The sequence below is a fragment of the Streptomyces sp. NPDC002994 genome, from assembly GCF_040611155.1.
GTDB lineage: Bacteria > Actinomycetota > Actinomycetes > Streptomycetales > Streptomycetaceae > Streptomyces.
On sequence record NZ_JBEXNQ010000010.1, the window covers coordinates 109591 to 224933 of the forward strand.

General features: G+C 70.6%; 95 protein-coding genes and 5 pseudogenes (2 of these 100 only partly in view). 44 read left to right on the plus strand and 56 right to left on the minus strand.

Annotated elements, in window-relative coordinates:
- The 3 genes from ABZX79_RS15840 to panB form a co-directional block, all read right to left on the minus strand.
- On the minus strand, nt 1–787 hold the 5' portion of the coding sequence (locus tag ABZX79_RS15840; RefSeq protein ID WP_355256767.1) for an ABC transporter permease. Its footprint begins 86 nt before the window's first position; 787 of the gene's 873 nt are visible here — the first part of the coding sequence; its start codon is at nt 785–787; the stop codon falls past the left edge of the window.
- Nucleotides 784–1839, minus strand: a complete 1056-nt coding sequence (locus ABZX79_RS15845) for an ATP-binding cassette domain-containing protein (RefSeq protein ID WP_355256770.1) — start codon at nt 1837–1839, stop codon at nt 784–786. The genes ABZX79_RS15840 and ABZX79_RS15845 overlap by 4 nt, the downstream gene beginning before the upstream one ends.
- A 119-nt stretch (nt 1840–1958) precedes the next feature.
- Complete coding sequence (gene panB / locus ABZX79_RS15850) at nt 1959–2822, minus strand: 3-methyl-2-oxobutanoate hydroxymethyltransferase (RefSeq protein ID WP_355256773.1); 864 nt, start codon at nt 2820–2822, stop codon at nt 1959–1961.
- A gap of 303 nt (nt 2823–3125) precedes the next feature.
- Here panB and ABZX79_RS15855 point away from each other — a divergent pair, with 303 nt between their 5' ends.
- Nucleotides 3126–4148, plus strand: a complete 1023-nt coding sequence (locus ABZX79_RS15855; RefSeq protein ID WP_355257106.1) for an endonuclease/exonuclease/phosphatase family protein — start codon at nt 3126–3128, stop codon at nt 4146–4148.
- Between the two features lie 148 nt (nt 4149–4296).
- Complete coding sequence (locus ABZX79_RS15860) at nt 4297–5523, plus strand: MFS transporter (RefSeq protein WP_355256776.1); 1227 nt, start codon at nt 4297–4299, stop codon at nt 5521–5523.
- A 778-nt stretch (nt 5524–6301) separates the two neighbouring features.
- Here the strand turns inward: ABZX79_RS15860 and ABZX79_RS15865 are convergent.
- On the minus strand, nt 6302–8062 hold the full coding sequence (locus tag ABZX79_RS15865; RefSeq protein WP_355256778.1) for an NAD+ synthase: 1761 nt from the start codon (nt 8060–8062) through the stop codon (nt 6302–6304).
- 185 nt (nt 8063–8247) lie between these two features.
- On the opposite strand from ABZX79_RS15865, the gene ABZX79_RS15870 reads away from it, so the two are divergent.
- Complete coding sequence (locus ABZX79_RS15870) at nt 8248–8943, plus strand: DUF998 domain-containing protein (protein ID WP_355256780.1); 696 nt, start codon at nt 8248–8250, stop codon at nt 8941–8943.
- Nucleotides 8940–9902 (plus strand): alpha/beta hydrolase, encoded by a 963-nt coding sequence (locus ABZX79_RS15875; protein WP_355256782.1) that lies wholly within the window; start codon nt 8940–8942, stop codon nt 9900–9902. The genes ABZX79_RS15870 and ABZX79_RS15875 overlap by 4 nt, the downstream gene beginning before the upstream one ends.
- Here the strand turns inward: ABZX79_RS15875 and ABZX79_RS15880 are convergent.
- The 3 genes from ABZX79_RS15880 to ABZX79_RS15890 all read right to left on the minus strand — a co-directional run bounded on the left by ABZX79_RS15880 (nt 9871) and on the right by ABZX79_RS15890 (nt 11634).
- The gene (locus ABZX79_RS15880; protein ID WP_355256785.1) at nt 9871–10542 is read right to left on the minus strand and encodes a DUF305 domain-containing protein; all 672 of its coding nucleotides are present in this window, start codon (nt 10540–10542) and stop codon (nt 9871–9873) included. The two genes, ABZX79_RS15875 and ABZX79_RS15880, sit on opposite strands and share 32 nt — an antisense overlap.
- Nucleotides 10542–11189 carry a DUF3105 domain-containing protein gene (locus ABZX79_RS15885; protein WP_355256788.1) on the minus strand — a complete coding sequence of 216 codons (648 nt, stop codon included), beginning with the start codon at nt 11187–11189 and terminating at the stop codon, nt 10542–10544. Before ABZX79_RS15885 ends, ABZX79_RS15880 begins: the two co-directional genes overlap by 1 nt.
- Nucleotides 11190–11259: 70 nt before the next feature.
- Entirely contained in the window at nt 11260–11634 is a 375-nt protein-coding gene (locus tag ABZX79_RS15890; protein WP_355256791.1) for a hypothetical protein, read from the minus strand.
- Nucleotides 11635–11786: 152 nt separating this feature from the next.
- On the opposite strand from ABZX79_RS15890, the pseudogene ABZX79_RS15895 reads away from it, so the two are divergent.
- A pseudogene (locus ABZX79_RS15895) lies at nt 11787–12759 on the plus strand (LLM class F420-dependent oxidoreductase).
- 37 nt (nt 12760–12796) lie between these two features.
- Here the strand turns inward: ABZX79_RS15895 and ABZX79_RS15900 are convergent.
- The gene (locus ABZX79_RS15900; protein WP_355257109.1) at nt 12797–13186 is read right to left on the minus strand and encodes a VOC family protein; all 390 of its coding nucleotides are present in this window, start codon (nt 13184–13186) and stop codon (nt 12797–12799) included.
- 147 nt (nt 13187–13333) lie between these two features.
- Here ABZX79_RS15900 and ABZX79_RS15905 point away from each other — a divergent pair, with 147 nt between their 5' ends.
- Together ABZX79_RS15905 and ABZX79_RS15910 are read left to right on the plus strand one after the other, a co-directional pair.
- Nucleotides 13334–13717, plus strand: a complete 384-nt coding sequence (locus tag ABZX79_RS15905; protein ID WP_355256794.1) for a hypothetical protein — start codon at nt 13334–13336, stop codon at nt 13715–13717.
- Nucleotides 13714–14241: a DUF6328 family protein gene (locus tag ABZX79_RS15910; protein WP_355256797.1), complete on the plus strand. Its 528-nt coding sequence runs from the start codon at nt 13714–13716 to the stop codon at nt 14239–14241. Before ABZX79_RS15905 ends, ABZX79_RS15910 begins: the two co-directional genes overlap by 4 nt.
- Nucleotides 14242–14289: 48 nt before the next feature.
- Here the strand turns inward: ABZX79_RS15910 and ABZX79_RS15915 are convergent, their stop codons facing one another.
- The 3 genes from ABZX79_RS15915 to ABZX79_RS15925 all read right to left on the minus strand — a co-directional run bounded on the left by ABZX79_RS15915 (nt 14290) and on the right by ABZX79_RS15925 (nt 16986).
- Nucleotides 14290–15819, minus strand: a complete 1530-nt coding sequence (locus ABZX79_RS15915; RefSeq protein WP_355256800.1) for a DEAD/DEAH box helicase — start codon at nt 15817–15819, stop codon at nt 14290–14292.
- A 331-nt stretch (nt 15820–16150) separates the two neighbouring features.
- Entirely contained in the window at nt 16151–16354 is a 204-nt protein-coding gene (locus ABZX79_RS15920) for a cold-shock protein (protein WP_028811307.1), read from the minus strand.
- A gap of 272 nt (nt 16355–16626) precedes the next feature.
- Complete coding sequence (locus tag ABZX79_RS15925) at nt 16627–16986, minus strand: MerR family transcriptional regulator (RefSeq protein WP_355256804.1); 360 nt, start codon at nt 16984–16986, stop codon at nt 16627–16629.
- Nucleotides 16987–17285: 299 nt separating this feature from the next.
- Here ABZX79_RS15925 and ABZX79_RS15930 point away from each other — a divergent pair, with 299 nt between their 5' ends.
- The 3 genes and pseudogenes from ABZX79_RS15930 to ABZX79_RS15940 all read left to right on the plus strand — a co-directional run bounded on the left by ABZX79_RS15930 (nt 17286) and on the right by ABZX79_RS15940 (nt 19860).
- Nucleotides 17286–18647, plus strand: coding sequence for a glutamine synthetase family protein (locus tag ABZX79_RS15930; RefSeq protein WP_069929022.1), 1362 nt, complete (start codon nt 17286–17288; stop codon nt 18645–18647).
- Between the two features lie 92 nt (nt 18648–18739).
- Nucleotides 18740–19314, plus strand: a pseudogene (locus tag ABZX79_RS15935) (class I SAM-dependent methyltransferase); the annotation flags it as partial.
- Between the two features lie 93 nt (nt 19315–19407).
- The gene (locus ABZX79_RS15940) at nt 19408–19860 is read left to right on the plus strand and encodes an SRPBCC family protein (protein ID WP_355256807.1); all 453 of its coding nucleotides are present in this window, start codon (nt 19408–19410) and stop codon (nt 19858–19860) included.
- A gap of 1 nt (nt 19861) precedes the next feature.
- Here the strand turns inward: ABZX79_RS15940 and ABZX79_RS15945 are convergent, their stop codons facing one another.
- Together ABZX79_RS15945 and ABZX79_RS15950 are read right to left on the minus strand one after the other, a co-directional pair.
- A complete protein-coding gene (locus tag ABZX79_RS15945; RefSeq protein ID WP_355256810.1) occupies nt 19862–20377 on the minus strand; it encodes a pyridoxamine 5'-phosphate oxidase family protein in 516 nt (171 codons plus the stop codon).
- Nucleotides 20378–20451: 74 nt separating this feature from the next.
- The gene (locus tag ABZX79_RS15950) at nt 20452–22779 is read right to left on the minus strand and encodes a PIG-L family deacetylase (protein WP_355256813.1); all 2328 of its coding nucleotides are present in this window, start codon (nt 22777–22779) and stop codon (nt 20452–20454) included.
- A gap of 311 nt (nt 22780–23090) precedes the next feature.
- Here ABZX79_RS15950 and ABZX79_RS15955 point away from each other — a divergent pair, with 311 nt between their 5' ends.
- Nucleotides 23091–26105 carry a bifunctional [glutamine synthetase] adenylyltransferase/[glutamine synthetase]-adenylyl-L-tyrosine phosphorylase gene (locus ABZX79_RS15955; protein WP_355256816.1) on the plus strand — a complete coding sequence of 1005 codons (3015 nt, stop codon included), beginning with the start codon at nt 23091–23093 and terminating at the stop codon, nt 26103–26105.
- Between the two features lie 87 nt (nt 26106–26192).
- On the opposite strand, the gene ABZX79_RS15960 is transcribed toward ABZX79_RS15955, so the two are convergent.
- The 5 genes from ABZX79_RS15960 to ABZX79_RS15980 all read right to left on the minus strand — a co-directional run bounded on the left by ABZX79_RS15960 (nt 26193) and on the right by ABZX79_RS15980 (nt 30197).
- Nucleotides 26193–26705, minus strand: coding sequence for a hypothetical protein (locus ABZX79_RS15960; protein WP_355256819.1), 513 nt, complete (start codon nt 26703–26705; stop codon nt 26193–26195).
- A gap of 58 nt (nt 26706–26763) precedes the next feature.
- Nucleotides 26764–27261: a hypothetical protein gene (locus ABZX79_RS15965; RefSeq protein WP_355256822.1), complete on the minus strand. Its 498-nt coding sequence runs from the start codon at nt 27259–27261 to the stop codon at nt 26764–26766.
- Nucleotides 27262–27319: 58 nt separating this feature from the next.
- Nucleotides 27320–28648, minus strand: a complete 1329-nt coding sequence (locus tag ABZX79_RS15970) for a hypothetical protein (protein ID WP_355256825.1) — start codon at nt 28646–28648, stop codon at nt 27320–27322.
- A gap of 89 nt (nt 28649–28737) precedes the next feature.
- On the minus strand, nt 28738–29058 hold the full coding sequence (locus tag ABZX79_RS15975; protein WP_355256828.1) for a hypothetical protein: 321 nt from the start codon (nt 29056–29058) through the stop codon (nt 28738–28740).
- A 527-nt stretch (nt 29059–29585) separates the two neighbouring features.
- Nucleotides 29586–30197 (minus strand): TetR/AcrR family transcriptional regulator C-terminal domain-containing protein, encoded by a 612-nt coding sequence (locus ABZX79_RS15980; RefSeq protein ID WP_355256831.1) that lies wholly within the window; start codon nt 30195–30197, stop codon nt 29586–29588.
- 156 nt (nt 30198–30353) lie between these two features.
- On the opposite strand from ABZX79_RS15980, the gene ABZX79_RS15985 reads away from it, so the two are divergent.
- Together ABZX79_RS15985 and ABZX79_RS15990 are read left to right on the plus strand one after the other, a co-directional pair.
- The gene (locus ABZX79_RS15985) at nt 30354–31817 is read left to right on the plus strand and encodes an APC family permease (RefSeq protein WP_355256834.1); all 1464 of its coding nucleotides are present in this window, start codon (nt 30354–30356) and stop codon (nt 31815–31817) included.
- A 21-nt stretch (nt 31818–31838) separates the two neighbouring features.
- Nucleotides 31839–33413, plus strand: a complete 1575-nt coding sequence (locus ABZX79_RS15990; RefSeq protein ID WP_355256837.1) for an amidohydrolase — start codon at nt 31839–31841, stop codon at nt 33411–33413.
- 96 nt (nt 33414–33509) lie between these two features.
- Here ABZX79_RS15990 and ABZX79_RS15995 read toward each other — a convergent pair whose 3' ends face one another.
- The 3 genes from ABZX79_RS15995 to ABZX79_RS16005 form a co-directional block, all read right to left on the minus strand.
- Nucleotides 33510–34403 (minus strand): phosphatase PAP2 family protein, encoded by an 894-nt coding sequence (locus tag ABZX79_RS15995; protein ID WP_355256840.1) that lies wholly within the window; start codon nt 34401–34403, stop codon nt 33510–33512.
- An 84-nt stretch (nt 34404–34487) separates the two neighbouring features.
- Nucleotides 34488–35507 (minus strand): LacI family DNA-binding transcriptional regulator, encoded by a 1020-nt coding sequence (locus ABZX79_RS16000; protein WP_355256843.1) that lies wholly within the window; start codon nt 35505–35507, stop codon nt 34488–34490.
- 25 nt (nt 35508–35532) lie between these two features.
- A complete protein-coding gene (locus tag ABZX79_RS16005; RefSeq protein WP_355256846.1) occupies nt 35533–37158 on the minus strand; it encodes a glycoside hydrolase family 13 protein in 1626 nt (541 codons plus the stop codon).
- A 309-nt stretch (nt 37159–37467) separates the two neighbouring features.
- On the opposite strand from ABZX79_RS16005, the gene ABZX79_RS16010 reads away from it, so the two are divergent.
- From ABZX79_RS16010 to pulA, 7 genes and pseudogenes are all read left to right on the plus strand, one after another.
- Nucleotides 37468–38742 carry an extracellular solute-binding protein gene (locus ABZX79_RS16010; RefSeq protein WP_355256849.1) on the plus strand — a complete coding sequence of 425 codons (1275 nt, stop codon included), beginning with the start codon at nt 37468–37470 and terminating at the stop codon, nt 38740–38742.
- A gap of 19 nt (nt 38743–38761) precedes the next feature.
- A complete protein-coding gene (locus tag ABZX79_RS16015) occupies nt 38762–39772 on the plus strand; it encodes a sugar ABC transporter permease (protein ID WP_355256852.1) in 1011 nt (336 codons plus the stop codon).
- On the plus strand, nt 39769–40638 hold the full coding sequence (locus tag ABZX79_RS16020; RefSeq protein ID WP_355256855.1) for a carbohydrate ABC transporter permease: 870 nt from the start codon (nt 39769–39771) through the stop codon (nt 40636–40638). The genes ABZX79_RS16015 and ABZX79_RS16020 overlap by 4 nt, the downstream gene beginning before the upstream one ends.
- A gap of 90 nt (nt 40639–40728) precedes the next feature.
- Nucleotides 40729–42429: a glycoside hydrolase family 13 protein gene (locus tag ABZX79_RS16025; protein ID WP_355257112.1), complete on the plus strand. Its 1701-nt coding sequence runs from the start codon at nt 40729–40731 to the stop codon at nt 42427–42429.
- Entirely contained in the window at nt 42414–43457 is a 1044-nt protein-coding gene (locus tag ABZX79_RS16030) for a LacI family DNA-binding transcriptional regulator (RefSeq protein WP_355256858.1), read from the plus strand. The genes ABZX79_RS16025 and ABZX79_RS16030 overlap by 16 nt, the downstream gene beginning before the upstream one ends.
- A gap of 403 nt (nt 43458–43860) precedes the next feature.
- A pseudogene (locus ABZX79_RS16035) lies at nt 43861–45243 on the plus strand (alpha-amylase family protein); the annotation flags it as partial.
- A gap of 364 nt (nt 45244–45607) precedes the next feature.
- Nucleotides 45608–50908 carry a pullulanase-type alpha-1,6-glucosidase gene (pulA, locus tag ABZX79_RS16040; RefSeq protein ID WP_355256861.1) on the plus strand — a complete coding sequence of 1767 codons (5301 nt, stop codon included), beginning with the start codon at nt 45608–45610 and terminating at the stop codon, nt 50906–50908.
- A gap of 729 nt (nt 50909–51637) precedes the next feature.
- Here pulA and ABZX79_RS16045 read toward each other — a convergent pair.
- The gene (locus tag ABZX79_RS16045) at nt 51638–52159 is read right to left on the minus strand and encodes a GNAT family N-acetyltransferase (protein WP_355256864.1); all 522 of its coding nucleotides are present in this window, start codon (nt 52157–52159) and stop codon (nt 51638–51640) included.
- An 89-nt stretch (nt 52160–52248) separates the two neighbouring features.
- Between ABZX79_RS16045 and ABZX79_RS16050 the strand changes: the two genes are divergently transcribed.
- Nucleotides 52249–52602, plus strand: coding sequence for an isomerase (locus ABZX79_RS16050; RefSeq protein ID WP_355256867.1), 354 nt, complete (start codon nt 52249–52251; stop codon nt 52600–52602).
- A 32-nt stretch (nt 52603–52634) separates the two neighbouring features.
- Nucleotides 52635–53309 carry a DUF4230 domain-containing protein gene (locus ABZX79_RS16055; protein WP_355256870.1) on the plus strand — a complete coding sequence of 225 codons (675 nt, stop codon included), beginning with the start codon at nt 52635–52637 and terminating at the stop codon, nt 53307–53309.
- A gap of 8 nt (nt 53310–53317) precedes the next feature.
- Here the strand turns inward: ABZX79_RS16055 and ABZX79_RS16060 are convergent, their stop codons facing one another.
- The 6 genes and pseudogenes from ABZX79_RS16060 to ABZX79_RS16085 form a co-directional block, all read right to left on the minus strand.
- Nucleotides 53318–54058: a TetR/AcrR family transcriptional regulator gene (locus tag ABZX79_RS16060; protein ID WP_355256873.1), complete on the minus strand. Its 741-nt coding sequence runs from the start codon at nt 54056–54058 to the stop codon at nt 53318–53320.
- 26 nt (nt 54059–54084) lie between these two features.
- Nucleotides 54085–55179, minus strand: a complete 1095-nt coding sequence (locus tag ABZX79_RS16065; protein WP_355256876.1) for a PDR/VanB family oxidoreductase — start codon at nt 55177–55179, stop codon at nt 54085–54087.
- A 1-nt stretch (nt 55180) separates the two neighbouring features.
- Complete coding sequence (locus ABZX79_RS16070; protein ID WP_355256879.1) at nt 55181–56095, minus strand: metal-dependent hydrolase; 915 nt, start codon at nt 56093–56095, stop codon at nt 55181–55183.
- A 186-nt stretch (nt 56096–56281) separates the two neighbouring features.
- The gene (locus tag ABZX79_RS16075) at nt 56282–58276 is read right to left on the minus strand and encodes a hypothetical protein (RefSeq protein WP_355256881.1); all 1995 of its coding nucleotides are present in this window, start codon (nt 58274–58276) and stop codon (nt 56282–56284) included.
- A 30-nt stretch (nt 58277–58306) separates the two neighbouring features.
- Nucleotides 58307–58536 (minus strand): annotated as a pseudogene (locus ABZX79_RS16080) (N-acetyltransferase); the annotation flags it as partial.
- A gap of 146 nt (nt 58537–58682) precedes the next feature.
- Entirely contained in the window at nt 58683–61781 is a 3099-nt protein-coding gene (locus tag ABZX79_RS16085) for an alpha-N-acetylglucosaminidase (RefSeq protein ID WP_355256884.1), read from the minus strand.
- A gap of 141 nt (nt 61782–61922) precedes the next feature.
- On the opposite strand from ABZX79_RS16085, the gene ABZX79_RS16090 reads away from it, so the two are divergent.
- Entirely contained in the window at nt 61923–62378 is a 456-nt protein-coding gene (locus ABZX79_RS16090; protein WP_355256887.1) for a hypothetical protein, read from the plus strand.
- Between the two features lie 51 nt (nt 62379–62429).
- Here the strand turns inward: ABZX79_RS16090 and ABZX79_RS16095 are convergent, their stop codons facing one another.
- The 3 genes from ABZX79_RS16095 to ABZX79_RS16105 form a co-directional block, all read right to left on the minus strand.
- Complete coding sequence (locus ABZX79_RS16095) at nt 62430–63992, minus strand: DUF1996 domain-containing protein (RefSeq protein ID WP_355256890.1); 1563 nt, start codon at nt 63990–63992, stop codon at nt 62430–62432.
- A gap of 198 nt (nt 63993–64190) precedes the next feature.
- Complete coding sequence (locus ABZX79_RS16100) at nt 64191–64529, minus strand: glyoxalase superfamily protein (RefSeq protein ID WP_355257115.1); 339 nt, start codon at nt 64527–64529, stop codon at nt 64191–64193.
- Between the two features lie 43 nt (nt 64530–64572).
- Nucleotides 64573–65136, minus strand: coding sequence for a carboxymuconolactone decarboxylase family protein (locus ABZX79_RS16105; RefSeq protein ID WP_355256893.1), 564 nt, complete (start codon nt 65134–65136; stop codon nt 64573–64575).
- Nucleotides 65137–65204: 68 nt separating this feature from the next.
- Here ABZX79_RS16105 and ABZX79_RS16110 point away from each other — a divergent pair, with 68 nt between their 5' ends.
- Complete coding sequence (locus tag ABZX79_RS16110) at nt 65205–65663, plus strand: MarR family winged helix-turn-helix transcriptional regulator (protein ID WP_355256896.1); 459 nt, start codon at nt 65205–65207, stop codon at nt 65661–65663.
- A 149-nt stretch (nt 65664–65812) separates the two neighbouring features.
- Here the strand turns inward: ABZX79_RS16110 and ABZX79_RS16115 are convergent, their stop codons facing one another.
- On the minus strand, nt 65813–66472 hold the full coding sequence (locus ABZX79_RS16115) for a response regulator transcription factor (RefSeq protein WP_355256899.1): 660 nt from the start codon (nt 66470–66472) through the stop codon (nt 65813–65815).
- Entirely contained in the window at nt 66457–67764 is a 1308-nt protein-coding gene (locus ABZX79_RS16120) for a sensor domain-containing protein (RefSeq protein ID WP_355256902.1), read from the minus strand. The genes ABZX79_RS16115 and ABZX79_RS16120 overlap by 16 nt, the downstream gene beginning before the upstream one ends.
- A gap of 143 nt (nt 67765–67907) precedes the next feature.
- Here ABZX79_RS16120 and ABZX79_RS16125 point away from each other — a divergent pair, with 143 nt between their 5' ends.
- From ABZX79_RS16125 to ABZX79_RS16135, 3 genes are all read left to right on the plus strand, one after another.
- Nucleotides 67908–68534 (plus strand): hypothetical protein, encoded by a 627-nt coding sequence (locus ABZX79_RS16125; RefSeq protein ID WP_355256904.1) that lies wholly within the window; start codon nt 67908–67910, stop codon nt 68532–68534.
- Nucleotides 68535–68635: 101 nt separating this feature from the next.
- Nucleotides 68636–70093: a PepSY domain-containing protein gene (locus ABZX79_RS16130; protein ID WP_355256907.1), complete on the plus strand. Its 1458-nt coding sequence runs from the start codon at nt 68636–68638 to the stop codon at nt 70091–70093.
- Between the two features lie 246 nt (nt 70094–70339).
- A complete protein-coding gene (locus ABZX79_RS16135; protein ID WP_355256910.1) occupies nt 70340–71434 on the plus strand; it encodes a mechanosensitive ion channel family protein in 1095 nt (364 codons plus the stop codon).
- A 15-nt stretch (nt 71435–71449) separates the two neighbouring features.
- Here ABZX79_RS16135 and ABZX79_RS16140 read toward each other — a convergent pair whose 3' ends face one another.
- The 3 genes from ABZX79_RS16140 to ABZX79_RS16150 all read right to left on the minus strand — a co-directional run bounded on the left by ABZX79_RS16140 (nt 71450) and on the right by ABZX79_RS16150 (nt 74553).
- Nucleotides 71450–72040: a winged helix-turn-helix domain-containing protein gene (locus tag ABZX79_RS16140; RefSeq protein WP_355256913.1), complete on the minus strand. Its 591-nt coding sequence runs from the start codon at nt 72038–72040 to the stop codon at nt 71450–71452.
- Between the two features lie 324 nt (nt 72041–72364).
- Nucleotides 72365–73396: a glutamine synthetase gene (glnII, locus tag ABZX79_RS16145; RefSeq protein ID WP_355256915.1), complete on the minus strand. Its 1032-nt coding sequence runs from the start codon at nt 73394–73396 to the stop codon at nt 72365–72367.
- A gap of 140 nt (nt 73397–73536) precedes the next feature.
- Nucleotides 73537–74553 (minus strand): PHB depolymerase family esterase, encoded by a 1017-nt coding sequence (locus tag ABZX79_RS16150; protein ID WP_355256918.1) that lies wholly within the window; start codon nt 74551–74553, stop codon nt 73537–73539.
- Between the two features lie 87 nt (nt 74554–74640).
- Here ABZX79_RS16150 and ABZX79_RS16155 point away from each other — a divergent pair, with 87 nt between their 5' ends.
- Genes ABZX79_RS16155 through ABZX79_RS16165 form a run of 3 tightly spaced genes read left to right on the plus strand, consistent with a single transcriptional unit; the run spans nt 74641 to nt 77481 of the window.
- A complete protein-coding gene (locus tag ABZX79_RS16155; protein ID WP_355256921.1) occupies nt 74641–75612 on the plus strand; it encodes a LysR family transcriptional regulator in 972 nt (323 codons plus the stop codon).
- A complete protein-coding gene (locus ABZX79_RS16160; protein WP_355256924.1) occupies nt 75609–76538 on the plus strand; it encodes a serine hydrolase in 930 nt (309 codons plus the stop codon). The genes ABZX79_RS16155 and ABZX79_RS16160 overlap by 4 nt, the downstream gene beginning before the upstream one ends.
- A 22-nt stretch (nt 76539–76560) precedes the next feature.
- Nucleotides 76561–77481: a Gfo/Idh/MocA family oxidoreductase gene (locus ABZX79_RS16165; RefSeq protein ID WP_355256927.1), complete on the plus strand. Its 921-nt coding sequence runs from the start codon at nt 76561–76563 to the stop codon at nt 77479–77481.
- 339 nt (nt 77482–77820) lie between these two features.
- Here ABZX79_RS16165 and ABZX79_RS16170 read toward each other — a convergent pair whose 3' ends face one another.
- Both ABZX79_RS16170 and ABZX79_RS16175 read right to left on the minus strand, forming a co-directional pair.
- The gene (locus ABZX79_RS16170; RefSeq protein WP_355256930.1) at nt 77821–78444 is read right to left on the minus strand and encodes a hypothetical protein; all 624 of its coding nucleotides are present in this window, start codon (nt 78442–78444) and stop codon (nt 77821–77823) included.
- 118 nt (nt 78445–78562) lie between these two features.
- Nucleotides 78563–79987, minus strand: a complete 1425-nt coding sequence (locus ABZX79_RS16175; protein WP_355256933.1) for a PLP-dependent aminotransferase family protein — start codon at nt 79985–79987, stop codon at nt 78563–78565.
- 47 nt (nt 79988–80034) lie between these two features.
- Between ABZX79_RS16175 and ABZX79_RS16180 the strand changes: the two genes are divergently transcribed.
- Nucleotides 80035–80502: a carboxymuconolactone decarboxylase family protein gene (locus tag ABZX79_RS16180; protein WP_355256936.1), complete on the plus strand. Its 468-nt coding sequence runs from the start codon at nt 80035–80037 to the stop codon at nt 80500–80502.
- 4 nt (nt 80503–80506) lie between these two features.
- Here ABZX79_RS16180 and ABZX79_RS16185 read toward each other — a convergent pair whose 3' ends face one another.
- Both ABZX79_RS16185 and ABZX79_RS16190 read right to left on the minus strand, forming a co-directional pair.
- Nucleotides 80507–81361 (minus strand): hypothetical protein, encoded by an 855-nt coding sequence (locus ABZX79_RS16185; RefSeq protein WP_355256939.1) that lies wholly within the window; start codon nt 81359–81361, stop codon nt 80507–80509.
- A 77-nt stretch (nt 81362–81438) separates the two neighbouring features.
- A complete protein-coding gene (locus ABZX79_RS16190) occupies nt 81439–81798 on the minus strand; it encodes an arsenate reductase family protein (protein ID WP_355256942.1) in 360 nt (119 codons plus the stop codon).
- Nucleotides 81799–81917: 119 nt separating this feature from the next.
- Between ABZX79_RS16190 and ABZX79_RS16195 the strand changes: the two genes are divergently transcribed.
- The 6 genes and pseudogenes from ABZX79_RS16195 to ABZX79_RS16220 form a co-directional block, all read left to right on the plus strand.
- Nucleotides 81918–82184: a hypothetical protein gene (locus tag ABZX79_RS16195; protein ID WP_355256944.1), complete on the plus strand. Its 267-nt coding sequence runs from the start codon at nt 81918–81920 to the stop codon at nt 82182–82184.
- 187 nt (nt 82185–82371) lie between these two features.
- Nucleotides 82372–83241, plus strand: a complete 870-nt coding sequence (locus ABZX79_RS16200) for an arpA protein (protein WP_355256947.1) — start codon at nt 82372–82374, stop codon at nt 83239–83241.
- 80 nt (nt 83242–83321) lie between these two features.
- Nucleotides 83322–84155: a class I SAM-dependent methyltransferase gene (locus tag ABZX79_RS16205; RefSeq protein WP_355256950.1), complete on the plus strand. Its 834-nt coding sequence runs from the start codon at nt 83322–83324 to the stop codon at nt 84153–84155.
- Nucleotides 84152–85990 carry a choline/carnitine O-acyltransferase gene (locus tag ABZX79_RS16210; protein ID WP_355256953.1) on the plus strand — a complete coding sequence of 613 codons (1839 nt, stop codon included), beginning with the start codon at nt 84152–84154 and terminating at the stop codon, nt 85988–85990. Before ABZX79_RS16205 ends, ABZX79_RS16210 begins: the two co-directional genes overlap by 4 nt.
- Before the next feature lie 63 nt (nt 85991–86053).
- On the plus strand, nt 86054–86371 hold the full coding sequence (locus tag ABZX79_RS16215; RefSeq protein ID WP_355256956.1) for a hypothetical protein: 318 nt from the start codon (nt 86054–86056) through the stop codon (nt 86369–86371).
- A 325-nt stretch (nt 86372–86696) separates the two neighbouring features.
- Nucleotides 86697–86825, plus strand: a pseudogene (locus tag ABZX79_RS16220) (RNA-binding protein); the annotation flags it as partial.
- A gap of 110 nt (nt 86826–86935) precedes the next feature.
- Here ABZX79_RS16220 and ABZX79_RS16225 read toward each other — a convergent pair.
- A complete protein-coding gene (locus ABZX79_RS16225) occupies nt 86936–88042 on the minus strand; it encodes a helix-turn-helix transcriptional regulator (RefSeq protein ID WP_355256959.1) in 1107 nt (368 codons plus the stop codon).
- A gap of 191 nt (nt 88043–88233) precedes the next feature.
- On the opposite strand from ABZX79_RS16225, the gene ABZX79_RS16230 reads away from it, so the two are divergent.
- Nucleotides 88234–89658 (plus strand): FAD/NAD(P)-binding protein, encoded by a 1425-nt coding sequence (locus ABZX79_RS16230; RefSeq protein WP_355256962.1) that lies wholly within the window; start codon nt 88234–88236, stop codon nt 89656–89658.
- Nucleotides 89659–90003: 345 nt separating this feature from the next.
- Here the strand turns inward: ABZX79_RS16230 and glnA are convergent, their stop codons facing one another.
- Nucleotides 90004–91413, minus strand: a complete 1410-nt coding sequence (gene glnA, locus ABZX79_RS16235) for a type I glutamate--ammonia ligase (RefSeq protein ID WP_355256965.1) — start codon at nt 91411–91413, stop codon at nt 90004–90006.
- Between the two features lie 231 nt (nt 91414–91644).
- Here glnA and ABZX79_RS16240 point away from each other — a divergent pair, with 231 nt between their 5' ends.
- A complete protein-coding gene (locus tag ABZX79_RS16240) occupies nt 91645–92112 on the plus strand; it encodes an RDD family protein (protein WP_355256968.1) in 468 nt (155 codons plus the stop codon).
- A 102-nt stretch (nt 92113–92214) separates the two neighbouring features.
- Here ABZX79_RS16240 and ABZX79_RS16245 read toward each other — a convergent pair whose 3' ends face one another.
- The 4 genes from ABZX79_RS16245 to lipB all read right to left on the minus strand — a co-directional run bounded on the left by ABZX79_RS16245 (nt 92215) and on the right by lipB (nt 95306).
- Nucleotides 92215–92916 (minus strand): DUF4191 domain-containing protein, encoded by a 702-nt coding sequence (locus ABZX79_RS16245; protein ID WP_355256971.1) that lies wholly within the window; start codon nt 92914–92916, stop codon nt 92215–92217.
- Between the two features lie 10 nt (nt 92917–92926).
- Complete coding sequence (locus ABZX79_RS16250; protein WP_214977557.1) at nt 92927–93139, minus strand: hypothetical protein; 213 nt, start codon at nt 93137–93139, stop codon at nt 92927–92929.
- A 252-nt stretch (nt 93140–93391) separates the two neighbouring features.
- Nucleotides 93392–94357 (minus strand): lipoyl synthase, encoded by a 966-nt coding sequence (gene lipA, locus ABZX79_RS16255; RefSeq protein WP_355256974.1) that lies wholly within the window; start codon nt 94355–94357, stop codon nt 93392–93394.
- A 145-nt stretch (nt 94358–94502) separates the two neighbouring features.
- On the minus strand, nt 94503–95306 hold the full coding sequence (gene lipB / locus ABZX79_RS16260; RefSeq protein WP_355256977.1) for a lipoyl(octanoyl) transferase LipB: 804 nt from the start codon (nt 95304–95306) through the stop codon (nt 94503–94505).
- Nucleotides 95307–95559: 253 nt separating this feature from the next.
- Between lipB and ABZX79_RS16265 the strand changes: the two genes are divergently transcribed.
- A complete protein-coding gene (locus ABZX79_RS16265) occupies nt 95560–97026 on the plus strand; it encodes a regulator (RefSeq protein WP_355256979.1) in 1467 nt (488 codons plus the stop codon).
- 101 nt (nt 97027–97127) lie between these two features.
- Here ABZX79_RS16265 and ABZX79_RS16270 read toward each other — a convergent pair whose 3' ends face one another.
- Together ABZX79_RS16270 and ABZX79_RS16275 are read right to left on the minus strand one after the other, a co-directional pair.
- Complete coding sequence (locus tag ABZX79_RS16270) at nt 97128–98432, minus strand: NAD(P)/FAD-dependent oxidoreductase (RefSeq protein ID WP_355256982.1); 1305 nt, start codon at nt 98430–98432, stop codon at nt 97128–97130.
- A 215-nt stretch (nt 98433–98647) separates the two neighbouring features.
- Nucleotides 98648–99547, minus strand: coding sequence for a TIGR01777 family oxidoreductase (locus tag ABZX79_RS16275; protein ID WP_355256985.1), 900 nt, complete (start codon nt 99545–99547; stop codon nt 98648–98650).
- Nucleotides 99548–99700: 153 nt separating this feature from the next.
- On the opposite strand from ABZX79_RS16275, the gene ABZX79_RS16280 reads away from it, so the two are divergent.
- A complete protein-coding gene (locus tag ABZX79_RS16280) occupies nt 99701–100849 on the plus strand; it encodes a PP2C family protein-serine/threonine phosphatase (protein ID WP_355256988.1) in 1149 nt (382 codons plus the stop codon).
- Here ABZX79_RS16280 and ABZX79_RS16285 read toward each other — a convergent pair.
- Entirely contained in the window at nt 100812–101426 is a 615-nt protein-coding gene (locus tag ABZX79_RS16285; RefSeq protein ID WP_355257118.1) for a TetR family transcriptional regulator, read from the minus strand. The two genes, ABZX79_RS16280 and ABZX79_RS16285, sit on opposite strands and share 38 nt — an antisense overlap.
- Nucleotides 101427–101628: 202 nt before the next feature.
- Between ABZX79_RS16285 and ABZX79_RS16290 the strand changes: the two genes are divergently transcribed.
- On the plus strand, nt 101629–102402 hold the full coding sequence (locus tag ABZX79_RS16290) for an SDR family oxidoreductase (RefSeq protein ID WP_355256991.1): 774 nt from the start codon (nt 101629–101631) through the stop codon (nt 102400–102402).
- A 4-nt stretch (nt 102403–102406) separates the two neighbouring features.
- Here the strand turns inward: ABZX79_RS16290 and ABZX79_RS16295 are convergent, their stop codons facing one another.
- Nucleotides 102407–102925, minus strand: coding sequence for a DUF4240 domain-containing protein (locus tag ABZX79_RS16295; protein WP_355257121.1), 519 nt, complete (start codon nt 102923–102925; stop codon nt 102407–102409).
- Between the two features lie 183 nt (nt 102926–103108).
- Here ABZX79_RS16295 and ABZX79_RS16300 point away from each other — a divergent pair, with 183 nt between their 5' ends.
- Entirely contained in the window at nt 103109–104035 is a 927-nt protein-coding gene (locus ABZX79_RS16300; protein ID WP_355256993.1) for an SDR family oxidoreductase, read from the plus strand.
- Nucleotides 104036–104049: 14 nt separating this feature from the next.
- Here the strand turns inward: ABZX79_RS16300 and ABZX79_RS16305 are convergent, their stop codons facing one another.
- The 6 genes from ABZX79_RS16305 to ABZX79_RS16330 all read right to left on the minus strand — a co-directional run bounded on the left by ABZX79_RS16305 (nt 104050) and on the right by ABZX79_RS16330 (nt 114278).
- Nucleotides 104050–105027, minus strand: coding sequence for a YafY family protein (locus tag ABZX79_RS16305; RefSeq protein WP_355256996.1), 978 nt, complete (start codon nt 105025–105027; stop codon nt 104050–104052).
- A gap of 154 nt (nt 105028–105181) precedes the next feature.
- On the minus strand, nt 105182–107851 hold the full coding sequence (gene aceE, locus ABZX79_RS16310) for a pyruvate dehydrogenase (acetyl-transferring), homodimeric type (RefSeq protein WP_355256999.1): 2670 nt from the start codon (nt 107849–107851) through the stop codon (nt 105182–105184).
- Between the two features lie 542 nt (nt 107852–108393).
- On the minus strand, nt 108394–109017 hold the full coding sequence (locus ABZX79_RS16315; RefSeq protein ID WP_355257002.1) for a GntR family transcriptional regulator: 624 nt from the start codon (nt 109015–109017) through the stop codon (nt 108394–108396).
- Nucleotides 109018–109115: 98 nt separating this feature from the next.
- The gene (gene sucB / locus ABZX79_RS16320; RefSeq protein ID WP_355257004.1) at nt 109116–110942 is read right to left on the minus strand and encodes a 2-oxoglutarate dehydrogenase, E2 component, dihydrolipoamide succinyltransferase; all 1827 of its coding nucleotides are present in this window, start codon (nt 110940–110942) and stop codon (nt 109116–109118) included.
- A gap of 53 nt (nt 110943–110995) precedes the next feature.
- Nucleotides 110996–112384 carry a dihydrolipoyl dehydrogenase gene (lpdA, locus tag ABZX79_RS16325; RefSeq protein WP_355257007.1) on the minus strand — a complete coding sequence of 463 codons (1389 nt, stop codon included), beginning with the start codon at nt 112382–112384 and terminating at the stop codon, nt 110996–110998.
- Nucleotides 112385–112724: 340 nt separating this feature from the next.
- Nucleotides 112725–114278 carry a leucyl aminopeptidase gene (locus ABZX79_RS16330; RefSeq protein WP_355257010.1) on the minus strand — a complete coding sequence of 518 codons (1554 nt, stop codon included), beginning with the start codon at nt 114276–114278 and terminating at the stop codon, nt 112725–112727.
- A 370-nt stretch (nt 114279–114648) separates the two neighbouring features.
- Here ABZX79_RS16330 and ABZX79_RS16335 point away from each other — a divergent pair, with 370 nt between their 5' ends.
- On the plus strand, nt 114649–115343 hold the start of the coding sequence (locus ABZX79_RS16335; protein WP_355257013.1) for a hypothetical protein. 1324 nt of this gene lie beyond the right edge of the window; only the first 695 of its 2019 coding nucleotides appear in the window; its start codon is at nt 114649–114651; its stop codon lies off the right edge, out of view.

Sequence of the window (115343 nt, forward strand, 5' to 3'; positions counted from 1 at the left end):
CGCGGGCGACGGGCCCACCGATGAACAGCCCACGCGCCGCGTCGGCGAGGCTCGACAGCGGGTTGTAGTCGGTGAAGGTCTGGAGCCAGCCCGGCATCGTCGACGGCGGGGTGAAGATCGAGGACCCGAACTGCAGCGGCATCAGCACGAGCATCGCCATCCCCTGCACGGCCTGCGCCGTTTTCACGGACAGCCCTATCAGGATGAAGATCCACATCAGCGAGGCGCCGAAGAGGAGCGAGAGCCCGATCGCACCCAGCACGTGCAGCGGTGACGTCGCGACCGACAGACCCAGCACGAAGCCCACGGCCAGCAGGATGGCGAACGCGACCATCATCCGGCCGACCTCGACGACGATCTTCGCTATGAGGACGGAGGACCGGGCGATCGGCATCGTGCGGAACCGGTCCATGACCCCCTTCTGGAAGTCCTCGTTGATGCCGGTGCCGACCGCCATGGAGACGTTCAGACCCATCATCGCCATCAGACCGGGGACCAGATAGCTGACGTACTCGTCCTGCTTGCCATTGCCCGCGACGGCGCCGCCGAAGACGAAGGTGAACAGCAGCGTGAAGACGATCGGCATCAGCAGGACGTCGAACATCGACTGCGGGTCCTGCTTGATCTGCAGGGTGTTGCGGCGGGCGAGCGCGCCGATGTGCCGCAGATTGGCCCGCAGACCGATCCGCCCTTCACCGTCGTGCGCCTTCCCGGGCGGGTGCACGGGCGCCGGCGTCGGCGTCGGCGTCGGCGTCGGCGTAGGGGTCACTGTCGTAGCCGCGCTCATGCCGCGACCTCCTCATGCTTGTTGTCCGCGTGCTTGTTGTCCGCGGGGGATTCGCCGGCCTCGGCCGCCGCCTCGCTCGTCTTCTCGCCTGTGATGGCCAGGAACACCTCGTCCAGGCTGGGCAGATGGGTCCCTATGTGGGCGATCCCGAAGCCGCGCGCGCCCAGCAGCCCCACGACCGCGGTCAGTTGCTCGTCGCTCAGGATCGGTACGTACAGCAGACCTTCACCGGCATCGACCTTCGCCCCCGCGATGCCGTCGAGCCCCGCGTCACCCAGCGCCTGCGCCATGGCAGGCAGCAGAGCCGGGTCGGCCGGACGGACCTCGAGCGTGCGGCCGCCGACCTTGGCCTTGAGCTCGTCGACCTTGCCGCCCGCGATGACGCGGCCGCGGTCGATGACCGTCAGCTCGCTCGCCAGTTGCTCGGCCTCCTCCATGTACTGGGTGGTGAGCAGGACGGTGACACCCTCGCCCACCATCCGCTTCACCTCGTCCCACACTTCGTTGCGGGTACGCGGGTCGAGTCCGGTCGTCGGCTCGTCCAGGTAGAGCACGGCGGGCTGCCCGATCATCGAAGCCGCCAGGTCCAGGCGCCGCCGCATGCCGCCGGAGTACTGCATCACCGGCTTTTTCGCGGCCTCGGTGAGTGAGAACCGCTCCAGCAGTTCGTCCGAGCGCCGGCGCGCGTCCTTGCGGGACAGATCGAGCAGCCGCCCGATCATGTAGAGGTTCTCCCAGCCGGCGAGCTTCTCGTCGACCGAGGCGTACTGCCCGGTCAGGCCTATGGTGCGGCGAAGCTGCCGGGGCTGCTTCACCACGTCGTACCCGGCCACGACGGCCGTGCCGGCATCCGGGTGGACCAGGGTGGACAGGCAGCGCACGAGAGTGGTCTTGCCGGCGCCGTTGGGCCCGAGGACACCGAGCACGGTGCCTTCCCGTACGTCCAGGTCCACGCCGTCCAGTGCCTTGGTCTCGCCGTAGTGCTTGACCAGTCCCCTTACCTCGACGGCGTTGGCCGCGCCGCCTGTGGGGTTCTTGTCGAATCGCGTCATGCCGACCATGAGAGCAGCCGCCACTGACAACGCACCGACAGAATGCCGACAGCCCGCCGATGGGGGATGTCGGCGGGCTGTCTTGTGGTGCGGCAGTGGCTCTGTTACTTACTGACTGACTAGTGGAAGGTGTGCTCCTCCTGCGGGAACGTTCCTCCGACCACATCGCCGGCGAACGCCTTCGCCGCGTCCCCGAGGGTCTGCCGCAGGTTCGCGTACTGCTTCGTGAAGCGCGGCACCTTGCCGCCCGTCAGCCCCGCCATGTCGGTCCACACAAGCACCTGCGCGTCCGTGTCCGGCCCCGCGCCGATGCCGACGGTCGGAATGTGCAGCGAGCGTGTCACCTCGGCGGCCAGCTCGGCCGGTACGAGCTCCAGCACGACCGCGAAGGCACCCGCGTCCTGCGCCGCCTTCGCGTCCCTCAGCAGCTGGTGCGCGGACTCGTCGCTGCGCCCCTGAACCCGGTAGCCCATGGTGTTGACGGACTGCGGCGTCAGGCCGAGGTGCGACATGACCGGGATGCCGGCCTTCACCAGCAGCTCGGTCTGGGCGTGCGAACGCTCGCCGCCCTCCAGCTTCACCGCTCCCACGCCCGCGTCCTTGATCAGCCGGGTCGCGTTGCGCAGGGCCTGCACCGGGCCTTCCTGGTACGAGCCGAAGGGCAGGTCGCCGACGATGAGGGCGCGCTTGGTGCCCCGTACGACAGCGGCGGACAACAACGTCATCTCGTCCATCGTGACGGGCACGGTGGTCTCGTAACCGAGGTGGCAGTTCCCCATGGAGTCACCGACGAGCATGACCGGAATCCCGGCCTCGTCGAAAACGGACGCGGTCATCGCGTCGTACGCGGTGAGCATGGGCCACTTCTCGCCGCGCTCCTTGGCGGCGGCGATGTCGTGGACGGTGATGCGGCGAGTGCCCTTGCCGCCGTACAGCGCCTTGCTGCTGTCGGCGGATGTCGGGTGGGCAGCCTGAAGCGTCATGGCCAACGGCTCCTTCGAAATCTCGAGGCGCCCTGACGGCGTCCCCGGACCACGTCCATGGTGGCATCCCGGCGGTGCTCACGGGAAGTGGGGGCTCGCAGCGGTCCGCACACACTGGCTGGTTTGTGCGCGTTTCGTCACAGGGCCCGTCCGACGCGCCCGAACCGGAACCCCGCTCGCCGCGCCTTCGTCCTCGTGGCAGTACGGCCGTCGTGTTTCGGCGGCGGGGAAAGACACCGGCCATCCCCTAGGGTCAGACGGCGGGGCGGTGTGCACGGCAAGGCAGTCAGTGAGGGCAGCGGAATGGCGCAGGCGTACATGACGGACACAGGGAACGGCAGCTCAGGGCCTGAGCGTTCCGGATCCCGCCTCCGGCGCCGCCTCGAAGGCCTGCGTCACGACCGCGGCATCTGGCGGCGCGGCATCCTCCTGGCACTCTGCGCGGTCCTGCTCACATTCCTGATGGTCTTCCACGCGGAGATCCCCAACACGATCGGCAACCTCGGCAGCCTCACCGAGACCTTCCTGCCCTGGCTCGGCGCGGGCATTCCGCTTCTCCTGGTCGCCGCCCTGCTGCGCCGCTCGGCGACCGCGCTGGTCGCGCTGCTGCTGCCTGCGATCGTCTGGCTGAATCTTTTCGGCGGCCTGCTCACCGACAAGGCGGGCCCCGGCGGCAACCTCACGGTCGCCACCCACAACGTCAAGGCCGACAACGCCGACCCCGAAGGAACAGCCCGCAAGCTGGCCGAATCGGGCGCGGACGTGGTGGCGCTGCAGGAGCTCAAGGCGAGCGAGGTGCCGACGTACGAAAGCGCCCTGTCCGGTACGTACAAGTACCACTCGGTGCAGGGCACGGTCGGCCTGTGGAGCAAGTACCCCATGACCGACACAGGCCCGGTGGACATCAGGATGGGCTGGACGCGAGCGATGCGCTCGACCGTGGCGACCCCGGCGGGCGACCTCGCGGTGTACGTCGCCCACCTCCCCTCGGTACGGGTGAAGGTCAACGCCGGTTTCACGGCCGGGCAGCGCGACGACAGCGCGGACGCGCTGGGCGAGGCCATCGCCCGTGAGCCGCTCGGCAAGGTGGCCCTGCTGGGCGACCTGAACGGCACCATGAACGACCGCGCCCTGAACGCCGTCACCTCGCAGATGCGGTCCACGCAGGGCGCGGCGGGCGACGGCTTCGGCTTCAGCTGGCCGGCGTCGTTCCCGATGGCGCGGATCGACCAGATCATGGTGAAGGGGATCAAGCCGGTGTCGTCGTGGGCGCTGCCGGAGACGGGCAGCGATCACCTGCCGATCGCGGCGCGAGTGGAAATCTGACGCGCGCGCTTACGCGCGCACGCCGTCTGGCAACCCCGCGTTTACGGCGCGGAACATTTCACCTGAGAGACTTTGTTCAGTACGGGAACGTACTCGCGCGCACTCGCACGTACCCAGGTACTCCCCCCGCCCACGGAAAAGGTCTCCCATGCCCCGGCCGCCCCGGCCCGTAGCCCTGTTCGCCCTCGCCGTCAGCGCCTTCGGCATCGGCACCACCGAGTTCGTGATGATGGGCCTGCTGCCCAATGTCGCGGACGATCTGAGCACCTCGGTACCAACCGCCGGCTACCTGGTCTCGGCGTACGCCATCGGCGTGGTGATCGGCGCCCCGCTGCTCACCGCGCTCGGCTCGCGCATCCCGCGCAAGCGCATGCTCCTGCTCCTGATGGCCCTGTTCATGGTCGGCAACCTTGCCTCGGCGCTGGCCCCCGGTTTCGGCTGGCTGGTGGCGGGCCGGGTGCTCGCCGGGCTGCCGCACGGGGCGTTCTTCGGGGTCGGCGCGGTGGTCGCGGCGCGGCTGGTCGCGGAAGGGCGGCAGGCTCGGGCGGTAGCGACCATGTTCCTGGGCCTGACGGTCGCGAACATCGTTGGCGTACCGGCAGCGACTCTCCTCGGCCAGCACCTGGGGTGGCGCGCGACGTTCCTGGTGGTGGCGGCGATCGGGCTGGTCGCGATGGCGGCGCTGGCCCGCCTGGTTCCGTACGTTCCGCTCGACTCGCGGCAGAGCGTCGGCCGCGAACTGCGCACCCTCGGCAACCGCCAGGTCCTGCTGGGCCTGCTCACCGCGGTCTTCGGCTTCGCCGGAGTCTTCGCGGTCTACTCCTACCTCGCCTCGATGACGACCGAGGTCATGGGCTTCGGCGAGTCCTCGGTGACGGTCGTCCTGGCCCTCTTCGGCATCGGAATGACGCTGGGCGCACTGGCGGCGGGCCCGCTGACCGACCGCGCGCTTCGTCCCACCCTCTACGGCTCACTGGCCGCGCTGGCGGTGGTCCTGCTGTCCTTCAACTACACGGTGCACGTGCAGTGGGCGGCGCTGGTGAGTGTGGTGGTGCTGGGCGCGGTGGGCTTCATGACGACTACGCCGCTCCAGATGCTGGTCATGAACAAGGCCAAGGACGCGCCGACGCTGGCGTCGGCCTCGAACCACTCGGCGTTCAACCTCGCCAACGCGGGTGGCGCGTGGCTCGGCGGCATGGCGATCACCGCGGGCTGGGGCTGGATGTCCCCGACGCTGGTGGGGGCGGTACTGGCGGCGGCAGGCCTCGCCATCGCGGTGACGGCGGGGCTGCTGGACCGGGCCCCGGCGCGGTCCCGCTCCCGCGTGGTCGCCTCCGGCACGGCGCGGGAGCCGGCTCGGGACACGGTGGCATGACGGGGGCGCGTCCCCCTGGGGCTCCGCCCCAGCCCCCGGCCCTCAAACGCCGGACGGGCTGAAAACTGCCGCACGGATCGTGCGGCCACGCCAACGGAGGCGCAGCCCTGCGGGCAAGCCCCGGCGGTGCGGTGCGGGCGAGCGTCGGCGGTGCGGTGCGGCTGGCTCAGCCCTGCGGGCGAGCCCCGGCGATGTCGGCTAAGCGTCCCCTGCCGGCGACTCATGCTGGCGCTGCAAGGGCTGCGGCCCCGTGATCGGATCCAGGCCCCGCCGGAAAATCAAGCCCCCGTCCGGCGGGGCGGCCACGCCAACGGAGGCGCAGCCCTGCGGGCGAGCGTCGGCGGTGCGGTGCGGCTGGCTCAGCCCTGCGGGCGAGCCCCGGCGATGCCGGCTAAGCGTCCCCTGCCGGCGACTCATGCTGGCGCTACAAGGGCTGCGGCCTTGTGACCGGATCCAGGCCCCGCCGGAAATCAAGCCCGTCCGGCGCTTGAGGACACGCCCGGAGGGCGTCCTTGGGGGCTGGGGTCTGGGGCCTGCCCCAGTTTCGGGAAGGGGCGGGTAGGGGAAAGCTCGCCGCAGGCGCCCCGCCCCGCGCCCCCGGCCCACCTCTTGCCGCGCGACCCGCATCGCGCGGGCCGGCGTTGCACGGATCCGCTTGGTACGGACCGGCGGCGTACGGGCCGGCGTTTGTACGGGCCGGCGTCGTACGGGCCCCAGCGCACCCCGGGCCCGCGCCAAACGGGCCCGCGCCAAACGGACCCGCGTCACACCCCCCGCGTCAGCCCGACTCGCGCCACCGGTTCGTGATCGGGAGGCGGCGGTCCTTGCCGAAGCCCTTCGCGGAGATCTTCGTGCCCGGCGGGTACTGCCGGCGCTTGTACTCCGCCGTGTCCACCATCCGCAGCGTCCTGGCGACCAGCGCCCGGTCGAACCCGGCGGCCACGATCGACTCGAACCCCTGGTCCTTGTCGACGTACATCTCCAGGATCCGGTCCAGCACGTCGTAGTCCGGCAGCGAATCCGTGTCCACCTGCCCCGGCCGCAGCTCCGCGCTCGGCGGCTTCGAGATGGAGTTCTCCGGGATCGGCGGAGTCTGGCCCCGCTCCTGCGCCGCCTTGTTGCGCCACCGCGCCAGCGCGAAGATCCACGTCTTGTAGACGTCCTTGATCGGCCCGTACGCCCCGACCGAGTCGCCGTACAGCGTCGAATAGCCCACCGCCAGCTCGCTCTTGTTGCCCGGCGCGAGCACGATGTGCCCCTCCTGATTGGAGATCGCCATCAGCGTCGTGCCGCGCAGCCGCGACTGGAGGTTCTCCTCGGCGAGCCCCGTCAGACCGAGCGAGTCCATGTACGCGTCGAACATCGGCTCGATCGCGACGGTCCGGTAGTTCAGCCCGGTACGCCGCGCCAGCTCGGCCGCGTCGCCCTTGGAGTGGTCCGAGGAGTACTTCGACGGCATGGACACGCCGTACACGTTCCGCGCCCCCAGCGCGTCACAGGCGATCGCGGCCACGAGCGCCGAATCGATGCCGCCGGACAGCCCGACCAGGACGCTGCTGAAGCCATTCTTGGCGGCGTACGCGCGAAGTCCCACGACCAGCGCCGAGTACACCTCCTCCTCGTCCTCCAGCCGCTCGGCGTAGCCACCGGTCAGCTCCGGCTCGTACGCCGCGACAGGCTCCTCGGAGAGGACCACGCGGTCGATGTGGAGCCCGTCGTCGACGACACCGGTCGGCGCGTCCTCGCTCGACGCCGCCGCCGGCAGGTCCAGGTCGAGCAGCATGCTGCCCTCCGAGAACTGGGGTGCGCGGGCGATGACTTCGCCGTCCTTGTCGCAGACGATCGAGTCGCCGTCGTAGACCAGCTCGTCCTGGCCGCCGATCATCGCGACGTACGCCGTCGTGCAGCCCGCCTCCTGGGCGCGCTTGCGGACCAGCTCCAGCCGGCTGTCGTCCTTGTGGACCTCGTACGGCGAGGCGTTGATGGAGAGCAGCAGACCCGCACCGGCGGACCGGGTGGCCGGCACACGGCCGCCGTCCTGCCACAGGTCCTCGCAGATGGCGAGGGCGACATCGACGCCGTGCACGCGGATGACGGGCATCGAGTCGCCCGGCACGAAGTACCGGAACTCGTCGAAGACGCCGTAATTGGGGAGGTGGTGCTTGGCGAAGGACAGCGCGACCTTGCCGCGGTGCAGCACGGCGGCGGCGTCCTGCGGGGACCCCGCGGGCTGCCCGTAGCGCGGCTGGGCCTTCTCGCAACGGTCGAGGTAGCCGACGACGACCGGGATCTCGCCGAAGCCCTCCTCGGCGAGGCGCACCGCCAGCGCGCGCACGGCGTCGCGCGAGGCCTCGACGAAGGATGACCGCAGCGCGAGGTCCTCGACGGGGTAACCGGTCAGCGCCATCTCGGGGAACGCCACGAGATGGGCGCCCTGCTCGGCGGCGTGCCGGGTCCAGTGGACGATCGCTTCGGCGTTGCCGGTCAGGTCGCCGACGGTCGAGTCGATCTGATTCAGAGCGAGGCGTAGTTGAGGCACGTAGTCAGCGTAACCGTCACATTGACGCGATGTCCCGGCGAAGCCCCACGGCTTCGCCCCCGGACGTGAAGAGGCCGATCACTCGGAACCGTGCGCGGTGCACGGCGGGGTGTTCACCGATGGCGCAGCCCCGTAACGGCATGGGCGTCGCCGTGCCGTAAATCCGAAGTAGCGTTCATCCCACTATGCCGATCGCGTTTCTCCGCAGTACCCGGCCCATCGCCGTCCTCCTCGCGCTCGGCGCCGCCGTGTACTCCGCCTGGGTGCTCGAAGCCGTCCTCGGGACCGGCCTCGACCCCCTGCGCACGTACGTCAGTGAACTGGCCGCCGCGGACCAGCCGTTCGGCGGCCTCTTCCGGTCCACCGACCTGGCCGCGGGCCTGCTGATCCTCGCGGGCGCGGTCTGGGCCGTCGTCCGGTACCGCCCGCGCGGCCTGTGGGAGGTGACTGGCTGGGCCGCACTCGCCGTCTTCGGCGCCGCGACCGCCGCCGACTCCCGGCTGCCACTGAGCTGCGCGCCGACCGTGGACGCGGCCTGCGTGGTGCGCGAGACGGCGGGGCTCGTCCCGGCCACCCACCTGGCGCACACGTGGAGCAGCAGCCTCGCGTCGACCGCCGCGGTCATCGGCATCGTGGCGCTCACGGTCGCGGCCCGCCGCGGACACCACAGCCGCCGCCGGTCGCTCCTCGCCCGTACCGGACCGGCCATCGCGGCGGCCGAACTGGTGGCCACCGTCTGGACCCTGTCCTCCATCGCCGCCTTCGAGGCCGGAAACGGCACCTGGTTCCTGGGAGCCGGGCAGCGGCTCCAAGTGCTGCTGGCGGCGATCTGGCTCGGCGTACTCGCGTTGTCAGTGGCACGCGAGAAGCTGTACGAGTGACCTCGACAGGCAGCAGCTTCATCAGGATCGGCGGCGTGGCGCACCACGTGGTCGTCGAAGGCAGTGGCCCGGTGTGCGTGCTGAGCGCCGGCCTCGGCATGAGCTGGTTCGACTGGGATCCCGTGGCCGAGCTGCTGGCGCCCTTTCGCACGGTCGTACGGTTCGACCGCCCCGGGCACGGCCTGAGTTCGCCCGCCCCCGCCGCCACGCCGCCCACCGCCGAGGGTGAGGCGCACCGCACAGCCGCGATCCTCGACGCGCTCGTCCTCGCCGATGACCCGGTCACCGTCGTCGGGCACTCCGTCGCGGGCTTCCACGCGGAGGCCTTCGCCCGCCTCTATCCAGGGCGTACGGCCTCGGTCGTGCTCGTCGACTCCAGCGTCGAGGAGCACGCGCGCATGCCCGCCGCCCCCGCCCTGCGCGCCGCGGCCACACGGGCGCTCGGCACGGCCCTCTCCGTGGCCGGGGCCCCGGCGGCGCTCGGACCGCTGGCGCGCCGCGCGGCGGTGCGCGCGGGCCGCGCCGAAAGTGCGGCCCCGGCGGTCAGGGGCAGCAGCAGCGGCGACCCGGCCCCGCCCGCGCTCGTACGCCGCTGCTACCGCACCTCCCGCGTCCTGCGCGGGGCGCTCCGGGAGAACACCCACTACCGCGCGGTCGCCGCCGGACTCCTCGCCCTGCGCGACCGCTGCCCGCTGCCCGAAGACGTCCCGGTCACGGTTCTGGCGGCGTACGACGGCAGGGGCGGGCGCGGTTCGCTGCGCTGGCTGGAACGTCAGCGCGGCCTCGCGACCCTGCTCGGAGCCCGCTTCGAAGTCGCCGAGCCCTCCGGCCACTTGGTGATGCTGGACCGCCCGGACACGGTGGTCCGGGCGGTCAGGGGGGCGGCGTACGGGCCAGACAGCCACGCGGCAGACAGCAACGCCACCGTCAGGGACGCGGGGCCGCGCCCCGTTCCTTGAGCATGTCGGCCATCAGCGTCATCTCCGACTCCTGTGCGTCGACCATGCCCTGCGCCAGGGACCGCTGAGCGGCGACCTCGCACTGGTCGGCGCAGCCCTGGGCCATCGTGACGCCGCCCTTGTGGTGGGCGGTCATCAGCTGGAGAAAGAGGATCTCCGCCTGCTTGCCGTCCGCCTCGCGGAGCTTCGCCAGCTCGGTCCTGGTGGCCATGCCCGGCATGAAGGACCCGTCACGCACCTCGTGCGCCCCGTGCGCCCCGTGTCCACCGTGACCGGAGGGCGCGGCCATCCAGGCCATCGGCTCGTCCGAAGAGACCTTCGGCAGACCCCACAGGTCGAGCCATCCGAGCATCATGCCCCGCTGGTTCGCCTGGGTGTTGGCGATGTCGTACGCCAGCCTGCGTACCTCTTCGTCCTTCGTGCGGTCGCGCACGATGAAGGACATCTCCACCGCCTGCTGGTGATGCACCGACATGTCCCGCGCGAAGCCCGCGTCCGCGGAGCCCTCAGCGGGCGTACCGGACGCCGTGGAACTGCCACTGCCACTGCCACTGTCACTGCCGGCGACCGTAACGGCTCCCGCCGCGAAGAGCAGCGCCAGCACGACGGCCGTGACGGCGGCCCAGTACGTACGCGTCATCACTGCGTCAGTCCGCCCATGCACGCCGCACCGGGCTCGGGCGTCTGCGGCCCCTGCACGTACTTGGTGAAGAACTGGTCGACCCGCGGGTCCGTGGCACTGTCCACGGTCACCTGCTTGCCCCACGCGCTGAGCATGAGCGCACCGGACTGGTCCTTGACCGGGCTCATCAGCGAGTACGGGGTCTTACCGACCTTCTCGGCGAGCTTCTTGACATCGGCGTCCGACGCCTTGTCGTTGTACGTCACCCACACCGCGCCGTGCTCCAGCGAGTGCACCGCGTTCATCTTGGGGAGTTCCTTCTTGTAGACGTCCCCCTCGCAGTTCATCCAGACCTTCGAGTGGTCACCGCCCACCGGCGGGGTCATCGGGTAGGAGACGTCCTTGGTGACGTGCTTGTTCCCCAGCTTCTTCGCGTCCCAGGTCTTCTCCTCCTTCACCGGCGCCTTGGCCTGGGCCTCCTTCTTTTCCTTCTTGTCCGCTTCCTGGAGGAAGACGTACGAGCCGAATCCGACCAGGCCGACCACGACGACCGCGCTGGTGAGGATCGCGATGAGCCGGTTTCTGCGCTCGCGCGCCTGCTCGGCGCGGCGCATCTCTTCTATTCGGGCCTTGCGGGACGCGCTGGCGGTCTTGTTGGAAGCCATGGTGTAAGTCCTTCGCCTGCTGAGAGGGGGTTTGGGGGATGCGGCACATACCGGGGTGCGGGCGGCCCGGCTACGTCCGCATCACCTGAAGGACATGGCGCCCCGGCGCCCGGAGCGGTGCCCCCGCGCCGCGTGCCGGACCGGCGACGGCCGGCGGTGCGAAGTGCTGCGGCTCGTCCGCCACCGGCGTGGCCGGCGGCGGCACGGTGAGCACGGCGGGGGAGAGGTGCGGGAAGACGCCGCAGTGCTGGGAGTCGTACGGGCAGATGTACACGGGCCCGTGCGGCGTCCGAGTGTCGGCGACGGTGCCGGCGAGGGCCACGGTGCCGGCGACGGCCACGGTGGCGACGGCGGCGCTCTCGTGGTGTTCGCGGGGCTCGGGAGCCATCCCCAGACAGACGAAGAGCGCGGCGAGGAGCGTCGCCACGGCGCTCATCAGCGCCATGGGACGTGTGGTGCGCCCGTTGCGCCCGGTGCGGGATTGCCGCAGTCCCCCCATGGGCGGAAATCGTAATGCGCGGCGGCGCTCCCTATGTCATACGGGTTGCAACCGTTGGGGCGGAGTTTTAGGCGGGGTGGATCGGCAACCCGTCGTTCATGGTGCAAATCGGATACACGATGATGACGGAGCAGGCCGGGCCCCGTGAGCTGGTCGACCATGTGGTCGCGGCGGAGCGCGCCGGCTTCGACTTCTCCGTGACCTCTGACCACTACTTCCCCTGGCTGGCCGAACAGGGGCACGCCCCGTACGCGTGGAGTGTGCTCGGCGCGGCCGCCCAGGCCACCTCCCGTATTCCCCTGATGACGTACGTGACCTGCCCGACGGTCCGCTACCACCCCGCCGTCGTCGCCCAGAAGGCCGCGACCACGCAGCTGCTCGCGGAGGGCCGGTTCCGGCTCGGCCTCGGCTCCGGCGAGAACCTCAACGAGCATGTCGTCGGGGCGGGCTGGCCCGCCGCACACGTACGCCTGGAGATGCTGGAGGAAGCCGTGGACATCATCCGCGCGCTGTTCGCCGGCGGCGACGTGAGTCACCACGGCACGCACTACGACGTCGAGAACGCCCGCCTCTGGGACCTGCCCGAACCCGGTCAGCTTCCCCCGATCGGCATCGCGGTCTCCGGCGAGCGGTCCTGCGAGATCGCCGGCCGCCTCGGTGACCTGGTCATCGCCACCGAGCCCAAGCGCGAACTGCTGGACGCCTTCGACCGCCATGGCGGCGCGGGGAAAGCCCCGGGTCGGCCAGTTGCCCGTCTGCTTCGACACCGACCGCGACGCGGCGGTCAAGCGGGCGCACGAACAGTTCCGCTGGTTCGGCGGCGGCTGGAAGGTCAACGCCGAGCTGCCGGGGCCCGCGGGATTCGCGGGCGCCACCCAGTTCGTACGGCCCGAGGACGTCGCCGAGTCCATTCCGTGCGGCTCGGACGTCGAGCCGTTCGTCGAGGCGGTACGGCCGTATGCCGACGCGGGCTTCACGGAGATCGCCCTGGTCCAGGTCGGCGGCGACCACCAGCAGCCGTTCATCGAGTGGGCGGAGAAGTCACTGCTGCCCGCTCTGCGCGATCTCTGAGCGGGGCCACCCGCCCGGCCCGGCGGCGCTCCGCCCGTCAGCGTGGAGCGGACACGTGGGCCAGCGTGAAGGAGTGCCCGGCCGGGTCGGCGTACACGCGTTCGTCGCGCGGTCCGCTGTTGTTCTTCGTGTCCACGGGCCGCGCGCCGAGGCTCACGGCCTCCCGCTCGGCCTCGTCCATCTCGCCGCGCCTCACCAGAACCCGCAGATGCGCCTGCTGGGAGTCCTCGGGCCTGGGCCAGCTGGGCGGCGCGTAACCGTGATCCCTGCGGATCGCCAGTTGCACGCCGTGGTGGCCGACGACCTCCACGAAGTCCGGGTTGGTACCGATCCGGACCTCCGCGTCCAGCAGCCCGGCATAGAACTCCGCCAGCACTTCCGGTTCCGCGCAGTCCAGGACAAGAACGCTCTGCTTCACGACCGTCATGTGCTCCGCGTACCCCGAGGACGTGACAGCAGACATGACCGGGGCGCGTACGGGTACTCGCGCCGCCTCCGGTCGCGCACCCGATCCCGCCGGGTGAGCCTGGAAATCGGCGAGGGACCGGCGACGACGAGAGAAAGAAGCCCCACTGTGAACAGCACGGAACACCACGGCACAGAGGTCCTGGTGGAACTCACCGGCAGCTCCAAAGAGGACGCCAACGCCGTCTTCGGCGCGCTGTGCACCGCCTTCGAGGCCGACCGCAAGGCCGACGAGGAGCTGCACAACGGCATGGACGGACGCCCGATGGTGTGGAGCGCGACCTACGACGTGTTCGAGGTACGGGAACAGGCCGCCGCCACGCGGCTGACGGCGCCCGTCACCGTCACGCTCCAAGGCGGCTACCGCGCGGTGGAGCAGCTTCGTGAGCAGCTGGAATCGGCATTCGCCGTGCAGGAGGAGGGTTCGGTGTCCGGGGACCAGGAGAAGGAAGTCCAGCTGCGCCTGGAGAGCGGACAAGGGACCTCGCCATGACCGACGAGAAACCGAAGGACGAGAAACCGAAGGACGAGAAACCGAAGGAACTGCGCAGGGGCCGCCACGAGACCGAGGACGAGCGGGCGGACCGGCTGTGGGTGGAGCTGCTCCAGGAGCTGAGGGTCGCCCAGACCGGCGTACAGATCCTCTTCGGCTTCCTGCTGACGGTCGTCTTCCAGCCGCGTTTCACCGAGCTGTCCTCGACGGACAAGGACATCTACGTCGTCACGGTGGTGCTCGGCGCGGCGACGGTGGGCGCGCTCGTCGGCCCCGTGTCCTTCCACCGGCTGGTCACCGGCCGCCGGATCAAGCCGCAGACGGTCATATGGGCGTCGAGGCTCACCCTCGTCGGGCTGGTGCTGATGCTCGGCACGATGGCCTCGGCGCTGCTGCTGATCCTGCGCGTGGCGCTGCACGACACCACCGCGCTGTGGCTGGTCGGCGTCCTGGTGCTGTGGTTCGTCCTGTGCTGGTTCGTACTGCCCGTCTGGGCCCGGTACACCAATGCGGGCAGGGACTGACCGAAGCCATTCCCTGCCCGCACCTGGTGAAGAGCCTTACTGCGCTGCTTACGCGGCGTCGCCCCGGCTTCCGCCGGCGCTGCTGCCGCTGCCGCCGTAGGACCGGCGGCGTGCCTGCGCCGGAGCGCTGCGGCGCCCGCGCTGCGAGGACGCGCTGCGTGCCGGGCGCTCCCTGACCGGCGACGAGATGACGACGGGGACACCGGAAGGCGCCTGCGCACCGGTGATCCGCGTCAGCTCGGCGTCGCCGGAGCGGACCTGCGCGGTCTGCGGGGTGATGCCCGCGGCCTGCATCAGGCGGGACATCTCGCGGCGCTGGTTGGGCTGCACCAGCGTGACGACGCTGCCGGACTCACCGGCGCGGGCGGTACGGCCGCCACGGTGCAGGTAGTCCTTGTGGTCGGTCGGCGGGTCGACGTTGACCACGAGGTCGAGGTTGTCGACGTGGATGCCACGGGCCGCGACGTTGGTCGCCACCAGCACGGTCACGTGCCCGCTCTTGAACTGGTCGAGCGTGCGCGTGCGCTGCGGCTGCGACTTGCCGCCGTGCAGCGCGGCTGCCCGTACACCGCTCGCCAGCAGGTCCCGGGTCAGCCGGTCGACCGCGTGCTTGGTGTCCAGGAACATGATCACCTTGCCGTCGCGGGCGGCGATCTCGGTGGCCGTGGCCTGCTTGTCGGCGGGGTGGACGTGCAGCAGGTGGTGCTCCATCGTCGTCACCGCGCCCTGCGCGGCGTCGACCGAGTGGACCACCGGGTCGGTCAGGTAGTTGCGTACCAGCTTGTCGACATTGCGGTCGAGCGTGGCCGAGAACAGCATCGTCTGGCCCTCGGGGGCGACCTGCTGGAGCAGCTCGGTGACCTGCGGCATGAAGCCCATGTCGGTCATCTGGTCGGCCTCGTCGAGCACCGTGATCTTCACCTGGTCCAGGCGGCAGTCACGGCGGTCGATGAGGTCCTTGAGCCGGCCCGGCGTCGCCACGACGACCTCGGCCCCGGTGCGCAGGGCGCCGGCCTGGCGGCCGATGGACATGCCGCCGACGACCGTGGTCATGCGCAGCCGCACGGCGCGGGCGTAAGGGGTGAGCGCGTCGGTGACCTGCTGGGCGAGCTCACGGGTGGGTACGAGGATCAGGGCCAGCGGCTGACGCGGCTCGGCGCGCTTTCCGGCCGTCCTGGCCAGCAGCGCGAGACCGAAGGCGAGCGTCTTGCCGGAGCCGGTGCGTCCGCGGCCCAGGACATCGCGTCCGGTCAGCGTGTTCGGCAGGGTGGCGCCCTGGATCGGGAACGGCGTGGTCACGCCCTGGGCGGTGAGCGCCGCCAGCAGGGCCGCGGGCATGTCCAGCTCGTCGAAGGCCTCGACCGCGGGAAGCGCCGGCGACGTACCGACCGGAAGGGCGAACTCGCCCTGCGGGCCGGAGGAACGGCGCTGGGTGGGCCGGCCGGAGGAGCCGGAAGAGCGGTTGGGCGCCGCGGGGCGGAAGCGCTCGCCGCGGTCGCTGGTGCGGCCGGCGAAGTTGCCGCCGGCGCGGGTACGGGAAAATCGGTCACGGTCGTTCGAGCGTGCTGTGCGGTTCATGTGAACCTTCCTCGATGGGCACGTATCGAGGAATTCCGGGCAGCAGTGACTGAGAGCGTGACTGCCACAAGGAATCGCAAGAACGAGCCGGTAATTAAAAAAGCCGAAATGAAGCCGGCCGAAAGGTTTGAATACCTGTGGGCCGGGCGCTTCGAAGTGGCTGCAGTCCGCGCCAAGAAGGCGTGGACGGGGCGGGGCGACGAGAATCGTGGCCGACCGCTCATGAGTCGGCCGCGCGATAGGGGCGACCGAGTCGGGGCAACGATTCAAAGCAACGAGACGGGGCCCGCACCCTCAGGTGCGGGCCCCGACCGTGTAGAACGCGTCAGCGTCAGGCGGGAACGATGTTCTCGGCCTGCGGGCCCTTCTGGCCCTGCGTGACGTCGAAGGTCACCTTCTGACCTTCCTGAAGCTCACGGAAGCCCTGGGTGGCGATGTTGGAGTAGTGGGCGAAGACGTCAGCGCCGCCACCCTCCTGCTCGATGAAGCCGAAGCCCTTTTCAGCGTTGAACCACTTCACGGTGCCAGAAGCCATGTCATTCTCCTTTGGAGCAGTGCCGGGGCCCGCCCTGTGCGGACTCCGAGTCGCGTTGCCGCGATGATTGCCCCGTCCGGAATAAAGCACCGGAAATACGAAAGTGCGCCCGCGGCAACTGAGCCACGGGAGCACTTGAAGTTTGGGAACCACAACTGCAACTGAGATCAACAGTAGCACGGTGCGGCGGACGTGCCAGGGGTCTTTCGTCACATCCGCCGTGGCGCCATAAACTCTCCGTGCGAGCCGCTTTAAATTCTGCAGCTGCCGCACTAGATATTTTGTTCCTGCCCCTCGCGCGGGCCGGGCTCGCGCAGTTGCTCGTTCATGCGCAGGGCCTCTTCCAGCTGGTCCTCGAGAATGACGATCCGGCAGGCGGCGTCGACGGGGGTGCCCTGGTCGACCAGCTCGCGGGCCCGGGCGGCGATCCGCAGCTGGTAGCGGGAGTAACGGCGGTGGCCGCCCTCGGAACGCAACGGGGTGATGAGCCGTGCGTCGCCGACGGCCCGCAGGAACGCCGGGGTGGTGCCGATCATCTCGGCGGCCCGGCCCATGGTGTAGGCGGGGAAGTCGTCGTCGTCGAAGCGGTCGGCCTTGCTGGTCCGATGAGTCTCGGCGGTCACTTGCACCATCTTCTGTAGCACTTGCAGTGGACACTACGAGTGTGGCATGTCTGCTCCGGCCGTGACAGATTTCCCCCCTCCGGCGCACCGGTACGGATCCACCCCGGCATGCCGCGGGCACTATGGAGGAAGTGGTGGAGGAAGCGGCACGCGGGCGTCCATCGGGCGTACATCCGTACGGCGCTGGATGTCTGTCCGAGGGGGCGCAACGTGTTGGAAACCGTGTGGTGGGATGCTCAGGTGCCCCGACGTGCGCACGAGGCGTGGGAGCAGGCGGCTTGACCAGCAAGGATGGGTAGGAAGACGACATGGATAAGCAGCAGGAATTCGTGCTCCGTACGCTGGAGGAGCGCGACATCCGGTTCGTACGCCTGTGGTTCACCGACGTACTCGGCTTCCTGAAGTCGGTCGCGGTGGCCCCGGCCGAGCTTGAGCAGGCGTTCGACGAGGGCATCGGCTTCGACGGCTCCGCGATCGAGGGCTTCGCCCGCGTGTACGAGTCGGACATGATCGCCAAGCCGGACCCGAGCACCTTCCAGATCCTGCCGTGGCGGGCCGAGGCCCCCGGCACGGCCCGGATGTTCTGCGACATCCTGATGCCGGACGGCTCGCCGTCCTTCGCGGATCCCCGGTACGTACTGAAGCGCATCCTCGCCAAGACCTCGGACCTCGGCTTCACCTTCTACACGCACCCCGAGATCGAGTTCTTCCTCCTGAAGAACAAGCCCCTGGACGGCACCCGGCCCACCCCCGCCGACAACTCGGGCTACTTCGACCACACCCCGCAGAACGTCGGCATGGACTTCCGCCGCCAGGCGATCACCATGCTGGAGTCGATGGGCATCTCGGTCGAGTTCAGCCATCACGAGGGCGCCCCCGGCCAGCAGGAGATCGACCTCCGTTACGCCGACGCCCTCTCGACGGCCGACAACATCATGACGTTCCGCCTGGTCATGAAGCAGGTGGCCCTCGAACAGGGCGTACAGGCGACCTTCATGCCGAAACCGTTCTCCGAATTCCCGGGCTCGGGCATGCACACCCACCTCTCGCTCTTCGAGGGCGACCGCAACGCCTTCTACGAGTCGGGCTCGGAGTACCAGCTCTCCAAGGTCGGCCGCTCGTTCATCGCCGGCCTGCTTAAGCACGCCGCGGAGATCTCCGCCGTCACGAACCAGTGGGTCAACTCCTACAAGCGCATCTGGGGCGGTTCCACCCGCACCGCAGGCTCCGGCGGCGAGGCCCCGTCGTACATCTGCTGGGGCCACAACAACCGCTCCGCGCTGATCCGCGTCCCCATGTACAAGCCGGGCAAGACCGGCTCGGCGCGGGTCGAGGTCCGCTCGATCGACTCCGGCGCGAACCCTTACCTCACCTACGCCGTCCTGCTCGCCGCCGGCCTCAAGGGCATCGAGGAGGGTTACGAGCTCCCGCCGGGCGCCGACGACGACGTCTGGGCCCTGTCCGACGCCGAGCGCCGGGCGATGGGCATCGAGCCCCTGCCGCAGAACCTCGGCGAGGCCATCGCCCTGATGGAGAGGAGCGAACTGGTCGCCGAGACCCTGGGCGAGCACGTCTTCGACTTCTTCCTGCGCAACAAGAAGCAGGAGTGGGAGGAGTACCGCTCCGAGGTAACGGCCTTCGAGCTCCGCAAGAACTTGCCGGTGTTGTAGCGGCACCTCGTGATGCGTAGGGCCGGTGGCGTCATGCTGCCGGCCCTACGCCGTTGCGGCCGCTGGTCACCTTCTTCAGGCGGCGGTCGTTGATGTCGTTGCTGGCCCATGCCCGCCATCCCGTTGCCGCCCCGCTCGATGATGAATCCGTACGCCGGCTGCTTGAGCGGGTCGTGGTCCGGGGCGGCGAGCGGCTGCTTGATCTTGGGTGCGGGCAGGGGGAATGGCTCGTACGGGCGCTGGTCGCGCATCCGGGGGCTACCGCCGTGGGGGTCGACGTATCGGCGGCGGGGGGGGGGCCACGCATGTCTTCGGTGGGCTGATGGGCACGCTCGCCGCGGCCCGCAGGCATCTCGCGCCGGGCGGGCGGGTGGTTCTTGGTGACGCCTGCTGGGAGGCGGAACCCAGCGCCGAGGCGCGGCGGATGCGCACCGTGGATCGCGTCGTCGCGGGCGGCTGGACTCCCGTGTACGGGCACATCAGCACCCGCCAGGAGCTGGACGACTACGAGTGGCGGTGGACAGGAGCCCTCGCCGAGTGGGCCCTGGGCCACCCCGGCGACCCCCTCGGCCAGGACGCCCTCGCCGCGGCGGGCCGGCATCGGGCCGAGTGGCTGCACGGGTATCGCGGCTCCTTCGGGTTTGTCGCGCTGGTGCTGCGCGCCACCCCGCAGGCGGTCAGGCCCGGTGCGGCGTCCGGCCCTGGTACGGCGCTCCGCCGAGTGGGACCCTTTGGGTGATGGCACCAGGAAGGTGGCGAAATGTCCGCAATCAAGGAAACCATCGACATCGCGCGCCGCCCCGAGGACGTCTTCTCCTACGTGACCGACCCATCGCACCTCCCCGAATGGCAGGAGAGCGCGGTGGCGGTACGCCAGGTGGACGAAGGGCCTCTGACCGTGGGCACGCGCGTGGTGGTCACCCGCCGGGTCGGTCGTCGGGAGATCCCGATGACCATGCAGGTGGACGAGCTGGAAGCGCCCCGGAGCTGGCACATGCACGGTGTCGACGGCCCTGTCAGAGGAGATGTGACAGGCACGATCGAGCCGCTCGGTGACGGTGAGCGCTCGCGCCTGACCCTGTCCCTCGACTTCGAGGCGCACGGGGTCGGAAAGCTGCTCGTTCCGCTCGTCGTCCGTCCGCAGGTGCGCAAGGAGATGCCGAGGAACGAGGAGAACCTGAAGCGCGTGCTCGAAGGGAGCGCATCGGCCTGAGTCAGCTGAAGAGCCAGCGCGTTTGGCTGTAGACGCCCTTGCCGAAGCCGAAGGCCGTCGATGGGGCGACACGGAATACCACCGCCCGGTCGCCCTCGCCGTAGAACGCTCCGTCGCGTACGTCGAAGTGCCAGTCCGGGCCGTACTTCGTCTCGTACGCCGCGGCCAGGCGGCGCAGTCGCGCTTCGTCCGTCTCCCGTGCCGCCTTGCCCTCGACCACCAGGTCGAAGCCCTCGCGCAGGGTGTTCGCGCCCGTGGTCAGGACGACGTGCGGGTTGGCGGCGAGGTTCTTCGCCTTGCGTTCCGCCGGGCCCGTACAGAAATACAGAGCCTCGTCCTGCCAGACGGCCAGCAGCGGGGTGACGTGCGGGCGGCGGTCCGGGCGTACGGTCGTCAGCCAGAACAGCTCCGCCTCTTTCAGGCGCTCCACCGCGTCGGACCAGGCGGTCGGGGTCGCGTCCTTCTCGCTGTAGCGGGCGTCCAGCCGGGTCTCCGGTTCTGGAGTGTGGTCGTCCATGGTGTGGCTGCCTCTCCCTCGCGGTCTGTCTCTCCGTACCTCTTAGGAAGACAGACCGCGCGGGGGAGCGAAACTCAGCGGACTTCCGTCACCGGGTTGGTGGTGACCGGCGTCGGGCCCACCGGCTGCCAGGCGGAGGCGCCCTGGCCGGTCCAGTAGAGGCGGCCGTCCAGCGCCACCGCCGCGACGGAGGTGCTGCCCGTCGGGTCGGTGGTGATCGCGGGGGCTCCGCCGAAGAGGAAGTTGCCCTGGTTCCAGCGGGGTACGCCGGTCGAGCCCGGGGGCAGGGGCAGCACCGCCGTGCCGAGCCTTCCGGATCCGTCGCGGGCGGCCAGCAGCGTCTCCGTGGCGCTCACCGGGCCGAAGCCGGCCCGGCCGCCCAGGTCGGTGACCTCGGCCGTCGGCGCCGCGGCGGTCACCGCGCCCCCGGCCGCCCCGGCCGCCCCGGCGGCGAAACGGGCGGCGAGGACGGCGCCGGAGCCCGGCTTGCGGAAGTACAGGCGTACGCCGTCGCCGTCCGGGCGGGCCGTCGGCGGCAGCGGGGTCGCGGGCAGCGCGGTGGGAACCGGGCCGCGCATCGGGGCGCCGGGCGCGTCCTGGGTCCAGACGACGGTCGAGGTGAGGGTCTGCGCGAAGACGTAGGCGCGGCCCGCGCTGTCGAGGGCCGCTGTCGGGTCGCCGAACAGCTGCTGACCACCCAGCGCCTGCCAGGGGGTCCAGCTCCCGTCGGGGAGCTGCGTACGCGAACTGAGTGCGTGGCCGCCGTCGCGGAGGTAGACCGTCGCGCGGCCCTCGCGGTCGACCGTCACGGCCGGGGCGCTGATGTCCAGGGAATCGGGCGCGTGGGCGGACTGCGGCATGCCGAGTGACTGCCAGACGCCGAAGGGGCCGCCCACGGTGCGCTGCACGGCGGTGACGACATCGCGGCGGTAGCCGACGGGGCCCTCAAAGGAGGTGCGGGTGCCGAAGAGGGCTATTCGGCCGTCGGGCAGCTTCTCGGACGTGATGCCGCTGTCCAGGCCGGTTCCGCCGAGCAGCGTGGGGCCGGTCCATGCGGGCTCGGCTGCGGCCGGGGACGCGGCCTGGGGCGCATGATCGGACGCGTGATCAGACGCGTGATCGGACGCGGGCTGGGCTGCGGCCCCGGTGCCCGTGCCGGTCCCGGATCCGGGACCGGTCCCGGCCTGCTTGCCCGGCTCGCGGTGCCAGACCGCTAGGCGCGTGTCCAGTACCGAGAACGCCCACAGCTCGCCCTCGCGCGCGCCGCTCTGGAGCCACGAGGTGCTGTTGTTGCGCGAGTGGCGGATGCCGTACACCCAGCCGGGGCCCGTCGGCCGCCCCGCCACCTTGCGGTCGCCGCAGCCGGCCTCCGCGTCGCAGTAGTTGTTGGGGTAATCGGTCCAGGCGTACGTCCTCAGGGTGTCCAGCTTCTCCCGCACCGCCTCCGGGCCCAGGACGTGCGGCAGGCTGCCGTTGAGGTAGCCCAGGTAGTTCTGGACGGTGAAGTGCGGGTGGCCGCCGGCCTTGCCGTACTCGGTGAGCGCCAGCTGGGCGAACCTGGCGCCGTACATGTGGTCCTGGTGGTCGGGCAGCATCTGCGGCGTGGACTCACGGCCGTTCGTCGGGTCGAGCATGCGTACGAACGTCGGCTCGAAGCGCCGCAGCAGCCCGGAGATGGTCTGGACGAGCTCTTCCTTGGAGTACGAGAAGTCCTCCGTGACCGGGGTGTCGGACGACAGCTCCGACTCCAGCTCCGCCACCTGGCCGTCCCACAGCCCGTGCAGGCTGTGCGGCCGGTTCGCGGCGCTGGCGCCCGCCTCGTGCAGCTGCAGCCAGACCAGGCTGACCTCGGGGCGCGCCTTCAGCGTGTCGAGCTCGGCCCAGCCGCCGCCGTCGGTACGGATCGCGGAGCGCTGCCACGGGCTGGTGCGGTCGCCGGTGGCCATCTCGGCGTACGCGGCACGTATGCCGTTCTGCCGGGCCTCGGCGTACCGCTCCTTGTCGGGGGCGGGGAGCGGGACGCCCTGGTTCGCGCCGCCGCGGAAGGAGTTGACGCCGTCCGCCTCGCCGGCCGTCAGGTAGACCGAGGTCAGGCGCTTGCCGGTGCGTATGGACTGGCTGAGGTCGGGGTTCATGAAGAACAGGTCGTCGTCCGGGTGGGAGACGATCTGCACCACGGACTCCGCGGCGGCACGCACGGGCTCGGCCCTGCCGGCTTCGCGGGCCGTGTCTGTCCTGTCTGTCGTCACCGTCCTGGCTGCCTCCTTGGGACCGGAGTCCGCCAGCGGCACAGCGGGACGGGCGAGCTGGATGCCCGTCACCGTCAGCAGCAGGGTCGCGAGTACGACGCTGGGCAGGCTGCGGCGCGGCAGGCGGAAGGTACTACGGGCCCTGGGCGGCATAGGAACGGTGCTTTCGGTGTGCGGCGGTACGGCGTACGGGATGGGGTGCGCCCAGGACGGCGCTGGTCATCGCGCTGACTGTGGAGCAGAAGTGAAGAGGGTTTCACGTGGGATCCGGTTCATCGACACCGGGAACCGGTGATGTTGCGGATCTCACTGGCCTTCTGCGTCACAGCCCTTCCGGCGGCTGGGCCGCAGGCCGCCGCGCCGCTCCTGCGGATAGGCTCGGGAGCCGGACCTGGACAGGACCTTGACCGGACGGTTGTACGGACAGGTGTACGGACCGTGGGACGGCCGGAGCGGGAGGCAGAATGTCGGCGCCGGGGCGCAGGAGCAGTACCTTCACTCGGCTGCTGAGGCACGGTTTCACCGATCCGTCCGCCGCCGAGCGGCTGCTCGGCGCGCCTGAGCTGGCCGCCGTACGCAACGACCCGGTGCTCCTCGACGCGCTCGGCGCGACCGCCGATCCCGATCTGGCGCTCCTCGGGCTCGTACGGCTGGTGGAGGCGCAGGGCGACGACGAGCGGCGCGTCTTCCTCGACACGCTCGTCACCGCCAAGCCGCTGCGTGACCGGCTGCTCGGCGTGCTCGGCGCGTCCGAGGCGCTCGGTGATCATCTGGCGCGGCATCCGCGCGACTGGCACGCGCTCGTCACCTACGAGGCGGCGGATCTTCATCCCGGGGTGGCGGAGTTCGAGCGGGGTCTCGCCGACGCCACCGACCCGGTGTCGCTGCGGGTCGCGTACCGGCGGTGCCTGCTGTCGATCGCGGCGCGCGATGTGTGCGGTACGACGGATGTCGCGCAGGCGGCGGCCGAGCTGGCCGACCTGGCGACGGCGACCCTGCGCGCCGCGCTCACCATCGCCCGCAAGGCCGCTCCGGAGGACGCCGCGATGTGCCGGCTCGCGGTCGTCGCGATGGGCAAGTGCGGTGGGCACGAGCTGAACTACGTCTCCGACGTGGACGTGATCTTCGTGGCGGAGCCGGTGGAGGGGGCACTGCAGGGGGCGGCGCAGGGCGCCGACGAGGACCACGCCCTGCGCGCCGCGACCCGGCTCGCCTCCCACCTCATGCGGATCTGCTCCGAGACGAACATCGAGGGCACGATCTGGCCGGTCGACGCGAACCTGCGGCCCGAGGGGCGCAACGGTCCGCTGGTACGGACGCTGTCCAGCCACCTCGCGTACTACCAGCGGTGGGCCAAGACGTGGGAGTTCCAGGCGCTGCTCAAGGCGCGGGCGGTGGCCGGTGACCTGGCGCTGGGCGAGGCGTACGTCAAGGCCGTGTCGCCGCTCGTGTGGCAGGCGGCCGAGCGCGACAACTTCGTACCCGACGTACAGAAGATGCGCCGCCGCGTCGTCGACAACATCCCGGCCGCGCAGGTGGAGCGCGAGCTGAAGCTCGGGCCCGGCGGGCTGCGCGACGTCGAATTCGCCGTACAGCTTCTGCAGTTGGTGCATGGGCGGAGCGACGCGACGCTGCACCAGGGGTCGACGCTCGGGGCGCTGCAGGCGCTCTCGGCCGGCGGGTACGTGGGGCGGGCGGACGCCGTGCAGCTCGACGAGGCGTACCGCTTCCTGCGCGCCATGGAGCACCGCATCCAGCTGTACCGGCTGCGCCGCACGCACCTCGTGCCGCAGGACGAGGCCGACCTGCGGCGGCTCGGGCGCTCGCTCGGGCTGCGCACGGATCCTGTCCCGCAACTGAACCGGGCGTGGAAACGGCATGCCGCGGTGGTGCGCCGGCTGCACGAGAAGATCTTCTACCGGCCGCTGCTCGACGCGGTCGCGCAGCTCGCGCCCGGCGAGATCCGGCTCAGCCCGAAGGCGGCCGGACAGCGGCTCGAAGCGCTGGGTTACGCCGATCCGGCCGCCGCGCTGCGGCATCTGGAGGCGCTGTCGTCCGGCGTGACGCGCAAGGCGGCCATCCAACGGACCCTGCTGCCGGTGCTGTTGGGGTGGTTCGCGGACTCCGCCGACCCGGATGCCGGGCTGCTCGGGTTCCGGAAGGTGTCCGACGCGCTGGGCAAGACGCCGTGGTACCTGCGGCTGCTGCGGGACGAGGGCGCGGCGGCGGAGAACCTGGCGCGGGTCCTGTCGGCCGGGCGACTGGCCCCTGATCTGCTGCTGCGGGCGCCGGAGGCGGTGGCGCTGCTCGGCGATCCCGAGGGGCTGAAGCCGCGCGGGCGGGCGCATCTGGAGCAGGAGGTGCTGGCCGCGGTCGGGCGTGCGGACGGCGCGGAGACGGCGGTGGCGGCGGCGCGCGGGGTGCGGCGGCGGGAGCTGTTCCGTACCGCCGCGGGCGACATCATCGGATCGTACGGAACCGAGGAGAGCCCGGCGGAACCGGACCCGGGCGCGCTCGTCGACCGCGTCGGCAACGCCCTGACCGACTTGAACGCCGCCACGCTGGCGGGCGCGCTGCGGGCCGTCGTGCGGGAGCGGTGGGGGGACAGGCTGCCGACGCGGTTCGCGGTGATCGGGATGGGGCGCTTCGGCGGCCACGAGCTGGGCTACGGCTCCGACGCGGACGTGCTTTTCGTGCACGAGCCGTGGGAGGGCGAAGACGAGCAGGAGGCGGCGCGGGCGGCGAACACGGTGGTCGCGGAGATGCGGCGCTTGCTGCAACTCCCCACGTCCGACCCGCCGTTGCTGATCGACGCCGACCTGCGGCCGGAGGGCAAGAGCGGGCCGATGGTGCGTACGCTCGCCTCCTACGCGGCGTACTACCGGCGGTGGTCGCTGGTCTGGGAGAGCCAGGCGCTGCTGCGCGCGGAGCCGATGGCGGGGGACGAGGAGCTCGGCCGGCGGTTCGTCGAGCTCGTCGATCCGCTGCGGTATCCGCGGGCGGGGCTCGGTGAGGACGCGGTGCGGGACATCCGGCGGCTCAAGGCGCGCATGGAGTCCGAACGGATGCCGCGCGGGGCGGATCCGACGCTGCACGCGAAGCTGGGGCGGGGCGGGCTGAGCGACGTGGAGTGGGCCGTGCAGCTGGTGCAGATGCGGCACGGGGCGGCGGAGCCGGGCCTGCGGACCACGCGCACGCGGGAGGCACTGGCCGCCGCCCGGACGGCGGGCCTCATCGCGGCGGACGAAGCGGCGGTGCTGGAGGAGGCGTGGGTACTGGCGACCCGGGTGCGCAACGCGGTGATGCTGGTGCGGGGGAGGGCGGGCGACACGTTTCCCTCGGACGGGCGTGAACTGGGGGCGGTGGCACGGTACTTGGGGTACGAGGCGGGGCACGTCGGAGACATGCTCGACGACTACCGGCGCACGACGCGTCGTGCGCGGGCAGTCGTCGAGGAGCTGTTCTACGGGACGGCGTAGGGATGGGGATGTGGTGCGCATGGTGTGGCTCCGCTGCGGGGGGCTCCGCCCCAGACCCCGCTCCTCCAGGGTGTGGTCCCGCCAATTTCACAGCTTGCCGTAGACGACTCCACGCCAGGTCCACCCCGCGGCCAGGACGGTGTCCTGCAGGGGGCCCTTCAGGTCGGAGCTGTCGAAGGTGAACGTCTCGGTCGCTTCGAGGCCGCCGTCTTCGCCGCGGCCGAGCGTCCAGCTCTTGGAGACCGTATGTACCTGGCCGCGTTGGGCCTCGGCCGAGAGGGCGAGTCTGGGGGTGTCGCCGACCCACGTGACCTCGTACTGCTGGTCGAGGGAACGGGCTTCGTTCTTCTCCGGGACCAGGCGCATACGGACCTGGAACACTCGGCTCACCTGGTTGCGGACGAAGAAGGTCTGCCAAGCCGGGTCCAGGATGCGCCACTCGGCCACCAGGTCGGCGCCCTCCTCACGGCCGTCCCTGATGACGTACGGGACGTCAGGGCGATTGAGGCCGAGCAGAGCCGCGTGGACCTCAGCCGCGGATCGCGGGGCGACACCGTCGGCGGGGCGCTTGGTTCCGGTCAGCTTGTCGAAGAGTCCCATGAAATCAACCTATGAGTAGTCGGTTTTGCCGGTGCAAGGTATGGCTTCCGCGGGTGCGCTACGAAGCCGCGCCGGTGTCCGGGCGGACTGTGCGCACGAAGTCCTGGAAGTCGTCCAGGACGTCGGGGTGCTGGGACGCGGTGGCCGTCAGGACCAGGCGGATCACCGCCCGCTTGCGCGGATCGGCGACGTCCAGCATGGACAGGTACACCTGGGACTGGACGAGGTCGCGGGGCACGCCGCCGACGACGGCCGCGACGGCCAGCGTCTGCGTGAGTCCGGGTGCGTCCGCGGAGCCGATCTCGCGGCCTCCGGTGACCTTGACCGACGTACCGGCCTGGCGCAAGCGCTCCACGGACTCGTGGGCGATCTCGGGCAGCGTCGCCGCGTCCGGACGGTACTCGCCGTCGATCGTGATGTTCGCGGTGAATCCCGCGTCCGGTTGCGGATGCAGCGCGACGAACGCCGCACCCGGTGCGCCGACTTCGTCCGGCGGTGCGGCGCTCCAGCCTTCCGGCAGTTCGAACTCGATCGGTACGGGCAGGGTCGTGGGCATCTCGGGCCCTCCTTACTACGGCGGTGTGCCTACGGCAGTGAGTCTGCGGCAGCGTGCGTCAGAACAGGCTGCCGACCCCATCGCCGACCCACTCGGCCGCATCACCAACGGCGTTGGCCGCATCGCTCGCGGTGTCGGCGATCTTCCCCGGATCAACGGTGACCTCGAGGCCCACCTCACCGCCGAGCCCAGGGGCAACGCCCACCTTCCCGCCGAGGTGCCACTTGCCATCCGTGCCCTTGCCGAGAATCGCCTCGGCCCCGGCCCCGGCGCCGGCCCCACCCTCTACCGTACCGCCCACTCCGATGCCGCCGATGTCCGCGCCCCCCGCAGCGCCGGCCTTCGCGCCGGCGAACGCCTCCGCGCCCGCGTGCAAACCATCGAGGCCGGCCCCGGCGCTGACGCCGGCCTCGGCGCCCGCCTTGGCCTCCGCCCGTCCGTACACCCCGACTGGGCCGGCGTCGGCGGTGCCCTTGGCCGAGGCTTCGGCGCCCGCGAAGGCAGTCGCCTCGCCCTTGATGCCTTCATGGGTGATGCCGCCGGCCGCGGAGGTCTTGGCGCCCACGTAGGCTTCAGCCTCCCCGGCAAGCTTCATCGGGCCGTTGGTGAGCGAGCCTTCCGCGCTCGCGCGGCCGAGGTCGGCATGCGCTTCGGCCTCGGCCAGCTTGCCGCTGGCGGCGTCGGGCCCGGTTGCCGATGTCCCGACGCCGGGGCCGGAGGCTTCGGCCTCGCTTTCGGCGACCCACCCGTCGGTCTTCGTGCGGGCGTCCTTCTTCTTCAGCTCGGCCGCGCGGGTGGCGTCGGCGTCGGCGAGGGAGGTGACAACCTTGGGGTTGAAGTCGCTTCTGCTTCCGCCGAGATCGCGGCGCAGGGCCCAGCAGGCGGTCTCGTCGGCGTCGGCGGCGCGCTGCAGGACGCGTTCCATGCGGCGGGCGAATGCCTCGCAGGCTTCCTGCTGTTCGCGGATGGCGGCCTGGCCATCAGGGTCGTGGCGGGCGCCGGTGTCCTGGGAGAGGTCGTGGCGCGGGGTGACGGTGCCGGTGGCGCTGACGTGGAGGTCCTGCTCCTTGGCCTCGACGTCAGCGAGGCGGTGGAGGTCGTCCTTGGCCTTCTTCAGCTCGGCGTGCAGTGACGTGAGAACGCCGGCGATGCCATTCGCCTCCCTGTGGGCGCTCTCGAACTGCTGCCGGGCGGCGTGTACGTCGTTGTCGGCCTTGGCCGCCGTCAGGACCGGCTGGGCCCAGCCGGCCTGCCGGAAGGGGCGGACGACATGGTCGCCGTACGTGCTGTGCAGCCGCTTGAACTTGGTGGCGGTCTCTTCCCAGCGGTCAGCGGCCGCTTTGAGGTTGCTGACGTTGAGGTGGTACAGCTGCTCGTACGTCGGCATGAGCTGGGCGAGTCTCCCGTGAAGTCGTGATTCTTGTCAGGCTGGCGCCGTGGCGCCGTGGCGCTGTGGCGGTGGGTGGAGGGCCTGGTTCAGCCGAAGTCACTCGACAGAGAGCGCGTGTTCGCGGCTTCGGTGCGCTGATACAGCATTCCCGAACCGCCGCACTGGCCGGCGAGGCGGTCGCAGTCGGCCGTGAGTGCGGAGACCTGGGCTGACCAGGTCTCCGCCAGGCCGGTAAGCGCCCCGTCCAGCCCGCCGTCCCAGTTGCCGGTGCCGAAGTCCCGGGATGCCGAGTGCGTCTCGTCCACCGGATGAGCGCCGGCAGTTCGCGTCTGCCCCGCGATCTCGCGCGCGCCGGTGCCCGCACGACTGAGCGCTACCGGATCCTCGATTTCCGTCCCGGCTGACACGCCATATCCCCATGTCTTTTACGTTCCACATGGAGCGGAAGGTATCGATGGTTGACGCGAGCGCGTCGACAGCGAGTGAGTATAGGCCTAGCTACTCACCGGAGTTGAGTGAGCTCCCTCAGGAACGCGTGTGCTGCTGGCACTGGCCTGGCGATTTCGAGGGCTGCCGCACTGTGCCGAAGACGCCGCCGCACCGGAAGCGACAACCGCGGCGATTACAGCGGGAACGGGAAACACAAGTCCCACGGCCTGCTTCGACACCCGCGGCCGACATCGGGATCTCCGCCGCCCGGCCCGGCCGCTCCTCCCAGATCACCACCGCCCGCACAACGACATCACCCCGCTGATCGCCGCCGAACGTGCCGCCTGCGGGCACGCCTTCGCCCACGTGAAGAACTGGCGCATCCTGGCCAAGCCTCAGCCCCTCCGGCGTTTGAGGAGCGGGGTCTGGGGCGGAGCCCCACGCGCCGGAGCCGCGCAATGTCGCCGGGGGAAGGGGCGGGGTGGGGAACACGCCCCGCGCAGCGTTACGCACCCACTCGCAGCAGCGTCCGGCAGTGTGCGATGAAGCCCTCCAGCGCCAGATCGAACGCCGCGTGCGTGCGGTCCGGGCCCGCCGCTGCCAGGGCGAGGGCCAGCCCCGGCGTCGCCGTCTCGTCCGGGAGTTCCCACATCGTCTCCGGCGCCGCCATGTCCAGCGCGGAGCCCAGTACCAGGTTCTCCAGCGCGCTGATCACGGCCATCACGTCCGCCGTCTCGAAGCCCGCGTCCAGCAGCAGCCCAACCGCCCGCTCGTACTGGTCGAGAACCTTCGGCGCGCGCACCGGCGAGGTCATGAGCAGCGGGATCGCCCGCGGGTGAGCGGCGAACGCCGCGCGGTACGAGCGCGCCCAGGCGGTCATCGCCGCGTCCCACGGCTCCAGCTCCAGGGTCGAGGCGTCGATGGCGGAGGAGACCCGTATCCGCAGCAGCTCGACGATCCCGTCCCGGCCGTCCACGTGGTGGTACACGGACCCGGTCTGCACCCCGAGCCGCCGCGCGATCTGCGGGACGCTGAACTCGCCCTGCTCGTCGACGAGCTCCAGCGCCGTCGTGGCGATGCGCTCTTTGTCCAGGAGCGGTGTGCGCGGCCGGCCCATGTCGGTCCCCTCAGTCTCAGGTCAATCCCAGGTCTTCCCGGATCCCCGTCGGGAGGCTACATTGCCCGAAACCGAAAACCGAAAGCCTTTAGGTTTTCGGCGTGACGGTCGTGTCGCCCCTGCCTCCCCGCCTGCCGCAGAAGGGCCTGTCCCCGCATGTCTGTGACCCCCAAGACCTCCCCGGAGAGAACAGGGCCGGCCACCCAGCCGCCCACCCTCCGCCGCGCCACCCTCGGCACCTCGGACGTCGTCTTCTTCGTCGTCTCGGCCGCCGCCCCGCTCACCGTCATGGCCGGCGTCGCGCCCCTCGCCATCATGCTCGGCGGCATCGGCGCCCCGGCCGGCTACCTGATGGCCGGCATCACGCTCGCCGTCTTCGCCGTCGGGTTCACCGCCATGACGCGGTACGTCCGGCACGGCGGCGGCTTCTACGCGTACATCACCCGCGGCCTCGGCCGCCCCGTCGGCATGGGCGCCGCGCTGCTCGCCATGATCGGCTACAACGGCATGGAGATCGGCGTCTACGGCCTGCTCGGCAGCGCCACCCAGGACACCGCCAAGTCCCTCTGGGGCATCGACATACCGTGGCTCCCGGTGTCCCTCGCCGGGCTCCTGCTGGTCTGGTACCTCGGCTACCGGTCCATCGACTTCGGCGCCAAGGTCCTCGGCGTACTGCTCCTCGCCGAGACCGGGATCCTGGTGCTGCTGGCGGGAGGCGTCCTCCTCGACGGCGGCGCCCACGGGCTCTCCGCCGACTCCTTCACCACCGGCAACATGTTCGGGCCCGGCATGGTCGCCGTACTCGCCATGGCCTTCGCCGCGTTCACCGGCTTCGAGTCCACGGCCATCTACCGCCGTGAGGCCCGCGATCCCAGCCGTACGATCCCGCGCGCCACCTACATCGCCGTCGGCTTCCTCGGCCTCTTCTACGCCTTCGTCGTCTGGACGGTCATCCAGGCGTACGGCTCCGCCAAGGTCGTCCAGGCCGCCACCGACGACGCCGGCGGGCTCTTCTTCACCGCGATCACCACGTACGTCGGCGGCTGGGCCGCGGACCTGATGCACATCCTCATCGTCTCCAGCGTCATCGCGTCCCTCCTCGCCTTCCACAACGCCATCAACCGGTACGGGCTCTCCCTCGCCGAGGAAGGCGTCCTGCCCGCCCTGATGGGCAAGGTCCACCACCGCCACCGCTCGCCCTACCTCGCCGGCGCCGCGCAGACCGTCCTCGGCCTGGTCGTCGTCCTCGGCTTCGCGCTGGCCGGGGCGGACCCGTACACGGAACTGCTGCTGTGGGTGAACACCCCCGGCATGATCGGCCTGATGGCGCTGCAACTGCTCGCCGCGATCGCCGTGCCGTTCTTCTTCCGGCGCATCAGCCACACCGAGAACATCTGGCGCACCACCATCGCCCCCGCCGTCGCCACCGTGCTGCTCACCGTCGCGCTCTACCTGGTGGCAACGAACGTCGAGCTGTTCACCGGCGCCACCCCGGCCATCAACATCACTCTCGTCGCGGTCGTGCCCGCCGTCTTCCTCATCGGCATCGCCATCGCCCTGCGCCTGCGCCGCAGCAGGCCCGAGGTGTACGCCGGCTTCGCCGCAGAACCGACCGAGTAACGAGCAAGGAAGCAGAAGAACGTGCCTGAAGCCGATCTCATCCTCACCGGCGCCCGCGTCCGCACCCTCGACCCCGCCCGCCCCGAAGCGACCGCCGTCGCCGTACGGGACGGACTGATCGCCGCCGTCGGCGACGCGTCGGACGTACGGGACTGGCGCGGGCCCGCCGCCGAGACCGTCGATCTGGCCGGGGCCACCCTCACCCCCGGCCTCGTCGACAGCCACAGCCACCCCGTGTGGGGCCTGGAGATGTCCACCGGGCTCGATCTCTCCGCCGTACGCGACCTCGACGCGCTGCGCGCCGCCCTCGCCGACGCCCGTCGCAACGCAGGCTGGATCGTCGCCTGGGGCCTCGACCACAACGCCTTCGGCGGCCGCCCCGTCGACCGCGCCCTCATCGAGGACGCCGTGGCCGGAGCCCCCACCTTCATCCGCCTCTACGACGGTCACTCGGCCCTGGTCAGTGGCGCCGCACTCCAGGCCGCCGGGATCACCGGACCCCGCACCTTCGCGCAGCGCTCGGAGATCGTCTGCGACGCCGAAGGCCGCCCCACCGGGCACCTCATCGAGCACGCCGCCATGGACCTCGTCGACGCGGCCGTGCCCAGGGCGTCGTACACCGAGCGCCGCGCCCGCCTCGGTGAACTCCTCTCCGCGATGGCCGCCACCGGCCTGACCGGAGCCCATGTCATGGACCTCGGCGGCGACTCCCTGGAGCTTCTCGCCGCCGTCGAGGAGACGGACGACCTTCCCGTACGGCTCCTCCTCGCCCCGTGGTGCATGCCGGGCGCGGGCGCGGCGGAACTGGAGGAACTCGTCGCCCTTCAGAAGCAGTCCGGCCGGCTCTGGCGCGTCGGCGGCGTCAAGTTCTTCATGGACGGCACGGTCGAGGGCGGCACCGCCTGGCTGGAGCACGCGGACTGCCACGGCCAGGGGACGGAGGCGTTCTGGCCGGACCCGGCGGCGTACACCGAGGCGGTACGCCACCTCCATGCGGCAGGCGTACGCACGGCCACCCACGCCATCGGTGACGCGGCCGTGCGCCATGTCCTGGACACCGTGGAGTCGCTCGGGGAGAGCGGGCGGCTGCGCCACCGTATCGAGCACATCGAGACTGTCCCCGAGGACCAGATCGCCCGCTTCGCGGAGCTCGGTGTGATCGCCTCGATGCAGCCGCCGCACACCGCGTACACCCGCGCCGACCACACCGACGAATGGTCGAAGCGGCTCGGTGACGAGCGGGCGGCCCGCGCGTGGCGCTGCCGCGATCTGCGGGACGCGGGCGCGGTTGTGGCCCTCGGTTCGGACTGGCCCATCGCGCACTACGACGCGCGTCAGGTGCTGGCGACCGCCCGTGCGCCGCGTGGCGCGGCTGAGGCGGGGCGCTCGCTGAGCGGCCTGATGTCTCTGGAGGGCTGTACGACGCACGCGGCGGTGGCGGCGGGTGAGCAGGCCGTGTCGGGTCGTATCGCGCCCGGTCTGCGGGCCGACCTGACGGCCTTCGGGCTGGACCCGGTCGAGGCGCCGGCTGACGAGGTGGCGCAGGCGCCGGTGCGTCTGACCGTGACCGGCGGCAGGATCACGCACCGGGGGTGAGGCCTCGGCTGAGGTTTTCCCCTACCCGCCCCTTCCCGAAGTCCTCAAACGCCGGACGGGCTGGATTTTCCAGCCCGTCCGGCGTTTCAGCAGCGCCTACGCCCGTACCGGCCACACCCGGCGGCGGCCCGTCCTGGGGCGGGACGCGTCCTCCGCGACCACCTTCGGCAGGTGGTGCGGAAGCCGGCCGTACCAGCCGCGGCTGAGCGCGTAGCCGAACGCCAGGCAGAGCAGGCCGCCGACCGCGTCCAGCCAGAAGTGGTTGGCGGTGGCGACGATCACGACCAGCGTCGCCGTCGGGTACAGCAGGCCGAGGACCTTCACCCAGGGGACGGAGGCCAGAGCGAAGATCGTCACGCCGCACCACAGGGACCAGCCGATGTGCATGGAGGGCATCGCGGCGTACTGGTTCGACATGTTCTTGAAGTTGCCGGAAGCCATCGAGCCCCAGGTCTGGTGCACCAGGACCGTGTCGATGAAGTGGTGCCCGTTCATCAGGCGGGGCGGCGCCAGCGGATACAGGTAGTAGCCGAGCAGGGCGATGCCCGTGGTCGCGAAGAGGACGAGGCGGGTCGCGGCGTAACGCCCGGGATGGCGGCGGAAGAGCCAGACCAGCACGCCGACGGTGACGACGAAGTGCAGGGTCGCGTAGTAGTAGTTCATGGACACGATCAGCCATGTCACCGAGTTGACGGCCTGGTTGACCGTCTCCTCGACCGCGATCCCAAGACTTTGTTCCGCCCGCCAGATCCAGTCCGCGTTGCGCAGGGCCGCGCCCCGCTGCTCCGGCACGGCGTTGCGGATCAGCGAGTACGTCCAGTAACTGACCGCGATCAGCAGGATTTCGAACCAGATGCGCGGGTGGCGCGGCGCGCGCAACCTCTTGAGAGCAGCGGACCGTGCGGACGGCTGCTGCTCCTCGTCCTCCGCAATGGGTGAGGGATCGGTGGCCGTCCGGCCTTCCAGTGTCTTCACGGTCGCGTCACCCATGGGGAGAGAGTCTGCCAGATGCGCACCACCCTTCCGATCATCCTCCGATCGGGTGACGCTTGCACGTGCTGCGTGCTAGGAACGTTAAGGACGCGGCCCTGAAGCGGTTGAACCGCGTACTACCAGCTCGGGCATAAAGACGAATTCGCTGTGCGGCGCCGGTGTGCCGCCGACCTCTTCGAGGAGCGTACGGACCGCGGCCTGGCCCATCGCCGTCACCGGCTGTCTGATGGTGGTCAACGGAGGGTCGGTGAACGCTATGAGCGGTGAATCGTCGAAGCCGACCACCGACACCTCACGCGGTACGTCCAGACCCAGCCGGCGGGCGGCGCGGATCGCGCCGAGCGCCATCATGTCGCTGGCGCAGACGATCGCCGTGCAGCCCTTCTCGATCAGGGCCGAGGCGGCGGCCTGGCCGCCCTCCAGGGTGTAGAGGGAGTGCTGGATCAGCTCCTCCGCCTCCTCGGCGGTGAGGCCCAGCCGCTCCTGCATGGCGGCGCGGAATCCCTCGATCTTGCGGAGTACGGGAACGAACCGCTTCGGGCCGACGGCCAGGCCGATCGCGGTGTGGCCCAGCGACGCCAGGTGCGTCACGGCCAGCCGCATCGCCGCCCGGTCGTCGGGGGAGATGAAGGGCGCCTGGACCTTCGGCGAGAAGCCGTTGACCAGGACGAAGGGGACACCCTGGGCGCGCAGCTGCTCGTAACGCTGCATGTCGGCCGTGGTGTCCGCGTGGAGCCCGGAGACGAAGATGATGCCGGAGACGCCCCGGTCCACCAGCATCTCGGTGAGCTCGTCCTCGGTGGAGCCGCCGGGCGTCTGGGTGGCGAGGACCGGCGTGTAGCCCTGGCGGGTCAGGCCCTGGCCGATGACCTGGGCCAGGGCCGGGAAGATCGGGTTCTCGAGCTCGGGGGTTATGAGGCCGACCAGTCCCGCGCTGCGCCTGCGCAGGCGGACGGGGCGCTCGTATCCGAGGACGTCGAGCGCGGCAAGTACGGATTCGCGGGTGGCCGCGGCAACCCCGGGTTTGCCGTTGAGCACGCGGCTGACCGTCGCTTCACTGACCCCCGCCTGGGCTGCGATGTCGGCAAGCCGTGCGGTCATGGGAGTGGACTGTACCGGGCGCATCTCAGATTGCCCACCAAGCGCAGGAATCGGGCGGGAGAGTGACCGTATCGCCGTCGGTCGACGGGGGCGCGGACGCGATCAGCAGGCGGCCCGGAGTGGGGAGTTGGGCAGGGCGCGGTGTGGTGTTGAGGGTGCAGACGAAGCCCGGGCGGCTGAACATGAGCAGGCCGTCGGGGTAGCCGCCGGGGGCCTGCTCCCAGGCCATTTCGCCGTCGCCCAGGCCCGGGAGTTCACGGCGCAGGGCGAGCGCCGAGCGGTAGAGCTCCAGGGTGGACTGCGGGTCCTCCGTCTGGGCTTCTACGGTCAGGGTCTTCCAGGTGTCGGGCTGCGGCAGCCAGGACGGGGCGGCGGCCTCGGGGGAGAAGCCGTAGGGCGGTGCGTCGCCCGACCAGGGCATGGGCACCCTGGATCCGTCGCGCAGGCCGTCCTGGCCGTCGCTGCGGAAGAAGGACGGGTCCTGGCGGACCTCGTCGGGCAGGTCGGTGACCTCGGGGAGGCCCAGCTCTTCGCCCTGGTAGAGGTACGCCGAACCGGGCAGCGCCAGCATGAGCAGCGCGGCGGCGCGGGCCCGGCGCAGGCCCAGGGCGTCGTCCCCGCCGCCGTACCGGGTGAGGTGGCGGACCACGTCGTGGTTGGACAGGACCCAGGTGGTGGGGGCGCCGACGAGGGTGGTCGCGGCCAGCGACGTCTCGATCACCGCGCGCATCGCCTGGGCGTCCCACGGGCAGTTCAGGAACTGGAAGTTGAATGCCTGGTGCAGCTCGTCGGGGCGTACGTACAGGGCGAGGCGCTCGGGGGTGGGGGCCCACGCCTCGGCGACGCCGATCCGCTCGCCGTCGTACGAGTCGAGCAGTCTGCGCCAGGAGCGGTGGATGTCGTGGACGCCGTCCTGGTCGAAGAACGGCAGGACCTGGGTGCCGATCATCTTGGCCTGCTCGCGGGCGCCGATGTCGGGCAGGCCCTCGGCCTTGACCATGCCGTGGGCCACGTCGACGCGGAAGCCGTCCACGCCCAGACCCAGCCAGAAGCGCAGGATCGAGTCGAATTCCTCGTGGACCTCGGGGTTGTGCCAGTTGAGGTCGGGCTGCTCGGGCGCGAAGAGGTGCAGGTACCAGTCGCCGTCGGGGACGCGGGTCCAGGCCGGGCCGCCGAAGACCGACTCCCAGTCGTTGGGCGGCAGCTCGCCGTTCGCGCCCCGGCCGGGATGGAAGTGGTAGCGGTCGCGGGCCGGGCCGCCCTGCTGGTCGGCCAGTGCGGCGCGGAACCACGCGTGCCGGTCGGAGGTGTGGTTCGGGACGACGTCGACGATCACCCGCAGGTTCAAGTCGTGCGCCGTGTTGATCAGTTCGGCGGCGTCGTCGAGGCTGCCGAAGATCGGGTCCACGGTGCGGTAGTCGGCCACGTCGTAGCCGCCGTCGGCCTGGGGCGAGGCGTAGAAGGGGGTCAGCCAGACCGCGTCGGCGCCCAGCGCGGCCACGTGCGGCAGGCGTTCGCGGATGCCGCGCAGATCGCCGATGCCGTCGCCGTCGCTGTCGGCGAAGGAGCGCACGTACACCTGATAGATGACGGCGTCGCGCCACCAGCCGCGCTCCGGGGCCGTCCGGGTGGGTGCGAGCTCCTGCGTCATGAAGATCCCTCTCGTATACGGGGGCGGGCCGGTCCTGGGTCGGTCTACGAGATCAACGCTGGTGCCCCTCGAAAGTAACAGGGCTGCAAGTCCTTGCGGTAGTGCTTGCAGATCGGGCGGCAAGGCCGTTAACCCCTGCGCGCACTGGCTGACAAGGGGTTCGACGGCAACCGTGAGGACACGCCGATGTAACGATCGGCAGCGCTTACGGAAAATCTTCGCAAGCTCTTTCGGTCTTCTTTCATCCTTGTTACGTTCCTCGACGACCCGGCGCCGCGACGGAGCGGTTCGGCAGTTGAAGGAGTTCAGATGCGACGTGGCATAACGGCCACCGCCCTGGTCGCGACCCTGGCGCTCGCGGCGACCGCATGCGGCACAGACGACGGTGACACCGGTGACAAGAAGGCTTCGGGCAAGCTGTCCGGCACCGTCACCTGGTGGGACACCTCCACCGTCGGCAGTGAGGACAAGGTCTTCAAGAAGCTGGCGGAAGGCTTCGAGAAGAAGCACCCGGACGTCGACGTGAAGTACGTCAACGTGCCGTTCGGTGAGGCGCAGAACAAGTTCAAGAACGCCGCCCAGTCCGGCTCCGGCGCCCCCGACGTGATCCGCTCCGAGGTGGCCTGGACCCCCGAGTTCGCGGACCTCGGTTACCTGGCGAAGCTGGACGGCACGGCCGCGCTCAAGGACGACAAGGACTTCCTGGCGCAGGCCGCGGCCAGCACGAAGTACAACGGCAAGACGTACGCGGTGCCGCAGGTCATCGACTCGATGGGCCTCTTCTACAACGAGAAGATCTTCAAGGACGCCGGCGTCGAGGTGCCCAAGACCATCGACGAGCTGAAGACCGTCTCGAAGAAGATCAAGGACAAGACCGGCAAGACCGGCCTCTACCTGCGCGGCGACGACGCGTACTGGTTCCTGTCCTTCCTCTACGGCGAGGGCGGCGACCTGGTCGACGCCAAGAGCAAGAGCGTCACGGTCGACCAGGAGCCCGGTGTCAAGGCGCTGAAGGTCGTCAAGGAGCTCGTCGACTCGGGCGCCGCGAAGACGGACGCAACCGACGGCTGGGAGAACATGCAGTCGGCGTTCAAGGACGGCAAGGTCGCCATGATGATCAACGGCCCGTGGGCCGTCGCCGACACGTACGCCGGCAAGGAGTTCAAGGACAAGGCCAACCTGGGCATCACCACGGTCCCGGCCGGCAGCAAGGGCCAGGGCGCCCCGCAGGGCGGCCACAACCTCGCCGTCTACGCGGGCTCCAAGAACCTGGAAGCCTCGTACGCCTTCAGCGAGTACATGACCTCCGCCGAGAGCCAGGCCCAGGTCGCCAAGGAGCTCAGCCTGCTCCCGACCCGCACGTCGGTCTACTCGCAGCCGGACGTCTCCGGCAACCAGGTCGTCGGCTTCTTCAAGCCCGTCGTCGACAAGGCCGTCGAGCGCCCGTGGATCCCGGAGACCGGCAGCCTCTTCGCGCCGCTGGTGACCGAGTACACCAAGGTCCTCACCGGCCAGACCACCCCGGAGAAGGGCGCCAAGACCACCGGCGACCAGTACCGCAAGCTCCTCAAGGGCTGGAAGTAACAGGAAGGCAGGCCGACTGATGGCTGTCCACACCAGCCAGTCGGTGGCGAAGGCCGCGGGCGACGACGTCGCCCGCGGCCCGAGCCGCGGTGCTGGTAAAACGCCGGGCAAGCTCCGGCGCTCGCTCTCGACCCACTGGTACGCCTGGACCATGGTCGCCCCCGTGGTGATCGTGATCGGCGTGATCATCGGGTACCCGCTGTTCCGCGGGATCTACCTGTCGATGACCGACGCCAACGAGCGCAACGTCGAGCGCAGCATCGGCGTCAACCACATGCCCGCGACGTACGAGTTCGTGGGGCTCGACAACTACGCCGACGCGCTCACCGGCGACCAGTTCCTCGGCACCCTCGGCTGGACACTGGTGTGGACGGTCTCCTGCGTCAGCGTCACGTTCCTGCTCGGCCTGGGCCTGGCGAACATCCTCAACCGCAGGATCGCGGGCCGGTCCTTCTACCGGATGATGCTGATCCTGCCGTGGGCCATCCCCGGCTTCGTCTCCGTCTTCGCCTGGCGCTTCCTCTACAACGAGGACCGCGGCTTCCTGAACCGGATCCTGGCCGGCGGCGGCATCGACGCCGTGCCGTGGCTCAACGACCCCACCATGGCGAAGATCTCGGTCATCGCCGTCAACGTGTGGCTCGGCGTGCCGTTCATGATGGTCGCCCTCCTCGGCGGCCTCCAGTCCATCGACAGCGCGCAGTACGAGGCCGCCGAGATGGACGGCGCCAGCGCCTGGCAGCGCTTCCGCCACATCACCCTGCCGGGACTGCGCCCCGTCAGCTCCACCGTGATCCTGCTGAGCACGATCTGGACCTTCAACATGTTCCCGGTGATCTTCCTGCTGACCCGCGGCGGACCCGGTGACGCCACCCAGATCCTGGTCACCCAGGCGTTCAAGTTCTCCTTCGAGATCAGCCCCCGCGACTTCGCGCAGTCGTCCACCTGGGGCGTACTGATCCTGATCCTCCTGATGCTCTTCGCCGCGGTCTACCGGCGAGTGCTCCGCAAGCAGGGAGATGTCTGGTGACCACTGCCCCCCTTACCTCTGCCACGCCGAACGCCCCGCTGCGCGGCCGGCGCTCCCCGCTGGCCTCGGTCGGCCTGCACGTCACGCTCGTCGTGGCGTCCGTGATCGCCGTGTTCCCCGTGCTGTGGGTGCTGCTGACCTCGCTCAAGCCGCCGGCGTACGCGACCAGCACCGACTTCTTCAAAGACACGACGCTCACCAACTACACGAACCTGCTGAACGACACCCCGTTCCTCACCTGGTTCGCCAACTCGCTGCTCGTCGCCGGCCTGACCACGGTCGTCGGTGTCTTCGTCGCCGCCACCACCGGCTACGCCGTGAGCCGCTTCCGCTTCCCCGGCAAGCGGGGCCTGATGTGGACCCTGCTCATCACCCAGATGTTCCCGGTCGCGGTCCTGATCGTGCCGATCTACAACATCATGTCGAGCATGGGCCTGCTCAACCAGCCGGCCGGCCTGGTGATCACCTACCTCACGATCGCCGTGCCGTTCTGCGCCTGGATGATGAAGGGCTTCTTCGACACCATCCCGCGCGAGATCGACGAATCGGGCCAGGTCGACGGCCTCACCCCGTTCGGCACCTTCTGGCGGCTCATCCTGCCGCTCGCCAAGCCCGGCATCGCGGTGACCGCGTTCTACTCCTTCGTCACCGCGTGGGGCGAAGTGGCGTACGCCTCCGCCTTCATGGTCGGCGACGAGAACCTGACCCTCGCGGGCGGCCTCCAGAAGTTCGTCAACCAGTACGGCGCCCAGTGGGGCCCGATGGCCGCCGCGTCCGTGCTGATCGCGATCCCGGCGGCGCTGGTGTTCCTCTTCGCGCAGCGCCACCTGGTGACGGGTGTGTCCGCCGGAGCCGTAAAGGGCTAGCGCTCTCTTCTCATACGCCTATACGTCGGCGGCGCCGGACCCGCACACCGGACCCGGCGCCGCTCCCACCCCATGACTTCCAGGGACGACATGACCCAGCACCTCGCTGCTCCCACCGCCCCCACCAGTGGCCCCAGCCCTGGCCCCACCATTGGAAACCGGCGGCACACCGGCTGGTGGCGCGACGCGGTGATCTACCAGGTCTATCCGCGCAGTTTCGCCGACGGCAACGGTGACGGCATGGGCGATCTCGAAGGGGTACGCCGCCGCCTCCCGTATCTCCGGGACCTCGGCGTCGACGCTGTCTGGCTCAGCCCCTTCTACGCGTCCCCGCAGGCCGACGCCGGCTACGACGTCGCCGACTACCGGGCCATCGACCCCATGTTCGGCACCCTCCTCGACGCCGACGCCCTGATACGCGACGCCCACGACCTGGGCCTGCGCATCATCGTCGACCTGGTGCCCAACCACTCCTCCGACCAGCACGAGTGGTTCAAGCGCGCACTCAAGGAGGGCCCCGGCTCCGCCCTGCGCGAGCGCTACCACTTCCGGCCGGGCAAGGGCGACGACGGCGAACTCCCCCCGAACGACTGGGAGTCCATCTTCGGCGGCCCCGCCTGGACCCGTACGGCGAACCCGGACGGCACGCCCGGCGACTGGTACCTGCACCTCTTCGCGCCCGAGCAGCCCGACTTCAACTGGGAACACCCGGCCGTCGCCGACGAGTTCCGCTCCATCCTGCGCTTCTGGCTCGACATGGGCGTGGACGGCTTCCGCATCGACGTGGCGCACGGCCTGGTCAAGGCGGACGGCCTTCCCGACCTCGGCAGCCACGACCAGCTCAAGCTGCTCGGCAGCGGTGATGACGGCACGCCCTTCTTCGACCAGGACGGCGTCCACGAGATCTACCGCTCCTGGCGGCAGATCCTCGACGAGTACCCCGGCGAGCGCATCGGCGTAGCAGAAGCGTGGACGCCGACCGTGGAGCGTACGGCCAACTACGTGCGACCCGACGAGCTGCACCAGGCCTTCAACTTCCAATACTTGGGCACGGACTGGGACGCGACTGCGCTGCGCGAGGTCATCGACGTATCCCTCGCCGCGATGCGCCCGGTCGACGCCCCCGCGACCTGGGTCCTGTCCAACCACGACGTGACACGCCACGCGACCCGCTTCGCCAACCCGCCCGGCCTCGGCACTCAGCTGCGTACCCCCGGCGACCGCGAGCTCGGCCTGCGCCGGGCCCGCGCGGCGACGCTGCTGATGCTGGCGCTGCCAGGGTCGGCGTACATCTACCAGGGCGAGGAGCTCGGCCTGCCCGACGTCACCGACCTGCCCGACGCGGCCCGCCAGGACCCGTCGTTCTTCCGCGCGGAGGGCCAGGACGGCTTCCGCGACGGATGCAGGGTGCCGATCCCCTGGACGGCCGGGGGGCCGTCCCACGGCTTCGGTACGGGCGGCAGCTGGCTGCCGCAGCCGGCCGGGTGGGGCGAGCTGAGCGTCGAGACGCAGACCGGTGACCCCGGCTCGACCCTGGAGCTGTACCGCTCCGCACTGGCCGTACGCCGCGAACACCCGGGCCTGGGGGCGGGCACGGACGTGGCATGGCTGGACGCCCCGGAGGGCGTGGTGGCCCTGGCCCGCGAGGGCTTCGTCTGCACGGTCAACACGACGGGCGCGGCGGTGCGCATCCCCGCCCCCGGCCGCATCCTGCTCGCCAGCGGCGAAGTCACATACACCGACGGGGACTTCGACCTCCCTGCCGACACCACGGTGTGGTGGACGGTGTGACCGTTCCCGTGCCGCCGCCGCGGCTGGCGCACATCGCGGAGCACGCCTGTGTCAGTGAGGCCACCGTGAGCCGGGTACTGAACGGCAAGTCGGGCGTCGCGGACACCACGCGCCAGCGGGTGCTCGCGGCGCTCGACGTACTCGGGTACGAACGCCCGGTGCGGCTGCGGCGGCGCAGCGCGGGCCTGATCGGCCTGGTGACACCCGAACTCACCAACCCGATCTTCCCGGCGTTCGCCCAGGTCGTCGAGCAGGTCCTGGCAGGCCACGGCTACACGCCGGTGCTCTGCACCCAGCTGCCCGGCGGGGTCACCGAGGACGAACTCGTCGAGCAGCTGGTGGAGCGGGGAGTAGGCGGCATCGTCTTCCTGTCCGGCCTGCACGCCGACCTGTCGGCGGACCCCGCGCGCTACGCCGAGCTGGCGGCGCGCGGGGTCCCGTACGTCCTCATCAACGGCTACAACGAGGCGATCAGCGCGCCCTTCGTGTCACCGGACGACCATGCCGCGATGCGGATGGCGGTCACCCACCTCGCCGAACTCGGCCACGAGCGGATCGGCCTCGCGGTCGGCCCGCAGCGGTACGTGCCGTCCCGCCGCAAACGGGAGGGTTTCGTCGACGCGCTCGGCAGCACGCTGCGTACGTCGCGCCCCGAAGCCGAACTCCTGGTCCAGCACACGCTGTTCAGCGTCGAGGGCGGCCAGGTCGCGGCCGGTGCGCTGCTCGACGCGGGATGTACGGGCATCGTCTGCGGCAGCGACATGATGGCGCTGGGCGTGGTCCGAGCAGTGCGCGAGCGCGGCTTGGACGTGCCGGACGACGTCTCGGTGGTGGGCTTCGACGACTCGCAGCTGATCGCCTTCACCGACCCGCCGCTGACCACGGTGCGCCAGCCGGTGCAGGCGATGGCGACGGCGGCGGTCGGCGCGCTGCTGGAGGAGCTGGGCGGCAGCCCGGTGCAGCGTACGGAGTACGTGTTCCAGCCGGAGCTGGTGGTACGGGGCTCCACGGCGCAGAAGCGCGCGTAGCGGAGCGGGGCGGCAGGGGGAGCCCGGGACCTGCCCTGGTCGGGCCGCGGGGAATCAACGGCCCCGGGGTCTCCCTGTCGTACCCGACCCGGCCGGACGGGCGCGTGGGGCCCGGACGTGCCGGGACCCCCGGCCGGCCGAGCCGGAGTCGAGAAGAACGTAACAGCTCGCAATAAGTTGCGAAAGAGATTGCAAGAAGAAATCTGGCAGATTTCCCGCAGGTTAGCGGACTGTGTCGCAAGGGTTGACCGCGCTGATGAGGGCTCGTACGGTCTGCCCCGGCGGCAAGTTTTCAACTATTGCTGCAAGAACATTCAGGAACATTCAGGCCTTGAGGGCAAGGCGCGTTGCCGCGCGAGGCTGCACCGTCGCACCCGCACCTCCCCCCATGCAGGAGGAAACAATGGCTCGCAGACCTTTCTCTGCCGCGCTCGCCCTCGCCCTCACCGCCGGAGCGGGACTGCTCGTGGCCCCCACGGGCACCGCACAGGCGGCCCCGCCCGGCGGTAAGGACGTCACCGCCGTCCTCTTCGAGTGGAAGTTCGACTCGGTCGCCAAGGAGTGCACGCGGACCCTCGGACCGGCCGGGTACGGCTTCGTCCAGGTATCCCCGCCGCAGGAGCACATCCAGGGCAGCCAGTGGTGGACCTCGTACCAGCCCGTGAGCTACAGGATCGCGGGACGGCTCGGTGACCGGACCGCGTTCGCGAACATGGTCAGCGCCTGCCACGCGGCGGGCGTGAAGGTCATCGCCGACAGCGTCATCAACCACATGGCGGCCGGCAATGGGACCGGCACCGGCGGCTCGTCGTACGAGAAGTACAACTACCCCGGCACGTACTCGGGCTTCGACGTGGACGACTGCCGCGCCCACATAACGAACTACGGCGACCGTGGGAACGTACAGAACTGCGAGCTGGTCGGTCTGGCGGACCTGGACACGGGTGAGGACTACGTCCGGGGCAGGATCGCGACGTACCTGAACGACCTGCTCTCGCTGGGCGTCGACGGCTTCCGGATCGACGCGGCCAAGCACATGCCGGCGGCGGACCTCGCCAACATCAAGTCCCGGCTGAGCAATCCGGGGGTGTACTGGAAGCACGAAGCCATCTACGGCGCGGGCGAGGCGGTCTCGCCGAGCGAGTACCTGGGGTCGGGCGATGTACAGGAGTTCCGGTACGCCCGAGACCTGAAGCGGGTCTTCAACAACGAGAACCTGGCCTACCTGAAGAACTACGGGGAGGGCTGGGGGTACATGGAGAGCGGGAAGTCGGCCGTCTTCGTGGACAATCACGACACGGAGCGCGGCGGCGACACACTCAGCTACAAGGACGGCGCGAACTACACGCTGGCCAATGTCTTCATGCTGGCGTGGCCGTACGGCTCGCCGGACGTCCACTCCGGCTACGAGTGGTCCGACAGGGACGCGGGCCCGCCCAACGGGGGGACGGTGAACGCGTGCTGGAGCGACGGGTGGAAGTGCCAGCACAACTGGCCCGAGATCAAGAGCATGGTCGCCTTCCGGAACGCGGCGCGGGGCCAGAGCGTCACGAACTGGTGGGACAACGGCGGCGACCAGATCGCGTTCGGGCGTGGCGACAAGGCGTACGTGGCGCTCAACCACGAGGGCTCGTCGCTGACCCGCACCTTCCAGACGGGGCTGGCGGGGGGCTCGTACTGCGACGTCCAGTCGAACCGGGTGGTGACGGTCGACGCGGCCGGGCGGTTCACGGCGACGCTGGGCGTGAACACGGCGGTGGCGCTGCATGTGAACGCGCGTACGTGCGGCGCGTGATGGTCTGACCGGGGCGCAGTGCGGTGCGGGTGCGCGGTGGTGCGGGCCTGCGGCAGACCCCGGACGCCCTACGGGCGTGTCTTCAAACGCCGGACGGGCTGGATTTGCTGAGCGCGGCTCAAATGTGCCGCGCTCAACACCCAGCGGCCCGCGCAGCAGCCTTCGGCGCCGCCCCCCAGCCTCCAGCCCCCGCCCGGCAAATCCAGCCCCTCCGGCGTTTGAGGAGCGGGGTCTGGGGCGGAGCCCCAGCTTCGGGAAGGGGCGGGTAGGGGAAAGCGCCGCAGGCAACCCGCACCGCACCCGCACCCGCACTCTCACCCCCTCACCCCAACCTCCACCGAAGGAGAGCAAGCCCATGTCCAGCAGAGTCGGCGCAGCCGTCGCGGCTGCATTGTTCGCGGCGCTGATACCCGCCCCGCCTGCCGCAGCGGCGAAGCCACCCGCGCCGCCGTCCGACGCCAAGCTCGCTGCCGAGCCCACGCGGCACGACCTCACCCGCGAGCAGTTCTACTTCGTACTCCCCGACCGGTTCGCGAACGGCGACCCCGCCAACGACAGGGGCGGGCTCACGGGGTCGCGCCTGGCGACCGGCTACGACCCCACCGACAAGGGCTTCTACCAGGGCGGCGACCTCAAAGGCCTCACCCAGAAGCTCGACTACATCAAGAACCTCGGCACCACCTCCATCTGGCTGGCACCGATCTTCAAGAACAAGCCCGTCCAGGGCACCGGTAAAGACGCCTCAGCCGGCTACCACGGCTACTGGATCACCGACTTCACCCAGGTCGACCCCCACTTCGGCACCAACGCCGACCTGGAGAAGCTGATCGACAAGGCCCACGCCAAGGGCATGAAGGTCTTCTTCGACGTCATCACCAACCACACCGCCGACACCGTCGACTACGCCGAGAAGAAGTACGGCTACCGCCCCAAGGGCGCGTACCCGTACCTCGACACGTCAGGCCGCCCCTTCGACGACCGCCAGGGCGTCGGCAAGACGGACGCCGACACCTTCCCGTACACGCCCAAGCCGCGCGAGGACGAGAAGAAGGTCCCGTCCTGGCTCAACGACCCGACGATGTACCACAACCGGGGCGACTCCACCTTCGCCGGCGAGAGTTCCGAGTACGGCGACTTCGCCGGACTCGACGACCTCTGGACCGAGCGCCCCGAGGTCGTCGACGGCATGGCGGACATCTACCAGAAGTGGGTCCGCGACTTCGACATCGACGGCTTCCGCATCGACACCGTCAAGCACGTCGACCTGGACTTCTGGACCGAGTGGGCGACCGCCCTCGACGCGTACGCCGCCAAGCGCGGCCGCGAGGACTTCTTCATGTTCGGCGAGGTCTACTCCGCCGACACCGAGGTCACCTCGCCGTACGTGACCCGCGGCCGCCTCGACTCCACCCTCGACTTCCCGCTCCAGGACGCCACCCGCGCGTACGCCTCCCAGGGCGTGGCCGCGAGCAAGCTCGCCGAGGTCTTCGCCGAGGACTACCGCTACACCACCGACAAGGCCAACGCCTACGAGCAGGTCTCCTTCACCGGCAACCACGACATGGGCCGCATCGGAACCTTCCTCAAGCAGGACAACCCCAACGCGGACGAAGCCGAACTCCTGAAGCGGGCCCGCCTCGCCAACGAGCTGATGTTCTTCTCGCGCGGCAACCCGGTCATCTACTACGGCGACGAACAGGGCTTCACGGGCGCGGGCGGCGACAAGGACGCCCGCCAGACCCTCTTCGCGTCCAAGACCGCCGACTACCTGGACGACGACCAGCTCGGTACGGACCGTACGCACGCCTCCGACGCGTACGACACCACGCACCCCATATACAAGTCGATCGCCGAGCTCGCGAAGCTGACGAAGACCCACCCGGCTCTCCGCGACGGCGTACAGCAGGAGCTGCACGCGGAAGGCTCGGTCTACGCCTTCTCCCGTACGGACGCCAAGCACAAGTCCGAGTACGTCGTCGCCACGAACAACGGCGCCGAGGCGAAGACGGTCGAGCTGACGGTGGGCTCGCCGAACACGGACTTCCGCACCCTGTACGGCGCTTCCGAAGCGGTACGCAGCGACGCCGACCGCAAGGTGAAGGTCACCGTGCCCGCGCTGTCGTCCGTCGTACTCCGGGCGGCCGAGCCCCTCCCCGCCCCGGCGGCCAAGCCGGCCATCACCCTCAAGGCCCCGGCCGCCGGCGCGACCGGCACCGTCGAGATCAGCGCGGACGTCGACGGCGGGCAGCTCAACCGCGTCGTCTTCGCCGCCCAGACCGGCAACGGCAAGTGGCGCACGCTGGGCTCCGCCGACCACGCGCCGTACAAGGTCACCCAGTACCTGGGCCGAGACATTGCGGCCGGAACCGCCCTCCGCTACAAGGCAGTCGTAGTGGACAGCGCCGGACGCACCGCGAGCGCCCTCGCCTCGACGACGCCGGGCCAGGCCCCCGCGCCCGGCAAGCCGACGGCCGTCGAGCGCGACTACGCCGTCGTCCACTACAAGCGCCCCGACGGCGACTACGACGGCTGGAACCTCAAGTCCGGTGACAGCTCGGCCACCTTCACCGGGCGCGACGCCTACGGCGCCTTCGCGTGGATCAAGCTCGCCGAGGGTGCCGCGTCCCTCCCGTACACCGTCGAGAAGAACGGCACGGCGGACGGCCCGCAACGCACCATAGACCTCGGCCGTACGGGCGAAGTCTGGATCGAGCAGGGCAAGGACGGCCAGGCCACCAAGGCTCCGGACGGCGCGTACCCGCCCCAGGACAAGACCAAGGCCGTCCTGCACTACCAGCGCGCCGACGGCGACTACGACGGCTGGGGTCTGCACACCTGGACCGGCGCCAAGGAGCCCACCGACTGGTCGAAGCCCCTGATGCCGGTGAAAAAGACCGCGTACGGCGCGACCTTCGAAGTCCCGCTCGCGGACGGCGCCACGACCCTGTCCTACATCCTCCACAAGGGCGACGAGAAGGACCTCCCCAGCGACCAGTCCCTCGACCTCGCGACGTACGGCCACGAGGTGTGGATGCTGGCCGGTCAGCCAAAGTACCTGCTGCCGCAAACCGGCGGCGCGGCCTCGCTCGACCTGACCAAGGCCGAGGCGCAGTGGATCGACAAGGACACGGTCGTCTGGAAGGTCAAGGCCACCGAGGCCACCAGCCAGCAGCTGGTGTACGCACGCGACGGCGGCATCTCGGTCGTCGACGGCGCGCTCTCCGACGAGGGCCGCTGGCTGCGGCTGTCGTCCTCCGCCCTGACCGACGCGCAGAAGGCGAAGTACCCGCACCTCAAGGATTACCCGGCCTTCACCGTCGACCCGCGCGACCGCGACCGGATCCGCGAATCCCTGCGCGGCCAGATCATCGCCACCCAGCGCGCCGCAAACGGAGCCCTGCTCGCTGCCACGGGAGTTCAGCTGCCGGGCGTACTCGACGCCACGTACGGGGCGAAGGCCACCGGCGCGGCTCTCGGGCCGGTCTTCAAGAAGGACCGTCCCACCCTCTCCCTCTGGGCCCCCACGGCCCAGCACGTCGCCCTGGAACTCGACGGCAAGACCGTCCCGATGAAGCGTGACAACACGACCGGCGTCTGGTCCGTCACCGGCACGAAGAGCTGGACGGGCAAGCCGTACCGCTACGCCGTGAAGGTGTGGGCGCCGAGCGTCCAGAAGGTCGTCACCAACAAGGTCACCGACCCCTACTCGACCGCGCTCACCGCCGACTCGGCCCGCAGTCTCGTCGTAGACCTCAAGGACCCGAAGCTGGCCCCCAAGGGCTGGTCCACGCTCAAGAAGCCGGCGGCAACCCCGCTGCACGACGCACAGATCCAGGAGCTCCACGTCAGGGACTTCTCTGTCGCCGACAGCACGGCCAAGCACCCGGGGGAGTACCTCGCCTTCACCGACCCCGGCTCGAAGGGCATGAAGCACCTCGACAAACTGGCCAAGGCCGGCACGTCGTACGTCCACCTCCTCCCCGTCTTCGACATCGGCACCATCCCCGAGAAGAAGGCCGACCAGCAGGCCCCGGCCTGCGACCTCTCCGTCTACGCACCCGACTCCGACGAGCAGCAGACCTGCCTCTCGAAGGTCGCGGCGAAGGACGCGTACAACTGGGGCTACGACCCGCTGCACTACACCGTCCCCGAGGGCTCGTACGCCAGTGATCCCGACGGCACCCGTCGCACGGTGGAATTCCGCCGGATGGTCCAGGGCCTGAACGACTCCGGCCTGCGCACGGTCATGGACGTCGTCTACAACCACACCGTGGCCTCCGGCCAGGCGGACAAGTCCGTACTCGACAAGATCGTCCCCGGCTACTACCAGCGGCTGCTGGCCGATGGCACGGTAGCCACGTCCACCTGCTGTGCCAACACCGCACCCGAGAACGCCATGATGGGCAAGCTCGTCGTGGACTCCGTCGTCACCTGGGCACGTGACTACAAGGTCGACGGCTTCCGCTTCGACCTCATGGGCCACCACCCGAAGGCGAACATCCTCGCCGTCCGCAAGGCGCTCGACGAACTGACGCTCGCCCGCGACGGCGTCGACGGCAAGAAGATCGTCCTGTACGGCGAAGGCTGGAACTTCGGCGAGATCGCCGACGACGCCCGCTTCGAGCAGGCCACCCAGAAGAACATGGCCGGCACGGGCATCGCGACCTTCTCCGACCGCGCGCGTGACGCGGTGCGCGGCGGCGGGCCCTTCGACGAGGACCCGGGCGTGCAGGGCTTCGCCTCCGGCCTCTACACCGACCCCAACACCTCACCCTCCAACGGCACCCCTGCTGAGCAGAAGGCCCGCCTCCTCCACTACCAGGACCTGATCAAGGTGGGCCTGACCGGCAACCTGGCGGCGTACACCTTCACCGACACAGCCGGCCGTACGGTCAAGGGCTCCGAGGTCGACTACAACGGCGCACCCGCCGGCTACGCGCAGGCCCCCGGCGACGCGCTTGCCTACGCCGACGCCCACGACAACGAAACCCTCTACGACGCGCTGGCCTTCAAGCTGCCGAGCAAGACGTCGGCAACGGACCGCTCCCGCATGCAGGTACTGGCGATGGCCACGGCGGCACTCTCGCAGGGCCCGGCCCTGTCCCAGTCGGGGACGGACCTTCTCCGCTCCAAGTCCCTGGACCGCAATTCCTACGACAGCGGTGACTGGTTCAACGCGATCCACTGGGACTGCGGCGACGGCAACGGCTTCGGGCGCGGCCTGCCGCCCGCAGCGGACAACAAGACCAAGTGGCCGTACGCCAAGCCCCTGCTGACGACGCCGACGCTGACACCGGGATGCCGGGACATCGACGGCGCGTCGGCGGCGTACCAGGACCTGCTGAAGATCCGTACGACGGAAAAGACCTTCAGCCTCACGTCGGCGGACGAGGTACAGAAGGCGGTCTCCTTTCCCCTCTCCGGCAAGGAGGAGACACCCGGCGTCATCACCATGCGCTCCGGTGACCTGATCGTGGTCTTCAACGCGACCCAGTCCGAGCAGAAGCAGCGGATCACTGACCTCGCGGACACGCCATACGCCTTGCACCCGACGCAGGCGGCGGGCGCGGACGCGACGGTGAAGAAGTCGACGTACGAGCCGACCAGCGGGACGTTCACGGTCCCCGCCCGCACGGTCGCGGTCTTCACCCGCTAGCAACCGGGGCTCGGACCCGAACCACGTTCCTCAATCGCCGACCGGACCGAAGAACCCCTCACTCGTCCTCCCGCATGCCGGGGGACGGGTTAGGGGTTCCGGCATCTGTCCGCAACAAACCCGACACTTGCCGGTCCTATGGCGTGGTTCGGGCATGGGAACGCGACTAACCCCGCACTTGGTGAATCTCGTCGCCTCTTCAGTCCCACACGTCTCGGGTGTTTCGCTGCCAGGCATCACGGGAGTGTTTCGACCCATGGGGCCCCGCGCAGCCGTGCCGACTCCCCTGGTGGGCTCCTGTTGGCCGCAAGGCTTGGCGTGGTTGGCGTGGCGGGTTTCGTGCGCGGCCTGCGGGTCGACCCGTCAGCCGGCCGACCGCTGCGTGGGTGCTCGTGTGCGTGGGAATGGGGGTGTCGCACCAGCGGCCGTTCCCGCAGTCGCTGAGTCTGGGGCCGCACGCCCCCTAGAGCTCATGCGCCCCACCCACCGGCCGCCGCGCGGCAACGGTGAACGGCCACTCCCCGGACCTCCCGTGGGCTCCCCCCGGGGGCCGCCCCCCAGAAGCATTGCGGCGGAGGGTCGGCGGTCAAGGGGGTAGCGGAGCGGAATCGCCGTAGGCGACGCGACGCAGGAGCGCCCTTGAGGGGCGGGCCTCCGCCGCCACACTTACATGTGGCGGCCCCCACGCCAGAAGCAACCAACGCCCCCGAACGCCCAACGCCCCGCCCTCTACAGCCCCCGCTCCAACAGCGTCACCCCGTACGAACCACCGTCCGGGCCACCGCACTTGAACGGCTGCTCGCCCACCACCCGGTACCCCGCCCCCTCGTAGTACGTGCGCAGCCGGGGATTCGACGTCAGGCAGTCCAGTCGGCACAGCTCCCGCCCCGCCTCCGCGATCCGCCGTTCCGCCCGCGCGAGCATGACGCGCCCCAGGCCGGCCGGTGCGGTCGTACGGTCGGTCATCAGCCGGTGTACGTACCCGGCGACCGGCGGCTGCACGCCCCACGCCGGCTCGTCGTCCCACCACAGTTCGTACGCCCCGACACTCACGCTATTTACTTCAGCCAGCCATACCTCGCCCTCCTTCATCCGCAGCCGGAAGTGCTCCTCGTCCTTCCCGCCCGGCTGCCACTGCTCTATGCCCCGGCTTCGCATCCACCGGGCGGCTCCGTCGTAGAGGGAGACCAGGCCGGCCGCGTCCTTGTCGTCTCCGGCGTCCGCGATACGGAACTTCACTTGCGTCGTCATGCGGATCACCGTAAGGCTGGCCGGGACAGTCCCTGATCACGAACCCTGGTCACGAACCCTGGTCACGAACCCCACCCGGAGTGCCGCCCATGCCGCAGATCACCGTCGACTACTCCGAGCAGCTGGCGGGCGCCTTCGACCGGCGCGGTTTCGCGCTCGCGCTGCACCCGCTGGTCGTCGACGTCGTCGACACCCAGCTCGCCGCCTGCAAGACACGCTTCCGGCGCGTCGACGAGACAGTGGTGGCCGACGCGGCGACCGGTCACACCCTCGTGCACATAGGCATCGCCCTCCTGCCCGGCCGCGCCCCGGAGCTGAAGGCGCACCTCACGGCCGCCGTCCTCGACCTGGTCGCCCAGTACGTCAAGCCGGTCGACGGGGCGACCGATCCGCACCTCTCCGCCGAAGTGCGCGACCTGGAAGCGTCGTACCGCAAGCGCTGAGTGACCAAGGGGTACGGGGGCATCCGTACGGTATGACTCTCAGCGAGCAGCAGCTCAAAGGGCCCCCGCGCCGCACCCGCCTTCCGTGGTGGGCCAAGGTCGCGGGCGTGGGTGCCGTGCTGGTGGCGCTGCTGCTCGTCGCCGGCAGGCTCAGTCTCCTGCCCACCCTCGACGACGTCTTCGGTGAGGAGACGCACGACCGGTCGGGCCCCGCGCTCCTGAAGTCCATCCAGGACATGAGCCGTTACGAGGCGGCCTCCGGCAATTTCCAGGTCGTCGTCGACCTGGAGAAGGACGCCAAGTTCCTCCCCGACGCCATCCGCGGCACCCGCACGCTGTACGTCGGCGCCGGCACCGTCGGCGCGTACGTCGACCTCGGCAAGGTGGGGGAGGGGCAGGTCACCGTGAACGAGGAGCGCACCGCCGCCACCCTCCGGCTGCCGCACGCGCGGCTCGGCAAGCCGGCCCTGGACGCGGACCGTTCGTACGCCGTCTCCAAGGAGCGAGGGCTGCTCGACCGGCTCGGGGACTTCTTCTCCGACAACCCGGCCGACGAGCGCGCCGTCAACCGCCTCGCCGCCCACCACATCGGCGAGGCCGCCAAGGAAAGCGAACTGGCCGCACGCGCCGAGAAGAACACCACCAGCATGCTCCAGGGCCTGCTGCACTCGCTCGGCTTCACGGACGTCACCGTCCGCTACGGCTAAGGCGACGGCTAAGGCGACGGCGGGCGCTGACCGGGTACGGTTCCCGACTCCGACTCCGACTCCGGAGCCAAGGCGGCCAGCCGCACGATGAGATCCCCGAACAGCCCGTCGGCCGGCTCCAGCGCGAGGATGTCCAGCAGGATCCCCGCCATCTCCGTGTCGTACGCCGCACTCACCGCCGCCAGTGCCGCGAAGTCGTGCACCAGCTGCAACTCCAGCTCGGCGCGCGGGATCTCCCGCCCGTCCAGCCAGATCAGCGCCGTCGACTCGGCGAGCGACACCCATGACCGTACGACCATCGCCAGCCTGGCCGGGGGATCGGTGATGCCGAGGTGCGTGAGGATCTGCTCGTACGCCGCCTGGCGCACCTCGTCGATCATGGCGTTCGTCGTCGATGAACCGACCGCCGGGCCGCCCCGCATCAGGGCGGAGAAGCCGGGCCCGTGGTCGTCGACGAAGTCGAAGAAGCGCCCCATGACGCGCAACAGCCGCACACCCAACGGCCCTTCGCGCGGCTCGACGAACCGCGCGGCGAGCTCGTCGGCCGCCCGCCGCAGCGCGGCCTCGTACAGGCTCTGCTTGCCGGGGAAGTAGTGATAGACGAGCGGCCGCGAGATGCCCGCCGCGGCCGCTATCTCGTCGATCGACACGTCTTCGGGCGAGCGGTGGCTGAACAGCTCCAGTGCCACGCTGATCAGCTGCTGCCTGCGTTCCTCGACGCCCATTCTTCGGCGCACCCCGGTCGTCATACGAGCAGCGTAACCGTCGCCGCTCGTTACAGGTCCAGCACCAGACGGTCACCGTGTGCCCGCGAGACGCAGATCAGCATGGAGTCGTCACGCTCGGAGTCCGTCAGGAGCTCGTCGCGGTGGTCGATCTCGCCCTCCAGGACGCGCTGTTGGCACGTACCGCAAAAGCCCTGCTCGCAGGAGTACGAGACGCCCGGCACCTCGGGGCGGACGGCCGCCAGGACCGTGCCGCCCGCGGGGACGGTCACGGTGCGGCCGGTGCGCCGGAGTTCGACCTCGAAGGCGCCGCCGGTGCCGCCCGAGGGGTCGCCCGCGGTGAAGCGCTCAAGGTGGAGGGTGCAGCCGGCGGGGAGGGAGTCGGTCACGGCGGCCATCAGGGGCTCGGGGCCGCAGCAGTAGACGGCCGTCCCCTCGGCGGCGTCCGCGAGGGCGGCCCGCACGTCGGGGATGCCGTCCGCGTCCTCCGCGACGATCGTCACGCGCTCGGGGGCCGCCAGCTTCTCGATCTCGTCGATGTACGGCATCGAGGCGCGGCTGCGGCCCCCGTAGAGGAGCGTCCAGTCGGCGCCCGCGGCCTCGGCGGCGCGCAGCATCGGCAGGACGGGCGTGATGCCGATGCCGCCCGCGACGAAGACGTAGGACGGCGCCTCGACGAGGGGGAAACGGTTGCGGGGGCCGCGGATCTCCACCTCCGAGCCCTCGTGCAGCTGCTCGTGGACCTCGCGGGAGCCGCCCCTGCCGTCCTCGATGAGGCGGGTGGCGAGGGTGTACGTACTGCGGTCGGCCGGATCGCCGCACAGGGAGTACTGGCGTATCTGGCCGGACGGCAGGACCAGGTCGACGTGCGCGCCGGGCGTCCAGGCGGGGAGGTCCGCCGTGTCCAGCGCCTCCAGGTGCAGTTCGACGACGCCGTCGGCCGGTGCGGTGCGGCCGGTGACGAGGAGGCGGAGGGAGGCGGGGGCGCGGGAGCTGGGGGCGCGGGAGGCGGCTCGGGTGCCGGATACCGGGTTCTCCAGGGCCGGCATCGGCCACAGTGGTGAGCGCCGGATGCGGCGGCGCAGGGCCCGCTGCGCCAGCAGGGCCGCACCCGTGGCGAGAACGATCGTGCGTACGCGGGGCATGTCAGGAACCTCCGGTGGTGGCGGTCCGGCCGGTGGCGGCCGGTGAGCTCGCGAGGTAGGCCACGGCCTGGGCGGTGCTGGCCTCCTGCGAGGGGTGGTACGTACGGCTGAGGTAGCGCGGGACGGAGCGGATGATGTCCCCAGTCGCGGGCAGCACGCCCTGCCGCCCGCCGCGCACCAGGTCCTTGAAGGTGGCCTTGCCTTCCAGCAGCGTCGGGTCGTTCTCCATGAAGAACCGCGAGCCGCGCTGCCAGAGGAAGACCAGCGCCGTGAACGCGGTCGCCCAGGTCCTGACCCGGCGGCGGTAGCTGCCGTCGACGTGCAGGAAGAGTTCGAAGGCGACGGAGCGGTGCTCGACCTCCTCCGCGCCGTGCCAGCGCAGCAGATCGAGCATCGTGGGGTCGGCGCCGCGCCGGTCCAGTTCGTCCGCGTTGAGCACCCAGTCGCCGAGGAACGCGGTGTAGTGCTCAATGGCCGCGATGATCGCGACCCGCTCCATCAGCCACCACTTGCGCGCCTTGCCGGGCGGCAGGGTGCGGTCGCCGAGGAGCTTCTCGAAGAGCCAGTCGACCTGGGCGGTGTACGGCGTCGGGTCGAGCCCGAGCTTCTTCAGGTGCGGCAGTACGTCGTCGTGGGCCTGGGAGTGCATGGCCTCCTGGCCGATGAAGCCGATGACGTCCTCGCGCAGGCGGTCGTCGTGGATGTACGGCAGGACTTGCTTGTAGACGTGCACGAACCAGCGCTCGCCCGCCGGGAGCAGCAGGTGCAGCACGTTGATGGTGTGCGTGGTGAACGGGTCGCCCGGGACCCAGTGAAGGGGCGTGTCGTCCCACGCGAAGGCGACCTTGCGGGCCTTGAGCGGCGTCCGCTCGGACGCGATTGCGGCGGGCGTGGGCCGCTGCGGCGTATTAGACATGGCGTCAATGTACTGACGGGTACGACCTTGGCAACAGGGTCGTGCGGCGGGTTTCTTTGCCCGAAACCGGGGCTCCGCCCCAGACCCCGGTCCTCAAACGCCGGACGGGCTGATGCGGCCGGGGGTGGCTGGGGCTCCGCCCCAGGCCCCGCTCCTCAAACGCCGGAGGGGCTGGAGGGGTGTGGCCTACCGCAGCGCCCCCACCCGTTCCCCGCTCTCCACCCGTCCCTCCAGGTCCGCCTGTGCGCCCGCATTCGCCCGTACCGCCAGCAGATTGCCGCGTGCCGTGCCCTCCACGCCGCCCGACGTGGTGACCGACCTGAACTGCCCGCTTCCCGCCGCCAGTACGTACCAATTCCCGCCCCGCGACTTCCACAGCACACCCGCCAGCACCCGCGGATCCCGCGCCCCGCACGCCGGCGAGTGCTCGGCCCGTGCCGCGATCGCGCCCGGCGCCCCCGCCTTCGCGGACGGCGCCTGGAACTGGGCCAGCACCCTGCTGCCCGTGCCCCGCCACGTCTCCGCGCGGGTGCAGAGCCAGGCGGCGGTGCCGTCGCCCTCGGGGAGGGGCTGCTGGGCGTACGCCCACAAGTTCACGCTGCGCACGCCATGCGAACGCACCGCCGGCAGCAGGCACGCCGTACGCGCCCACCGCGCCCGCTCCTCCGGGCCGCTCACATCGCGGGGCGCGGACGGCGGGCCCGACGTCAGCCGGGCCGGGGCCAGCTCCCCGAGGTCGGTCATCAGCCGGGGGCCCGCGTCGTCGCGCAGTTCGAGCGCGTCCCACGAACGGCAGTCGCGCGCCTGCGCGGGGCTCGTGAGCGGGTCCGTCACACCGTCCCGGGTGCGCTTCAGGGGTGCCGGCACGCCGGCCGGGTCGAGCAGGTCCCGTACGGAGGCCGTACGCACCCAGGGGGCCGTCAGGTAACGGACGTTGCCGTCCGTGCGCCCCACCACCAGCGCGTTCGCCGCCGCCGCGTCCGCGCCGTCCACACGCGCGAAGTCGAGCGCCGCGCCCGCCGTGCCGTCCCGGGGCTCGGCGTACCGGACGACGCGCAGGCCGTCGTACAGCAGCACCACCTTCGCCCCGTCGACGTCACCCGCGAAGAGCAGCTGCGGCGGGCCCATCGGGGGGCCCACCGGCGTCGCGGGCGTCGCGGAGGTCTGCACGGAGGGGCCCGGCCTGGCCCAGACGGCGAGGGCCCGGCGCAGCAGTGCGTTGTCGGAGGCGAGGTTGCCGCGGGCCGGCCAGGCGGAGAAGTCGGTACGGGAGGACCGCTTCCACACGTCGGCGGCGACCCGGACCGTCTTCGACGGGTCCAGCGCGCGCTCGGACGCCGGGTTACGGGCATACGCGGGCGCGGCCGCGCCGTCAGGCCCCCACCCCTCGCCCGGCAGCCCGAGCAGCGCCCCGCACACCGCCACGGCGGCCGCCGCGGCGAGCGCGGCCTTGGCGTGCTGCCTGCGCCGCATCAAATCCGTCGGCCTGGCCTGGAGGGAGCACGGGTCGAACTCGGCGGAACCCAGCAGCGCCGCCACGCTCGCGCCGCCCGGCGCCTCGACCCCGTCCGCCTCGGCCAGCGCCGCGTGCGGGTCGGCGGCCCCGGCGGCGGTGAGCAGCTGCGCCACCTCCGCGTCCTGCATACGCTCCAGGCCGCGCAGTACGTACGCCGCCCGGCCGGGGCCGCCGATGGCCGACAGCCGCTGGTCCAGGGCGAGTTCGTCGGCCCCACCGGAGCGCGGGAACAGCCGTAGCCCCCACACCTGCGGCAGCAGTGGCGGCAGCTGCGCCCGCTTGGGCCAGGCCTTGCGCCGCAGCGGCAGCCCGGCCTCCAGCGCCTGGCGCAGCACCCGCTGCCGTACGTACGCGTACCCCGGATCGGCCGAGGCGCCACCGGGGCGGCGCGGCAGCGGAACGGAGACACCCGGCGTCCGGCTGCGCGGCAGGGAGCGCTGCACGAGCGAATGGGCGGTCAGGACACGGCGGTTGCGGCCGAGGTGCGGCGGCAGCACGAGGTACGCCAGCCGTACCAGCCGCGGATAGTGCTCGACGAGCGCGGCCTCGGCCTGCTCGACGTCGACGGGGGCGACGGGAGCGACGGGGGCGCTGGGTTCTAGGGGCCCTATGGGCTCGATGGACTCGGGGACAGGGCGGCTGGGGACAACATCCTGTGGGCGCACGTTCAGCAAAACGAGCGAATCGTCGGATGGTCACCTCGCGGCCCCGGCCCCGGCCCCGGCACGGCGAGCGCGCACGCCGTGCCGGACCCAGACATTGGGTTCTGCGTAGACCGCGTGGTCATGCCTGGTGTCGCAGTGCACCGACACCAGGGCGCCGGGCACCTCGATGTCGCCGTCGTGGGAGCGACCTTCTCGATGGTCCCGCCGGCTTTGACGTGGACGCGCAGCCAGGGGTCGGCCGACAGCCCGTCAGCGCGCCGTTGGAGGAGGTATTCGGCTCGGCCGCTCGGCGAGCGGGGTGATCCGGATGTGGATGCTGTCGATGTCTGTCACAGCGGGGCACCTTGTCACAAGGGCATCACCAACGGCCGTAGCTTTACGCTCAGTTGTCCGGCGACCGAACCCCTCAGGCCGTACCCCACCCACTGAACTCAACCGTCCCCCGCACCCCACTCCCCCCATGCGCCGCGCTCATGAACATCCCCGCGTCCTGAACGCCTGCCGCCCCCGGAACAGCCACCCTCGCGACCGTGCGCCACGTCGTGCCGTCGTCCGTCGAGCACGACCCCGTGTACGACCCGCCCGCCCGCGACAGCCGCAGCAGCACCGGTGCCTTCACCCCGGTGATGCGCTGGTAGGTGTCCAGCGTGCCGTCGCCGTTCGTGTCGTACGACAGCACCACACCGTTCGCCGGAGTCACCGCGAGGTTGAGGAAGCCGGGCGACCCCGGCGTCGCCAGGCTGTCGCGTACGGCGATACCGGCGCGCGCCCACGGCCCCGTCACCTCCTGCGCGTCCACCCGCACGGTGACGCCACCGCCGTCCCGCAGCGCCCCCTCCCGGTACAGCACGCCGAATTCCGCGGTCGCCTTCCACAGGTCCTGGCCGCCGCCGTTAACCCCGTACCGGTCTTCCAACTGGCCGAATACCGCCCCGTTGTTCGTGTACGTCCGCCAGCCCTCGGCCAGCGGCCCCGCGACGTACAGGTCGCCCCGCTGGACGGTGGTCACCCGGGCCTCGCCCTCCGGACCGTACGCCGTACTCAGCTCGTAGGGCAGCGGCTTCAGGGGGCCGTTGAGCGGCCCGGCGGGAGCCTTCGCGCGCCACGACCTGCTGCCCGTGCCCGCCGCCGGGACGGACGGCAGCGACTGGGGGCCCTGCGGCTGCGCCTCGACGCCCGTGAGCGCGAAGTCGACGCGGCCGGTCGCCCGCAGCCCGTTGACGTTGCGGAAGGCGGCGGTGAGCAGAGCCGAACCGCCGGGCGGGAAGGCGGCCGGGGCGGCGGTGACGGTGACCGTGCCCTGGTAGGGCGCGCGGGCCAGCACGTCGTGGACGCGCCGGGCCGTGCGGTACGCGTCGTTGGGCGCCCGGAGCGGGTACGTCTTGCGCTCACGCGTCCACGGCTCCTCGGCGGCGTACCAGTCGAAGGACTTCGGCGCGCGGTTCGCGGCCAGCGCGTCCTCCAGCTCGTCCAGGTACGCCTGCCACTGCGGAAGGTGGAAGTCGCCGATGAGGCCTTGCCAGTCGCGGTTGGCGTAGTTGGCGAGGCGTCCGGCGTCGGCGGTGGGGCGGCCCGCCCAGGTGGTGACCAGGACGCGCGCTGTGCGTTCCAGCTGCTCCGACTCCGCCGGCGAGGACGCCAGGCGCTTCGCGTCCTCGATCCACGGCCCGAGAAGGAACGCGCGGTGCGAACCCGTCATGTCCTCGCTCAGCCGCATCAGCTTCAGCCAGAGGGCGGACAGGGCACGGAAGGCCGTCAGGTCGCCCCGGCCGTACGCCGCCTTCAGCTGCGGCAGCAGCTGCCAGGAGCGGTTGGCGAGTGCCTGGCGGCCGAGGTCGGTGAGGTCGTAGCGGTACGCGTCGGAGCGGCGCAGCGGTTCTCGTACGCCCAGCAGCGCGCCCAACGCCTTGTCGAAGTCCGCCGGGTCGAAGGCGGGCGTATGCGTCGAGTAGTGCGTGCCGGAGGCGGCGGACAGGCTCGGGCGGGACGCGAAGACCGAGTCGTGCGGGCGGCCGTCGCGGCTGGTGATGCGGTACGCCGTCTCCCGCAGCGCGGCGAAAGCGGCCCGCGCGTCCGCGTCCCGGCCGCCGTAGCGGAGATCGGCGTACCCCTCGAACCACTCGTCCCGGTCCACGGCCTCCCTTCGCCACGCCAGCTCCGAGAACAGCTCCAGCGCGGCCGGGTCGCGCTCGGCGGCCTCCGGCATGTAGGCGGTGCCGGCGAGGGCGGAGCCGGGGCGGTCGCGCCAGGTGGTGAAGCGCTCGGTCCACAGGTGCGTCTTGGCGCCGATCGTCGTACGGCCGCCGAAGTTCGGGATGGTGCCGAAGGCGTACGGCGCGCCGCCCCAGTCCTTCTCACGGTCGGTGACGGTGTCCAGGTCGGACAGGCCGTCCACCACCAGGAGGTGGTTCTTGTCGAGCGCGTCGAGCAGGTCGCGGCGCGGGTTCGCCTGCCAGCCGAGGATCATCCAGGTGGCGCCGGGGCGGGAGGCACGGAGAGCCGTCTCGACCGCTCGGGCCGCCTCGGGGACGGGCACGTCGCCCGCCGAGCCGCCCTCGTGGAGGAGGTCCATCTTGAAGTGCTGGAGCGGGCCGAAGAGTTCGTGCTGGTGGTGGTAGAAGGACGCGGCGACCTCCCGGAAGGACGCCGTGCGCGGGTCGAGCCAGTCGGGGCGGCGCAGGCCCGCCCAGTCGCCCTGCGGGACGGTGCGGGCGCCGGGGTTGCGGGCCGCGAAACCGTCGGGGACGGTGCCGAAGTAGCCGGGGAGCACCGGCTGCATGCCGAGCTCGCGCAGGCGGTCGGTGATGCGCCGGCCGAGGCCGGCGCGGGTCGCGATGAGCTCGGGGGAGAGGGGGCCGCCGTACGTGCTCATGTTCTGCAGGAGCCACCACGGCTGGTGGGAGGGGGCGGGCAGCCAGGTGCGGGCCTCGATGTCGGAGTAACCGAAGTCCTTGAGGAGGCGGTGGTAGACGGCCTCCTGCCCGGTTGTGACCAGCACCTCGTTGAAGCCGTGCAGGGCGAGTACGTCGATCAGGCGCTCCCAGCGGGGCCAGTCGGCGTACGGCGCGGTGTAGCCGTCGTGCGTGTCGTTGAAGACGAAGCGGTGCGGGACGGTGGCCGAGCGCTCCAGGGGTGTTCGGGGTGCGGGGAGTCGGCGCGGGAGGTCGAGCTGGTTGCCGGACCAGGAGATGTGCGCCCCGCAGACGTACTTGAGGTACCAGTGGACGCCGGTGAGCGCGGCGGCGGGGCCGGTGGCCGCGACCTCGATGCGGCCGGTGGTGCCGCCGACCCGGAAACGGTCGTTGCCGTCGCCGCGTTGGAGCGTGGTGAGGTGGAACTGGCCGGCGTGCTCCGGGAGCAGCCGCTCCAGGGCGGCGCGGGCGGGGGCGGTGGCGGTAGGGGGTTCCGGTGCGGCCATGGCTGGGATGTGCCCGCCCACCGCGGCTCCGACGCCGATGGCTCCGGCGGTGCCCAGCAGCGTACGGCGCGACAGACGGTCGGTCATCGGGGGTGCTCCTCGGTGGGGCGGCGACGTCGACAGGGGCGTACCGGGCGCACGTTAATGACGGCGTGGGGGCGCAGCAATGGGGCGTGCGATGTGTTCGTATCCACCCCACCGTGTGGCCCAACGGGGCACGATGGGCAGATGCGCAACCAACGCCGACGTACAGCGAATGCCGCCTCAGCCATAGCCTTTCTGGCCCTGCTCGCCGCTGGCTGCGGCGCGGGCGGTGACGAAGAGAAGCCGGTACCGGAAACGGCCAGGGGCAGCCTGGAGCAGCTCGCCAAGAAGGTGGAGTGCGAGCCGAACATCCAGACGGACGCCAAGGAGCTGCGTCAGGCGAACTGCAAGACCGGCGACGGCCGTTACGTGCTGGCCACCTTCGCGACCGACCGCGGACAGCGCGAGTGGATCAACGAGGCCAAGGACTACGGCGGGGCGTACCTGGTCGGCAGGAAGTGGGTCGCGGTGGGCGACCAGAAGGTGGTCACAGCGCTGCGCGGCCAGCTCGGTGGGACGGTGGAGACTTCCTCGCACCACTCTGGGGACAGTGGCAGTGGGGGGAACGAGGAAAAGCACTCCGGTCACCACGGGAGCTGACCGCGCAGGTGGAGAGGGCGGCCGGTGGGGGACGGCCGCCCTAGGCCTTGGTCAGGTGCACTGGCGTCCGTCGTTCACGCAGGACACCACCTTCTGCATCAGCCGGCTGTTGAAGACGTTGATGAAGTCGCCGTGGTCGGTGCCCGGCTTGTGGAGCTGCTCGGGGAAGGAGTCGACCGCGAAACCCGGGCCCGGCGGGACGTCGTAGACGATCCGCTGCACGAGCTGCGGGATGGCCTGGAATCCGTTGGGGCACGCACCGTTCTCGTCCGCGAACGCGACATGGGTGCGGTGGTTGGCGCTGTCGGTGTTCTGGCCGTCCCAGCAGCTCTGGAAGTTGAACGTACGGACGACCTGGCTGCCTTCCGGGCAGATCGGGTATTTGTCCTTGAGCTGACGGTCCTCGAATCCGGTGCAGCTCCAGGACGCGTTGGCGTTGGCGTCACCATTGGTGAATGCCTTGGCGTCACCGGTGATGATCCGAAGGAAGCGCGGCATCGCGGTGACCTTGCTGACGGGACTGCCGACGAATTTCAGCGAGACCTCGGTGGGAGTCTGAATCTCGCCCACATTGCTGTCCTTTCCTCCGCCGTCGGCATTGGCGTCGTTCTCGTTCTGGCCGTTCTGGAGGCGCAGGACGGGCCAGTAATACGTCGACTTGTCGCCCTGGTTCTGGCAGGTGGTCTGACCGCGGGCCAGGTCGTCGTCGCTCGCGAAGGCGTCATTGGCCTGGTTGCCGACGTAATCGTGCATATGGTGCGCGCCGTTGCTCACACCCGGTGCGACGATGACATTGTCCGGGTTGAACTTTCCGTTTTCGTTCGTCCCGCAATTGGTCGTGAACTCGCCGCGGGAGGCGCCGCGCTGCTGCTGGGGCTGTTGGACGTTTGGCTGGACGGACTGGATGTCGACGAAGTCGGCGGCGTTGGGGCCGTTGCCGGCCTGCCCGCCGTTGCCGTTCTGGTTCCCGTCGCCGTTGTCCTGGCCGGCGTCGCCCTGACCATCGCCCTGACCACCATCCTGGTCGCCATCCTGACCAGCGTTGTCGTTGTTGTCACCCTGATCGCCACCGTTCTGGCCGTCACCCTGCCCGTCCCCGCCCTGCCCGCCTTCCCCGCCGACCCCTCCGTTGTCGTCGGCGCGCAAGGTGCAGGGTGCGAGGCCTTCGAGCCCTTGGGGCCGTTCGGCCGCACGGTCGAAGGCGATGGCGATCCGGTCAATGGTGGCCAGCCGCTTGTCCTTCAGCGGTCCGAGAATGGCGTTCTGGGCCAAGTTCGGGTCCTGGGCTATCTGCTGCTGGGAATCAGCGAATCGCTTGTACGCCTCCGTGATCTGGGAGTCGAGAGCCGCGAGCTCCCGGTCGACTTCCTGGCGTGCCGAATCGGGTACCTCTTCGGGCAGGTCGTTCGCCACCTCCGGACAGTCAATGGTCGACATTTGCTGACCGGCGCTCCGAAGCTGACCGGACTGAGCCGGGTCCGGGTCGGACCAGCCTTCACCTGCGGATGCGTAGACATTCACCGCGAGCAGTCCACCCCCGCCCAGAATCAGAGCGGCCGAAGCGGCAATCGCCCGGTTCGCCAGCGTGGAACGTTTTCTTGATGCGCGTCGCATGGAACTCCTCTTAGCTTCGTTGCCGGGTGAAGGTAAGGGGGGTCCCGGCAGGGGAGAAGCGCTCCGTTCCATACGGGCGCGGTTCGCGCCCTGTTCAAACCTCCTCCGGATTCGTAGTTATCTCCATTCGCAAACAGGGACGGACCCCGACGTACGGGGTGATGCGATGGGGGTGCGGGAGCCGGGGCCGGGTGGCTGTCAGTCGGCCCCGGTCGGCGTGCCGATCCGGAGCCGGTTGCCGTCCGGGTCCCGCAGCTCGACCTCGCGCGCCCATGGCTCGTCCTCCACTGTTACGCCGAACTCCGCGGCGACGGCGTCCACGTCACGCACGCGCAGGTACACCAGCGTGCCGGGGCGCGCGTCCCCCTGGTGCTCCGAAAGGAACAGGCTCATTGGGCCGCGTGCCACCTCCACGAAGGCGGGAAAGCCCGGCTCGAAGCGGTGTTCCCACTGTTTGGCGAAGCCGAGGCGGGCGTACCAGGTGGCCGCCGCGTCGGCGTCTTTGACGTGCAGGATCGGGATGACGTCCTCGTTCATGGCCATGTTCATGAGGTCATCCTCCCCTCAGGCTCTCAGGCTCTCAGGCGAACGGCGCGAGCTGCTCGTCCAGGGGAGCGGCGGTCATCCGGTTGGCCAGGGTCGACATGGTGTAGGCGCCTATGCCGAGGACGACCTCCAGGGCGTTCTGCGGGGTGTAGCCGTGGGCTGTGAAGTCCCGCAGGGTGTCGTCGGAGACGGCGCCGGCGGTCGCGATGACGGCCAGCGTGAACTGCCGTACGGCTTCGAGGCGTTCGTCGCTGAGCGGTTGCTGTTGCTGTTGGTGCTGCTGCTCCCGCAGTGACTTGATCAGGTCGGCGTCCGCGCCGAGCGCTGTCAGCTTGGCTGTGTGCATCGCCACGCAGACGTGACAGCCGTTGCGGGTCGCGATCGTCATGATCAGGACCTCGCGGGAGAGCGGGTCCAGGGTCGTCGACTCGAACATCGCGCTGATCTTCAGGAAGCCGTCGAGCAGGTGCGGGGAGTTGGCCATGCGGGCGACGGGAGCGGGCAGGTAGCCCAGGCGCTTGGTGGTCGTCTCCATGGAGCGGCGGGAGGCGGCGGGGGCGGTCTCGGGGGTGTGGTCGGGGAACAGTGTGCCGGTCAAGAGGTCTCCTTGGAGTAAACTCGTCAACGTGATTGACGAAAAAGTAAACCACGTTGACGAGTTGCGCAATGGCTGAGGGGTACGAGCTTCCGCTGCTGCTGTTCGCCGGATTCCGGTCGTTCATCGACGAGTTGCACGCCGAGCTGGCCGAACAGGGCCACCCCGACGTCCGGCCCGCCCACGGCTTCGCCCTCCAGGCGGTCGGCCGCGACGGTGTGACCGCGGGGGAGCTGGGCAGGCGGCTCGGCGTCTCCAAGCAGGCCGCGGGCAAGACTGTCGAGCGGCTGGAGCGGCTCGGTTACGTCGAACGGGCCGACGATCCGGCCGACGGGCGGCGCAAGCTGGTGCGTCTTACGCCGCGGGGGGCCGACGTACTCATGCGGTCGGCCGTGATCTTCGACCGGTTGCGGGAGCGGTGGGTGGAGGTGCTGGGTGAGGAGCGGGTGGGGCGGCTGGAGGCGGATCTGCGGGCCATGGTCCCGGTGGACGGCTTGCGCCTGGACGCGGCGAGCTGGCTCGGCTCCTAGCGGGCACCTGCGGCGGCCCTCCGGGCGTGTCCTCAAACGCCGGACGGGCTGGGTTCGGCAGCACCATCCAGCCCCTGCCCGGCAACTCCAGCCCGTCCGGCGTTTGAGGGCCGGGGTTCGGGGCGGAGCCCCGTGGCGTGGTGCCGGCTTCAGCCGTTGGGCCGGCCGCGGTCCAGGTAGGCCAGTACCGCCAGTACCCGGCGGTTGTCGTCGTCGCAGACCGGCAGGTCGAGCTTGCCGAAGATGTTCGACGTGTGCTTGGCCACCGCCCGCTCGGTGACGAAGAGCCGGCCCGCGATGGCCGCGTTCGACCTGCCCTGCGCCATCAGCTCCATCACCTCCCGCTCGCGCGGCGTCAGCCCGCCCATCGGCTTGTCCTGGGCGCGGCGGGAGAGGAGCTGGGAGATCACCTGGGGGTCCATCGCCGTGCCGCCGGCCGCCACCCGCCGTACCGCGTCGATGAACTGCTCGGCGTCGAAGACCCGGTCCTTGAGCAGGTAGCCGATGCCACCGTTGCCGTCGGCCAGCAGCTCGCGGGCGTACAGCTGCTCCACGTGCTGGGACAGGACCAGCACCGGCAGGCCCGGCCGCGCCCGGCGCGCCTCCAGCGCGCACTGGAGGCCCTCGTCGGTGTGGGACGGCGGGAGCCGGACGTCGACGACCGCGACGTCCGGGTTCAACTCGGCGAGGGCCCGGGAGAGTTCGGGTCCGGACTCCACGGCGGCCAGGATCTCGAAGTCGAAGGCTTCGAGCATCCGGACCAGGCCGTCGCGGAGCAGGAAGAGATCTTCGGCTAGAACAACTCGCAAGGGATCTCCATGGTCACCATGGTGGGACCGCCCGCGGGACTGCTGACGGCCAGGATGCCGTCGAATGTACCGAGCCGGCGTTCGATTCCGCTCAGCCCGGAGCCCGGGGCGGCCGCAGCCCCGCCCCGGCCGTTGTCGGTGACGGAGATTCGCAGCATGCCGTCGGCGTGGTGGATGTCGGCGTAGATCCGGTCCGCCCCGGAGTGCTTGACCGCGTTCGTGAGGACCTCGCTGACCGCGAAGTACGCCGCCGACTCGACCGGCGCGTCCGCGCGGCGCGGCAGATCCACCGTCACCTCCGTCTCGATGGGCAGACGCAGCGCCAACGCCCGTACCGCATCGCCCAGCCCGCGCTCCGCGAGCACCGGCGGGTGGATCCCGCGCACCAGGTCGCGCAGCTCGCTCAAGGCCTCGGCGGAGGACTCCCGGGCCATCGCCAGGAGCTTCTTCGCCTGGGCCGGGTCCTTCTCGACGAGCGCCTCGATGGTGCCGAGGTTCATGCCCATGGCGACCAGCCTGGCCTGCGCGCCGTCGTGCAGATCCCGCTCGATACGCCGCAGTTCGGCGGCCGAGGTGTCGACGGCGTCGTGCCGCGTCTCGGTGAGGTGGTCGACGCGCTGGGCGAGCGTCATCTCAGGGGTGGGGCCGAGCAGCGACTTGGTGAGCTTGAAGTGGGCGCGCAGCAGCGCCGGGTTGTAGCGGATGCCCGCATGGAAGATCACGAGGCCGAAGGCGACGGCGAAGAGCGAGGTCCCCTGACTGTCGACGCGGACGGGCCCGTACCAGTACGCGTCGCCGCCGTCAGCGAACACCCGCCACAGCCCGCCCGCCAGCACCAGGCTCTCCACGGGGTAAAGGAACAGCACCGCCGGCAGGAGTGCGCTGACGCTGCCCACCGTCATGTCCACCAGCAGCCACAGGAAGTCCCGCCACGTCGCCGGGTCCTTGAGCATCAGTGCGCACCGCTCGACCTGTCCGACGAAGCCCCCGCGCAGATCGGTGGGCATCGGGCGGTACGGGACGGGGATGCGTACGTCCGACCACTTGGCGGCGAGCAGCCGCCGCTGACTGGCGTAGCCGCGGAGCGCGGTCAGCACGGCAGGGGTGGTGAAGAGGCCGACGCCGATCAGGATGAGGACGATGGAGACGATCGTGAACGTGAACAGGATGACGGATCCCGTGAGCGACACGATCATCAGTGCCAGTCCTCGAATTCCGGCAAGGAACGCGCTGCGTATTTTGGTCGCCATCATGGTGTCCAGCCTCTCCTCGGCGGCCCGTCCGCCGGGCATGTGCACAGTTTTGCCTGTGCCGCCCGCCAAGGTCATGGGGCCCGGCACCCGGGTTCGGGGTGTACCCAGCACCACCACCTGAGTCCTGCACCTGTGCCCCTATGCCCCCATGAAGGCCCCCGGGATGGCAGCATGAGCGGACCATGACGGACGCCCGGTCGCCCCTGCGCGCACTGCGAGCCGCACTCTTCGCGGCGGTGTGCGTCATTACGACCGCCATCGGGCATTCGTTCATGTCCGGGCACGAAGTTCCGGTTTCGGGGCTGTTCGCGGCCTTCGCGGCGACGGGCGGTCTCGCCTGGACCACCGGTCACCGGCGGCGCGGGGTCTTCGCCGTCGGCGGTGGCCTCCTCGCCGTACAGGGCGCACTGCACCTGATCTTCGGTACGGCGCAGGGGCCGGCCTCCGCCCACCACCAGATGCCCCTCGCGCACGATCCGGCCGGCGCCGCATCGGGCGTGGGTTCGTCGTCGCTCGCGATGACGGCCGCCCACCTCGCCGCGGCGCTCGTCTGCGGTCTGTGGCTGGCACGCGGCGAGGCCGCCTTCTTCCGGCTCGCGCGGGCGGTCGGCGCGCTGGCCTTCACCCCGCTGCGGCTGCTGCTCACCGTCGTACGGGCCACCGGACTGCCGGAGCCGGTACGCCCCCGGGGGCCCCGCACCACGCGCCGCCACGGCCACGGCGTCGTCCTCGCGCACGCGCTGTCGCGGCGCGGACCGCCGTGGCCGGCGGCAACCCGCGCCACGGCCCCCGCACCCCTCACTGTCTGACCGCTGTCTGACCGTTGTCCGACCGCGTGACCAGGGGGCCGCTCCCCATGCCCCGTGCATGGCCCACCCCACGTCACCAGTCGACAACTCCGAGGACAGTCATGGCCATTGACGACCCCGTACAGCCCGCACAGGAAGCGGAGGCCGCCGGTCCGGCCCCCGCCGCCGGCGAACGCGGAACCACCTGGAGCGCACTGCGCCCCCTCGTCCTGCGAATCCACTTCTACGCGGGCCTGCTGATAGCCCCGCTCCTGCTGATCGCCGCCACCAGCGGGCTGCTCTACGCACTCTCCTTCCAAGCGGAGAAATTCCTCTACAGCAATGAGCTGCGAGTCCCGGCAGGCGAACGCTCCCTCCCTCTCGCCGACCAGCTCGCCGCCGCTCGCGACGCCCACCCCAAGGGCACAGTGACCGCCGTCTGGCCCTCCGCCGAGGACGGTGCGACGACCAGGGTGCTGATGACGACACCTGAGGTCGAGGAGGGCAAGTCGCTCGCCGTCTTCGTCGATCCGTACACCGCCGAGGTACGGGGCGAACTGACCAGCTACGGCAGCTCCGGCGCCCTGCCGCTGCGCATCTGGCTCGACGAACTCCACCGCGACCTGCACCTCGGCGACCTCGGCCGCCACTACAGCGAACTCGCCGCCAGCTGGCTGTGGGTGGTCGCACTCGGCGGCCTGCTGCTGTGGCTCGGGCGCAGGCGCACCGCCAAGCGCGACCTGGTCGTCCCCGAACGCGGGGCGAAGGGCCGCCGCAAGACGCTCTCCTGGCACGGCACCGTCGGCATGTGGGCCGTGCTCGGACTCGTACTGCTCTCGGCGACCGGCCTCACCTGGTCCCGGTACGCTGGCGAGAACATCGGCGCCGTACAGGACCAGCTCGGTGGCGCCACCCCGGTGGTCTCCGCCGCACTCACCGAGGGCGCCGGCGGCGGTGGCGACGCACACGAGGGTCACGGCGGGGGCGGCGGCGCGGGCTCCCACGAGGGCATGGCCGGCATGGACGTCGGCATCGACAACGCGCTCGCGGCCGCCCGCCAGGCAGGCATCGAGGGCAAGCTGTCGGTGATTCTCCCGAGCGAGGGCAGCGGTTACGTCGTCAAGGAGACCGACACCCAGTTCCCCGTCCACCTGGACTCCGTCGCCGTCGACCCCGCCGACGGTACGGTCATCGACCAACTGCGCTTCGCCGACTACCCGCTGCTCGCCAAGCTCACCCGCTTCGGCATCGACGCCCACACCGGCGTCTTCCTCGGCCTTGCCAACCAACTCGCTCTGGCCGCCCTCGCGTTCGCCCTGATCATGCTCATCGTCTGGGGCTACCGCATGTGGTGGCTGCGCAGGCCGACGAAGGAACGCAGGCTGAGCGCCGGCCGCCCGATGCCGCGCGGCGCCTGGCGCAAGGTGCCGGTCACGGCCCTGCTGCCGCTGGTGGCGTTCACCGCGCTGGCGGGCTGGTTCGTACCGCTGCTGGGCATCAGCCTGCTGGTGTTCCTGGCGGTGGATGTGGTGCTGGGGCTGGTGGCCAGGGTCCGCGCCCGTACGGGCACGGCGGCCTGAGCCCCGGGGGGGAGGCCCGTTCGTACCGGTCCCAGGTCCGGTACGAACGGGCCTCGACCTGACCGCCGGTCAGTTCATCGTGACCGGCAAAGAGACCAGGTGGGGTCACCTGCGACCGGACCCGCCGCATGCGGCAGGATGACGACCGCGTCAGGCCACGTCCGTACCTCCGTACATCCGTACCTCAGTACATCCGTACGTCCAGACGCGACCACGCATCCCTCGGACCACGGGAGTGAATCACTGATGTACCGGGCCCTCACACTGCACGACGTGATCGTCGCCGGAATCGCGGTGGCCGTCGGCATCGCGGCAGGCCTGCTCCTGAGAGCGGTTCTGCGGTGGCTGCGAGAACGGGCCAGCCGGACGCGGTGGAGCGGAGACGACGTCATCGTCGACGCCCTTCGGACCCTGGTCCCGTGGGCGGCGATGGCAGCCGGCGCGGCGGCTGCCGCAGCGGCGTTGCCCCTGACCCCGACGACCGGGCGCAACGTCAACATGACGCTGACCGCCCTGCTCATCCTGGCCGGCACCCTCACGGCGGCCCGGGTGATCGCCAATCTGGTGCAGTCCGTTGCACAGTCCAGGTCGGGAGTGGCCGGTTCGGCCACCATATTCGTCAACATCACGCGCGTCGTGGTGCTGGCGATGGGCTTCCTCGTCGTACTGCAAACCCTGGGCGTATCCATCGCGCCGCTGCTCACGGCGCTGGGCGTGGGCGGTCTGGCGGTCGCTCTCGCACTGCAGGACACCCTGGCGAACCTCTTCGCGGGCGTGCACATCCTCGCCGCGAAGACGGTGCAGCCGGGGGACTACATCCGCCTCAGCAGCGGCGAAGAGGGCTACGTCGTCGACATCAACTGGCGCAACACCGTAGTCCGTAACCTGTCGAACAACCTGGTGATCATCCCCAACGCGCAGCTCGCCGGCACCAACATGACCAACTTCAGCCAGCCGGAGCAGCAGCTCTCGATCATGGTCCAGGTGGGAGTCGGCTACGACAGCGACCTCGAGCACGTCGAGCGCGTCACGACCGAGGTCGTGGAGAGCGTGATGACCGACATCACGGGCGCTGTACCCGACCACGAACCGGCCGTCCGTTTCCACACGTTCGGAGATTCCAGGATCAGTTTTACGGTGATCCTGGGCGTCGGAGAGTTCAGCGACCAGTACCGGATCAAGCACGAGTTCATCAAGCGCCTGCACCAGCGCTACCGGGCCGAGGGCATCGCGGTGCCCGCGCCCAAGCGGACCGTGACAGTGCAGCAGGCCGTGCAGCAGGGGGAGGTGCCCATAGCGGCGATCCCGCACCAGCGCGAGGCGACCGAGCCGGTGCGGTAGCGCCTGCCCGCGGGCTCACGGCGTGTACTTGTATCCGACCCGCCGCACCGTCTGGATCGTGCCGCGGTGCTCGGCGCCGAGCTTGCGGCGGAGCCGGGCGATGTGGACGTCGACGGTCCTGCCGTCGCCCACATGCCCGTAACCCCAGACGGTCGTCACCAACTGGTCCCGCGTGTGCACCCGGTTGGGATGCGCCACCAGGTGCGCGAGGAGCTCGAATTCGAGGTACGTGAGCTCCAGGGTCCGCCCGTCCACGGTGGCGGCGCGCTGGGCGCCGTCGATCCGTACCGGCCCGTCGGCCGAAGACTCGTCCTCCCCGGCCGCCAACGGCCCGATCGCGGGCTGCTGATCGGCCGGTACGAGCACCAGGTAGCCGATCATCGGCGGCCGGCCCGGGAGGGTGGGCAGCGTGTGTGGCGGCGCGGGCAGCCAAGTGGCGCCCGGCGGAAGGAAGTCGGCCACGTCGAGGCCTGCGTCGGTGCCTACGTCGAGAGCCCTGCCGTTACGCACGACCTCGTCCCGGTCGACGGCTCGCAGCCGGTGGCGGCCGAGGGGAGCGGGGGACTGCGAGGGTGCGGCAGCGGAGAAGGTACGGGTGTTCGCCATGAGAGGTCAGCTCTTTCGCGCGAGGGATTCATCGAGGAGGTACGGGACGTACCGCTTCGTGCGCGCTGGACCGAAGACCGGTGTGAACGGCTTTAGAGGGCCCGCGCGTTCGTCGCGCGACAACACACCCGGTCGAAGTCGTGATGCTGACGGGAAGGCCAGAACGGCTCCAGGTCGCTGCGACCTGTCGCGGTGTGTTCCTGATGGAGGCTGGCCATGAAGCCTATTGAAGCAGACGTCCGCCCGCCACGGCACGCGAAGGGGGGCGCCCGCCGGATCGGCGGACGCCCCCCAGTCGCCTGTGGCGCGGGTGTTGGTGCGGAATCAGACCTGGCCGGCCTTCTCCATCGCGGTGCAGCAGGTGTCGACGATCAGGCGCGTCACGACGTACGGGTCGACGTTCGCGTTCGGGCGGCGGTCCTCGATGTAGCCCTTCTTGTCCTGCCCGACCTGCCACGGGATGCGGACCGAGGCGCCGCGGTCGGAGACGCCGTAGCTGTACTCGTTCCACGGGGCGGTCTCGTGCAGACCGGTGAGGCGGTCGTCGATGCCCGCGCCGTAGTTCTTGACGTGGTCCATCGGCTTCGAGCCCTCGCCCAGCGACTCGCACGCGGTGATGATCGCGTCGTAACCCTCGCGCATCGCCTTCGTGGAGAAGTTGGTGTGCGCGCCCGCGCCGTTCCAGTCGCCCTTGACCGGCTTCGGGTCGAGGGTCGCGGACACGTTGAAGTCCTCGGCGGTGCGGTAGAGCAGCCAGCGGGCGACCCACAGCTGGTCGGCGACCTCCAGCGGCGCCAGCGGGCCGACCTGGAACTCCCACTGGCCGGGCATGACCTCGGCGTTGATGCCGGAGATGCCGAGACCGGCGGCGAGGCAGTGGTCGAGGTGCTTCTCGACGATCTCGCGGCCGAAGATCTCGTCGGCGCCGACGCCGCAGTAGTAACCGCCCTGCGCGGCCGGGAAGCCGTTGACCGGGAAGCCGAGCGGCCGCGAGCCGTCGAAGAAGGTGTACTCCTGCTCGATGCCGAAGATCGGCTCCTGGTTCGCGAACTGCTCGGCGACCGGACGCAGCAGTGCACGCGTGTTGGACTCGTGCGGCGTGAGGTCGATGTTCAGGACCTCGCACATGACGAGCACGTTGTCACCGCCGCGGATCGGGTCCGGGCAGGAGAACACGGGCTTCAGCACACGGTCGGACGCGTGTCCCACGGCCTGGTTCGTGCTGGATCCGTCGAAACCCCAGATGGGCAGCTCGTCGAGGCCCGTGGCCGAGCCCGGCAGTATCTTCGTCTTCGAGCGAAGCTTGGCGGTCGGCTCGGTGCCGTCGATCCAGATGTACTCGGCCTTGAAGGTCACGGACGCCATCCTTTGTGGTGCTGCGGCTGCTGCTGCGGTACTGCGGCTTGTGAGGGCAGCTTCGCAAGCGCTGATTTCCCGTCCGTTGCCCGATTGTGAACCCCGTGTTACTCAGGTTTCTTACGCATCACGAGTGCATGTCAGGAGCGCTTGCCGGTGACGAAGGCCAAGATCGCCGCAGTGGCGTCCAGCGCCTTGCTGGTGGGGCCGAAGGCCGGGTTGCCGCGGACGGCCGAGCCGGGCCAGGTGTGACCACCGCCGTGTACGACGATCAGCTCGACATCACCGCGGGGCGACGGGGAGTCCCAGACGGTGCGGGTGTAGCCGGTCTTCTTCTCGGTGACGGGAGAGGGTGTTCCTCCCTTTTTGCCCGCTGACGCCGCGAATGCCTCGGCGCTCGCCCTCGCCGACAGGGTCGGCGTGGACGGCTCGGCACCCGGAGCGGGCGGGCCCGGCTTGGGCATCCCGGTGATCGGGCGTACGGGGTCCTTGTCGCCGTAGATGAGCAGTGCGGGCACTGCGCCGGTGGGCCGGACCTCGGCGGGCTTCGTGGGCAGCTGGCCCGCTACGGTGCCGGCCGCGGCGACGAGGTCGGGCCGCTGGGCGGCCATGCGCAGGGCCATGGAACCACCGTTGGAGAAGCCGACGACGTACACGCGCCGGGGGTCGGCCTGCCCGCTGCCGACCAGCTTCTTGATGAGGGCGGCGGTGAACCGTACGTCCGTGTCGGGGTCGGGTCGCTTGGCCGTGGGGGCACCGCCGTCGCCCCAGCCCTTGTTGAGGCCTTCGGGGTAGGCGACCAGGAGGCCGCGGCGGTCGGCGGCCTTGTCGAGGCCGCTGAGCCGGCGTACTTCCTCGGCGGTCTGGCGCCGGCCGTGGAACGCGATCACCAGCGGCCTCCGTCCGTCGCCGCTCTTGGCGGGCCGGTGCAGCACGTAGTCACGGGAGGTGCCGTCGACCTCCAGCCGCGCCCGGGTGTCGGTGGCGGCGGGCGGGGCGGTGGCCGAGGTGGGGGAAGAGGGGGCGGGAGGCGTGGTGTCTGCCGGTGTGGTGGAACAGCCGGTGAGGGCGGTGGTGGCCGCCAGTAACAGGGCGATGGAGGCACCACGGATACGTGAGTTACGTGGGTTACGTGAGTTGCGTGCGGTCGTCGTCATGCCGTCGATCAGAGCAGATCCTGGGCCATCCAGTCCAAGATCTATATCGGCAACGCATCGATATCCATTTCGGTATCGTCACTGCTCATGGACCTCCTTCGGCACGTGCGCTGCTTTGTGGCTGTTGCGGAAGAGTCACACTTCGGGCGGGCGGCCGCCCGGCTGAACATGGCCCAGCCGCCCTTGTCGCAGCGCATTCAGCGCCTTGAACGCGAGCTGGGTGTGCGGCTGTTCGACCGCAGCAGCCGCCAGGTGACGATCACCAAGGCCGGTGCCCTCCTGCTCGACGACGCCCGCGCGCTGCTGGCCCGCGCCGACGCCCTCGCCGCCACGGCGGCACGCTTTCGGGACGGCGAGAGTGGGGTCCTGCGGGCCGCTCTGCCGCCCGACATATCCAGCCGCACAGTCGCCGCGATCCTCCGCGCCTTCCAGGAGCGGCAGTCCGGCGTCGAACTGGAGCTGCGTGAACTGACCACCACCGAGCAGCTCGCCGAACTCGCCGCCCACACCCTCGACGTCGGCCTCATCCACCACCCGTGCGCCATCGCGGGCCTGGAACTCGGCCAGGTCCTGCGCCGCCCGCTCGGCGTACTCCTGCCGCACGACGCACCCGCGGCCGCCCTCGGCGTCGTACCGCTGGCCGCGCTGACCGGGTACGACCTGATCCTCTTCCCGCGTGCTCACGCCCCCGCCCTCCACGACGACCTGCTCACCACCTGCGCCCGTAACGGCTTCACACCCCAGGCCGTCCGCCACGGCCACGGCGAACGCTTCACCCGTGGCCTCGTCCTCTCGGGCAGCGCTGTCGCCTTCACCCCCGAGGACGACCAGGCGGCCCAGGGGTCCGGCGGTGCTGACGCGGACACCGTCTGGCGCCCGCTGGCCGGCGCCCCGTTGGCGTGGCGGCACTCCCTGGCCTGGCCGAGCGGGCGCGGGGACGTCACCGTACGGGCCTTCAACGACATCGCCATGGACGCCCTGTGGAACACTGCCGGGGTGAGTGCCGACCTGCCGCAGCGCTCGCTCCACCTGCGCCCGGCAGCGGAGTACTGGCTGTGACCCCTCAATCGCCCAGAGCCACCCGAGCCACCCGAGCCACCCGAGCACCCGACGCCCGCATCCGCGCGGCCTTCGACGAAGCCGGCGTCACGGGGTACTTGCACGCCGTCGACATCGACGCGGACGTGCGGGACTCCACGACGCAGATTTCCGTCGGCGCGGACACCCTGGTCGCCACCTCCAGCGTGCACAAACTGTGCCTGCTCGTCACCCTCTACCGGCAGGCGGCGGACGGTCTGCTCGATCTCACCGAACAGATCGAGTCCCCCGGTGACGCCCGCACAGGCGGCCCCACAGGCCTGGCCGCGATGCTCGACCCGGTGCGCATGTCCCTGCGCGACCTCGCCTATCTGATGATGTCGGTCAGTGACAACGCCGCCGCCGACCTCCTCTTCCAGCGCGTGGGCCTCGCCGCCGTCAACGACGCGATGACCGCACTCGGCCTCACCCGCACCCTCGCCACCCAGACGGTGGGCGAACTCTTCGCCACCATCGCCGAAGACACCGGACAGGCCGGCGTCCGGGCCCTGGCCGATCCCCAGGTCGTCGCCCGGCTGCGCGCCCTCGACCCCACCTGTACGAACCGCGGCACCCCGCGCGACATGACCCGCCTGCTCACCGCCATCTGGCGTGACCGGGCCTGTCCGCCCGAGTACTGCGCCGCCCTGCGCCGGATCCTCGGGCTCCAGGTGTGGCCCCACCGGCTGGCCTCCGGCTTCCCGTTCGACGACGTACACGTCTCCGGCAAGACCGGCAGCCTGCCGACCGTGCGCAATGAGATCGGCGTCGTCGAGTACCCGGACGGTGGCCGTTACGCCGTCGCCGTCTTCACCCGTGCGGCGAGCACTGCCGCGACGCTCCCGGCGGCCGACGCCGTCATCGGCACCGCCGCCCGGATCGCCGTCGAGGCACTGCGCGCCCCGTGACATCCCGGGCACACTGGCGGGCATGACCGATACGACCGAACCGTTCACGAGACCGCTCAGGCCGCGCATCGGACTACTCGGCACCGGCCCATGGGCGGCCGCAACGCAGGCACCGGCGCTCGCAGCGTATCCCGACGCCGAGTTCGCGGGCGTGTGGGGGCGCAGGCCGGAGGCGGCCGCCGCGCTCGCCGCCGCCCATGGCAGCACGGTGTACGAGGACGTCGACGACCTCTTTGCCGCGTGCGACGTCATCGCGATCGCCCTGCCGCCCGACGTCCAGGCCCCTTTGGCGGTACGGGCGGCGGCCGCCGGATGTCACTTGCTGCTGGACAAGCCGCTCGCGACGACGGTGGCGGGGGCGCGCGAGGTCGTCGAGGCGACGCAGAAGGCGGGCGTGTCGTCGGTGGTCTTCTGCACGCTGCGCTTCGCGACGGGCACGACGGAGTGGATAGCCGAACAGGCGGCGGTGGACGGCTGGTTCACGGCGCACGCGCGGTGGCTCGGCGCGCTGTTCTCGCCGGGCGCGAACAGTCCGTACGCCGCATCACCGTGGCGCGGCGAGAAGGGCGCGCTGTGGGATGTGGGACCGCACGCGCTGTCGGTGCTCCTGCCGGTGCTCGGCGACGTTACGTCGGTGAACGCGGCGCCGGGCCCCGGGGACACCGTCCACCTCGTACTGCGGCACACCTCGCAGGCGTCGAGCACGGTGACGCTGAGCCTGAGCGCGCCGGCGGGCGCGGCGGGCGCGACGGTGGAGCTGCGGGGGACGGCGGGCGTGGCGGAACTGCCGGCCTGGGGTGACGGGACCGAGTCCTTCGGCGCGGCCGTCGACGCCCTGCTGCGGGCGGTACGCACCGGAGAGCCGCATCCGTGCGACGCGGCGTTCGCCCTGCGCCTGACGGAAATCCTCGCCGACGCGGAGACCCAACTGACACGCTGCTGAGGGGACCGACATCAGCCGCCGGACGGGTTTGACTTCCCGGCCGGGGCCGACTGCCCGGCGTGCGGGATGTTTCGGGCCGGGTCGGACTGCCCGGCCTGCGGATTTTTCGGGCCGGAGCTGACTGTCCGGCGTGCGGGATTTTTCGGGCCGGGCGTGACTGTCCGCCCATGCCGGCCTTCGCGGGCCGCGCCAGACTCCCCGGCATGCCGGGCTTTTCGGCCCAGGGGCGAGCTGCCGCGTGCGGCAGCCCTTCCACGTGCGGCAACTGTCAGCCCCTCCGGCGTTTGAGGAGCGGGGTCTGGGGCGGAGCCCCAGCAGCCCCGCCCCCGCCTCCGCGCCCTACCCCACGCGCTCGATCCGCGCGTTCCGGATCAGGAACTTCCCAGGCTCCCGCACCTGCTCGAACGCCGCGTTGTTGAGCAGCGCGCAGCTCCCGGAAGCCGAAGTGACCTCAACCGTCGTCGACTTGGAGTTGTCGAGGTTGGTGACCTTGAGCTGCGTACCGACAGGGAACTCCCCGCTCGAAGCGGCAGGCGCGCCGCCTTCCCCGGACAGCGTGACAGTGGACCCGGCACACACCACTTCGCCGACCGCCCCCTCACCCGCGCCACCCTCAGCCGGCGGGGCAGCCTCGTCCGCCGGCGGCGCACTCCCCTCCGCCGGCGGAGCCGCCACGTCCTCCGGCGGAGCCCCCGCGTCACACCCGGACGCCGCCTGCTGACGTTTGATCTGCTCGATGACGGCCTCCCGGTTGGCGATCCGCGCATCCGACTGCGCATCGGGATTGGCCCGCTGCCCGGCGATGAACTGCTCGTTGTTGCTCAGCGCGGTGGCCAGCCCGTCACAGGCCACCGAGGCCTGACTGGTACCGGTCATCACCACGGCGGTGCCCGCGACCAACGCGGCGGCGCCCGCCAGCAGAGCGAGCTGTTTCTTACGGCTGAGGGTTTTCTTGCGCGACACGTGCGACTCCTGTCCGCGGCCGAGTGCCGTGTGCACCACGGCCGCATGGGTTTCCGTGTGCCGTTACGTACGAGTAGCAACCCCATCCGTCTCAATCACCCCAGCAACAACTTCCGCATCAGGCAGACGGCGGCAGCGCCCGGCACAGAGCGTCGAGAGCACCCGCGTACGCATGCTCGGCCGGCGTCGAATACCCCACGACCAGCCCGTCCCGCTCACCTCCACCCCCACTGTCCGGATGCCGGTAGTCGGACAGCCCCTCCACCGCCAGCCCCTGCCACGCCGCCGCCTTCACCACCGCCCGCTCGGTACCGGGCGGCAGCTCCAGCACGGCGTGCAGACCCGCCGCGATCCCCGTCACGCGCACGTGCGGCGCACGCTCCGCCAGCACCTCCACCAACTGGTCGCGCCTGCGCCGGTGGCGCTGCCGCATCCGGCGCACATGACGGTCGTACGCCCCTGATGCGACGAAGTCCGCCAGCGTCAGCTGCTCCGTCGCGCTCGACCACTGCTCGCGCTCCCCCTTCGCCGCCACGACGCCGTCCATGAGCCGCTCCGGCAGCACCATCCAGCCGATCCGCAGCGTGGGCGAGAGGCTCTTGCTGACCGACCCGATCAGCACCACATGGTCCGGGTCGAGTCCCTGCACCGCGCCCACCGGCTGCCGGTCATAGCGGAATTCGCCGTCGTAGTCGTCCTCCAGGACCAGCCCGCCCGTCGCCCGCGCCCAGTCCACGACGGCCGCCCGCCGCTCGGGACGCAGCGGCCCGCCGGTCGGGAACTGATGCGCGGGAGTGAGCAGTACGGTCCCGGAGGCAGTCCCGGACCCGGCCAAGTCGCCCACCCGCGCCCCGTCTTCGTCGACTCCGACCGGCACGGTACGTACCCCCTCCTCCGCCAGCAGCGCGCGATGGAACGGCAGCCCGTACGCCTCCACCGCCCACGTCCCGCCCACCACCCGCGCCAGCAGCCGCAGCGCGTGCGCGGCCCCCGAGCACAGCACGATCCGCCCGGCGTCCGCCCGTACGCCCCGCACCCGCGCCAGATACTCCGCGAGCGCCTGCCGCAGCTCGGCCCTGCCCCGGGGATCACCGGGCCCGAAGGCGTCGTTGGGCGCGGCGGTCAGCGCCCGGCGGGCGGAGGCGAGCCAGGCGCTGCGCGGGAAGGCGGAAGGGTCCGGTCGGCCCTGGACCAGGTCGTACGTCGGACGGGCGGCCCGCGTGGGCGTGCGGGCCCGCTGTGCGGGCGCGGTCGGCGCCGCCCGCTGTGCGACGCGGGTCCCGGATCCCTGCCTGGCCGTCAGCCAGCCCTCCGCGACGAGTTCGGCGTACGCGTCGGCGACCGTATTGCGGGCGAGCCCGAGGTCGGCGGCGAGGGAACGGTACGGCGGCAACCGCGTCCCCGCCGCGAGCCGCCCGCCCCGAATCGCCTCACGCAGCGCCCGCATGAGCACGGCGCGCCGACTTCCGGAACCCGCCTTCTCCAACTCCAGATGCAGATCGCTGCCCAGTCCCTCCGCGGAATTGACCCACGATTCTGCCACTCAAATGCACCCCTTCGACGGTCGCCTGCGCCCATAGAGTCGTACACATGACGACGACAGAGATCAAGCGCCTCAACTTCGCCAAGGCCGCCCCCAAGGCGTTCAGGGCAGTGATCGGCCTCGACGCCGCCGCCCGCGAGGGACTCGACCCGACGCTCGTGGAGCTGGTGCAGATCCGCTCCTCGCACCTCAACCACTGCGCGTACTGCCTGCACATGCACACCTCCGACGCCCGCAAGGCGGGCGAGAGCGAGGAGCGGCTGCACATGGTCGCGGTGTGGAAGGAAGCCGCGCACTTCTTCACGGAGAAGGAGCAGGCGGCGCTGGCCCTCACGGACGCGGTGACGCTGATCGCGGACGGCGGGCTGCCGGACGACGTGTACGCCCGCGCGTCAGCCCACTTCGACGACAAGGAACTGGCCCAGCTCCTGGCCCTGATCTTCACGATCAACACCTGGAACCGCATCGCGCTGGCCACCGCGAAGACGGCGGGCGAGGACGAACGAGTGTCGTGACCACTCAGGGAGTTCCCGGCGCCTTCCCGTCCTCGTGCGCCACAACGTTCTTGTTGACGTACGTCAGAAGCTGAGTGGCCTGCCCGGTCAGCTCCGCCTCGCGCGTCTGCGAGCCGTCCGCCCACTGCGCGTTGGAGAAGACCACGGACCGGACCGTCATCAGCCGCCTGAACACCCCAGGGGATCCGGGCGGTACGGTCGGCAGACCGGCCTCGGGCGGCGGATCGAGCGAGACGACCTGGTAGGTGACCGGGTCCATCGAGACCATCCCGAAGACCGACGCCGCGTCCTCGGCCCGCTTGAAGCTCAGTACGCCGACGGTCACCTGCGAGCGCCGCTCGGCATCGGTGAACAGGGCGGAGGTCAGCTGCAGACACCCACTGCCCTGGGCTATGAGCCCGGCGAGCTCCTGCGACATGCCGCGCTCGCACTCCGTCGTGGTGCCCACGTCGACGCGGTGGTAGACGGTGCCGTCGGCGAGCCGCACGGTCTTCGCCGGGAAGGCCTGGACGGGGCGTACGACGGGACGCGCGAGCAGCGACGGCAGCGAGGACGGCGCGTCGGAGGGCAGCGCGGCGCTGACGGAGGGGGCCGGGGCGACCGGGGCGGTGGGGGCGGCCGGGCGCGAGGACGGCGCGCCCTTCGTACGGGCCGTATCGACGAGGGAGTCGGCCCCCTGGGCGGCGACGTACAGCACCGCACCCACCGCCACGGCGGAGAGCACCCCGACCACGGCCACCGCGCTGCCGGCGATGAGCCACGTGCGGCGCTTGGACCGGGGGGTCGCGGGCGGGGGCGGTGGGGGAGGAGGGAACGGGGGCGGGTAGGAACCGTACGGACCATGATCACCAGAACTCATGGCCGCGGAGGGTAGCAGCGGAATCCCGCCCACGTCCCGTCGGGTGACGAACCACCCAAATCGCCCCGCGCGCCCCCTCACCGGGACATGGCATCCCGCACTGCGTCGTCCGTACGCGCCACCACGGCCGTACCGTCCTCCGCCGTGATGATCGGCCGCTGGATCAGCTTCGGGTGCTCGGAGAGGGCCGCGATCCACCGGTCCCGCGAACCGGCGTCCCGCGCCCAGTCCTTGAGCCCCAGCTCCTTCGCCGCCGCCTCCTGCGTACGCGTGATGTCCCACGGTTCGAGCCCGAGCCGCTCCAGCACCGCACGGATCTCGTCCTGTGTCGGTACGTCCTCGAGGTAGCGGCGCACCGTGTAATCGGCGCCCTCCTCGTCCAGCAGATGCAAGGCGCTGCGGCACTTCGAACACGCGGGATTGATCCAGATCTCCATGGCCACAACCGTACCTCCAGGCACCCGCCAAACAGCCTCTGGCCAGGGCCGATTGTCAGTGGTGGGCAGTAAAATCGAGGTAGTCAGAGAGGGTTCCCGACCGCCCCAGGAGGATGCCCATGGCCGCAGCCGCACTGTTCTCGATCGCTCCGCAATCCCTGTCGAAGACCCCACTGCCGGCCGGACGGTCGCGCGCGTGGTACGAGACCCACAACCGCCGCCTCAAGGCGATGCGCCTGGCCATCGCGCTGCTCGACACGGGTGTGTACCACCCGTCGCAGGCACCCAACCGCAAGATACGCAGCACCGCGGAGCTCATCGGCATCCACCCGCCGTCGGACACGACGTGCCGGATGGTGCGCACGCTGATCCGCTACGGCCGCTGATCCGAGGCGGGGGCGCGTCTTCGGCACGACCGAAGGCGCGCCCCTGGCCGGAAAAGCCCACTCCCCGATCCCCGGTCGGGTCCTCCACCATGGGAAGTGTGACGCGTCACAGGCGTCCGCAACTTCGTTACTCGTCAGTAGAGTTGCTCGGAAATCGCGATCTGCCCACATCGGGGAGAGGATCGAAATGAGCACCTTGGAAGCCGCCACGCTCGACCAGGTGGTCGACACAGCCCGGTACCCCCTGTCGGAACTCGACAGCGCCGAGGGGCGGGACATCGTCTCCCGTGCCCGGCGCGACCTGTCGGCTCTCGGCTGCACCGTGCTGCCGGACTTCATCCGCCCGTCGCTCCGCGACGTTCTGCGGCAGGAGTGCTCGGCCATCGCCCCCCGGGCCCACTCCGACGTCGAAACGGTCAACGTCTACAACATCGCGGTGGGCACCGATCTGCCGGAGAACCACCCCGGCCGGAGAACCTTCCAGCGGGGCAACGCGTTCGTCGCCCGCGACCGCATCCCCGTGGCCTCCCTCATCAGCCGGCTGTACTCCCACAAGGTGTTCCAGCGGTTTGTCGCGCGCTGCTTCGGGCTGCCGACGCTGCATGAGCTCGCGGACCCGCTCTCCGGGCTCGTTCTCAACGTCGTCGCACCGGGGAAGGAGCATCCCTGGCACTTCGACACCAATGAGTTCACCGTGAGCATGCTCACCCAGCTGCCGCAGTCCGGCGGCGACTTCGAGTACTGCCCGAACATCAGGTCCGCGTACGACGAAAGCTTTGACGACGTCCGCGACGTCCTGGACGGCCGGGGCGAGCGCCTCACCCGCCGCCTCCCGCTTCGACCGGGCGACCTCCAGCTGTTCAAGGGCCGCTACTCCTTGCACCGGGTCAGCCCCGTGCGGGGCGAAGTCGCGCGCCACTCCGCGATATTCGCCTACAGCGAGCGCCCCGGCGTCATCGGGAGCGTGGCAAGGACCCAGCAGCTCTTCGGCCGGGTACTGCCCGAGCACCTGGCGTCCGAAGGCCGGGCCGTCCGGGGTGACCGGCTGCTGGACTAGCACCGCGCCACCGCGCCACTGCGCCACCGCGCCACCGCGCCACACTTCGCCACTCTGCCGATCCCGGAGGAGCAAGTCCTGTGCGTTTCGACGCGACCGGAAAAGTCTCGCTCGACCACATCTACACGCAGCCCGACCCGGGCACGTACTTCAGCGTGCTGCGCCCGCTCGGCTACTGCGTTCCGCAGCTGGCGAAGCCCTACTTCGCGAAGCTCATCAAGGAGTACGCGGAGTCCCAGCAGGTGGCGGAGCCGAAAGTGCTGGACATCGGCTGCTCGTACGGAATCAACGCCGCCCTGCTGAAGTACGACGCGACCATGGACGAGCTGTACGCGCGCTACAGCGACGGCGGCGGCCGCCAGGCCCTGCTGGCCCGCGACCGGGAACTGTCCCGCTCCCGCAGTCCCGTGCGCGGCATCCGCATCGTGGGCCTGGACACCTCTTCCAACGCCCTGTCCTACGCCCTGGAGGCGGGGTTCCTCGACGACGCGGTCAACGCCGACCTGGAGGAGAACGAGCTCACATTCCAGCAGCGCGCCCAGTTCGCGGGGACGGACCTGGTGATCTCGACGGGCTGCCTCGGGTACGTAACCGAGCGGACCCTCACCCGGGTCGTCCGGGCGCAGGGCGGTCGCCTGCCCTGGATGGCGCACTTCATGCTCCGGATGTTCCCGTTCGACCCGGTCGAGCACGCGCTGGCCGGCCTCGGCTACCGGACCGTCCGGGTCGAAGAGGTGTTCAAGCAGCGACGGTTCGCCTCCGCCGAGGAGCAGTCGCTCGTACTGGACAGATTGTCGGCCGCCGGGGTGGATGCGCGGGGCCTGGAGGCGGAAGGCTGGCTCTACGCGCAGCTCTACCTGTCCCGCCCCACCACAACCACAGGTCCCCACGACCCGAATCGAGAGCAGAATTGAACACGAGCCAGGCCACAGCAGCCGTCGACACGACCTTCTCCCGGGAGGACCGCCTGCCGCGCGTGCCGCTGCCCACGCTGGAGGCGAGCTGCGAGCGGTTCCTCGCCTGGTGCGCGCCGCTGCTGACCGCCGACGAACGGGCGGCCACCGAGGCGGAAGTGGCCGCCTTCCTCCGCCCCGAGGGCCCCGGCCGGGTTCTGCACAGGGCCCTGGAGGAGTACGACGCCACCGACGGCGTACACAGCTGGCTCGACACCTTCTGGCCGTACCGCTACCTGGGCCGCCGCGACCGGATCGCCCTCAACGCCAACTTCTTCTTCTTGTTCAAGGACTCCGGCGAGGAGCAGGTGGAGCGGGCGGCGGGCCTCATCGCGGGAGCCCTGAACTACAAACAGCAGCTCGACCAGGAACTCATCCCGCCGGTCGTGCAGCGCGGTGCGCCCCAGTCGATGGTGCAGAACAAGTACCTGTTCTCCACGACCCGCATTCCCGGGGCGGAACTGGATACCGTCCGCAGCCCCTACTCCGAGGCGTCGCCGGGCCCGTCCGAGGCGCGCCACATCGTGGTGTTCTTCAGGGGCGGCATGTTCCGGCTTGACGTGCTCGGCGCGGACGGTGTGCCGCACAGCCTGGACGACCTGCGGGCAGGCCTGCACGCCGTCATGAAGACCGGCGCCGTACCCCCCGCCCCTGATACGTCCGTCGGCCACCTCACCACCATGGCCCGGGCGGAGTGGGCGGCGGCCCGGCAGAGACTCCTCGCGTGCCACGCCCGTAACGCCGACGCACTGAACACCATCGAGACCGCCCTGTTCTGCCTCGCCCTGGAAGACTTCGCACCGTCGGACACCCAGGCGGCGTGCGACGAGCTGCTGTACGGCGACCGGGGCAACCGCTGGTTCGACAAGGCCGTGTCCTTCATCGTCTTCGCCGACGGCCGCGCGGGCATCAACGTCGAACACTGCGAGCTCGACGGCACCACCATCCTCAGCTTCACCGACGCCCTCCTGAGCACCCCCGCCGACGAGCACTCCCGCCGGTCCGGAGCCCGCACCCAAGGCCCGCCGTCCCCGGAACCCCTCACGTTCGACCTGAACGACGACGAGACCCTCCGCGCCCAGATCCGCTCCGCCGCGAACGCCTTCGCGCAGTACGGGCAGAACACCGCCACCAGCACCCTCTCCTTCGAGGACTTCGGCGCCGACACCGCGAAGGAGCTCGGCGTCTCACCGGACGCGTTCGTCCAGGTCGCCTACCAACTGGCCCACCAGCGCGCGAAGGGTCACCTGGGCGCCACATACGAATCGATCGCCACCCGGCAATACCGGCACGGCCGCACGGAGGCGATGCGCGTCGTCACCCCCGAGATGCGGGACTTCGTAACGGCGATGGACGACCCGACGGCGGACGCACACACCCGGCTCACCGCGTTCCGCGCCGCCGCCGGCCAACACGTGACGCGCGCGAAGGAATGCCAGGCGGGCCAGGCGCCCGAGCAACACCTGTGGGAACTGGAACTGATCCAGCGCCGCCGCGGTGCGGACCTGGGCGTAACGCAGCAGCCGCCCCTCTACCGCACGCCGGGCTGGCTGAAGATGCGCGACGACTACCTGAGCACCAGCTCAGCGCCCTCGGCCAACATCCAGTACTTCGGCTTCGGCTCCACCAGCCCCCGCTGCATCGGCGTCGCCTACGTACTCCTGCCCCACCGCTTCAACCTCTACCTGAGCACCCCGCTCCCGGTGGCCGCCCAAATGCACACCTTCGCCACCCGCCTCCGCGAGGCGGTAGCCGAACTGCGCGAACTGCTCGCGTCCGAGAGGCGGTCGGACTGACCCGCTCCGCGCTGCGCTCGATAGCATCCGATGCTCCACCCCAGCACAGGAGGCAGGAGCACAGTGAACACCAGAGCGGCCAAAGCCGAGTTCACCGTAGACGGCACGCTGTATGCCATCACCCGCGACGATGTCGAGGCGGCGGCTTCCCGCTTGGAACGGGCGGACAGTGAGGCGTTCAATCAGCACCGCGCCTGGTATGCCCTCGTGGGAACCGGCCTCTACTACGTCAAGGAACTGATAAACGAAGCGGCGCACAGCGAACTGTCCGACGTGAAGATCGCCCGGCTCGCACTGGATTCGCTCGGCTTTCCGGTTCTGGGCTGGGCGTGGGGCGACCTGCTCCACACCGGCCACCCCGCCCACACCGCCGCTTCGTGAGCGCCGTGGCCGCCGTGGGCGCGGGCGGGAGAGTCCTGCCCGCGCGGCCGGGCGACCCCGCCCGTACGCGTCGAACTTCAAGGTCCCGGTGGTGACCACATGCTGATCTCCACTCGCGCCAACGAGCCACACGCGCTGTCCGCCGGGCTGATCGCCTCTCTGGCCACCGCCACCTGGCTCGACACCGATCCGACCGGCGCCACCCTGTGCTGTCTGCTCCTCGTGCCCCAGCCGCCCCGCAGCTCGTACGAGACACCCGTGATCACGAGCAGCGCATGCGCACCGTCGCGACCGCACTCGGCCTCGTCCCCTCGGCGAGCAGGCCGGACCCGCCAACATCAACCCCAGTGCGAGCCGTGACAAACAGCTGACCAACATCCGCTGCATCTACAGCCCCGAGAAGGAGGCCCTTGGCGCCCTCGCCATCGAGATCAGACTGATGGCGAGCAGCTGACCTGGCCATGCACCGACCGTCACTTGCAGACCTCTGGGACTTCGCGTTTCGTCAGCCGACAGCACCCGCCATCCGCGCGAAGCCAGGCGCTGTCGGCGCCGGGCGCGTACTCACACGGACCGGTAGTGCTCGGCGAACAGTCGCGCGACGAGTTCGCCTCGGCTGGAGACCTCTGTCTTACTGAAGATGGCTTTGACGTGGTCGCGCACGGTATGCGGGGAGATGAACAGCGTCGCGGCGATCTCGGTGGTGGGCAGCCCGCGTGTGATGAGCTGGGTGATCTCCAGCTCGCGCGGCGTCAGGCCGTACGCCTCGGCGATGAGGACCGCCCGATCGGCGGCGGCTGCCGGTTCGATGACGAGCGCCACGGGACCGGGTTGCCCAGCGGGGCCGCTGAGGCAGGAGGCGTGGCAGGTCAACCAGCGGCCGTCAACGGTTCGGATGCGCATCCTCGCGCCGCCTGCCCGGTCGCGGCCCTGGGTGATCGCCCGGGCCTGCAGCGCGGTGGCGACCACCCAGATCGGCAGCCTCAAGCCCAGCTGAGAGGGAATGGAGGGGCCTTCAGGGAGCTGCGAGAGATGCTGCCGCGCCTCTTCGTTGATCGAGGTCGGCTCACCGGAGGGATCGAAGAGCACGAGTCCGGGCGCGGGTGCGCCGGTTCTGCCGGCGGACGCGGACGGGCGGGCGAACCGGCGCAGCCGCGAGGCCAGCGGAGTGGACAGACCTGCGAGCAGCGTGGTCTCGGCCGGGCCGAAGGGGGCGCCGCCGTGCATACGGAACAGGCTCACCACGGCCCACGGCCGGTCGCCGACCCGCAGCACAGCGCGTAGCTCGTCGTCCACGCCCTGACCTCCAAGCAGCCGGCGGAAACGCGCGCTGCGTGCCGGCAGATCGCCGGTGGCCTCGCGCAGACCGGCCGCCGGGACAACGGCGCGGGCGAGGTCCCGAAACGGGAGGACGTTCTCCTCCAGGAGCTCGCTTTCCCAGTAGTCGGCGCAGCGTTCACCGGAGCCGAGGTTCTCCACCAGCATCGGCGCGGTGATGAGACCGGTTTCCGGGTCGGTGGCCGCCCATACGGCCGAGTCGAACGGCATGAGCCGTCGCAGCTTGGCGGACGTCCGGCTGAAGAGTTCGCGTGTGTCGGTGGCCTGATCCGCACCCGACAGCACCTTGGCGTGACCTGACAGCACCTCGGCGTGGCGGCGCGCATCGGACATGGAGATCCCTTCCGTGGTCTGGACGCAGGCCAGCCTGCCCGCCCCTCCTGTCCTGAGCCAACCCCCCGTTTGAGGGGGGGCATTCGCGGCCGGTCACCGCTGGCGGGGGATGGGGCTCGGCACTGGCGGCGGCGAGGCTCAAGGAGGCCGCGGGTCCTTTCGGCGGCGGCCCGGAACGTGAAGGGAAGAACATGGACATCGCAATTGTCGGCGCGGGTGCTGCCGCGGTCGGTCTGTTGGACACGCTGGCGGCCACCGCCGACAGGCCCGGGGCCATCACGGTGTTCGAGCCGTCCCCGCATCTTTGGCGAGGCCGCCCGTACGGCCCCGACTTGGACACGGTGCTGGTCAACGCACCACCGGCCATCATGTCGATCCGCCACCTGGACTTCGGGCACTACGCGACCTGGCTGGGCGCGCGTGGCACCGCCCATCTCGACGAACGGCTGGGACAACCGCTGGTTCCGCGCGCGCTCTACGGCGAGTACCTGGCACACACCGCCGAGACGGCGTTGGCCACCCTGCGCGAAGACGGTTGGCAGGTGCGCATCGTCACCGCCCTCGTCACCGAGGTGGCCCGGTCCGGGGCCACCTGGTCGCTCCGCACCGAGGACGGACAGGGACACGAGGCCGACCACGTGGCCCTGTGCGTGGGCGGGGGGACACCGCAAGACCACTACGGTCTCGGCGGCGCCCCCGGCTTCGTGGACGATCCGTACCCGCTGGCACGCACGCTCGACAGGATCCCGTCCGGCAGCAACATCGCGGTCATCGGGAGCGGCCTGACCGCGGTCGACGTCGTCGTGTCGCTCGTCGCGCGCGGGCACACCGGGCCGATCACGCTTCTGTCCCGCAGCGGTGTGCTGCCCCACGTCTGGCAGCGCCCGGTCGGCCACCGGCCGCAGCACGTGACCTCCGAGCAGGTGGCGGCGCTGCACCGGCAGCACGGTGTCGTCACCCTCGAGGACCTGATCGGGCTACTGCGCGCCGAACTGGCGGAGACGGGAGAGGACTTCGAAGCCTTCGTGGCCGAACTGCTGGCGACCGAGACCGAAGATCCTGTCCGGCGCCTGCGGGCGCAACTGGCCGCTGTCGACGACTCCAGGATCGGCCGCCGGGTCCTCCAGGAGACAGCGCACAGCGTTGGCCCGTACGCGTGGCGGCTGCTGCCCGAGCCTGACCGTCTGCGGCTCGGGCGTCACTTCCGCGTGGCGACGAGCGTGGCCTCACCGATGGTCCCGGTGAACGCCGCCACCATGATGCGGCTGTTGGACTCCGGGCAACTCACTGCCGCCGCGGGCGTCCGCAAGATCGAGGACGCGAACGGGGTGTTCCGGGTGGACGGCGACGACGGCGAGCGCACTTTTGACGTCGTCGTCAACGCCGTGAATCCGCCGCCGAGCGCGATCCCTCGGGGGGCCGGGCAGTTGGTCACAGCCCTGCTGGCCGACGGCTCGGCCGAGTTGCACCCAGCAGGTGGTCTGGTGTCGGCTGACCCACGTCTGCACGTGGTGGGAGACCTCGCAGGGGGTGGTCCGTTCATTACGTCAAGCATTGCGGGTATAGCGGTCCAAGCAGCACGAGCTGCTCAGGCGGTCGTTGCAGCCAGGGACTGAATCCGTCATCCAGTGGGCGGCCCTGGACGACAGCGTCCGCGATCCCGCGCGCTTTGAGACCTGGGTCGAGCGGCGGCAGAAGCTGCCCCAACGCGTCACGCCTCGTGGCTCCGCGAGGCAGAGTCACAGCACTGCCGTCAGGCCACAGCCGCATGAGCGCTGCGTCCCGCAGTCCACGTCCAGCACCCACCAGTCCGCACACAGTCCTCAACCTGGTAAGCCAGCGAGGACTGCTACCCCGATTATGGGTAGCAGCCCTCGCGGTTGTAACTGACGTCAAGTCAGGGTTTTCGCAGGTCACGGCCTGTTTGCAGGGCTTCCGCCCAGGTCGACCGACGCTGCCTCTTAGATGTCGAAGTACAGCTCGAACTCGTGCGGGTGCGGGCGGAGCTGGATCGGGGCGATCTCGTTGACGCGCTTGTAGTCGATCCACGTCTCGATCAGGTCGGGGGTGAAGACACCGCCGGCCAGCAGGTAGTCGTGGTCCGCCTCGAGGGCGTCGAGGACGGCCGGGAGCGAGGTCGGGACCTGCTGGACGTTCGCGTGCTCCTCCGGAGCCAGCTCGTACAGGTCCTTGTCGATCGGCTCGGCCGGCTCGATCTTGTTCTTTACGCCGTCCAGGCCCGCCATCAGGAGCGCCGAGAACGCGAGGTACGGGTTCGAGGACGGGTCCGGGGCGCGGAACTCGACGCGCTTGGCCTTCGGGTTCGAGCCCGTGATCGGGATACGCATGGCCGCCGAGCGGTTGCGCTGCGAGTAGACCATGTTGACCGGGGCCTCGAAGCCGGGGACCAGGCGGTGGTAGGAGTTCACCGTCGGGTTCGTGAAGGCGAGGAGGGACGGGGCGTGCTTGAGGATGCCGCCGATGTAGTAGCGGGCCATGTCCGACAGGCCGGCGTAACCTTGCTCGTCGTAGAACAGCGGGTTGCCGCCGGACCACAGCGACTGGTGGACGTGCATGCCCGAGCCGTTGTCACCGAAGATCGGCTTCGGCATGAAGGTCGCGGTCTTGCCGTTGCGCCAGGCGACGTTCTTCACGACGTACTTGAAGAGCATCAGGTCGTCGGCCGCGGCGAGCAGCGTGTTGAACTTGTAGTTGATCTCCGCCTGGCCGGCCGTGCCGACCTCGTGGTGCTGGCGCTCGACCTGGAGGCCGTTGCGGTCCAGCTCCATGGAGATCTCGGCACGCAGGTCGGCGAAGTGGTCGACCGGCGGGGTGGGGAAGTAGCCACCCTTGTAGCGGACCTTGTAGCCGCGGTTGTTCTCGACCGCACCGGTGTTCCAGGCGCCGGCCTCGGAGTCGATGTGGTAGAAGGACTCGTTCGCGGAGGTCTGGAAGCGCACGTTGTCGAACACGTAGAACTCGGCCTCAGGGCCGAAGTACGCCGTGTCGGCGATGCCGGTGGACGTCAGGTACGCCTCGGCCTTCTTCGCCACGTTCCGCGGGTCACGGCTGTACTGCTCGCCCGTGATCGGGTCGTGGATGAAGAAGTTGATGTTGACCGTCTTGTCCTTGCGGAAGGCGTCAACACGGGCGGTCGACAGGTCCGCGCGGAGCGCCATGTCGGACTCGTGGATGGCCTGGAAGCCGCGGATCGACGATCCGTCGAAGGCCAGCTCCTCGTTCGGGTCGAACGCCGCGGCCGGGATCGTGAAGTGCTGCATCACTCCGGGCAGGTCGCAGAACCGGACGTCGACGAACTTGACGTCTTCGTCGGCGATGAACTTCTTCGCGTCGTCGGCGTTCTGGAACATCCAACTCCTCCTACTCCCACCCGGTAGGGATGGGGTTGCAGCTCTCCGTGCGGCCAGTGCGGTGGCACACGCTGGACCCGACCATAGGCAGACCGGATTTCTCAAGCATGACCCATTTGTTTCGCGCAAGTTAACCGGACCGGCTCCAGGCCGGCTCCGCACCGGCTCCGGAACCTGGCTCGAAGGGGCCCGACCTCCAGGGTACGAAAGCGGTCGCAGTACCTTGTACGGGTGGACAACAGGCAAGCAATCGGATCGTGGCTCTCCGGGCCGGGCGAAGCCGCCAAGCAGCTGGGTGCCGACACCGGGTACCGGGGTGAGCGGCTCGGACTGCCGGAGCAGGGGCCGGGCGCCATCGCTCCCCTCGGCCGGCGCTTCGGCGCCCTCTTCGTCGACTGGGCCCTGTGCATGCTGATCGCATACGGGCTGCTCACCGGGGGTAACTGGCAGGCCTCGGGGAACTGGGCGCTGGGCGTTCTGCTCGTACTGAGCGTGCTCACCGTCGGAACGATCGGCTCGACCCCCGGCAAGCGCCTCTTCGGCCTGCGCGTCGTCGCGGAGAACGGCGACCGCCTCGGCCTCTTCCGCGTCCTCGTTCGCAGCGTGCTGCTGTGCCTCGCCATCCCGGCCCTGGTCTGGGACCGCGACGGCCGCGGCCTGCACGACCGCCTCGCACGCGCCGTCCAGGTCAGGATCTGACCGTACGAACGACAGAAGAATGACTGAAGGGCGGCCGGAACCTCTCGGTTCCGGGCCGCCCTTCGAAGTGTGTCGTACGGGTGTCGTACGGGAGTGGAGGAGTCAGCGCATCTTTCCGCGCGGCATCTTCCCGCCCTTGGGCATCGGCCCCTTCGGGAGGGGCATGTTCGACATCAGGTCGCCCATCGCGCGCAGCCGGTCGTTGGTCGTCGTCACCTGGGGGCCCTGGAGGACGCGCGGCAGCTTGAGCATCGTGGTGCGCAGCTTCTTCAGCGGCACCTGACCCTCGTCGTTGCCGATGATGATGTCGTGGACCGGTACGTCCACCACGATGCGCGCCATCTTCTTCTTCTCGGCCGCCAGCAGGGTCTTCAGCCGGTTCGGGTTGCCCTCGGCCACCAGAACGATGCCGGCCTTGCCGACCGCCCGGTGTACGACGTCCTGGTTGCGGTTCATCGCCACCGCCGGAGTCGTCGACCAGCCGCGCCCGACGTTCTGCAACACGGAGGCCGCAGCGCCCGGCTGTCCCTCCATCTGCCCGAAGGCCGCCCGCTCGGCGCGGCGTCCGAAGACGATCGCCATCGCGAGGAAGGCCAGCAGGAAGCCCAGAATGCCCAGATAGACCGGGTGATCGATCAAGAAGCCGATCCCGAGGAAGACACCGAACGTGACGATGCCCACGCCCGCGAGAACGAGACCGATCTTGGAGTCGGCCCGCCGGGTCATCTTGTAGGTCAGGGCAATCTGCTTGAGTCGCCCGGGGTTCGCAGTGTCCGCGTTGTCTGCGCGTTCCTTCCTCGCCATGCTGTGAAGTTTACGTTGCCTGGGAAGCCCGGTCGGCCACGGCCTCCAGTACGTGCTGAGCCTCGACCCGGTCCTTGGCCCTGCGCCGGTCTTCGAGCACCGATGTCCAGGCGTTGCGGCGTGCGGTGCGCTGTCCGCCGCGCATGAGGAGGGACTCCACCGCGCGCAGAGCGTCGGTGACGGACGGGATGGCGTGAGCGCGGACGGGGGTCGCGGCCTGCATGGTGTGGGTCCCTCCTCGGGGCGGTGACTCGGGAACGGCAGTGACTGCTGAGTGCAGCTGTGCGTAAACCTAGGGTCACTGATTGGTGTTACCAGCGCATGACCTGGCGGTCAAACACCCATGAACCCTTAACACGTACGGCTGAATCCGCGGCCTACGCGGACGCGGCCCGTACGGTCCCCCTCACCTGCGGGGACTGTACGGGCCGCGTCATCCCGGCCATTACTGGCCAGTAATTGCTTGTGCTCAGATTCACACAGTCTGCGTGGCCGCCAGCTGCTCCCGCCGCTCCATCGCCTGGCCGAACAGCCGGCCCGCGCGGTACGACGAACGGACCAGCGGTCCGGACATCACACCGGAGTAGCCGATCTCGTCGGCTTCCTCCTTCAGCTCCACGAACTCGTGCGGCTTCACCCAGCGCTCGACCGGGTGGTGCCGCGGCGAGGGCCGCAGGTACTGCGTGATCGTGATGAGCTCGCAACCCGCGTCGTACAGGTCCTGGAGCGCCTGGCTGACCTCTTCGCGCTCCTCGCCCATGCCGAGGATGAGGTTCGACTTGGTGACCAGACCGGCCTCGCGGGCGCGCGTGATCACTTCCAGCGAACGCTCGTAGCGGAAGCCGGGACGGATGCGCTTGAAGATGCGCGGCACCGTCTCGACGTTGTGGGCCAGGACCTCCGGGCGGGACGAGAAGACCTCGGCCAGCTGCTCGGGGACCGCGTTGAAGTCGGGGATGAGCAGCTCGACCTTGGTACGGCCGGCCTCGCGCTCCGCGGTCATCCCGTGGATCTGGCGCACGGTCTCGGCGTACAGCCAGGCACCGCCGTCCTCCAGGTCGTCGCGCGCGACGCCCGTGATGGTGGCGTAGTTCAGGTCCATCGTGACGACGGACTCACCCACGCGGCGCGGCTCGTCCAGGTCGAGCGCGGCGGGCTTGCCCGTGTCGATCTGGCAGAAGTCGCAGCGCCGGGTGCACTGGTCACCGCCGATGAGGAAGGTGGCCTCGCGGTCCTCCCAGCATTCGTAGATGTTCGGACAGCCGGCCTCCTGGCACACGGTGTGCAGACCTTCGCTCTTCACGAGCGCCTGCATCTTGGTGTACTCGGGGCCCATCTTCGCCCGGGTCTTGATCCACTCGGGCTTGCGCTCGATGGGGGTCTGGCTGTTCCGGACCTCCAGGCGCAGCATCTTGCGTCCGTCGGGTGCGACTGCGGACACGTCCGGCTCCCTACGACTTCGATTCTTCGGCGCCCACCAGGGTACGCCCGATATTTGTATGGGGATTACGTCTCGCCAACCCATGGCCAGCGGTCCGCATTCCCCGGGCACTGGACGAACCGCTCGGCGGCCCGCCGGACGGCCGCTAGACGGTGGCCGTCTCGACGGGACGAGGGGCCAGGTCCGCGTTCTCCAGTACGTCCCGAAGGTGCTTCTCGACGACCGGCAGAACCTCGCCGATGGTGACGTCACGGCCCAGCTCGCCCGCGAGCGAGGCGACGCCCGCGTCGCGGATGCCGCACGGCACGATCCGGTCGAACCAGGTGTTGTCCGGGTTCACGTTCAGTGCGAAGCCGTGCATCGTGACGCCCTTGGCGACGCGGATGCCGATGGCGGCGAGCTTGCGGTCCTCGCGGCGCTGGCCGGCGTTGGACGGGGCGTACTCGGGGCCGTTCAGCCTCGGGTCGAACTCCTCGTCCTGGAGTCGCGGGTCGAAGTCCAGCGACAGCCCGCCGACCGAAACCGACGGGCGCTGCTCCACCGGGTCGCCCAGCACCCAGACACCGCTGCGGCCCTCGACCCGGCTCGTCTCGACGCCGAAGTCGGCGCACGTATGGATCAGGGCGTCCTCGAGGCGGCGTACGTGCGCCACCACGTCGACCGGGCGCGGCAGCTTCATGATCGGGTAGCCGACGAGCTGGCCGGGACCGTGCCAGGTGATCTTGCCGCCGCGGTCCACGTCCACCACGGGGGTGCCGTCCAGCGGGCGCTCGCTGTCCTGCGTACGCCGCCCGGCCGTATAGACCGGCAGGTGCTCGAGGAGCAGGCAGGTGTCCGGGACCTCGGCCGCGAACCGTGCCGCGTGCACCTCGCGCTGCTTCTGCCAGGCCTCCTGGTACTCGACGGCTTCCGCGCCGAACCCCAGTCGGACAAACCGCAGCTCACTCACGGCAACGCCTCCCTTGAACGAACACCCGGCACGTTTCGCGCGCCTCAGCCACTGTACGGCCGCGGCGAATCCGGTCACCGGGCAGGTCGTTTTCGTCAGTGTTCGTCGGCGTTCGTCAGCGTGCCCACGAATCCTCACACGATCGGATGAATGTGGGCCGAAGGGACCGGGACGGATGGCATATGTCGCTAAATTCGCGCCGTTCCATGAGGGCTGCTGCCCGGCGCCCAGAAGGCAGGAGACCGCACAGCTGATGACGGAACGATCCCCGCAGCGCACCCCCAACCGCCAGCTCGCCGCGCTCATCGCGGAAGCGGGATTCTCCAACGCGGGCCTGGCCCGACGGGTGGACCAGCTCGGCCTGGAACACGGCCTCGATCTCCGGTACGACAAGACGTCGGTGACCCGGTGGCTGCGCGGCCAGCAGCCGCGCGGCACCACCCCTGCGCTGATCGCCGAGGTGTTCACCCGGCGCCTCGGGCGGCGGCTGACCGCCCAGGACCTGGGGCTCGACGCCTGCGCGCCCGTTTACGCGGGGCTGGAATTCGCGGCCACCCCCGAGGAGGCCGTCGACATCGTCAGCGGGCTGTGGCGCAAGGACTCGGGCAGCCACGCCGAACTCCGCAAGATCGCGTTCACCCCGGCGGGGCTCGTCGTCCCGAGCCGGGACTGGCTGATCGGGCGCGCCGACGACCGGGTCGCCCGCGGTGATCCGCCGCCGGCGAACGGCGTACGGGTGCCCCTCCAGGGCCGCGCTCCCGCCGTGCCGCGGCAGCGGCAGACCGGCCAGACCGGTCAGACCGACCGCAGCCCCGGGCAGCGCGTCTCCACGGGCGACATCGCGGCGCTGCGCTCGGTCGGCGAGCTGTTCCGGACACTGGACGACGCGTACGGCGGCGGGCACGCCCGGCAGGCGCTGGTGCGCTATCTGGAGCACGAGACGGAGCCGATGCTGCGCGGTACGTACGGGGAGGCGACGGGGCGGCGGCTCTTCGCGGCCGCCGCGGATCTGACCCGGCTGGCGGGCTGGACGTCGTACGACATCGCGGCGCACGGCCTCGCCCAGCGGTACTTCGTCCAGGCGCTGCGGCTCGCGCAGGCGGCGGGCGACCGCCCGTACGGCTCGTACGTCCTGGTCACCATGAGCCGTCAGGCGGTCTACCTCGGCCACGGGCGGGAGGCGGTGCAGCTGGCGCGGGTGGCGCAGCAGGGCGTGGGGAGCGCGGCACCGGCCGTGGTACAGGCGCTGCTGCATTCGGCGGAGGCGCGTGGGCACGGGGTGCTGGGGGAGGTCCGGGCGTGCACGGCCTCGCTCGTACGGGCGGAGCGGGCGATGGAGTCGGCGCGGCCGGGGGACGAACTGCCGCACTGGGCGCGGTTCTTCGACCAGGCCCAGCTGGCTGACGAGTTCGGCCACTGCCACCGGGACCTCCAGCAGTACCGGGCGGCGGCGCAGCACGCGGAGCGGTCGCTGCAACTGCGGGCGCCCGGCTATGCGCGGAGCCGGCTGTTCTGCCGGGTGGTGCTGGCGACCGCGCGGCTGGGGCTGGGGGAACTGGACCAGGCGTGCGCGCTGGGGGCGGAGTCCGCGCAGCAGGCTACGGAGATGCGGTCGGCCCGGGCGCTGGAGTATGTACGGGACTTCGAGAAGCGCCTGGAGCCGTACCGGGACGCGGCGGCGGTGCGCAACTACCGGGACCGGGTGGCGGCGCTGGGGTGACGGTGGCCCCGGCGGGGCTGAGAATTGCCGCTGCGCGGCAAATCCAGCCCGTCCGGCGTTTGAGGACACGCCCAGAGGGCGTCTGCCCCCCCCCGCAGGCATCACGCCGCCTCGCGCACCGCTTCCGCCGCGTAACCCGGCTGGATGCCGAAGTCCGTCAGGATCTCGTGCGCGGCCCGGCGGCCCGAGTGGAGCGCGCCCTGCACCGTGCTCGTCTCGCGGTGGTCCCCGCAGACGTACAGGCCCGAAAGGAGGCGTACGGGACGGCGCAGGTCGTGCGGCGCCGGCATGGCGGGGACCGCCTCCCTGTCGTGGTGGACCGCGAGGAGCTCCCAGTCGTCGGTGGATACGCCGTAGAGCCTGGCCAGGTGGGCGCGTACCGCACGGTCGGGGTCCGGCGGGGGTGTGCCCAGGACCGTGGAGGAGATCAGCGACCGGCCGCGCGGCGCGCGCGACGGGTCGACCTCGCTGAGGACGGCCGTGTGCGAGACGGGGCCGCTCCGGTCGGCGTCCAGCAGCAGGGCGGGGTCCGCGAGCGGGGACGTGGGCGCGGCGTGGTGAAAGACCGTCACCCGGTGGAAGGGCGGAACCCGCAGGCCCGGCAGCAGTCCGGCGGCGGCGCGGGCCCCGGTGGCCAGCAGAAGGGAGCGGCAGCCGAACGCGCCGTGGTCCTCGGTGGTGACCGAGGTGGTGGAAGCGCCGGTCACTCGTACGCCCGTACGTACCGTTCCTGGCGGCAGCGTGGCAGCCAGCAGCTCGGGCAGCGCGGAGGCCCCGCCCTCGGGCACGCACAGCCTGCCGCGTGCGAAGCCGCGCAGCGCGAGATCGGCGCACCGGCTGGAGGTGGTGAGCTCCGGGTCGCTGAGCAGCGCCGAGAGCAGCGGGCGCAGGAAGCCGTCGACCGTACGGGGCGGCAGTCCGCGTCCGGACAGGGCTTCGGCGGTGGGACGTTCGGGGCGGGCCATCAGCCGGTGCACGGGTGTGGCCGCGAACCGCCCGAGCGCCGCGCCGAGACGGGCCTGGTCGAGCGCGCCCCCGAACGGCGGTCGCGAGGTGCCTGCCAGGGCGCGCGCGGCGCTGAGCGCGCCCCGCGCGCTTCCGGCCTCTCCCGCGCGGTAGCGGCGGCCCCCGCTGTGGACGAGCACGCCGGGCGAGAACGTGCGCAGCGCGAGCCCTTCGAGGCCCGGGGTGCGGAGCAGTTCCGGATACGCGGTGCTGAGGACCTGGCCGATGCGGTCGAGGCGGAAACCGTCGACCTCCTCGGTGGCCATCCTGCCGCCCACGCAAGGGGCTGCCTCCAGGACGCCGACTGTTACTCCGGCGCTGGTCAGCTGGTGGGCGGCGGAGAGTCCGGCGACCCCGGCCCCCACTATGACGACGTCCGCGTGGTGTGCGGTGGTGAGCACGTGCCCCTCCCCGAGGTCGGCGCGTCTGTGGGGGGACTCATGCCCTCAACAGCTTCACGGAATGCCCGAGTTCGAGTTGAAGCGTAGAAGCGGATACGGACGGGCACAGTCGCGCACCGACCGGGGCATCGGAGCACAACCGGAGCACAATGGTCGTACTACGGACAGAAAGCGATTGGAATCGGTCAATCGGACGGCTTGGTTCAGCGCAGGCGTCAGTTCAGCGCCGCCCGCAGCGTGTCGTCGATCCCCGGGAACGCGAACGAGAAGCCCGACTCCTCCAACTGCCGCGGCAGCACCCGCTGGCTTCCCAGCACGTCCGTGGAGAACTCGCCCAGCGCGAGCCGCAGCGCCGGCGCGGGGACCGTGAAGAGCGTAGGCCGCTTCAGCAACCGCCCCATCGCCTCGGTGACCTCCCGGTTGGTGACCGGCTGCGGCGCCGTGAGGTTGACGGGACCCGAGAGCGACTCGGTGTCGACCAGATGGCGCAGCGCCGCGATGTGATCGTGCATCGCGATGTAGCTCCAGTACTGGCGGCCCGACCCCAGCCGCCCGCCGAGCCCCGCCCTGAAGAGCGGAAAGAGCCTTCCCCAGGCGCCACCCTCCCGGGCCACCACAAGTCCCGTACGGGCGAACACCGTCCGTACGCCCGCCTCCTGCGCCGGAGCAGCGGCCTCCTCCCACTCCACGCACACGGACGGCAGGAAACCCTCGCCGGGCGGCGCTTCCTCGTCCACCGCGCGTTCCCCGGTGTCGCCGTAGAAGCCGATCGCCGAACCGCACACGAGAACCTTCGGCGGCGCGTCCATGGAAGCGAGGGTTTCGGCGATCGCGGCCGTCCCGAGGACCCTGCTGTCGCGGATCTCCTTCTTGTACGTCTCGGTCCAGCGGTGGTCACCGACGCCCGCCCCCGCGAGGTGGACGACCGCTTCACACCCCGCGAGCCCGTCGGCGTCGACATACTGCCGCTTCGGGTCCCACGTCACCTCCTCCCGGGTGCTCGCCGCACGCCTGACGAGGCGCACCACCTGGTGTCCGTCCGCGCGCAGCGAGCGCACGAGCGCCGTACCGATGAGACCGGTCGAGCCGGTGACCGCAATCCGCATGCCGCCCATCCTGCCCCGCATTCCCCCGCACCGCGGTGCGGGGGAACACGACGTGCTCACGAGGCGTGCGGTAGGCCCCTGAGCCATAGTGGGAGGGGTGAAGGAACTCCGGATGCCGCCCACGTCAGCGACCCGCGCGATGCCCCGCGGGCCCTCGGCCCGATGAGTTCGGCCCGGGCCAGGGGCGCGGAAGAGGCCCCCGGCTGGCTGCGCGGAACGCCGCAGCCGCGCTGGCTCAGGGCCCTGCCCGCGGTGATCCTCGCGGCCCTGACCTTCGCCCAGATCGTCACGCCCCAGACACTCCAGCTCGGCTACTTCGTCGTCGCCGTGACACCCGTCGCGGCCCTCGCCTACGGCCCGCTGAGCGTCGCCGTGCTCGGCGTCCTCACCCTCCTGACGCTGAGCCTGCCGTTCGGCCGCCGGATCTGGGACGTCGAGACGCCTGACCTGCTCGCGGTGGTGGTCGTCGTCGTGCTCAGCGTGGTCATCTCGTGGGTGCGCACCCGGCGCGAGCAGCAGCTCGTGACGGTCCGCACGGTGGCGGAGGCCGCGCAGCTCGCCGTGCTGCCGCCGCTGCCCGCCGCCGTGGGCCCGGTCCGGTGCGCGGGGCTCTACCGGTCCGCGCAGCGCGGGCTGCTGGTGGGCGGGGACCTCTACGACGTACGCGAAGGGCCGCACGGCGTGCGGGCCCTGGTGGCCGACGTACAGGGGCACGGTCTTGAGGCCGTTTCGACGGTCGCCGCGCTGCTGGGCGCCTTCCGGGAAGCCGTGCTGGACGAGGGGGAGCTGGCGGGGGTCGCGGCGCGGCTGGACCGGCGACTGGTGGTCGACTCCGTCGCCGTGGAGCACGCGGAGCTCTTCGCCACGGCGGTCGTGCTGGAGTTCCCCGCCGACGAAGCCGTTGTACGGGTGGTCAGCTGCGGCCACCCGGCGCCGCTGCTCCTGCGGGGTGGGACCGCGCGCGAGCTCCCGGTGGATCCGGCGCCACCGCTGGGTCTCGGCCTGGCGGCGACCGTGCCGGTGGCGGCGGTGTCCGTACCCCTGGAGCCGGGGGACCGGATCCTGGCTCACACGGACGGGGTGACGGAGGCGCGCGATGCCGCGGGCGCTTTCTATCCGCTCGCGGAGCGGCTGCCGGCGCTGGCCGCCACCGTCCCGGCGGAGGACCTCATGGCACTCAACGAGGCCGTACGCGAGGACCTGGTGCGCTTCGCGGGCAAGGCGGAGAACGTGCGGGACGACGTGGCCCTGCTCGCCCTCGGGCACGGAGGGATCAGCGACCGGGAGCCGGCAGCCGCATCCCGCCCATGAGCTCGTTCAGGCAGCGCGCGGCGAGTTCGGCGGGGGAGCCGGGGCCCGAGACGGGGGCGTCCGACACCGACCAGGTCTCCAAGGCCGTACGGACGGCCGCGGTGGCGGCGGCCGCGGCGAGCCGGACCTCAAGGGGGTCGGCCCCGGCGCCGGCCAGCCGGCCGAGGACCGGCACCAGCAGCTCCTCCGACTCCTGGTTCACGCGGTACCAGACGGCGCGCAGCGCGGGGTCGCCCTCGGCCGCGCGGAGCAGGCCGCGCGTCCAGTCGAGCTGCTCGGCGGCCTGGGCGTCGGGCGTGGCGAGCGCCTCGGCGACGGCGCTCTCCAGGGCGGTGAGGACTCCGGTGCCGGGTTCGGCCGCTGCGAGCAGGCCGCGCCAGCGGTCGGCGCCGCCGGAGAGCAGCGGGGCGACGGCGTCCTGCTTGCTCCGGAAGTAGCGGTAGAAGGTGCGCAGCGCCACGCCCGCGCGGTGGGCGATGTCCTCGGCCGTGGTCGCGTCGGGGCCGCGCTCGGCGAAGAGCTCGGCGGCGGCGCGGGCGATGTCGAGCTGGGTGGCGGCCTTGCGGCGCTCGGTCAGGGAGGGCTGCGGGGGCGACGAGGGCGACTGGGGGGCGGACTGCCGGGGCTCGGGCGGCGGCTGGGTGCTCACCCCGGAAGAGTACGCCTGACAGACCGCGAAATGCACGAAATGACGCTATGGCAAAACGTGCCACGTAGGCGTACCGTGGAATGCGGGCAGGTGAGAGAGCCCGCCGCCATCAGCAGACCGGAGAGACAGCATGAACCGTTACGAAGGCCGTCGCGTACTGATCACGGGCGGCGGCTCGGGCATCGGCCGGGCCACCGTGCACCGCATCCTCGCCGAGGGCGGCCGGGTCGTCGCCGTCGACGTCAACGAAACCGGCCTGAAGGCGACCGCCGAGCGGGCCGCCGCCGACGGCGTGGCCGACCGCCTCACCACCGCCGTGTTCGACATATCCGACGAGGCGGCGGTCCGCGACGGCGTCGCGGCAGCGGTTGCGGCGCTGGGCGGCGGCCTGGACGTGCTGGTCAACGCGGCGGGCATCCTGCGCTCCGAGCACACCCACAAGACGACGCTGGACCTCTTCAACAAGATCATCGCGGTCAACCTGACGGGGACCTTCCTGATGATCCGCGAAGCGATCCCGACGCTGCTCGGCGGTGACAAGCCGGTGGTCGTCAACTTCTCCTCGACCTCCGCCACGTTCGCGCACCCCTACATGGCGGCGTACGCGGCGAGCAAGGGCGGCATCCAGTCGATGACCCACGCCATCGCGAGCGAGTACAGCGGGCAGGGGCTGCGCGCGGTCGCCGTCGCGCCGGGGTCCATCTCCTCGGACATGACCAGCGGCAAGGGCCCCGGACTGCCCGAGGACGCGGACCTGACGCTCTTCATGAAGCTGGCCCCCGCCATCGGCGAGGGCTTCGCGGCTCCGGAGACCGTCGCGGGCGTCGTCGCCATGCTGGGCTCCGAGGACGGGGCCCTCATCACCGGCACCGAGATCCGGATCGACGGAGGGACCCACTTCTGACTCGCTACCCGCCGAACCGCTCCCACAGCCGGGGGAAGCGGTCGGTCAGGGCCTCCTCGTCCTCGAAGTCGAACGGCGTGCCCTCCGGCTCCGGCTTCTGCGCCGGGACGCCCAGGTCGGGGGCGACCGCGCCGGTGAGCTGCTCGTACGCCTCGTCGGCGGCGTACCCCAGTTCCTCGCCGTCGCCGTCGACCTCCTCGTCGAACTCGTCGAGGAGATCGGCCAGGTTGTCCGGGTCGTGCAGCGCCCCCTCGAAGACCTCCCGGCCCTGGCCGATCAGCCAGCAGCGGAAGTAGTCGAACGCGTCGTCGCTCGCACCGCCGAGCAGCACGGCGGCCGCGCCCCACAAGTCCCAGCGGTACGCGCGGTTGTAGCGGACCTCGAAGTGTCGGGCGAAGTCGAGCACGGAGTCGGGGTCGAGCTGGAGCAACGCGTCGACCAGCAGGTCGGCATGATCCTCGGGGTCGCCCTCGGCGGCCTCGCGGGTGTGGTCGATGATCTCCCAGAATTCCGTCTCGTCCATCACGGGACAAGCATCGGCCTTGCCGCAGGCCCGCGCACGCGGAGTACCCCGGATGCGGCTGTGTCGTTACCCGGCTACGCCCGGGCGCGCCCCGCAGTGCGGCAAACAGGACAGAAGGTGTCTGCTTTGAGTGCCAGTGTCGATGCGTACGACACGCAGCAGCGGATCGGCGGAGGAGCAGGGATGAGCGAGCAGACCGCACCACTCAAAGGCAGGATCGCACTCGTCGCCGGAGCCACCAGGGGTGCGGGACGGGCGATCGCCGTGCAGCTCGGAGCGGCGGGAGCGACGGTGTACGTCACCGGGCGCACCACCCGCGAGCACGTGAGCGAGGTCGGCCGGCCCGGAGAGACCATCGAGCAGACGGCCGAACTCATCAACGACGCGGGCGGCGAAGCCATCGCCGTACCCACCGATCACCTCGAAGAGGACCAGGTCAAGTCGCTCGTCGAACGCGTCGACCGGGAGCACGGGCGCCTCGACATCCTGGTCAACAGCCTCTGGGGCGGCGACCATCTGCTCGAATTCGGCAAGAAGATGTGGGACGTCGAGCTCGCGCGCGGACTGCGGATGCTGGAGGCCGGCGTGAAGACCCACGCCATCACGCTCGGCATCGCGCTGCCCCTGCTCGTGCGGAACCGGGGCGGCCTGGTGGTGGAAATGACCGACGGGACGGACGAGTACAACCGCACCCGCTTCCGGGAGAACTTCTACTACGACCTCGCCAAGAACGCGCCGATCCGGATGGCGTTCAACCTTGGTCACGATCTGAAGGACGTGGGGTGCACGGCGGTCTGCGTCACCCCGGGGTTCCTCCGCTCCGAGGAGATGCTGGACGCCTTCGGCGTCACCGAGGAGAACTGGCGCGACGCGATCGCCAAGGTCCCCGACTTCGTGATCGCCGAGTCACCGGTGTACGTCGGCCGGGCGGTCGCCGCCATCGCCGCCGACCCGGAGCGGGCGCGCTGGAACGGACGGTCGCTGTCCAGCGGTCAGCTCGCCAAGGAATACGGCTTCACGGACACCGACGGAAGCCGCCCGGACGCCTGGCCGTACATCATGGAGGTCTCACTGGGCGGCAAGGACGCCCCGGCGAGCGACTACCGCTGACGGGCAGAAGCCGTTCAGTCGCACCAGTCGTAGAGCCGCGCTGTCCGGGCCGCCGCCTCGGCGAAACGTTCGCGCAGGGCCGGCGGCTCCAGGACCTCCAGCTCCGGCCCGAGGGAGAAGAGCTGGCTGAAGGCGACCTCGTACGACTCGACCGGCAGGGTCACCGTGACCCGCCCCAGCTCGTCCGGCGGCCCCGCCACCGCCAGGGCCTCGGTCGCCGCGGCGCGGTCCACGGCGTACGGCAGCCGCCGCGCGCCCGACTCCGACAGCCGCACCACCACCTCGGAACGCAGGATCGAGCGGGCGAAATCCGCTGCCCGCTCCTCCCAGAACTCCGGCAGCACAAAGCTCTCGTCCCGTACGAAACGCTCCTCGGACACGACCACCGCGGCGAAGCGGTCGATCCGGTACACCCGGAAGTCCCCGTCCGAGCGGGCGCAGAGGTACCAGACCCCGGCCTTCAGCACGAGGCCGTACGGCGCGAGTTCCCGTTCGACCTCGCGATCGTGGCCGCGTCTGTAGCGGGCGGTGAGCATCCGGTCGTCCCAGACCGCCTCCGCGATCGTCGGCAGCAACTCGGGCGTCTTCGGCTCCTGGTACCAGCCGGGCGCGTCCAGATGGAACCGCTGCGCCGCTGTGTCGGACGCGTCCCGCAGGGACGGCAGCAGCGCCGCCGACACCTTGAGACGGGCCGCCGACGCGGCGTCGTCGAGGCCCATCTCGCGGAGCGCGCGGGGAAGTCCGGAGAGGAAGAGTGCTTCGGCCTCGCTGCGGGCGAGGCCGGTGAGCCGGGTGCGGTATCCGCCGATCAGACGGTAACCGCCGGTCCGGCCCCGGTCGGCGTAGACCGGGACACCGGCCTCCGACAGTGCTTGCGCGTCCCGGGTGATGGTGCGCTCGGAGACTTCCAGTTCGCGGGCCAACTCGGCCGCGGTCATGGAGGGGCGGGACTGGAGGAGGAGCACCATCTTGATGAGGCGGGCTGCGCGCATGGGCGCCATTGTGCCGGGTGGTGGGGGCGGGTGGGAGAGCCGCTGCGCGGGGCGAGCCGGGGCTCCGCCCCAGACCCCGCTCCTCAAACCCCGGAGGGGCTGAGTGAGCCCGCTGGAGGGGCTCCCATGGAGCCCCTCCAGCGGGCACACCTCCTCAGAGGCCGTAGCGCTCCCGTGCTTCCTTGACCGCCGACGCCGGCACCTCGCCCCGGCGGGCGAGCTGGGCCAGGGTCGCTACGACCACGGACTGGGCGTCGACGCCGAAGTGGCGGCGGGCCGCCTCGCGGGTGTCCGAGAGGCCGAAGCCGTCCGTACCGAGCGAGGAGTAGTCCTGCTCGACCCACTGGCTGATTTGGTCGGGGACCTGACGCATCCAGTCGCTCACCGCGAGGACGGGGCCCGGCGCGCCTTCGAGCGCGCGGGTGACGTACGGCGTGCGCATTTCGCCGCGCAGTAGCGCCTCGTCGCACTCCAGCGCGTCGCGCCGCAGCTCGCCCCACGAGGTGGCGGACCAGACGTCGGCCGCCACGCCCCAGTCGGCGGCGAGGAGTTCCTGCGCCTCCAGGGCCCAGTGGATCGCCGTACCGGATGCGAGCAGCTGCGCGCGCGGGGCATCGGCGGCCGGTGCTGCCGCCTCCTTGAAGCGGTAGAGGCCCTTGACGATGCCCTCTTCGACACCTTCCGGCATCGCGGGCTGCGGCTTCGGCTCGTTGTAGACGGTCAGGTAGTAGAAGACGTTCTCGGCCTCGGGGCCGTACATCCTGCGCAGACCGTCCTTGACGATGACGGCCACCTCGTACGCGAACGCCGGGTCGTAGTTGAGCGACGCCGGGTTCGTGGACGCGATCAGGTGCGAGTGGCCGTCCGCGTGCTGGAGGCCCTCACCCGTCAGGGTCGTACGGCCGGCCGTCGCGCCCACGATGAAGCCGCGGCCGAGCTGGTCGCCGAGCTGCCACATCTGGTCGGCGGTGCGCTGCCAGCCGAACATCGAATAGAAGATGTAGAACGGGATCATCGGCTCGCCGTGCGTCGCGTACGACGTCGAGGCGGCGATGAAGTCGGCCATCGCGCCGGCCTCGGTGATCCCCTCGTTGAGGATCTGGCCGTCCTTGGCTTCCTTGTAGTACATGAGCTGGTCGCGGTCGACCGGCTCGTACGTCTGGCCCAGCGGCGAGTAGATGCCGGCCGACGGGAACAGCGACTCCATGCCGAAGGTGCGGGCCTCGTCCGGGACGATCGGGACCCAGCGCTTGCCGGTCTCCTTGTCCCGCATCAGCTCCTTGGCCAGGCGTACGAACGCCATGGTGGTGGCCATCTCCTGCTTGCCCGACCCCTTGAGGAGGGCGCTGAAGGCGCGGTCGGCGGGCTCGGGCAGGGCCACCGCGTGCACCCGGCGGGCCGGGGCGGGGCCACCGAGGGCGGCGCGGCGCTCCTGGAGGTAGCGGACCTCGGGGGAGTCGGCGCCCGGGTGCCCGTACGGTACGAGCTCCTCGTCCAGCTTCGCGTCCGGGATCGGCAGGTCCAGCAGGTCCCGCATGGCGCGGAACTCCTTGCCGGACAGCTTCTTCATCTGGTGGTTGGCGTTCTTCGACTCGAAGCCCGGACCGAGGGTGTAGCCCTTCACGGTCTGCGCGAGGATCACCGTCGGCGCGCCCTTGAACTCCACGGCCGCCTTGTACGCCGCGTACACCTTGCGGGCCTCGTGGCCGCCGCGCGAGGTGTGGAAACACTCGGCGATCTTCGCGTCGGTGAGCAGCTTGCCCAGCTCGGCGAGCGCGGGCTCGGCGCCGAAGAAGTGCTCGCGGATGTACGCCACGTCGCGGGTCGCGTACGTCTGGAACTGCGCGTCCGGGACCTCGCGCAGCCGGCGTACCAGCGCGCCCTGGGTGTCGAGCTGGAACAGCTCGTCCCAGGCGGAGCCCCACAGCGTCTTGATGACGTTCCAGCCGGCGCCGCGGAACTGGGCCTCCAGCTCCTGTACGACGCGGAAGTTCGCGCGTACCGGGCCGTCGAGGCGCTGCAAGTTGCAGTTGATGACGAAGGTCAGGTTGTCGAGCTGCTCGCGGGCCGCGAGGGTGATCGCGGTGGTCGACTCGGGCTCGTCCATCTCGCCGTCACCGAGGAACGCCCAGACGTGGGAGTTGGACGTGTCCTTGATGTTGCGGTTGGTGAGGTAGCGGTTGAAACGCGCCTGGTAGATCGCGGAAAGCGGGCCGAGGCCCATCGACACGGTGGGGAACTCCCACAGCCAGGGCAGGCGGCGCGGGTGCGGGTACGACGGCAGTCCGTCGCCGGCGGCCTCCTGGCGGAAGCGGTCGAGCTGGCCCTCGTTCAGGCGGCCGTCGAGGAAGGCGCGGGCGTAGATGCCGGGGGAGGCGTGGCCCTGGATGTAGAGCTGGTCGCCGGAGCCGTCGCCTTCCTTGCCGCGGAAGAAGTGGTTGAAGCCGGTCTCGTACAGCCAGGCGGCGGAGGCGAAGGTGGCGATGTGGCCGCCTACGCCGAAGCGGGAGCCGCGGGTGACCATCGCGGCGGCGTTCCAGCGGTTCCAGGCGGTGATGCGGGATTCCATCGCCTCGTCGCCGTCGAAGGCGGGCTCGGCGGAAGTCGGGATGGTGTTGACGTAGTCCGTCTCCAGCAGCTTCGGCAGCGCGATGCCGGCGCCTTCGGCGTGCTGAAGCGTGCGGCGCATCAGGTAGGCCGCCCGCTGCGGGCCTGCGGCCTTGGTGACGGCGTCGAGGGAGGCCGCCCACTCGGCGGTCTCCTCGGTGTCACGGTCCGGGAGCTGGTCGAGCTCGCTCGGAGAAATGCCTACGGGGTCGGTCATGATGGCCGCCTTCCGGAGAGGAGGGGGGTGAAGAAAAGGGGGGCCTTGTCTGGCAGGACAGGGCGGTGGGGTCGGTAGACCCGCGCCGTCGACTGTAAGTCCCTGATCGATGATCGATCAAAGCCTGGAGGCGAAAAACTTGTCCGCAGAACGAAATTGGCATTCCGTGCCGCGAAATGGGGCACGGGGTGCCGGGGCGTTTGTGGCATTCCGGGCGCGGGTTGGTGGCTGCGGCTCGCCTGCGGCGCTGTTCCCCTACCCGCCCCTTCCCGCGACTGGGGCGCTGCCCCAGGCCCCGGTCCTCAAGCGCCGGACTGGCTGGAGTGGGCCGGGGGTGCTGCCGGGGCTCCGCCCCGGACCCCGCTCCTCAAGCGCCGGAGGGGCTGGGTGGTGCGGCCGAATCCAGCCCGTCCGGCGCTTGAGGACAACGCCCGAAGGGCGTCTGTGTTGTCTGGGGGCTGGGGGCTTGCCCCCAGTTTCGGGAAGGGGCGGGTAGGGGAACAGCGCCGCAGGCAAACCGCACCCGCACCACCCCAGCCGCGTCACGCCCTCGGCGCGCAGCCCAGGACGTGGTCCTTTACCAGGGTGCCGATGGCCGGGTCGCGGCGGCGGAAAGCCTGGACCAGCGCGTCGTGTTCCTCGGCGTACGACTTCTGGACCGTTCCCAGCCAGCGGATGGACAGCGCCGTGAAGACCTCGATGCCCAGGCCTTCCCAGGTGTGGAGGAGGACGCTGTTGTGAGCGGCGCGGACCAGCTCGCGGTGGAAGGCCACCGTGTGGCGGACCTGCGCCGTGCCGTCCGCCGTGCGGTCCGCCTCGTACAGGGCCGCTACGTGCGGTTCCAGGGCCGAGCAGTCGTCCGCCAGGGCCGACGCCGCCAGCTCGGCCGCGATCTGCTCCAGGCCGGCCCGTACCGGATAGCTCTCCTCCAGGTCGGCCGCGGTCAGATTCCTTACCCGTACGCCCTTGTTCGGCGCCGACTCGATCAGGCGCAGGGACTCCAGCTCGCGCAACGCCTCCCGCACCGGCGTCTGGCTGACCTCCAGCTCCGTCGCGATCCGGCGCTCCACGATCCGCTCGCCCGGCTTCCAGCGCCCACTGACGATCCCCTCCACAATGTGCTCGCGGATCTGCTCGCGCAGCGAGTGGACGACGGGCGGGGTCATGAAGCGCTCCTTCAAGCCGTGTTCGGTCTCTAGACCATACGGCGGCGCCCCCGTCCGACTAACTCCGGACGGGGGCGCAGACGCTGGTGAGACGAGCGTTACAGGCCGAGCTCGACCTCGAACTCGCCGGCCTCCAGGATCGCCTTGACGGCCGTCAGGTAACGGGCCGCGTCGGCGCCGTCCACCAGGCGGTGGTCGTAGGAGAGAGCCAGGTAGGTCATGTCACGGATCGCGATGGTCTCGCCGAGGTCCGGGTGGTTGATGACCACGGGACGCTTGACGGTGGCACCGATGCCCAGGATGGCGACCTGGTTCGGCGGCACGATGACCGTGTCGAACAGCGCACCGCGCGAACCGGTGTTGCTGATCGTGAACGTCGCGCCGGACATCTCGTCCGGGCTGATCTTGCCGGAACGGGCCTTGCCGGCCAGCTCGGCGGTCTTCTTGGAGATACCGGCGAGGTTGAGGTCGCCCGCACCCTTGATGACCGGGGTCATCAGACCCTTTTCGGCGTCCACCGCGATACCGATGTTCTCGGTGTCGAAGTAGGTGATCGTGCCCTCGTCCTCGTTGATCCGGGCGTTGACGACCGGGTAGGCCTTCAGCGCCTGGGCCGCGGCCTTGACGAAGAACGGCATCGGAGACAGCTTGACGCCCTCGCGGGCGGCGAACGCGTCCTTCGCCTTGTTCCGCAGCTTCATCAGCTTCGTGATGTCGACCTCGACGACCGAGGTCAGCTGGGCCTGCGTGTGCAGCGCCTTCATCATGTTGTCGCCGATGACCTTGCGCATGCGGGTCATCTTGACCGTCTGACCGCGCAGCGGGGACACCTCGAGGGACGGAGCCTTCGAAGCGGCCGCATGGCCTCCGGCAGTCACAGCAGCGGCCGGAGCCGGGGCAGCGGCGGCGGCCTTGGCGGCCTCCGCTGCGGCCACGACGTCCTGCTTACGGATACGGCCACCGACGCCGGTGCCCTTGACCGTGCTCAGGTCGACGCTGTTCTCGGCGGCGAGCTTACGGACGAGAGGCGTCACGTACGCACCGTCCGCCTCGGGGGCGGAAGGGGCGACGGGGGCGGGAGCAGCCGGAGCGGCAGGAGCCGCAGCGGCGGGAGCCGGCGCGGCCTGGACCGGCGCCGGAGCCTCGACAGCGGCCTCGGCCGGAGCCGGTGCCGGTGCCGGTGCGGGGGCCGGAGCCGGCGCAGCAGCCGGCGCGGGCGCCGGAGCGGCGGCCGGGGCCGGAGCCTCAGCAGCAGGTGCGGCAGCCGGGGCCGCGCCCGCGGCACCGATGACGGCGAGCTTCGCGCCGACCTCGGCGGTCTCGTCCTCGCCGACCAGGATCTCCAGCAGCGTGCCCGCGGCCGGGGAGGGGATCTCGGTGTCGACCTTGTCGGTCGAGACCTCGAGCAGCGGCTCGTCCTCCGCGACCTCCTCGCCGACCTCCTTCAGCCAACGGGTGACGGTGCCCTCGGTGACCGACTCGCCCAGTGCGGGCAGTACGACGTCAGTACCGGAGGCGCCGCCGGCCGGAGCGGCGGCAGGGGCCGGAGCCTCGGCGGCGGGCGCCGGAGCGGCCACGGCCTCGGGCTGCGGCTGAGCGGCGGCCGGGGCCGGAGCCTCGGCAGCAGGTGCAGCAGGTGCGGGGGCCTCGGCGGCAGCCGGGGCCGGGGCGGCAGCGGGCGCGCCCGTGCCGTCGTCGATGACGGCCAGCTCGGCGCCGACCTCCACCGTCTCGTCCTCGGCGACCTTGATGGACGAGAGGATGCCCGCCGCGGGGGCCGGGATCTCGGTGTCGACCTTGTCGGTCGACACCTCGAGCAGCGGCTCGTCAGCCTCGACGCGCTCGCCCTCGGCCTTCAGCCAACGGGTGACAGTGCCCTCGGTGACGCTCTCGCCGAGCGCCGGAAGGGTTACGGAAACCGGCATGGTTTCGGTTGCTCCTTACGAATTGCGGAAGTGGTCGTCGCGCCCGGACTGAACTAGTCGTGGGAGTGGAGCGGCTTGCCGGCCAGGGCCAGGTGGGCCTCGCCGAGCGCCTCGCTCTGCGTCGGGTGTGCGTGGATGAGCTGCGCGACCTCGGCCGGCAGCGCCTCCCAGTTGTAGATCAGCTGAGCCTCGCCGACCTGCTCGCTCATACGGTCACCGACCATGTGAACGCCGACCACAGCGCCGTCCTTGACCTGGACGAGCTTGATCTCGCCACCGGTCTTGAGGATCTTGCTCTTGCCGTTGCCCGCGAGGTTGTACTTGAGAGCGACGACCTTGTCCGCGCCGTACACCTCCTTGGCCTTCGCCTCGGTGATGCCGACGGAAGCGACCTCGGGGTGGCAGTACGTCACGCGCGGCACACCGTCGTAGTCGACCGGAACGGTCTTGAGACCGGCCAGACGCTCCGCCACCAGGATGCCCTCGGCGAAGCCGACGTGCGCGAGCTGGAGCGTCGGGACGAGGTCACCGACGGCGGAGATGGTGGGCACGTTCGTCTGCATGTACTCGTCGACGAGGACGTAGCCGCGGTCCATCGCGACGCCCGCCTCCTCGTAACCGAGTCCCTGCGAGACGGGGCCGCGGCCGATCGCGACGAGCAGCACCTCGGCCTCGAACTCCTTGCCGTTGGCCAGGGTGACCTTGACGCCGTCGGCGGTGTACTCGGCCTTCTCGAAGAAGGCGCCGAGCGAGAAGTTGATGCCGCGCTTGCGGAACGCGCGCTCCAGCAGCTTCGAGCTGTTCTCGTCCTCGACCGGCACGAGGTGCTTCAGGCCCTCGACGATGGTGACGTCGGTGCCGAAGGACTTCCACGCCGAGGCGAACTCGACGCCGATGACGCCGCCGCCGAGGATGACCGCGGACTTCGGAACGCGGTCCAGGACGAGCGCGTGGTCCGAGGAGATGATGCGGTTTCCGTCGATGTCCAGGCCCGGCAGCGACTTCGGCACGGAGCCGGTCGCCAGCAGGACGTGGCGGCCCTGGATGCGCTGGCCGTTCACGTCGACGGACGTCGGGGAGGACAGCCGGCCCTCGCCCTCGATGTACGTCACCTTGCGCGAGGCGACCAAGCCCTGGAGGCCCTTGTACAGGCCCGAGATCACGTCGTCCTTGTACTTGTGGACGCCCGCCATGTCGATGCCGTCGAAAGTGGCCTTGACGCCGAACTGCGCGGCCTCGCGTGCCTGGTCGGCGACCTCGCCCGCGTGGAGCAGAGCCTTCGTCGGGATGCAGCCGTTGTGCAGGCAGGTGCCGCCGAGCTTGTTCTTCTCGATCAGGGCGACGTCCAGGCCCAGCTGCGCTCCGCGCAGTGCCGCGGCGTAACCGCCGCTGCCACCGCCGAGGATCACTAGGTCGAAAACGGTGCTGGCGTCGTTCGCCACGTCACGTCCTCCATGCATGTGCGCCGGTCGCCGGTCATCGACCGGGCGGCGGCTGGTATCGGCCGCTTTATATTCGGCCCTGTGGTGGGGGCCCTGTCCTGCCGAGAACCCATCTTCGCACTTGTCGACGGACGGCGGGACGCGGGGCCAGGGTGCGAGACGGTCCGGGGACCGCTCGCCAAGGGTTACTGCGACGTACGGATGTACGGATTTCGTTGAAGGCGAAATTGGACGCGGGTATTCCGACGTACGTTCCGGCATGCGTTCCCACGTACGTTCCCGCGTGCGTACGGTCCCGGACGCGTGCCCGGGACCGTACGCACGAAGCCGCCTCGAAAGCTCAGCCGAGGTCGCCCGCGGCGGTGTGCTCGGCGAGCGCCACCAGGGTGCGGATCGCGGAACCCGTGCCGCCCTTGGGGGTGTAACCGAACGGTCCGCCGTCGTTGAAGGCGGGGCCCGCGATGTCCAGGTGCGCCCAGGCGATGTCGTCGCCGACGAACTCCTGGAGGAACAGACCGGCGACCAGGCCGCCGCCCATCCGCTCGCCCATGTTGGCGATGTCGGCGGTGGAGGACTCCATGCCCTTGCGCAGCTCGGCCGGCATCGGCATCGGCCAGGACTGCTCGCCGGCCTCCTCCGCGATCTCGTGGATGGCGGTACGGAACGACTCGTCGTTGCCCATCACGGCGAACGTGCGGTTGCCGAGCGCCAGCACCATCGCGCCGGTCAGCGTCGCCACGTCGACGATCGCGTCCGGGCGCTCCTCGGAGGCGCGGGTCAGCGCGTCACCCAGGACGAGACGGCCCTCGGCGTCGGTGTTGAGCACCTCGACGGTCTTGCCGCTGTACATGCGCAGCACGTCACCGGGGCGCACGGCGCTGCCGGACGGCATGTTCTCGGCGAGCGCCAGCCAGCCGGTGACGTTGACCTTCAGGCCCAGGCGGGCGGCCGTGATGACGGCGGCGAACACGGCGGCGGCGCCGGCCATGTCGCACTTCATCGTCTCGTTGTGGCCGGCCGGCTTGAGCGAGATGCCGCCCGAGTCGTAGGTGATGCCCTTGCCGACGAAGGCCAGGGTCTTCTCCGCCTTGGGGTGCGTGTAGGCGAGCTTCACCAGGCGCGGACCGTGCTCCGAGCCCTGGCCGACGCCGAGGATGCCGCCGTAGCCGCCCTTGATGAGCGACTTCTCGTCGAGCACCTGCACCTTGAGACCGTGCTCCTTGCCGGCGGCGGCGGCCACGGCGGCGAAGGACTCGGGGTACAGGTCGTTCGGCGGGGTGTTGACCAGGTCGCGGGCGCGGTTGATCTCCTCGGTCAGCGCGAGGGCGCGCTCCGCGGCGGCCTTGAACGCCTTGTCACGCGGCTTGCCGCCGAGCACGGCGATCTCGGCGAGCGGCTGCTTCGGACCGTTGCCTGCGGGCTTCTCGCCCTTCCCGTCCTTCTCCCCACCCTGGTACGCGGTGAAGGAGTACGCACCGAGCAGTGCGCCCTCGGCGACGGCGGCGGCGTCCTCGACGGCCTCGACGGGCAGCGCGAAGCCGGCCTTCTTGAAGCCGCTGAGCGCGCGGGCGGCCGCACCGGCCGCGCGACGAAGGGACTCGGCGCTGTACGCGTCGTCCTTCTCAGGGGCGGTGCCGAGGCCGACGGCCAGTACGACAGGGGACTTGAGGCCCGACGGTGCGGGCAGCTTGGTCACCTCGCCCTCGCCGCCCGAGGCGCCGAGGGTCTTCAGGACGGAGGCGAGCTTTCCGTCGAACGCCTTGTCCACGGCCTCGGCGCCCGGTGCGATCACCAGGTCCCCGGACTTGGAGCCGGCGCCCTTCGCCACGCCGACGACGATGGCGTCGGCGCGCAGCGCCGCCGCGCCGGAAGTGCTGAGAGTGAGAGCAGTCACGGTGGTGAAATCTCGCTTCCGTTGAGTTCTTCGGCCGAGGGGGTGGGGCCGGCCGTGCCCGGCGCGACAGTATCCCGGTGGCCCGGCATCCCGGTGCCCGGCGGCCTGCCGGACCGGTTGAGCGCCGGGAACGAGCCTACGCGCGGTTGCACCGTTCGATCACAGCAGCGAGCAGTTCACTCATCAGAGGTGTCCTTTTCGTGTGTACGGTGCGCAGAGTGAGGCCTGCGTCACACTCGTGACAATCCGGCAAGTGACCATCACCTTGTCTTGCATGATTTCGCATGATTTCCACAGATCTTCCGCGAATACTCCGCAGGGAGGTCGCCTAGGGGGAGGGTGCGCCGTGGCGTACAGGACGAGGACGCGTATGGGCAGAACCGGAGCGGCGCTGCTGGCAGCCGGTCTGCTCGTGGTGGCGGCGCCGCCGACGGCCGCGGGGGCGGCCACCGTGCCGCGTATCGACCTCAGCGTGCTGGTCGTCGACGACGGCGGCGACGCCGTGGAGGCGGTCGAGTCGGAGCTGCGGAGCACCGGCGTCCCGTACACCCTGGTGCGGCTCGACGAGCCGGGCCGGCCGGTGATCGACGCGGGTTTCCTCGCCGACACCGTCGACGGGCGGCCGCGTGCCAAGTACCAGGGGATCGTGCTGCCGAACGCGGACCCGTTCGGCGCCGGATCGGCGGAGTCGGGCGCCCTGGCCGCGTACGAGAAGACCTTCGGCGTCCGGCAGGTCGACGCCTACAGCTGGGCGCACCCCGGCGTCGGCCTCGACTACACGAGTGACGGCGGGTACGCCGGGCCGCTCGACGGCGTGGACGCGGCCGTGACGGCGGCAGGAAAGGCCGGTCCCTTCGGCTACCTGGACGGAGCCGTCGAGTTCGAGGACAACTCGCCGTCCGTCGGCGAGAGCTACGGCTACGCCGGCCGGCCGCGCGAGGGCTACACCAGCTACCTGGACATGCCGGTCGCCGGCGCCGGCGGCGGACGGGCCAGCCTCGTCGGCGAGTACGCCCACGACGGGCGCCGCGAACTCGTCGTCACCTTCGCCTACAACCAGCACCA

Coding starts and splice junctions, on each gene's coding strand:
- ABZX79_RS15845 (WP_355256770.1), bottom strand. CDS start 1,839: ATGACGCGATTCGACAAGAACCCCACAGGCGGCGCGGCCAACGCCGTC.
- panB (WP_355256773.1), bottom strand. CDS start 2,822: ATGACGCTTCAGGCTGCCCACCCGACATCCGCCGACAGCAGCAAGGCG.
- ABZX79_RS15855 (WP_355257106.1), top strand. CDS start 3,126: ATGGCGCAGGCGTACATGACGGACACAGGGAACGGCAGCTCAGGGCCT.
- ABZX79_RS15860 (WP_355256776.1), top strand. CDS start 4,297: ATGCCCCGGCCGCCCCGGCCCGTAGCCCTGTTCGCCCTCGCCGTCAGC.
- ABZX79_RS15870 (WP_355256780.1), top strand. CDS start 8,248: ATGCCGATCGCGTTTCTCCGCAGTACCCGGCCCATCGCCGTCCTCCTC.
- ABZX79_RS15880 (WP_355256785.1), bottom strand. CDS start 10,542: ATGACGCGTACGTACTGGGCCGCCGTCACGGCCGTCGTGCTGGCGCTG.
- ABZX79_RS15885 (WP_355256788.1), bottom strand. CDS start 11,189: ATGGCTTCCAACAAGACCGCCAGCGCGTCCCGCAAGGCCCGAATAGAA.
- ABZX79_RS15890 (WP_355256791.1), bottom strand. CDS start 11,634: ATGGCGCTGATGAGCGCCGTGGCGACGCTCCTCGCCGCGCTCTTCGTC.
- ABZX79_RS15900 (WP_355257109.1), bottom strand. CDS start 13,186: ATGACGGTCGTGAAGCAGAGCGTTCTTGTCCTGGACTGCGCGGAACCG.
- ABZX79_RS15910 (WP_355256797.1), top strand. CDS start 13,714: ATGACCGACGAGAAACCGAAGGACGAGAAACCGAAGGACGAGAAACCG.
- ABZX79_RS15915 (WP_355256800.1), bottom strand. CDS start 15,819: ATGAACCGCACAGCACGCTCGAACGACCGTGACCGATTTTCCCGTACC.
- ABZX79_RS15920 (WP_028811307.1), bottom strand. CDS start 16,354: ATGGCTTCTGGCACCGTGAAGTGGTTCAACGCTGAAAAGGGCTTCGGC.
- ABZX79_RS15925 (WP_355256804.1), bottom strand. CDS start 16,986: ATGGTGCAAGTGACCGCCGAGACTCATCGGACCAGCAAGGCCGACCGC.
- ABZX79_RS15930 (WP_069929022.1), top strand. CDS start 17,286: ATGGATAAGCAGCAGGAATTCGTGCTCCGTACGCTGGAGGAGCGCGAC.
- ABZX79_RS15940 (WP_355256807.1), top strand. CDS start 19,408: ATGTCCGCAATCAAGGAAACCATCGACATCGCGCGCCGCCCCGAGGAC.
- ABZX79_RS15945 (WP_355256810.1), bottom strand. CDS start 20,377: ATGGACGACCACACTCCAGAACCGGAGACCCGGCTGGACGCCCGCTAC.
- ABZX79_RS15950 (WP_355256813.1), bottom strand. CDS start 22,779: ATGCCGCCCAGGGCCCGTAGTACCTTCCGCCTGCCGCGCCGCAGCCTG.
- ABZX79_RS15955 (WP_355256816.1), top strand. CDS start 23,091: ATGTCGGCGCCGGGGCGCAGGAGCAGTACCTTCACTCGGCTGCTGAGG.
- ABZX79_RS15960 (WP_355256819.1), bottom strand. CDS start 26,705: ATGGGACTCTTCGACAAGCTGACCGGAACCAAGCGCCCCGCCGACGGT.
- ABZX79_RS15965 (WP_355256822.1), bottom strand. CDS start 27,261: ATGCCCACGACCCTGCCCGTACCGATCGAGTTCGAACTGCCGGAAGGC.
- ABZX79_RS15970 (WP_355256825.1), bottom strand. CDS start 28,648: ATGCCGACGTACGAGCAGCTGTACCACCTCAACGTCAGCAACCTCAAA.
- ABZX79_RS15980 (WP_355256831.1), bottom strand. CDS start 30,197: ATGGGCCGGCCGCGCACACCGCTCCTGGACAAAGAGCGCATCGCCACG.
- ABZX79_RS15985 (WP_355256834.1), top strand. CDS start 30,354: ATGTCTGTGACCCCCAAGACCTCCCCGGAGAGAACAGGGCCGGCCACC.
- ABZX79_RS15995 (WP_355256840.1), bottom strand. CDS start 34,403: ATGGGTGACGCGACCGTGAAGACACTGGAAGGCCGGACGGCCACCGAT.
- ABZX79_RS16000 (WP_355256843.1), bottom strand. CDS start 35,507: ATGACCGCACGGCTTGCCGACATCGCAGCCCAGGCGGGGGTCAGTGAA.
- ABZX79_RS16005 (WP_355256846.1), bottom strand. CDS start 37,158: ATGACGCAGGAGCTCGCACCCACCCGGACGGCCCCGGAGCGCGGCTGG.
- ABZX79_RS16010 (WP_355256849.1), top strand. CDS start 37,468: ATGCGACGTGGCATAACGGCCACCGCCCTGGTCGCGACCCTGGCGCTC.
- ABZX79_RS16015 (WP_355256852.1), top strand. CDS start 38,762: ATGGCTGTCCACACCAGCCAGTCGGTGGCGAAGGCCGCGGGCGACGAC.
- ABZX79_RS16025 (WP_355257112.1), top strand. CDS start 40,729: ATGACCCAGCACCTCGCTGCTCCCACCGCCCCCACCAGTGGCCCCAGC.
- pulA (WP_355256861.1), top strand. CDS start 45,608: ATGTCCAGCAGAGTCGGCGCAGCCGTCGCGGCTGCATTGTTCGCGGCG.
- ABZX79_RS16045 (WP_355256864.1), bottom strand. CDS start 52,159: ATGACGACGCAAGTGAAGTTCCGTATCGCGGACGCCGGAGACGACAAG.
- ABZX79_RS16050 (WP_355256867.1), top strand. CDS start 52,249: ATGCCGCAGATCACCGTCGACTACTCCGAGCAGCTGGCGGGCGCCTTC.
- ABZX79_RS16055 (WP_355256870.1), top strand. CDS start 52,635: ATGACTCTCAGCGAGCAGCAGCTCAAAGGGCCCCCGCGCCGCACCCGC.
- ABZX79_RS16060 (WP_355256873.1), bottom strand. CDS start 54,058: ATGACGACCGGGGTGCGCCGAAGAATGGGCGTCGAGGAACGCAGGCAG.
- ABZX79_RS16065 (WP_355256876.1), bottom strand. CDS start 55,179: ATGCCCCGCGTACGCACGATCGTTCTCGCCACGGGTGCGGCCCTGCTG.
- ABZX79_RS16070 (WP_355256879.1), bottom strand. CDS start 56,095: ATGTCTAATACGCCGCAGCGGCCCACGCCCGCCGCAATCGCGTCCGAG.
- ABZX79_RS16085 (WP_355256884.1), bottom strand. CDS start 61,781: ATGACCGACCGTCTGTCGCGCCGTACGCTGCTGGGCACCGCCGGAGCC.
- ABZX79_RS16090 (WP_355256887.1), top strand. CDS start 61,923: ATGCGCAACCAACGCCGACGTACAGCGAATGCCGCCTCAGCCATAGCC.
- ABZX79_RS16095 (WP_355256890.1), bottom strand. CDS start 63,992: ATGCGACGCGCATCAAGAAAACGTTCCACGCTGGCGAACCGGGCGATT.
- ABZX79_RS16100 (WP_355257115.1), bottom strand. CDS start 64,529: ATGAACGAGGACGTCATCCCGATCCTGCACGTCAAAGACGCCGACGCG.
- ABZX79_RS16110 (WP_355256896.1), top strand. CDS start 65,205: ATGGCTGAGGGGTACGAGCTTCCGCTGCTGCTGTTCGCCGGATTCCGG.
- ABZX79_RS16120 (WP_355256902.1), bottom strand. CDS start 67,764: ATGCCCGGCGGACGGGCCGCCGAGGAGAGGCTGGACACCATGATGGCG.
- ABZX79_RS16125 (WP_355256904.1), top strand. CDS start 67,908: ATGACGGACGCCCGGTCGCCCCTGCGCGCACTGCGAGCCGCACTCTTC.
- ABZX79_RS16130 (WP_355256907.1), top strand. CDS start 68,636: ATGGCCATTGACGACCCCGTACAGCCCGCACAGGAAGCGGAGGCCGCC.
- ABZX79_RS16135 (WP_355256910.1), top strand. CDS start 70,340: ATGTACCGGGCCCTCACACTGCACGACGTGATCGTCGCCGGAATCGCG.
- ABZX79_RS16140 (WP_355256913.1), bottom strand. CDS start 72,040: ATGGCGAACACCCGTACCTTCTCCGCTGCCGCACCCTCGCAGTCCCCC.
- ABZX79_RS16150 (WP_355256918.1), bottom strand. CDS start 74,553: ATGACGACGACCGCACGCAACTCACGTAACCCACGTAACTCACGTATC.
- ABZX79_RS16155 (WP_355256921.1), top strand. CDS start 74,641: ATGGACCTCCTTCGGCACGTGCGCTGCTTTGTGGCTGTTGCGGAAGAG.
- ABZX79_RS16165 (WP_355256927.1), top strand. CDS start 76,561: ATGACCGATACGACCGAACCGTTCACGAGACCGCTCAGGCCGCGCATC.
- ABZX79_RS16180 (WP_355256936.1), top strand. CDS start 80,035: ATGACGACGACAGAGATCAAGCGCCTCAACTTCGCCAAGGCCGCCCCC.
- ABZX79_RS16185 (WP_355256939.1), bottom strand. CDS start 81,361: ATGAGTTCTGGTGATCATGGTCCGTACGGTTCCTACCCGCCCCCGTTC.
- ABZX79_RS16190 (WP_355256942.1), bottom strand. CDS start 81,798: ATGGAGATCTGGATCAATCCCGCGTGTTCGAAGTGCCGCAGCGCCTTG.
- ABZX79_RS16195 (WP_355256944.1), top strand. CDS start 81,918: ATGGCCGCAGCCGCACTGTTCTCGATCGCTCCGCAATCCCTGTCGAAG.
- ABZX79_RS16200 (WP_355256947.1), top strand. CDS start 82,372: ATGAGCACCTTGGAAGCCGCCACGCTCGACCAGGTGGTCGACACAGCC.
- ABZX79_RS16225 (WP_355256959.1), bottom strand. CDS start 88,042: ATGTCCGATGCGCGCCGCCACGCCGAGGTGCTGTCAGGTCACGCCAAG.
- ABZX79_RS16230 (WP_355256962.1), top strand. CDS start 88,234: ATGGACATCGCAATTGTCGGCGCGGGTGCTGCCGCGGTCGGTCTGTTG.
- glnA (WP_355256965.1), bottom strand. CDS start 91,413: ATGTTCCAGAACGCCGACGACGCGAAGAAGTTCATCGCCGACGAAGAC.
- ABZX79_RS16245 (WP_355256971.1), bottom strand. CDS start 92,916: ATGGCGAGGAAGGAACGCGCAGACAACGCGGACACTGCGAACCCCGGG.
- ABZX79_RS16250 (WP_214977557.1), bottom strand. CDS start 93,139: ATGCAGGCCGCGACCCCCGTCCGCGCTCACGCCATCCCGTCCGTCACC.
- ABZX79_RS16265 (WP_355256979.1), top strand. CDS start 95,560: ATGACGGAACGATCCCCGCAGCGCACCCCCAACCGCCAGCTCGCCGCG.
- ABZX79_RS16275 (WP_355256985.1), bottom strand. CDS start 99,547: ATGGGCGGCATGCGGATTGCGGTCACCGGCTCGACCGGTCTCATCGGT.
- ABZX79_RS16280 (WP_355256988.1), top strand. CDS start 99,701: ATGAGTTCGGCCCGGGCCAGGGGCGCGGAAGAGGCCCCCGGCTGGCTG.
- ABZX79_RS16290 (WP_355256991.1), top strand. CDS start 101,629: ATGAACCGTTACGAAGGCCGTCGCGTACTGATCACGGGCGGCGGCTCG.
- ABZX79_RS16295 (WP_355257121.1), bottom strand. CDS start 102,925: ATGGACGAGACGGAATTCTGGGAGATCATCGACCACACCCGCGAGGCC.
- ABZX79_RS16300 (WP_355256993.1), top strand. CDS start 103,109: ATGAGCGAGCAGACCGCACCACTCAAAGGCAGGATCGCACTCGTCGCC.
- ABZX79_RS16305 (WP_355256996.1), bottom strand. CDS start 105,027: ATGCGCGCAGCCCGCCTCATCAAGATGGTGCTCCTCCTCCAGTCCCGC.
- aceE (WP_355256999.1), bottom strand. CDS start 107,851: ATGACCGACCCCGTAGGCATTTCTCCGAGCGAGCTCGACCAGCTCCCG.
- ABZX79_RS16315 (WP_355257002.1), bottom strand. CDS start 109,017: ATGACCCCGCCCGTCGTCCACTCGCTGCGCGAGCAGATCCGCGAGCAC.
- sucB (WP_355257004.1), bottom strand. CDS start 110,942: ATGCCGGTTTCCGTAACCCTTCCGGCGCTCGGCGAGAGCGTCACCGAG.